Below are 114,284 nucleotides of genomic sequence, written 5' to 3' on the forward strand. Positions count from 1 at the left end.
CTCCACCACGGGCTCGGCGACCGCCTCGACGGCGGCCGGAGCGGCGACGGCGCGGGTGGCACGACGACGGGCACGCGGTGCCGGAGCGGCGGCGGGCTCCTCGACCACGGGCGCGGGGGCTTCCGCGGTGGGGGTCTCGGCAGCGGCGACGCCGCCGCCGGGCGGGCCGGCGGGCCGGGAAGCGGCGCGACGACGCCTGCGCGGGGGCAGGTTGTCGCTGGGGCTGCCGCTGTCGGCGGCGGGGGTGTTCTCGTTTTCGGTGTTGAGCATGCGGGGTTCTCCCGTCACGCTCCCGGGCGCCGCGGCTGACGTCCGGTCCGGCACGGCTGCCGCGTAATGAGCGCGGAGCCGGCCTCCGGGGCGCGTTCGCCACACGGGAGCTGTAGTCCATGGCCGCCGGTTCCGTACGTGTTGTCCGTACGGCCTGGCGGAAGTCTTTTAGGTCAATGCGCTGCCCGACCCAGGTGGCTCCCGAGTGCCAGGGCGGCGCGACAACGACGATCCCTACGCGGCGGGACCTTCCGGCGCCTTCGCGTCGGTCGTTACGGCGGCCGTGGGTAGGGCGGCCGTGACGGCCTCGCGGTCGGGCGCGAGCGGGTCGGTCACCGTGCCGGACTCCTCGTCGAAGAGCCCCTGCGCCAGCCTGGTCACCGCTGCGGGGACCGGCGGCGCGAGGTCGGCCACAGCGTGGAGACCGGACAGGACGTCGTCGGGTCGCACGGCAGGTGTCAAGTGCCGAACAACCAGCCGCAGTATCGCACAAGCTTGGTCCAGCGGCCTATCAGCCTCAGCCGGAAGTGCTTCGAGGCTGACCACGGCCCCGCGGGTGTCGAAGGTCCGCACGCCGTTCTTGGTGCGGCGCTGGACCTCCACGGCCTCGGCCGCGAGGAAGGTGGTGACGGCGCGCTCCGCGTCCGCGGGCTCGACGCCCTCCAGGCGCAGTTCCCACACGGAGGCCGTCAGCCGGTCGGCGAGGCCCGAGGAGCGGGCTTCGACGGCGTCGATGATGTCGAGCCCGGTGGGCATGGACTCGTCGAGCAGGGCGCGGAGCTTCTCGGGGTCCCGGGGGGCCGCGAGGGCGATCTCCAGGTATTCCGCCTCACTGCCGGTACCGGTCGGCGCGGCGTTCGCGTACGAGACGCGGGGGTGCGGGGTGAAGCCGGCCGAGTACGCCATGGGGACCTCGGCGCGGCGCAGGGCCCGCTCGAAGGCTCGTTGGAAGTCTCGGTGGCTGGTGAACCGGAGGCGGCCACGCTTGGTGTAACGCAGTCGAATGCGCTGCACCACCGGTGCGGGAGGCGGGCCTTCGGGCTGTCGCTTGCCCAGTGGTTCTTCTCCTTGTGCGGGGCGGCGCGGCTCGCACGTCGCCCGGAGTGTCTGTGGGGCCTGCCGGCCACGCCCTGCCTCCGGCTCACCCCTGCGTCCTGCGCAGGGAGATCTCGGGAGCGGGCGCGTTGCCTGCGGCTTTCGTACTACCCACAGTACGCGCCCGTGACCTCCCCGGTTCCCCGGGAGGGGCACCGAACGCGGACGTGCCCCCCACCGATTTCGGCGAGGGGCACGTCCGGAGCTTCAGCGGCCGGGTCGGCCGGAGGTCACTTCACGACCGACAGCGGCAGAAGCTTCTGGCCGGTCGGGCCGATCTGGATCTGGGTGTCCATCTGCGGACAAACGCCGCAGTCGAAGCACGGGGTCCAGCGGCAGTCCTCGACCTCGGTCTCGTCGAGGGCGTCCTGCCAGTCCTCCCAGAGCCAGTCCTTGTCGAGACCGGAGTCCAGGTGGTCCCACGGCAGGACCTCCTCGTAGGTGCGTTCGCGGGTCGTGTACCAGGCCACGTCGACGCCGTACGCGGGCAGCGCCTTCTCGGCGGCCTGCATCCAACGGTCGTACGAGAAGTGTTCGCGCCAGCCGTCGAAGCGGCCGCCGGACTCGTACACGGCGCGGATGACGTCGCCGATGCGGCGGTCGCCGCGCGAGAGCAGGCCCTCGACGATGCCGGGCTTGCCGTCGTGGTAACGGAAGCCGATGGAGCGGCCGTACTTCTTGTCGCCGCGCAGCTTGTCGCGGAGCTTGCCGAGACGGGCGTCCGTCTCCTCGGCCGACAGCTGCGGCGCCCACTGGAACGGGGTGTGCGGCTTGGGCACGAACCCGCCGATGGACACCGTGCAGCGGATGTCGTTCTGGCCGGAGACCTCGCGGCCCTTGGCGATGACGTTGACCGCCATGTCGCCGATCTGGAGGACGTCCTCGTCGGTCTCGGTCGGCAGGCCGACCATGAAGTACAGCTTCACCTGGCGCCAGCCGTTGCCGTACGCGGTGGCGACGGTGCGGATCAGGTCCTCTTCCGAGACCATCTTGTTGATGACCTTGCGCATGCGCTCGGAGCCGCCCTCGGGGGCGAAGGTGAGGCCCGAGCGGCGGCCGTTGCGGGTCAGCTCGTTGGCGAGGTCCACGTTGAAGGCGTCCACGCGGGTCGACGGGAGGGACAGGCCCACCTTGTCGTCCGCGTAGCGGTCCGCGAGGCCCTTGGCGATGTCGGCGATCTCGGTGTGGTCGGCGGAGGACAGCGAGAGCAGGCCGACCTCCTCGAAGCCGGTCGCCTTCAGGCCCTTCTCCACCATTTCGCCGATGCCGGTGATGCTTCGCTCCCGTACGGGGCGCGTGATCATGCCGGCCTGGCAGAAGCGGCAGCCGCGGGTGCAGCCGCGGAAGATCTCCACGGACATCCGCTCGTGGACGGTCTCGGCGAGCGGGACCAGGGGCTGCTTGGGGTACGGCCATTCGTCGAGGTCCATGACGGTGTGCTTGGACACGCGCCACGGCACGCCGGAGCGGTTCGGCACGACACGACCGATGCGGCCGTCCGGCAGGTACTCGACGTCGTAGAAGCCCGGGACGTACACGCCGCCGGTCTTGGCGAGGCGGAGCAGGACCTCCTCGCGACCGCCGGGGCGGCCCTCGGCCTTCCAGGCGCGGATGATCTCGGTCATGTCGAGGACGGCCTGTTCGCCGTCGCCGATGACGGCGCAGTCGATGAACTCCGCGATCGGCTCGGGGTTGAAGGCCGCGTGGCCGCCCGCGAGGACGATCGGGTGGTCGATCGTGCGGTTCCTGGCCTCCAGCGGGATGCCCGCGAGGTCCAGGGCCGTCAGCATGTTGGTGTAACCGAGTTCGGTGGAGAACGACAGTCCGAAGACGTCGAAGGAGCCGACCGGGCGGTGGCTGTCCACGGTGAACTGCGGCACCTTGTGCTCGCGCATCAGTTCTTCGAGGTCCGGCCACACGGAGTAGGTGCGCTCCGCGAGGACGCCCTCCCGCTCGTTCAGCACCTCGTAGAGGATCATGACGCCCTGGTTGGGCAGCCCGACCTCGTACGCGTCCGGGTACATGAGCGCCCAGCGGACGTCCGCGCTCTCCCACGGCTTCACCGTGGAGTTGAGCTCACCGCCGACGTACTGGATGGGCTTCTGCACATGCGGGAGCAGAGCTTCGAGCTGTGGGAAGACCGACTCGGACATCACGCGACTTTCGTGAAGCGGGCAGGGGGCGACTCTCAAGCGTACCCCGAGGGCCGCCGGCCCCCGCCCACATGATCACGTGAGGGCGGACCTCAGTTCCGGGTCGCGCGCCCGGTCCCAGACGTCCGGGAGTTCCCGTTCGAGGCGTTCGGCGAACGCCTCCTCGCGGGCGTACAGCAGACCCCACGTGAAGGACGCCTCGCTCGCGCCGACCGCCTCCTCGGCGATGCCGCGCAGCGCCTCGCGGGACACCACGCTGTCCTGGTGGTCGCCGAGCAGGGTCTGTACGGACTTGGCGGATTTCGACATCCGCTTCGCCGGTTTGCCGAGCGCGGAGCGGGCGGCGTCGGCCGCGTACCGGGCCCGTTTGGCGGCCTTGCGGGCGCCGTGCAGGGCCACGTCGCGGTCGGCTCCCGGCTCCATCGCCAGGGCCTGCTCGACGCGCTCCGCGAGGCGCTCGTCGTCGTGCAGCAGGCCCTTCGGCAGGACGCTTTCGGCGGGCCGGGCGGCGGCCTTGAGCAGCGGCGGGTCGGCGAGCACGGCGTCGAGGGAGTCCAGCAGGGCCAGGTACCAGGCGCTGTCGAGCGCGGCCAGGGCCTTGCCGCGGGAGGCCTGGCGGCGGGCGGTGTCCCAGGTCCGCAGCCGGTCGGCGACGGGGCCGAGCCGCAGCTCGGCGGGGACCTCGTCGAGCCGCTCGCGCAGCCGCCGCGCGAGGACCTCCTGGTCGCGGTCGACGCCGAGTTCGGCGGCCAGCCGGCGCAGTTGCTCGGCGATGGGGTCGGTGACCTCGCGGTCCAGGACCTTGCGGTGGCTCTTGAAGGCGCTGCGCAGTCGGCGGGTGGCGACGCGCATCTGGTGCACGGAGTCGGGGAGGTCGCGGCGGACGGCGGGGTCCTGCGCCACGAGGATGTCGCGCTGCTCGCGCAGGTACGCGAGCACGTGCGCGCCGGCCGATCCGTCGGCGGGCCCGGTGCCGGGCGGGGCGGGCGGCGCGGCGCCGGTGTCGGCGAGGGCGCGGGCCAGTTTCGAGGGGGCGTCGGAGACCTTGAGGCCGGCTGCGTGGAAGGTCTTCTCGACGGCGTCCAGCAGGGCGGGGTCCGTCCCGTCGGCGAGTTCGACCTCGACCTCGGTCCATTCGGCGGTGGCGGCGCCCCGCTCGGCGAGGACGGCGTCGGTGGACAGTTCGGCGAGCAGGTGGCCGTCGGCGTCGAGCAGGTGGGTCAGGTCGCGGGAGGAGACCAGTCGGACCTGCGGTTCCAGGGGCTGTCGCCGGATCCGGGAGCGTACGAGGGCGGCGAGGGCGCCGGGTACGGAGTCGGAGTCCCGATCGGGGTCCTCGGACGCGGCGAGCGGGGCGTGGACCTCGTCGCGGACTCCCGGGGAGACGGGCAGTTTGAGGTGCCAGCCGGCGTCCTCGCCGCCCGTTCTGCGCCGCAGGGTCACCCCGCCGGCGGCGAGCCGGCGGTCGGGGGTGTCGTAGTAGACGGCGTCGAGCAGGACGGTGCCGCGGCCGCGGGTCCGCGCGATCCCGGCGGTGCCGATCAGGTCGGGGACGCGGGCCGGGTCCGCCCCGGATTTCGCGCGCTTGCCCGGTTTCGCGCCCTTGCGGGGGCGGTCGTCCTTCGCGGGTTTCCCGGCCTCCTTCGCGGGTTTCCCGGCCTTGCCGGGCGCGAACTCGAATTTCCGCTCGATCTCACGCTTGCTGTCCGCCATGAACCGAATCTAGACCGGTTCGGGTCGCGGCGGGAGGGCGCCACGACGCACCGCGGGCGGGCCGGGGTGGTCCCGACCCGCCCGCGGACCCGCTGTCGGTCCCCGTTCGGCCCCGTCCGCCGTCAGGCGGACAGGGGCCGTTGCACCCGGATGGATTGGAGCAGGCCCACCGCTATCCACACGGCGAACATCGAGGATCCGCCGTAGGACACGAAGGGCAGTGGCAGGCCGGCGACCGGCATGATGCCGAGGGTCATGCCGATGTTCTCGAAGGACTGGAAGGCGAACCAGGCGATGATCCCGGCGCAGACGATCGTCCCGTACAGCTCGGTGGTCTCGCGGGCGATCATGCAGGCCCGCCACAGCACGATGCCGATCAGGACGAGGATCAGTCCGGCTCCGAGGAAGCCCAGCTCCTCCCCCGCGACCGTGAAGACGAAGTCGGTCTGCTGCTCGGGCACGAACTGGCCGGTGGTCTGGGAGCCCTTGAAGAGGCCGGAGCCGGTCAGTCCGCCGGAGCCGATCGCGATGCGGGCCTGGTTGGTGTTGTAGCCGACGCCCGCCGGGTCGAGTTCGGGGTTGGCGAAGGCGGCGAAGCGGTTGATCTGGTACTCGTCGAGGACGCCGAGCTGCCAGATCAGGATCGCCCCGCCGGCGCCGGAGCCGATCAGGCCGAGCACCCAGCGGTTGGACGCGCCGGAGCCGAGCAGGACGCCGAGCACGATGACGACCATCACCATGACGGAGCCGAGGTCGGGCATCAGCATGACGATGCCCATCGGGGCGGCGGCCAGACACAGCGCCTTGACGACGGTGCGGTGGTCGGGGTGGGCGAGGTCGCCCGCGTCCACCCGCGCCGCGAGCAGCATCGCCATGCCCAGGATGATCGTGATCTTCACGAACTCGGAGGGCTGGAGCGAGAAGCCGCCGCCGATGACGATCCACGCGTGGGCGCCGTTGATGGTGGCGCCCAGCGGGGTGAGCACCGCGATGATCAGGACCAGCGAGAGCCCGTACAGGACCGGTACGGCGCCGCGCAGGGTGCGGTGTCCGAGCCAGATGGTGCCGATCATCAGCAGGAGGCCGATGCCGGTGTTCATGGCGTGCCGGAACAGGAAGTAGTACGGGTCGCCCTGGTTCAGCTGGGTCCGGTTGCGGGTGGCGGACCACACCAGCAGGGAGCCGATGAAGGACAGGGCGAGGGCGGAGAGGAGTATCGGCCAGTCGAGCCGGCGTACGACGGAGTCGCGGGCGGTGAGCTTGGCCACCGTCCCGCGCTCGGGCGCGTACCGGGAGACGGAGAACTTGTTGGGGGTCTGCATGTCGTGCGGTCCTCGGTCCTCAGTCCTGGTGCTTGGGGGGTGCGGCGGGGGGCCCGGCGAGTGCGGGCGGTGCCAGCTCCTCCGGGGACGGCGGCACGTAGGGCTTGATCTCGGGGGCCTCGATGGAGCCGTCCGGGTTGACCCTGGGGAGTTGGGCCTGCGGCTTCGGCAGCAGGGCCCGCTTCGGGTCCTGGTTGCCGGCCATGTCGAGCCCGTACATGGCGTTGTAGATGTTGCGGACGGCGGGCCCGGAGGCGCCGGAGCCGGTGCCGCCCTGGGAGATCGTCATGACGATGGTGAAGTCGTCGGTGTAGGTCGCCAGCCAGGAGGTGGTCTGCTTGCCGTAGACCTGGGCGGTGCCGGTCTTGGCCCGCATCGGGATCTTGTCGAGGGGCCAGCCGCCGAACCGCCAGGCGGCGGTGCCGCCGGGCGCGACGACGGAGCGCAGACCCTTGTCCAGGTCGTTGATCGTCTTGGCGTCGATGGGCAGCCGGCCGTGGGAGGCGGGCTTAATCATGTCGACGCGCTTGCCGTCGGGGCTGATCACGGCCTTGCCGACGGTGGGGTTGTAGAGGGTGCCGCCGTTGCTGATGGCGGCGTAGGCGGTGGCCATCTGGATGGGGGTGACGAGGACGTCGCCCTGGCCGATGGCGAAGTTGATGCTGTCGAACGCCTTGAGCTGGTTGCCCTCCAGGCAGTTCTCGTAGGCGATCTGCTGGACGTAGGTGCCGCCCTTCTTGCCCTGCTTGCACCAGGAGTCCTTGTTGGCCGTCCAGAAGTTCTTCTTCCAGCGGCGGTCGGGGATCCGGCCGGTGACCTCGTTCGGCAGGTCGACGCCGGTCTCCGAGCCGAGCCCGAACTCGCGGGCGGTCCGGTAGAACCAGTCGTGGGCGTCCTTCTTGGGCTTGAGGCCGCCGTCGCGCTGCCATTCCTTGTGGCCGAGGGCGTAGAAGACGGTGTTGCAGGAGAACTTGAGGGCGTCCCCGAGGCTGATGGGGCCGTGGCCCTTGGACTCGAAGTTCGCGAAGCTGCGGCCGCCCAGGCTGTAGGAGCTGCTGCAGTTGTACCTGCTGTCGAAGGCGTAGCCGGCCCGTACGGCCGCGCTCGCCGAGACCACCTTGAAGATGGAGCCGGCGGGGGCCTGGCCCTGGATGGCCCGGTTGAGCAGCGGGTAGTTGGAGCTCTTGCTGGTGAGCCGGGCGTAGTCGGTGCCGGAGATGCCGCCGACCCAGGCGTTGGGGTCGTAGTCGGGCTGGGAGGCCATCGCCACGATGCGGCCGGTCTTGGTCTCCATGACGACGACGGCGCCCGAGTCGGCCTCGTACTTGCGGCCGGTGATGTTGTCGGTCTCGTTGCGGACGGTCTTCATCGCCGCTTGGAGTTCGAACTCGGCGACGGACTGGACCCGCGCGTCGATGCTGGTGACGAGCGTGGCCCCGGGGACGCCCGGGTCGGACTTGGTCTGGCCCATGACGCGGCCGAGGTTGTCCACCTCGTACGAGGTGACCTCCGCCTTGCCCCGCAGCTGCGTGTCGTAGGTCCGCTCGATGCCGGAGCGGCCGACCTGGTCGGAGCGCAGGTGGGGCGAGTCGGTGTCCTTGGCCTTCTGGATCTCCACGTCGGTGACGGGCGAGAGGTAGCCGAGGACCTGCGCGGTACGGGTCCCGCCGGGGGCGGGGTAGCGGCGGACGGCGGTGGGTTCCGCGGTGATGCCGGGGAAGTCCTCGGGGCGTTCGCGCAGTTGCAGTGCCTGCTGCGTGGTGGCTTCGAGGGTGACCGGGATCGGCTGGTACGGGGAGCCGTTCCAGCAGGGCTTGGGGGTCTCGGAGTCGCAGAGCCTGACCTTGTCCATGACCTCCTTGGGGGTCATGTCCAGGACGCCGGCGAGGCGGGTCATGACGGCCTTGCCCCGGTCCTTCATCTTCATCAGTCGGGTGCGGCTGGCGGAGACGACCAGGCGGGTCTCGTTGTCGGCGAGGGCGACGCCGCGGGCGTCGAGGATGGAGCCGCGCACGGCGGGCTGCACGACCCGCTGGACGTGGTTGCTCTTCGCCTCGTGGTAGTACTCCTCGCCGTTGCGGATCTGGAGGTACCACAGGCGTCCGCCGAGGGTGACGAACATGGAGAGGACGAGCACCTGGATGATGACCAGGCGGATCCGCACCCGTGAGGTGCGGCCGGTCTCGGGGATGTTGCTCACGTCCGCTCCCGTCTCACAGTTTCTTGACGCTCTTCACGCTCTTCACTGCCTTGACGCCCTTTATGCGGCCGGCCCGGTTGGCACGGCCCCGTGCGGTCTTCAGGCGCAGGCCGCCGCGCTGGCTGCCGATGCGCAGTCCGGTGCCGCCGGCGAGCCAGCCGCTGGACACGTCGTTGCCCTGGGGCGGTCCGCCGCCCGCTTCGACCGCCATCGGGTCGTTCTCGGCGCGCCGGGCCAGGGCCATGATGAACGGCACCGTGAAGGGCGCGAGGAGCAGGTCGTAGAGGGTGGCGGTGAACACCAGCCCGGTCAGGCCCACGTGCCGGGCGGCGGTGTCGCCGACGAGGGCGCCCACGCCGGCGTACAGCAGGGTCGAGCCGATGGCGGCGGCGACGACGGTGAGCATCGGCCCCCAGGCCGAGCGGAACCGTCCGTTGTCGGGCCGGACCAGGCCGACGAGGTAGCCGATCAGGCACAGCACGAGCGCGTAGCGCCCGGCGGCGTGGTCGGCGGGCGGCGCCAGGTCGGTGAGCAGTCCGGCGCCGAAGCCGATGAGGGCGCCGCTGAGGTGCCCGTAGACCAGGGCGAGGGCGACGACGGTCAGCAGCACGAGGTCGGGTACCGCCCCCGGCAGTTGGAGCCGGCCGAGCACGCAGACCTGGACGACGAGGGCGACCACGATGAGGGTGGCCGAGAGCAGGATCCGGTTGAAGCGCATGACGGTCAGCTCCTACTCGTCGGCCGGCTTGCCGGACACGCCGGCGGACGGGGTGACGGTGACCGTGACGGTCGGGGTCGGCTTGGGGGCCTCGGGCTTGGGCGGCAGGACGGTGTCGCGGGGGTCCTCGCGCGGGGGCATGACGACGACGCCGACGATGTCCAGGCGGGAGAAGCCCACGTACGGGCGGATCCACACGGTCCGGGTCAGGTCGCCGCGCGAGGGGTCTACCTTGACGACCTCGCCGATCGGGACGCCGGGAACGAAGGGCTTGTTCCCGCGCGAGCCGAAGGTGACGAGCCGGTCGCCCGGGCTCACCTTGGCCTTGCCGTTGAGCATCTGGACGGACAGCGCCCGGTCGCCCTGCCCGGTGGCGAAGCCGAGTTCGTTGGTCTTCTCCAGCCGCGTTCCGACGGTGAAGTCGGGGTCGTTGGCCAGGACGACGGTGGAGGTGTCGGGGCCGACGGTGGCGACCCGGCCGACGAGGCCGTCGCCGTTGAGGACGGTCATGTCGCGCTCGATGCCGTCCTTGCTGCCGGCGTCGATGGTGACGGTCCAGGAGAAGCCCTGGGCCGCTCCTATGGCGATGACCTCGGCGCCCTTGATGCCGTACTGGCCGGCGCCGGCCCGCTTGAGCATCTCGTCGAGTTCGCGGATCCGGCTGCGGTTCTGGTCCTCGCTGCCGAGCTTCGCCTTCATCATGCTGTTCTCGCGTTCGAGCGTGGCGATCCGGTTGTGGCGCTCACCGGAGTCGCGTACCGCCCCTATGGCGTGGGCGACCGGGTCCACCGCGGTCGCGACGCCCTTTTCCACCGGGCCGAAGACCGCCGCGGCGGCCTGCCGGGCACCGTCGACCGGGGACTCCTCACCCGCTCTGATGTCCACCGTGATCAATGCGAACGCGATGGCGATCAGAAGCACCAGGAGCAGCCGGCTCTCTCGTGTGTCCCTCACGTGCGGCGGCCGTGCCTTCCTCGTAGATACCGTGCGGCGGAGCCGCTCCGGTGGAGCCGGGACTCCGACCGGACTGTGCCTGTATATCAACGATCCGCCGCACCGGCGCGCTAGCACCCGTACGGCGGATCCTTGTGTTCCGCTTGCCCCTTCGACGGGGATCCGCTCATCGTCGGGGCTGGGCGTCCAGGACCTGCTGGAGGGCTTCGAACTCCTCCACGCACTTGCCGGAGCCGAGTGCGACGGAGTCGAGCGGATCCTCCGCGATGTGGATCGGCATGCCCGTCTCGCGGCGCAGCCGCTCGTCGAGGCCGCGCAGCAGGGCGCCGCCTCCAGTCAGCACGATGCCGCGGTCCATGATGTCGCCGGAGAGTTCCGGCGGGCACTTGTCGAGGGTCGTCTTGACCGCGTCGACGATGGCGTTGACCGGCTCCTCGATGGCCTTCCGCACCTCGGCCGCGGAGATGACCACGGTCTTGGGCAGGCCCGAGACGAGGTCGCGACCGCGGATCTCGGTGTGCTCGTCCTTGTCGAGGTCGTACGCCGACCCGATCGTGATCTTGATCTGTTCGGCGGTGCGCTCGCCGAGGAGGAGCGAGTACTCCTTCTTGATGTGCTGGATGATCGCGTTGTCCAGCTCGTCACCGGCGACCCGGATGGACTGTGCCGTGACGATTCCGCCGAGGGAGATGACGGCGACCTCGGTGGTGCCGCCGCCGATGTCCACGACCATGTTTCCGGTGGCCTCGTGGACGGGCAGGCCCGCGCCGATGGCGGCGGCCATGGGCTCCTCGATGATGTGCACCTGGCGGGCGCCGGCCTGCGTGGACGCCTCGATGACGGCGCGCCGCTCCACTCCCGTGATGCCGGAGGGCACGCAGACCACCACGCGCGGGCGGGCCAGGTAGCGGCGCTTGTGGATCTTGAGGATGAAGTACCGGAGCATCCGCTCGGTGATCTCGAAGTCGGCGATCACGCCGTCCTTGAGGGGCCGTACGGCGACGATGTTGCCGGGCGTCCGCCCGATCATCTTCTTCGCCTCGGAGCCGACCGCCAGGATGCCACCGGTGTTCGTGTTGATGGCGACCACGGACGGCTCGTTCAGGACGATTCCCCGGCCCCTCACGTACACCAGCGTGTTGGCGGTCCCGAGGTCGATCGCCATGTCACGGCCGATGAACGACATAGTGTTCCCCTTGTTCCCCATGAGGAGCGTCTGGCCTTCCAGTTGATAGCGGCTGCTGTCAGGTCGGCGAGGTGGGTGTGTGGGTGGAGGCCCCATCGTAGTGCCGCAAGTGCGGACACCGCGCGACGGGACTCCGGCAATCCCGCCGGAACGGATACCCGTCCCCTTAGTGGTGACGTCGCGTCCTGCCCATGCGTTCCCCGAAGGGCCCGGCTATACCGAAGGGCGACCGAAATTACTTCGGTCGCCCCAGGTCATGAGCGCTATTCGGCTGATGTCTCGTCAGTAAGGACTAATCAGAGCGCGGGGAAGAACAGCTTCAGTTCCCGCTCCGCGGACTCCTCGGAATCCGACGCGTGGATCAGGTTCTCCCGGGTGATGCTGCCGAAGTCACCCCGGATGGAGCCGGGCGCGGCGGCGATCGGGTCGGTGGGTCCGGCCAGCTGCCGGACGCCCTCGATGACGCGTTCCCCTTCGACCACCAGGGCGACGACGGGACCGCTCGACATGAAGCCCATGAGCGGCTCGTAGAAGGGCTTGCCCCGGTGCTCGCCGTAGTGGGTCTCCAGCGTCTGCGCGTCCAGCGTGCGCAGCTCCAGCGCGGGGATGGTCCAACCGGCCTTGCGCTCGATGCGGCCGACGATCTCGCCGATCAGGCCGCGGCGGACGGCGTCGGGCTTGAGCAGGACGAGCGTGCGCTGGGTCATGTGGGAACTCCTTGCGGCATACGGGTGCGGTAGGGCGAATCTACAGGGCCGTCACGGTGAACCGTCACGCAGCGTCAGGAGCTGCCGCTTCCGCCTGCGCGGCCCAGCGGGCCTTGACGGCGTCGATCCGCCGGCCGTAGTGCACTGAGCACCACCACAGGGCGGCGAACACCGCGCCCAGGAAGAACATCGTCGGCACCACGAAACCGCTCGCGATCAGCCCGACCTGGAGCGCCCAGCCCAGCTGTACGGCGCCCGGGCGCGAGAGCATCCCGCACAACAGCACCGACAGCAGCATCGTCACGCCGCAGACCGTCCACACCTGGGCCTGGGTCAGGTCCGGGTTCTTCATGGCCACCAGGCCCGCGAAGCCGACGATGAAGAACTCACCGATCAGCGTGCTCGCGCAGAGCGTGCGCATCGATCCCTCAGCCTCTCTTGAACAGCAGGCGGGCCTCGCCCACCGTGATCACGGAACCGGTCACCAGGACCCCGGCCCCTCCGTACTCGGCCTCTTCCTCCGCCAGGGTGACGGCGGCCTCCAGCGCGTCGTCGAGCCGCGGCTCGACCTGCACCCGGTCGGCGCCGAAGACCTCGACGGCGACGGCCGCCAGCTCGTCCGCACCCATCGCCCGGTGGCTGGTGTTCTCCGTGACGACGACCTCCGCGAAGATCGGCTCGAAGGCCTCCAGCACCCCCTTGACGTCCTTGCCCTCGCTCGCCGCCACGACCCCGATGAGCCGGCTGAAGCCGAACGCCTCGGTGACCGCCTCGGCCGTGACCCGCGCCCCGGCCGGGTTGTGCGCGGCGTCCAACACCACGGTCGGACTGCGGCGCACCACCTCCATGCGGCCCGGCGAGGTCACCGAGGCGAACGCCTTCCGCACGGTGTCCCCGTCGAGCTCGCGGGCGTGCTCCCCGCCGATCCCGAAGAACGCCTCGACGGCCGCCAGGGCGACGGCCGCGTTGTGCGCCATGTGGGCGCCGTACAGCGGCAGGAAGATGCCGTCGTACTCGCCGCCCACCCCGCGCAGGGTCAGCATCTGGCCGCCGACCGCCACCTCGCGGGAGACGACGCCGAACTCCATGCCCTCGCGGGCCACCGTCGCGTCGACCTCGACGGCCTTCTTCAGCAGCACCTGCGCCGCGTCCACCGGCTGCTGCGCCAGGATGACCGTCGCGTCCTGCTTGATGATGCCGCCCTTCTCCTGGGCGATCTCACCGGGCGTCGTGCCGAGCCGGTCGGTGTGGTCGAGGCTGATCGGGGTGACCACCGCGACCGTGCCGTCGATGACGTTCGTCGCGTCCCAGCTGCCGCCCATGCCGACCTCGACGACGGCCACGTCCACGGGCGCGTCCGCGAAGGCCGCGTACGCCATGCCCGTGAGCACCTCGAAGAAGGACAGCCGGTACTCCTCGGCGGCGTCCACCATCTCCACGTACGGCTTCACGTCGTGGTACGTCTCGATGAAGCGCTCGGCGCTGATCGGGGCGCCGTCCAGGCTGATCCGCTCGGTGACGGACTGCACGTGCGGGCTGGTGTAGCGGCCCGTGCGCAGCTCGAAGGCGTTCAGCAGGGCCTCGATCATGCGGGCGGTGCTGGTCTTGCCGTTGGTGCCGGTCAGGTGGATCGACGGGTACGCGCGCTGCGGCTCGCCCAGGACGTCCATCAGCGCGGAGATCCGACTGACGGAGGGCTCCAGCTTGGTCTCGCCCCAGCGGGTCGCCAGCTCCTGCTCCACCTCCAGCAGCGCCTTCGCCACCTCGGGGTCCTCGGGGCGGGACGGCACGGGGTCGCCCTGCGGTGCTCCGGCCTGCGCGCGCAGGGTGCGGCTGCCGGCCTCGATCACCGCCAGGTCGGGGTCGCGGTCGGACTCCTCCGCCACGATCTGGTCGAACGCGTCGACGGTGTTGTCTCGGTCGGGGCTCTCGGGCTGCTGGTCACTCACGGACCCCAGTCTACGGACGGGGGCCCCGAGGACTTTCGGCCCGGCCGTTTCGGGACCTTCGGCGGGGAACGCGACCGGATCGTTATGCAAGCCTTGCGGACAGGAGATTGGGGAACAAATGCCGCAGGCCAGCACCAAAAAGACCGCTTCCAGCCGCGACATAGGAATCGACCTCGGGACCGCCAACACCCTCGTCTACGCCCGGGGCCACGGGATCGTCCTCAATGAGCCGTCCGTGGTGGCGGTCAAGGCCGGTACGACCACGGCGCTCGCCGTCGGTACGGAGGCCAAGGAGACCATCGGCCGCACCCCGGGTTCCATCACCGCGATCCGCCCCCTGCGGGGCGGGGTGATCTGCGACTACGAGGCCGCCGAGGAGATGCTCCGGCACTTCGTGCGCAAGGCCGTCCCGGGCCGCCGGCCGCGCACCCGGATGGTCATCTGCGTGCCCTCGGGGGTGACGCCGGTCGAGCGGCGGGCCATCGTGAACGCCTCCGCCCGGGCCGGCGCGAAGTCCGTCCACCTCATCGAGGAACCGATGGCCGCTGCCATCGGCGCGGGACTCCCCGTCGCCGAGGCCCGCGGCTCGATGGTCGTCGACATCGGCGGCGGCACCTCCGAGGTGGCCGTGATCTCGCTGGGCGGCATCGTCACCGCGCAGTCCCTGCGGATCGGCGGCGACCGGCTCGACGCGGCGATCATCGACCACGTCCGCAGGGGACACTCCCTGCTGATCGGCGAGCGCACCGCCGAGGACGTCAAGGTCGCCATCGGCTCCGCCGGGCCCGTCCCGGACCGGCCCGAACTGGAGACCCGCACTTTCACCGTGCGCGGCCGCGAGCGGGTGGGCGGCATGCCCAAGACCCTGGAACTCACCGCCCAGGACGTCCGGGCGGCGCTCGACGAACCGATCGAGGCCATCATCGCGGCCGTCCGCACCACCCTGGAGGAGTGCCCCCCGGAACTCTCCGGCGACGTCATGGAACACGGCATCGTCCTCACCGGCGGCGGCGCGCTCCTGCCCGGCCTGGACCCGCGCATCGCCGCGGCGACCGGCATCCCGGTCTTCGTCGCGGACGACCCGCTGGACTGCGTGGCCCTCGGCTCGGGCCGCTGCGTCGAGGACCTGGACACCCTGAGCGCCCTCCTCGCGCCGGCGAAGGGCTGACCCCGCGGGGCCGGGAACGCACCGTCAGGAGCGGGGCAGGGTGGCCACCACCCGGTAGGCCTCGTCCGTACGGGTCGCCGTCAGGGTGCCGCCCAGGCTGCCGACGCGCTCGGACATGCTCGCCGTGCCGGAGCCCGCCGAGACGGGGGCCCGGCCCGGCGTCCCGTCCGGGAGGCCGTTGCTCACGGCGATCCTCAGCAGCGGGCCGTCCATGGCGATGGACACCTCGATGGTCTCCCCGCGGGCGTGCTTGGCCGCGTTCGTCAGGCACTCCTGCACCACCCGGTACACCGCCGCCTGCCGCAGCGGCGACAGCCCGTGCACCTGCGGATCCAGCGTCAGCCGGACCGGCGAGCCCGCCCGGTCGCTCTCCCGCGCCAGCGCGGTGAGCCCCTCCACGCCGGGGGTCGCGTCCCGCTCCCCGCGCTGCACGATGATCTCGTTCAGCACCAGGTGCGCCCTCCGCGCGGTGTCGGCGAGCTCCTCGAAGTCCTTCGCGTACGCCGTCCCGCGCGCCCGCACCGAGAGCACCTCGGAGCGCACCGTCAGCAGGGTCAGCTCCCGCCCGACGAAGTCGTGGACGTCCCGGGCGACCGAGGTCCGCTCCTGCTGGACGGCGTTGAGCACCGCCGACTCCGCCCGCCGGGCCTCCAGCTCCCGCACCAGGTCGTGCCGGTAGGCGGCGATGCCCACGGCCGAGGCCAGTACCCCGATCGGCACGACGAGGCTGAGGAAGGAGCTCAGCGTCTGGATCCGCGGCTCGGGCCAGCCCGGAATGCTGAACACCGCGAACGCGAAGGCGACGTAGCCGACGGTGGCCAGGATCCCGGCCCGTCGGCCCCGGTAGCGGCCGACCGAGTACAGCGCGAACTGGATCAGGGTCAGCTCGTGCAGCCAACCGACGAACAGCAGGGCCGTCGCGTACGCCACCCAGGGCGCCCGGCGCCGCACCAGCAGGCTCGCGCAACCCACCGCCAGCACGAGGGCGGCCAGCCACCCGTTCAGGGAGTTGTCGGCGGCGGCGAGACCGGGCAGGTCCAGCGCCACCAGGGCCAGGCAACTCAGCGTCGTGAGGACGTCCGACGCCCGGGACGAGGCCGCCCAGCACTCGGCCCGCCGGCGGCCCGAGGCGGCGACCCGGTGGTACGCCGCGAGGGCGACGGGCTTGACGCGCATGCCCTCCATCATCCGTGGTCGGCGTACCGGGATCGGAGCCGAGGGGGGGGCATATGAAGTGATATGCGGCACTCCGGTTGCCGCCCGACAAGGCCGCTCGGCCCCGCGCACCCGCGACCTTCCGCCCTGGGAAAGCGCTCCGGGCCCTCGCGCCCTCCCCCACTGGCTGGTCCCGGTGACCCCGTACGCGGTCGTCGCCGTCCTCGTCCTCGTCCTCGTCCTCGTCCTCGTCCTCGTCCTCGTCCTCGTCCTCGTCCTGGAACGGTTCGGCACCCGGCTGCTGTGAGGAGAGCGCGGTCGGGCGCGGTCGGGGAACGCGAAGGGCCCCCGTACGGCCGGACAGCCGTACGGGGGCCCTTCACCCGTGCTTACGCGGCGGGCAGCCCGTCCAGCTGGGCCTGGATCCGGGCGATGTCCGCCTCGGCCTTGGCCAGCCGGCCCTTGATCTTGTCCACGACGTTGTCGGGGGCCTTGGCGATGAACGCCTCGTTCCCGAGCTTCGCCTCGGCCTGCTGCTTCTCCTTCTCCGCGAGGCCGAGGTCCTTGGAGAGGCGCTTGCGCTCGGCGGCCACGTCGATGGTGCCCGACAGGTCGAGCGCGACGGTGGCGCCGGCGACCGGGAGCGTCGCGGTGGCGCTGAACGCGTCACCCTCCGGCTGGAGGCGCAGCAACTGCCGGATGGCACCCTCGTGCGCGGCGAGCGCGGTACCCGACAGGTCCAGACGGGCCGGAACCTTCTGCCCGTCCTGGAGGCCCTGCTCCTTGCGGAACCGACGGACCTCGGTGACCACGGCCTGGACGGTCGCGATCTCGGCCTCGGCGGCCTCGTCGCGGAAACCGCTGTCCTTCGGCCAGTCGGCGATGACGAGCGACTCGCCGCCGGTCAGCGTGGTCCACAGCGTCTCGGTGACGAAGGGGACCACCGGGTGCAGGAGCCGCAGCATGACGTCGAGGACCTCGCCCAGGACCCGGCCGGAGACCTTCGCCTGCTCGCCGCCCGCGAAGAAGGTCGTCTTCGACAGCTCGACGTACCAGCTGAAGACCTCGTCCCACGCGAAGTGGTAGAGCGAGTCCGACAGCTTCGAGAACTGGTAGTCGTCGTAGAACGCGTCGACCTCGGCCACGGTCTTGTTGAGCCGCGACAGGATCCAACGGTCGGTCGCCGACATCTCCTCGGGGGCCGGCAGCTCGCCCTCGATGGTCGCGCCGTTCATCAGCGCGAAGCGGGTGGCGTTCCAGATCTTGTTGGCGAAGTTGCGGGAGGCCTGGACCCAGTCCTCGCCGATCGGAACGTCGACGCCCGGGTTGGCGCCGCGGGCCAGGGTGAAGCGGACGGCGTCGGAGCCGTACTCGTCCATCCAGTCCAGCGGGTTGACGGCGTTGCCGAAGGACTTCGACATCTTCTTGCCGAACTGGTCGCGGACCATGCCGTGCAGGGCGATGGTGTGGAACGGCGGGGTGCCGTCCATCGCGTACAGGCCGAACATCATCATCCGGGCGACCCAGAAGAAGAGGATGTCGTAGCCGGTGACCAGGACGGAGTTCGGGTAGAACTTCGCCAGGCTCTCCGTCTGCTGCGGCCAGCCGAGCGTGGAGAAGGGCCACAGGCCGGAGGAGAACCAGGTGTCCAGGACGTCGGTGTCCTGGTGCCAGCCCTCGCCCGTCGGCGGCTGCTCGTCCGGTCCGACGCAGACGATCTCGCCGTTCGGGCCGTACCAGACCGGGATGCGGTGACCCCACCACAGCTGGCGCGAGATGCACCAGTCGTGGAGGTTGTCGACCCAGTCGAAGTAGCGCTTCTCCATCTCCTGCGGGTGGATCTTGACCCGGCCGTCGCGGACGGCGTCGCCCGCCGCCTTCGCCAGCGGGGCGACCTTGACCCACCACTGCATCGACAGGCGCGGCTCGATGGTGGTCTTGCAGCGCGAACAGTGGCCCACGGAGTGGCTGTACGGGCGCTTCTCGGCGACGATCCGACCCTCGGCGCGCAGCGCGGCGACGATGGCGGAGCGTGCTTCGAGGCGGTCCAGTCCCAGGAACGGGCCGTGGACGGTGATGACGGCGTGCTCGTCCATGACGGCGATGTTCGGCAGGCCGTGGCGCTGGCCGATCTCGAAGTCGTTGGGGTCGTGCGCCGGGGTCACCTTGACGGCGCCGGTGCCGAACTCGGGGTCGACGTGCTCGTCGGCGACGATCGGGATGCGGCGGCCGGTCAGCGGCAACTCGATCTCGGTGCCGACGAGGTGCTTGTAGCGCTCGTCCTCGGGGTGGACGGCGACGGCCGTGTCACCGAGCATCGTCTCGGCGCGGGTCGTCGCGACGACGATGGCGTCGTCGCCCTCGCCGTAGCGGATGGAGACCAGCTCGCCGTCGTCGTCCTGGTACTCGACCTCGATGTCGGAGATCGCGGTGAGGCAGCGCGGACACCAGTTGATGATGCGTTCGGCGCGGTAGATCAGCTCGTCGTCATGGAGCTTCTTGAAGATCGTCTGGACTGCCTCGGACAGGCCGTCGTCCATGGTGAAGCGCTCGCGCGACCAGTCGACGCCGTCGCCGAGGCGACGCATCTGGCCGGAGATCTGCCCGCCGGACTCACCCTTCCACTGCCAGACGCGCTCGACGAACGCCTCGCGGCCGAGGTCGTGCCGGGACTTGCCCTCCTTGGCCAGCTCGCGCTCGACGACGTTCTGCGTCGCGATGCCGGCGTGGTCCATGCCGGGCTGCCACAGGGTCTCGAAGCCCTGCATGCGCTTGCGGCGGGTCAGGGCGTCGATCAGCGTGTGCTCGAAGGCGTGCCCCAGGTGCAGGCTGCCCGTGACGTTCGGCGGCGGGATGACGATCGTGTACGGGGGCTTCTCGCTCTTGGCGTCCGCCTCGAAGTAACCGCGCTCAACCCAGCGCTCGTAGAGCTTCCCCTCTACCTCGGCCGGCGCGTACTGGGTCGGCAATTCGGAGTTGGGGGCGCTGGGTGTCTGCGTGTTCTCGGTCACGGGGCACAGGATACGGGGGGTGCCGCCCACGGTACGAATCCATTCCGCGCCCGGGCCCTGCGTCGGCGCGACCTGCGGCCGGACCGTCCCCGGGGGCGTACGCGGAGGTCCCGGCCCCGTCGTGGTTCGGTAACGCATGGGACCCCGACGCCCCGACCGGGGCGCTCTTCCGTCAGGATGTGAGGAACGGATAAGCAGCACACCTCACAGGGGGACGCGGGATGAGTTTCAACCAGCCGGGACCATACGGCCAGCAGCCGCAGCAGCCCGGACCGTACGGGCAGCAGCCCCCGCAGCAGCCGAACCCGTACGGACAGCCCGCCCCGCAGCCCGGCTACGGATACCCGCAGCAGGCCCCGCCGCCGCCCGGCGCCCCCTCCCCGGGCTACGGGCAGCAGCCCCCGGCCTCGCCCCCGCCGGGCTACCCCCAGCAGCCCCCGGCGGCGCCCGGCTACCCGCAGCAGCCGCAGCAGCAGCCCGCGTACGGCTACCAGCAGCCCCAGCAGCCCCCGTACGGCGGGACGCCCCCGCAGCAGACCCCGAAGAAGTCCAAGACGGGCGTCATCATCGGCGCGGTCGTGGCCGTCGCGGTGATCGCGGGCGGCGGCTGGTACTTCCTGGGCGGCGGCAGCGGCGGTTCGGTCTCCGACGCCACCAAGGGCTACAAGCTGGTCGCGCCGGAGACGGTGGACGACTTCAAGAAGAGCCCCAAGTACCAGCAGAAGCCGTTCACGGACGAGGACCGCAAGGAGGCGGAGGCCGCCGGCGTCAAGAACCCGACCTCGGTGGCCATGGATTACCAGATCACCGACCCCAATAATCCCCTCGCGGTCAAGGGTCTGAGCTTCAACGGGCTCTACGGCGAGGTCGCCGACCCGGAGAAGTCCGTCGACTCGTACTTCACGGCGTTCCAACTGAAGGCCACCAAGGAGGGCAAGGGTCAGGTCGAACTGATCGGCAGCCCCAAGGTGATGAGCCCCGCCGGTTTCGACGGAGCCATCATGAAGTGCCAGGAGATGAAGGCCACGAACACGGACCCCAGCTTCAAGGGACCCAAGGTCATGACGTTTCCGCTCTGCGTCTGGGGTGACTACAGCACCCTGAGCCTCGTCTCCGCCTCCGACGCAATAGCCCTCCTCGCGGGCAAGCCGGGCTACACCCTGGAGCAGAACGCCGAGTTCGCGGCGAAGCTCTACAACACCGCCCGCGTCAAGAACTGACACCGACCGGCCGCACACGCGAGAAGGGGCGCCCCCGCGGGGGCGCCCCTTCTCGTACGTAACCTCGGTACCGCTACGCCGACTTCTCGTGCGGGCCCTGGTCCTTCGGGACGATGCGCGGCACCAGCGTCGGGTTGACGTTGGAGCGGACCACGTCCGAGGTGATGACCACGCGGGCCACGTCCTTGCGGGACGGGACCTCGTACATCACCGACATCAGGACCTCTTCCATGATGGCGCGCAGACCGCGCGCGCCCGTCTGGCGCAGGATCGCCTGGTCGGCGATGGCTTCGAGGGCCTCGCGCTCGAAGTCCAGCTCGACGCCGTCGAGTTCGAACAGCCGCTGGTACTGCTTGACCAGCGCGTTGCGCGGCTCGACGAGGATCTGCAGCAGCGCCTCGCGGTCCAGGTTGTGCACGGAGGTCAGTACGGGCAGACGGCCGATGAACTCGGGGATCATCCCGAACTTCACCAGGTCCTCCGGCATGACCTCGTGGAACTGGTCGCTGGCCTCGATCTCGCGCTTCGAGCGGATCGTGGCCCCGAAGCCGATGCCCTTGGCGCCGGCACGCGACTCGATGATCTTCTCCAGGCCGGAGAACGCGCCGCCCACGATGAAGAGCACGTTCGTCGTGTCGATCTGGATGAACTCCTGGTGCGGGTGCTTGCGTCCGCCCTGCGGCGGCACCGAGGCGGTCGTGCCCTCCAGGATCTTCAGCAGGGCCTGCTGCACGCCCTCGCCGCTGACATCGCGCGTGATCGACGGGTTCTCGCTCTTGCGGGCGACCTTGTCGATCTCGTCGATGTAGATGATCCCGGTCTCGGCCTTCTTGACGTCGTAGTCCGCCGCCTGGATCAGCTTCAGCAGGATGTTCTCGACGTCCTCGCCGACGTACCCGGCCTCCGTCAGCGCGGTCGCGTCCGCGATGGCGAACGGGACGTTCAGCATGCGTGCGAGCGTCTGCGCGAGGAGGGTCTTGCCGGAACCCGTGGGACCCAGCAGCAGGATGTTGGACTTGGCGAGTTCAATCGCGTCGTCACGGCCCTGCGCGCCGCCGTTCTCGCCGGCCTGGACCCGCTTGTAGTGGTTGTAGACCGCTACGGAGAGCGCCTTCTTCGCCGGCTCCTGGCCGACGACGTAGCTCTCCAGGAACTCGTAGATCTCACGGGGCTTGGGGAGTTCCTCCCACCGGACCTCGGAAGTCTCCGCGAGTTCCTCTTCGATGATCTCGTTGCAGAGGTCGATGCACTCGTCGCAGATGTACACACCGGGTCCTGCGATGAGCTTCTTCACCTGCTTCTGGCTCTTTCCGCAGAACGAGCACTTGAGCAGGTCGCCGCCGTCACCGATGCGTGCCACGAGGTGCTTCCCCTTCGCCTGGGAGACGCCTGGTTCAGCGCTCCTGGTGCCTCATATCCGACGGTACCTTGCCGGGGGCCCCGTGCGGGGCCCCCTTGACGTGGTTCACATCGCCGAACGGCGACGCGCCCACGTCGATGGGCGGCAAGGATCAGACCGCGCTGCTCTTACGGGTGGAGACGATCTGGTCGATCAGGCCGTACGCGAGAGCGTCCTCGGCCGTCAGGATCTTGTCGCGCTCGATGTCCTCGCGGATCTTCTCCAGCGGGGTCGTCGAGTGCTTGGCCAGCATGGACTCCAGCTGGTCACGCATGCGCAGGATCTCGTTGGCCGCGATCTCCAGGTCGGAGAGCTGCTCGCGGCCGGTGCCGCCCGAGGGCTGGTGGATCAGCACGCGGGCGTTCGGCAGCGCCATGCGCTTGCCGGGGGTGCCGGCGGCCAGCAGGACCGCGGCGGCGGAAGCCGCCTGGCCCATGCAGACCGTCTGGATGTCCGGCTTCACGAACTGCATCGTGTCGTAGATCGCCGTCAGCGCGGTGAACGAGCCACCGGGGCTGTTGATGTAGATGGAGATGTCGCGGTCCGGGTCCATCGACTCCAGGCACAGCAGCTGCGCCATGACGTCGTTCGCGGACGCGTCGTCGATCTGCACGCCGAGGAAGATCACGCGCTCCTCGAAGAGCTTCGCGTACGGGTCGTACTCGCGCACGCCCTGCGAGGTGCGCTCGACGAAGCGCGGGATGACGTAGCGGTTGTCCACCTGCGGGCCGTTGTGGAGGCCGCTCGCGGGAGAGAGGTTGTTCATGTACATCGGGGTGTTCACCATCCTGGTGGCGTTCTGCGGGCTGAGGCTTGCCTGGAGCGGGCGGGCGTACGGGGGTCCGTGCGCGGGACCGGGATCAGGCCCCGGTGCCGCCGCCGCCCGGGACCAGGGACGCCGCGGAGATGATCTCGTCGATCAGGCCGTACGCCTTGGCCTCCTCGGCCGTGAACCAGCGGTCGCGGTCACCGTCACGGATGATCGCTTCCACGGTCTGGCCCGAGTGGAGCGCGGTGATCTCAGCCATGCGCTGCTTGGTGCGCAGCAGGTACTGGGCCTGGATCTTGATGTCCGAGGCCGTGCCGCCGATGCCGGCGGAGCCCTGGTGCATCAGGATGTCGGTGTTCGGCAGCGAGAAGCGCTTGCCTGCGGTGCCGCCGGTGAGCAGGAACTGGCCCATCGAGGCCGCCATGCCCATACCGATGGTGACGACGTCGTTCGGGATGTACTGCATGGTGTCGTAGACGGCCATACCGGCCGTCACCGAGCCACCGGGGCTGTTGATGTACAGGTAGATGTCCTTGTCCGGCTCGGCGGCCAGGAGGAGGAGCTGCGCCGTGATCTTGTTCGCGATGTCGTCGTCGACCTGCTGCCCGAGGAAGATGATGCGCTCGCCGAGCAGCCGGTTGTAGACATGGTCGCCGAGGCCGCCACCGATGGACGGCTCACCCGCGGCGTAAGGCTTCAGATTCGTCACGTATCCACCTGCTCGTCTCCGACGGCCATGTGCCGTCTCAGCGTCTCGTTCTGGGGCGCGGACCTACCGGTGGAGCGATGCCCTCCGGCTTCGGGTACTCCCGTGCCCTCGTATTCATGGACCCTAACGCGCAGGTAGGACAACGCCATCCCGCTTCCCGAACTGTTCGCTCGGAGCGCAAGGTCCGGGCCTCTCGCACCGGGCGTGCGGAAGGGCCCGGACGCGGCTGCGTCCGGGCCCTTCACGGCACTGCTCAATGGGCTTCGCCCGGGGTGTTACTTGGTCTCGTCGGCCGCCGGCTCGGCGTCCGCGTCGCCCTCGACGTCGGCGTCGGCCGCGGCCTCGACGGCCTCGGTCTCGTCCTCGTCGTCGGAGAGGTCGATGACCTCACCGTTGGTGTCGGTGACCTTGGCCTTCTCGACGACGACCGCGAGGGCCTTGCCGCGAGCGACCTCGCCGACCAGCATCGGGACCTGGCCGCCTTCGACGACCGCCTGGGCGAACTGGTCGGGCGACATGCCGGAGGACTGCGCGCGGCGCATGAGGTGCTCGGTGAGCTCCTCCTGGTTGACGCCCAGCTTCTCCTTGTTGACCAGGGCGTCCAGCAGGAACTGGGTCTTGATGCCCTTGACGGCCTGCTCGGTGGTCTCGGCGTCGAACTCCTCGACCGTCTTGCCCTGGAACTCCAGGTACTTCTCGATGGTCAGACCCATCTGGCCGAGCTGGTGGTGCTCCAGGTTGTGCTTGCGGGTCTGGACCTCGTCCGCGAGCAGCTTCTCGGGGACCGGGATCTCCGCGAGCTCCAGGAACTTCTCCAGCACGCGCTCCTGGGCCTGGGTGGCCTGGTCGAACTGCTTGGTGTCCTCAAGGCGCTTGCGGCTGTCGGCCTTGAGCTCGTCGAGGGTGTCGAACTCGCTCGCCATCTGGGCGAACTCGTCGTCCAGCTCCGGCAGCTCGCGGGCGGAGACCTTGGTGACCTTGACGGTGACCTCGGCGTCCTTGCCCTCGGCGGAGCCGCCCTTCAGCTGGGAGGTGAAGGTGGCCTCGCCACCGGCCTCCAGGCCCTTGACGGCCTCGTCGATGCCGTCGAGGAGCTCGCCCGAGCCGATGGTGTAGGAAACGTCGCTCGCGACGCCGTCCTCCAGCACCTCGCCGTCGACCTTGGCCTCAAGGTCGATCGTGACGACGTCGCCGTCCTGGGCGGCGCGCTCGACGTCCTTGGTGGACGCGAAACGGCCGCGCAGCTGCTCGACCGCCTTCTCGACGTCCTCGTCGGACACCTCGACGGCGTCGACCTCGACCTCGATGCCGGAGTAGTCCGGGATCTCGATCTCGGGGCGGACGTCCACCTCGGCGGTGAAGGACAGCAGCTCGCCGTCCTTCAGCTCCTTGATGTCGACCTCGGGCTGGCCCAGCGGGTTCAGGTCGGCCTCGTTGACCGCCTCGGTGTAGAACTTCGGGAGGGCGTCGTTGACGGCCTCCTCCAGCACCGCACCGCGGCCGAAGCGCTGGTCGATGACGCGGGCCGGGATCTTGCCCTTGCGGAAGCCCTTCACCGTGACCTGCTGGTTGATCTTCTTGTAGGCCGCGTCGAGGCTGTCCTTGAGCTCCTCGAAGGGCACCTCAACAGTGAGCCGAACCCGAGTCGGGTTCAGGGTCTCCACGGCGCTCTTCACGGTTCGGTCTCCTTGTGGCTGACTGCTGGGGGTTCTGCCGTCACGCTGCGGTGCAGCGGTTCAGCGGATTCGGCCCGGCATCAGACACACGGGCACGCAGCTTGCATAGTAACCGCAAGCGGCAATCAGCCCACAACGCGATCATCGACGCGATCGTTCGTGGAGGTCGTACTCATGGTCGGGGTGGCCGGATTCGAACCGACGACCTTCCGCTCCCAAAGCGGACGCGCTACCAAGCTGCGCCACACCCCGTCGGTGCGACACGTAGGGTACATGCCCGGAGACCCTCCGACACGCGCGTTTCCCCTGCGGACGACCGCGCGCGCGACGCGGGGCGCGCGAGCCGGCGCACAAAGCGGTGTGCAATCCCCCAGCGGAACCCGCTAGGATGCTGTCCGTGCCGCGGTCCACGGACCTGCGGCGCACGTCTTGCGGGTGTAGCTCAATGGTAGAGCACTAGTCTTCCAAACTAGCTACGCGGGTTCGATTCCCGTCACCCGCTCTGAAGTCGAAAGGGCCAGGTCAGAGGATATTTCCTCGACCTGGCCCTTCGCCGTTCCCGGGGCTCCGATCAGCCCTCCGCGCCCCCTCCCACAGCGGGATTCGGGGGCGGGTCAGAGCTTGATGCCGGCGATGGTGTCGGCGAGGGAGTTCAGGAAGCGGTTGACGTCCGGGGCGATGGAGCTGGACGCCAGGAAGAAGCCGAAGAGGACCGCGACGATCGCGGGACCGGCCTTCATGTGCTTGCCGCGGATCATGATCACCAGGATGATCGCCAACAGAACCACCACTGACAGCGAAATGGCCACTACTGATCACACCTTCGGTCGTCCCCTGGCCGGCCCGGGGTGCACGGCCGTGTGCACCCCCACACGCTCCATCCTCCCACCAACCGGCCCCGGCTATCCGTCTCGTGGCAAATCGCCCTCGCATCTTTGCGTCCGCGCGGGCGTGTTGCGGGGTTCACGGCGTGGTGATGCCGAGGAGGGAGCGGACATACGCGTACTTCGCGGACAACCGCTCGCGGGTGGGGTCGTCCAGGACGGAGAGCCGGACGGGGTCGGCGTTGTGCGCGAGGTCCGCCTCCTTGACGAGGACGGCGCCCGGGGTGGCCAGGATGCGGGCGGCGTACTCCTCCAGTGGCTCCCGGGGGCGTTTGGTCAGGGCCAGGACCATGGCCTTGACCGCGTCCGGGAGGGCCGCGCCGGCCAGCCATTCGGCGCTGAGGGCGTCGTCCTCGACGGAGTCGTGGAGCCAGGCGGCGGCCTGCTGTTCGGCGCTGCCGCCGCGCAGGCGGACGCCCTCGGCGACGGCCGCGAGGTGCTCGGCGTACGGCCGGCCGGCCTTGTCGGTCTGGCCCTCGTGCGCCGTGCGGGCGAGGGCTTCGACCTCCAGGAGGGTCAGTGGTCGTCCTGTCATGCGATCTCCTTCGCTGCCGTACGAAGGGCCTCGGTGGCCCGGCGCACATCTGCCTGCGTGGTACGCCAGTTGGAGAACGCGGCGCGCAGCGCGGGGGTTCCCTCGTGGACGGTCGGGGTGACGAACACCTCGGCGGCGACGGCCTCCCGCAGGGCGGTGAGCCGTTCGGGGGTGGGGTCGGCTGCGAGGGTGAAGCAGACGACGTTGAGGCGGACCGGGGCGAGGAGCCTGAAGGCCGGGTCGGCGGCGAGGCGTTCGCCGAGGTCGCGGGCGCAGGCGATGTCGCGTTCGACGATCTCCCGGTGGCCGCGGCGGCCGTAGGCGCGCAGGGTGAACCAGGCGGCGAGGGCGCGCAGCCGGTGCGAGTTCTCGGGGGTGAGGTGGACCAGGTCGGGATGGTCGCCGAGGGGGCCGAGGTAGGCGGCGGCGTTCTGGAAGACGCGGGCCTGGAGGTCGCGGCGGCGGGTGAACTGGACGGCGCTGTCGTAGGGGACGTTGAGCCACTTGTGGAGGTCGACGCAGACGGAGTCGGAGGCGTCGAGTCCGTCGGCGAGGTGGGCGTACCGCGGGGAGAGGGCCGCGAAGGCGCCGAAGGCGGCGTCGGTGTGCAGCCAGAAGTCGTGGTGGTCCTTCAGGGCGGCGACGGCCCGGAGGTCGTCGAAGTCGACGGTGTTGACGGTGCCGGCGTTGGCGACGACGACCGCCGGGCCGGGGGTGTCGGCGAGGGCCCGCGCCAGGGCGGCGGGGTCGACGGCCTCGCGGCCGGGCAGGGTGGGGACCCGTACGAGGGCGGAGCGGCCGAGGCCGAGGAACGAGAGGGCCTTGGCGATGGAGGAGTGCGGGGCTCCGGACAGCACCCGTACGGGGCCGAGGGCGGCGGCGCCGTCCTCGGCCGGGGAGACCCCGAGGCGTTCGCCGAGCCATTCGCGGGCGATCGCGAGGCCGGTGGTGTTGGACATGGTGGCGCCGCTGACGAAGGTGCCGCTGTGGACGTCGGAGAGGCCGAACAGTTCGCGGAGCCAGCCGACGGTCTCGCGTTCGAGGAGCTGACCGGCTCCGTCGAAGGAGGAGTTGGAGTTCTGGTCGTGGGCGGCGGTCAGCCAGTCCCCGGCGAGGGCGGCGGGGGTGGCGCCGCCGGTGACGAAACCGAGGTAGCGGGGGCCGGCGGAGGCCGACAGGCGCGGCGCCCAGCGGGTCCCGAACTCGGCGAGGGCCTGCTCCGTACCGTCGCCGTGCTCGGGGAGCGGTTCGGGTGGGGGCGGGGCGGCGGGGGCCGGTACGACGGGCCGGGCGTCCAGGGTCGTGAGGACCTCGGTCGCGGCGCGGCGGGTGGCGTCGAGGAGTTCGGGGAGGCGGGCGAGGTCATCGGCGAGGCTGCGGTCCATGGCGGCACGGTAGACGGGGGCGCGGTGGTCGGGGGCGGGCCAATTCGGGGGGATTGGCCGGTGGGCGGGGCGGGGGCCGGCCCGGTCCACGTGACGGCCCGCCGCGGTGACGCGGTGGTGCGGGACGGGAACCGGGGCGGTGTCCGAAGGTGGGCGGGACGGCTGCCCCGGGGGCGGTGCGGGACGATCGGCGGCCGGTCAGGGGCCGGGGTGGCGCAGGGCGTTGCGGGCCGGGAGGGTGGTGGCGGCCAGGCCCAGGGCGAGGGCCGCGGCCACGAAGGAGCCGTAGAGCAGCGGCGGGATGTGCGGCGGGGCGCCGGTGAGGGCCCGGGTGATGGGGAACAGGGTGGCGAAGGCGATCGCGGAACCGAGGGTGACGCCGGTGCCGGTGATGAGCAGGGCCTCCCAGCGGATCATGCGGAGCACCTGGCGGCGGGTGGAGCCGACCAGGCGCAGCATCCGCAGTTCGCGGCGGCGGTCCAGGACGGTCATGACCAGGGTGTTGACGGCGGCGACGGCCGCGAAGCCGCCGAGGACGGACGCCATGGTGGTGTTGGCCCAGGCGTTGACCTGCCGGTCGGTGTCCTGCGCGGTGGTCCAGCCGCGCCGGTCGGTGACGGGGCCGAGTTCCGCGAGGGCGGGCGAGTCGCCGCGTACGAGGAGTTCGGTGGGGGCCGGGGAGGTCAGGTGCCCGGCCAGGTCGGCGGCGGGCAGGGTGACTTCGGCGAAGCCGAGCCCTCGGGTGTAGAGGGCGACGATCTCGGGTGCGGCCTCGGTGCCGTCGGGCAGCCGCAGGCGGAGCCGGTCGCCGAGGCCGGCGTGCGCGGAGCCGGCGAGGTTGCGGTCGACGGCGACGGTGCCGGGGCGCAGGGCGTCGAGGTCGCCCTCGCGGACGTCGAGGTCCTGGACGCGGGCGAGGGCCGCGCCGGGTCCGGTGACGGCCTGGGCGGACGCGCCCTGGAGCCAGTGGTCGGAACCGGAGCCGAGTTCGGCGATGACGGACGTACGGGTGACGGGTACGGCGGCGGTGACGCCGGCGGGCAGTGGTCGGGAGGCGACGTCGGCGGGCGGGTCGGTGACGACGCGGTCGGCGAGCAGGCCGCTGGTCTGCTGCTCGCGGGTGGCCCGGTCCTCACTGGTGTGCAGGAACACCAGGGTCGAGGAGAAGGCCATGGCGAGCACGATCGGGGTGATCGCGGAGGCGAGGCGGCGGGCCTGGGCCCGGGAGTTGGCGGCGGCGAGCGAGGCGGACGCGTCGCCGAGGCGCAGCGGGAACCCGAGGACGGTGGCGCAGGCGCGGGCGATGAGGGGGCCGAGCAGGGCGACGGCCAGCATGAAGAGCATGACGACGCCGAGGGCGGCGTTGGCGGCGTCCGCCCCGCTGCCACTGGCGGCGAGGCCGCCGCAGGCGACGCCGCCGGCGAGGGCGAGGACGCCGAGCGGCGTACGGATCCACCCGGAGCGGACGCGTTCGACCGCGGCGGCGGCGAGGGCCCGGCCGGGGCGGATCCGGGCGGGTTTGCGGGCGGCGGCCCAGCCGGAGACCAGGGCGGTGAGCAGGCCGATGCCGGCGGCCCCGGCGAGGGGGATCCAGGAGACGGACAGTTCGACGGCGTCGGGCACGGCCCCCTTGGTCTGCAGCGCGCCGAACCACCAGGAGGCGAGGGCGTAGCCGGGCAGGCAGCCGAGTACGCCGGCCACGGGGGCCACGAGGAGGGCCTCGGTGGCGACGGTGCGGCGGATCTGGCGCGGGGTGGCCCCGACGGCGCGCAGCAGGGCGAACTCGCGGGAGCGCTGCCCGACGGAGAGGGCGACGGTCCCGGCGGCGGTGAAGACGGCGACGAGGGTGGCGGTGCCGCCGAACGAGCCGCCGAGTGCGGTCAGGAGTTCCTTGGCCCCGGCGAGCCGCCGGTCGACGGCGCGGTCCGCGCCGGTGAGCACCTCGGCCCGCCCGGCGACGGCGTCCCGGGCGGACGCGGCGAGCCGCTGGTCGAGGACGGCCCCTGCGGCGTCCGGCGACGCGGGCAGGAGGGCGATGGCGTCCAGGGTGTTCGGGTGGCCGGAGAGGGTGCGGGCTTCGGGGTCGGAGAAGCGGGCGCCGGGGGCGGCGGTGCGTCCCACCACGCGGAACTCGCGGGTGCCGACGGGGGTTTCCAGGGTCACCCGGTCCGGGCCGGTCGCGGCGCCGCCGAGGACGACCTCGCCCGCGCCGGGCGCGCGGCCCGCGCTGAGCCGCGTACCGGTGAAGGCGGTGGCGCCCCAGCCGGAGGCCTCGTGGCGGACGCCCGCGGCGTCGCGGACGGGGAACACCACGTCCGGCACCGCTCGGCCGAGGGGGGCCAGGGCGTCGAGGAGGGCGGCGTCGACCCGGGCGCGTTCGGGGACCGGCGCCGAGACCTCGTAGGCGCCCTCGCCGCTGCCGACCCGCAGGTGGGTCTCCTGGTCGGCGGCGATCACGACGGGCACGGCGGCGTAGCGGGTCGGCGGGAGGCTCGCGCGCAGGCCGCTCTCCAGCAGGATGCCGCAGGCGGAGACGATGGCGACGGTCAGGAACAGGGCGACGAAGGTGCCGGCGAATGCGGCCGGACGGAACCGGACCGCCGCGCGGGCGAGTCCGTTGGGGCGGATCGGCATCAGAGCGCCGCGTCCGCGTACGCCGGGACGGGGCGGGCCGTGAGGGCGGCCATCCGGGCGGCGACGGCGGCGGCGGAGCCGCGCGGCAGCCGGTCCACGATGAGGCCGTCGGCGAGGAAGAGCACCTGGTCGGCGTGGGAGGCGGCGACCGGGTCGTGGGTGACCATGACGACGGTGGCGCCGAGGGAGTCCACGGCGTCGCGCAGCAGGGCGAGGACCTCGGCGGCGGTGGTGGTGTCGAGGGCGCCGGTGGGCTCGTCGGCGAAGATGACGTCGGGGTGGGTGACCAGCGCCCGGGCGATGGCGACGCGCTGCTGCTGGCCGCCGGAGAGTTCGGCGGGGCGGCGGCGGCCCTTGCCCTCCAGGCCGACCCGTTCGAGCAGGTCGGCGACCCGCTGCGCGCCGCGGGAGGCGGCGCGGCCGCCGGCGAGGCGCATCGGAAGCAGCACGTTCTGCTCGACGGTGAGGGAGGGCAGCAGGTTGAAGGCCTGGAAGACGAAGCCGAGGCGGCCGCGGCGCAGTTCGGTGAGTTCGTTCTCGTTCATGCCGGTGATCTCGGTGCCGCCGAGGCGGACGGAGCCCTCGGTGGGCAGGTCGAGTCCGGCGGCGCACTGCAGGAAGGTGGACTTGCCGGAGCCGGAGGGGCCCATCACGGCGGTGAAGCTGCCGCGGGGCAGGCTGAGGTCGATGCCGCGCAGGGCGTGGACGGTGGCGGCGCCGCGCCCGTACCGGCGTCGGACGCCGCGCAGTTCGACGGCGCAGGCGGTGGTGGGGCCGGGGTCGGTGGGGCCGGGGCCCTTGTACGCGCGAGCCGTCCGCGTCGTCTCCGCCACCGGGCCCCGCGAGGTCTCTTGGTCGCGCCGCTTGCTCCGCCGGAGCCCCATGGTGTGCCGCCTTCCGTGCCGTCGTACGCCGTGTCCGTCGCGGCGTGCCGTGCCCTGCCGCGGTGATGTCCTCGACGCTACGGAGCGGCGTGCGACGGGGACATGACGGAGGCCGGTCGGTCGGGGGTGGGGTAAACCCCACCGGGCGGGTGGGGGCGGGTGGGTCGGCGGGCCGACCGGACGGACCGACGGACCCGACGGACCCGACGGACCCGACGGACCCGACGGACCGGCATGAGGATCAGCCGGCCGCGCGAAGGGAGCCGAGCCCGCCGATCAGGCCGACCGGCGGATCAGGCCAGCCGCCCGGTCAGGCCGACCGGCGGATCAGGAGCAGCGCGCGGTCGTCGTTGACGTCCTTGGCGACCTTCTCGATCAGGTGCCAGGCGGCGCCGTCCCAGCCGGCGGCGACGTAGCGGTCGGCTTCGCCGGTGAGGCGGTCCATGCCCTCGCTGATCTCGCGCTCGGCGGTCTCGACGAGACCGTCGGTGAAGAGCATGAGGACGTCGCCGCGCCGCAGGTTGCCGCGGGCGGGTTCGAACTCGGCCCCGTCGTAGACGCCGAGGAGCGGTCCCTCGCCGGAGACCTCCTGCCAGCGGCCGGTGCCGGCGGAGAGTTGGAGGGCGGGGAGGTGGCCGGCGGAGAGGAGTTCGTAGTCACCGGTCTCCAGGTCGAGGACGAGGTGGATGGAGGTGGCGAAGCCCTCGTCCCAGTCCTGGCGCAGGAGGTAGCCGTTGGCGGCGGGCAGGAAGCCGTGCGGGGGCAGCGCGCCGAGGAGGCCGCCGAAGGCACCGGACAGGAGCAGGGCGCGGGAGCCGGCTTCCATGCCCTTGCCGGAGACGTCGGTGAGGACGATCTCCAGGGTCCGGCCCCCGTTGGTGCGGGCGGCGACGACGAAGTCGCCGGAGAAGGACTGCCCACCGGCCGGTCGCAGGGCCATCTCCTGGTGCCAGCCGCGGGGCAGGGCGGGCAGTTTGCTCTGCACGCGGATGCGTTCGCGCAGGTCGAAGAGCATGGTGCCGCCGCGTCTCCAGGGCACGCCGACGCGGCTGCGGAACTGGGCGATGACCAGTCCGAAGAAGCCGCAGGCGGCCACGACGAGGACGGTGCCGGGGGTGACCCGGGCCGGGCCCTGGGTGTAGGGGCCGAGGACGAGTGCCTCGACGATGAGGGCGGCGGCGGAGGCGGCGTACAGGGCGAGCAGGCTCGCGGGGCGCAGCAGCAGGCCGCCGGCCACGATGGGCAGGACGAGGGCGGAGGGTGAGAACCAGACCGGCATCATGAGCGTGCCGCAGGCGATCGCGGGAATGGTCAGGAGCAGGCCGCCGAAGGCGAGCCAGTCGGAGGCGTCGCCGCGGAAGTAGTCGACGGCGGATTTGCGCAGGGCGGTGCGGGCCCGGTGCGACAGCATGCGCGCCCGGGCCGTGAGGGTCTCCACGCGTGCTCCGGCCATTGTTCGGGACCTTATCCATCCTGGCTGTGTGTGCGCAGGGGTACCCCCGGACGACCGGTCCGTTCCGGGAGAAATTCGCTTCGTACGGAGCGGAAGGCCCTGGTAGGCATGGGCTTATGGCACTGGTCACGCAAGTATTGCAATCCGATGAGTGGGATGTCTGGTACGACCATCTGGAACTGGCGTTCGGAGGTGTGGCCGAGCCGCCGGAGGAGCGGGAGCTGTACCGCTCGTTGACGGAGCCGGAGCGTTCGCTGGGGGTCTGGGACGGCGGGACGTGCGTCGGCTCGGCCGGCGCGTTCAGTTTCCGGCTGTCGGTGCCGGGCGGTGCGCTGGTTCCGGCGGCCGGGGTCACGATGGTCGGGGTGGCTCCGACGCACCGCCGGCGCGGGGTGCTGACCTCGTTGATGCGCCGCCAGTTGGACGACGTCCGGGCGGGCGGTGAGCCGATCGCGGTTTTGACGGCCTCGGAGCCGGAGATCTACGGGCGGTTCGGCTACGGGACGGCCGCGTACGCCCTGTCCGTGGACATCGACACGACCCGCGCGCGGTTGATCGCGCCGCCGGGGGCGGACGCGGTGCGGTTGCGGCTGGTGGACCCGGAGAAGGCGCTGGCCGACTGCGAGCGGGTCTACGCGGCGCTGGTCCCGACCCGGCCGGGGATGACGGCGCGCCGGCCGGGCTGGGAGCGGCAGGGGCTGCTGGACCCGCCGGGGCGGCGGGAGGGCGCGTCGCCGCTCAAGTGCGTGGTGGCCGAGGGCACGGACGGCGAGGTCGTCGGGTACGCGCGCTACCGGGTCACGCCGGACTGGGAGCCGACGGGTTCGGAGGGCAAGGTCCACGTCGGCGAGGTGAACGCGTTGGACCCGGTGGCGTACGCGGCGCTGTGGCGCTACCTGTTCGAGATCGACCTGACCTGGCACGTACGGGCGTTCGGGCGGCCGATGGACGATCCCCTGCTGCACCTGGTCAGTGACGTCCGCCGGACCCGGGCGCGGCAGCGCGACGCGCTGCACCTGCGGCTGGTGGAGCTGGGCGGGGCGTTGGAGGCGCGGACGTACGGGGCTGCAATGGACGTGGTCCTGGAGGTCGAGGACGCGTTCTGCCCGTGGAACACGGGCCGGTGGCGGCTGACGGCCGCCGCCGGGGGCGCCGCGCGCTGCGCCCGGACCGAGGACGCGGCGGAGCTGGCACTGTCGGTGCGGGAGCTGGGCTCGGCCTACCTGGGCGGGGTGACGCTGAACGCGTTGGCGGCGGCGGGCCGGGTGCGCGAGCTGCGTCCGGGCGCGCTGCGGGAGGCCTCGCGGGCCTTCGCCGGGGACGTGGCGCCCTGGCTGCCCCACCAGTTCTAGGGCGTCGCGGGTCAGGCGAGACTTTCACAACACGCCCTGGACGACACCGGCCGCCCGTGGGGGTTCAGCGGGTCTGGCAGGTCGGGCACCAGAAGAGGTTGCGGGCGGCGAGGTCGGCGGTGCGGATCTCGCCCCCGCAGATGTGGCAGGGCAGGTTCGCCCTGCGGTAGACGTACACCTCGCCGCCGTGGTCGTCGACCCTGGGAGGCCGGCCCATGGCCTCGGGGAGGTGCTCGTCGCGGACGGTGTCGATGCGGTTGTGGCGCACGCCCTCGCGCATCAGGTCGACGAGGTCGGTCCACATCGCGTCCCATTCGGCGCGGGTGAGGTCCTTGCCGAGCCGGTACGGGTCGATGCCGTGCCGGAAGAGGACTTCGGCGCGGTAGACGTTGCCGACTCCGGCGACGACCTTCTGGTCCATGAGGAGGGCGGCGACGGTGGTGCGGGAGCGCGAGATCCGGGCCCAGGCACGGCCGGGGTCGTCGGCCGGGCGCAGCGGGTCGGGGCCGAGCCGGTCGTGTATCGCCTTCTTCTCGCCCTCGGCGAGCAGCGCGCAGGCGGTGGGGCCGCGCAGGTCGGCGTGGTGCTCGTCGTTCAGCAGGCGCAGTCGGACGGTGTCGCCGGCCGGCGGGGCGGGGGCGGGACCGAAGCCGAGTTTGCCGAAGAGGCCGAGGTGGATGTGGATCCAGGCGTCGCCGAGTTCGAGGAAGAGGTGCTTGCCGTGCGCCTCGGCGCTCTCCAGGGTGCGGCCGTCGAGCAGGGCGGCGCTTTCGGCGAAGCGGCCCTGGGGGCTGCTGACCCGGACGGGTCGGGCGGCGAACCGCTCGGTGTGGTCCTGGGCGAGGCGGTGGATCGTATGCCCTTCGGGCACGGCTGTTCTCCTCGGCGTGAACACGTCGACACGCGACCGGCAAGCGACCGGGCGTGAGGTCGACACGTGACCGGCGCGTGGACATGACCGTGCCGCCGGACTCCGGTCCGGCGGCAACGGGCGGGGCGGGTCCTACTGGTCCTGCGGGTGGTGGGCCGGGATCGGGGGCAGCTCGCCCGTCTGCTCGTACGCGGTGAGCATGTCGATGCGGCGGGTGTGGCGCTCGGCCTCGGAGTACGGGGTCTTCAGGAAGGCGTCGATGAAGCTGATCACCTCGTCCTGGGTGTGCATGCGGCCGCCTACGGAGATGACGTTGGCGTTGTTGTGCTCCCGGCCCAGCTCGGCGGTCTGGACGCTCCAGGCCAGGATGGCGCGGATGCCCTTCACCTTGTTCGCGGCGATCTGCTCTCCGTTGCCGGAGCCGCCGATGACGATGCCGAGGCTGTCGGCGTCCGCAGCGGTTTTCACGGCGGCGCGCAGGCAGAACGGCGGGTAGTCGTCGACTTCGTCGTAGATGTGGGGCCCGCAGTCGACGGGCTCGTGGCCGTTGTTCTTGAGCCAGTCCACCAGGGTGTTCTTGAGCTCAAAACCGGCATGGTCGGATCCGAGGTACACGCGCATGGGTCGAGTGTGGCATGCGGGCGGTCGAAGGCCGGTGGAGGGGTGTCGCGTAGGTCACTCCGGAAGCTCAAATAATCCACAACAACGCAGATGGGACGCGGCGGGACGAAGGTCGGGGACTTCGTGCCCCAGGCAACGATACGGAATAGGGTCTTCCGTCCCGACGGCGTGTCGGGTTTGAATGCCGGGGCTCGAAACCCGAGAACCTAAGGATCCGTCCATGAGCTCCACGACGACCCTTCAGAAGGCAGGCGACCCCTCCGGCAACCCCGGTGACGGCCAGCCCTCCGACGGACTGAAGGCCGGTCTCAAGAACCGCCACCTTTCCATGATCGCCATCGGCGGCGTCATCGGCGCCGGCCTGTTCGTAGGCTCCGGCGGCGGCATCGCCAAGGCCGGCCCCGCCATCCTCGTGTCGTACTTCCTCGTCGGCGCGATGGTCGTCTTCGTGATGCGGATGCTCGGCGAGATGGCCGCGGCCAGCCCGAACTCGGGCTCCTTCTCCGCGTACGCCGACCGCGCGCTCGGCCGCTGGGCCGGCTTCTCCATCGGCTGGCTGTACTGGTTCTTCTGGGTCGTCGTGCTGGCCGTCGAGGCCACCGCCGGCGCCGTCATCCTCGAAGGCTGGGTCCCGGCCGTCCCGCAGTGGGCCTGGGCGCTGATCGTGATGGTCGTGCTGACGATCACGAACCTCGGCTCGGTCGCCTCGTACGGCGAGTTCGAGTTCTGGTTCGCCGGGATCAAGGTCGTCGCCATCGGCGCGTTCGTGGTCATCGGCATGCTCGCCGTCTTCGGCGTGCTGCCCGGCTCCGACAACCCCGGCGCGGGCTTCGCGCACCTGACCGACACCGGCGGGTTCGCACCGAACGGCTGGGGCGCCATCCTCACCGGTGTGCTGATGGTCGTCTTCTCCTTCATGGGCAGCGAGATCGTCACCCTGGCGGCGGGCGAGTCCGAGGACCCGCGCCGCGCGGTCACCAAGGCCACCAACTCGGTGATCTGGCGCATCGGCATCTTCTACCTGGGTTCGATCTTCGTCGTCCTCACCCTGCTGCCGTGGAACGACAAGTCGATCACCGAGAAGGGCTCGTACGTCGCCGCCCTGGACTCGATCGGCATCGCGCACGCCGGTCAGATCATGAACGTGATCGTCCTGACGGCCGTGCTGTCCTGCCTGAACTCGGGCCTCTACACCGCCTCGCGCATGGCGTTCTCGCTCGGTGAGCGCGGCGACGCGCCGAAGGCGTTCGCCAAGGTCAACAAGCGGGGCGTGCCGGTGGCCGCGATCCTGGGCTCCGTGGTCTTCGGCTTCGCCGCCGTCTACTTCAACTACGCCTTCAAGGACACGGTCTTCAACTTCCTGCTGAACTCCTCGGGTGCGATCGCGCTCTTCGTGTGGCTGGTGATCTGCTTCACCCAGCTGCGGATGCGCGGGATCCTGATGCGCGAGGCGCCGGAGAAGGTCACCGTCAAGATGTGGCTCTTCCCCTACCTGACGTGGGCGACCGCCGCGATGATCAGCTTCGTGCTGGTCTACATGCTCTTCGACGACGACAACCGCCAGGTCGTGGTGCTGTCGCTGGTGGTGGCGGGCGTGGTCGTCGCGATCGGCGCGATCCGCGACGCCCTCCGCCGCAAGGCCGTCACGGCCGCGTAGTACGGACCGCGAAGGGTCCGCTTCCGGGCCGGAAACGGACCGAAAACGGACCGCACGCACGCAACAACAGCCCCGGACCGCGCTCGCGGTCCGGGGCTGTTTCGCGCGGGTGCGGCGCGGGGGTTCAGCCCCGGTGGCCCAGCAGCTTCCAGGCGGTCGGCAGGACGCCCATGGCCAGCGCGGCCTTGAGGGCGTCGCCGATCAGGAACGGGACCAGGCCGGTCGCGACGGCCGTACCGAGCGACACCCCGGTGACGCCCATCAGGTACGGCACGCCCACCGCGTAGACCACGGCCGAGCCCAGCACCATCGCCCCGGCCGTGCGGAGCACCGAGCGGTCGGCGCCGCGCCGCGCGAGCGCGCCCACGACGGTGGCGGCGAGCAGCATGCCGAGCACGTAGCCGAAGGTGGCGCCGCCCGCGCCGGAGTCACCGTTCGCGAACCACGGGACCCCGGCCATGCCGACCAGCGTGTACAGCGCGAGGGAGAGGAAGCCGCGGCCCGCGCCGAGGGCGGTGCCCACCAGCAGGGCGGCGAAGGTCTGGCCGGTGATCGGCGCGGCCAGTCCGTCGACCTTGACGGCCATCTGGGCGGCGACGCCGGTGAGCGCGGCTCCGCCGACGACCAGCGCGACGTCGCGGACGCGGCTCGCGGGCAGCAGGTCGGCGAGGACGGCGCCGGGCCGGAAAGAAACGGAAGCAGTGCTCATCGTGGGGCTCCGCGAGGTGGTGATCGATCGGGACACGGTGACGTTAGTCCGCGACCGGCCGCCGCCCCACCGTCGTCCGGCACAAAGCCGTACTGCCCGGTTTCGTGGGGAGTGGACAAAGGTCCCGACCCACACCCGAGTTGAAGTGATCCGCATCACGGGCGACATTCACCGCCACGCCCTTTTTGCTCCGACGGGTGCCTTCCGGCCAGACTGTAGGTTCCCGCCAATCCCCTGTGCAGCCACCGCCAATCCCCCGTGCAGCCCCCAGCGCCGCTCGGCCGACCGAGAGTGCGAGCATCCTCATGCGCGACCGCCTGCCCGCCCCGCCCCTCACCGAGGACGGGTTCCAGGAACCCCTGAGCCACAGCCTCAAGCAGCGCCACCTGACCATGCTGGGCCTCGGCGGCGTGATCGGCGCCGGGCTCTTCGTCGGCTCCGGCGCCGGCATCGGCATCGCCGGCCCGGCGATCATCCTGTCGTACCTCCTCGCGGGCGTGCTCGCGATGCTGGTGATGCGGATGCTCGGCGAGATGTCCGCCGCGATGCCCGCGTCCGGTTCCTTCTCCGTCTACGCGCAGAAGGCACTGGGGCGCTGGGCCGGATTCTCGGCGGGCTGGCTGTACTGGTTCCTGCTGGTCGTGGTGCTCGCCGTGGAGGCGACCGGCGCCGCGAAGATCGCGAACGGCTGGCTGCCCTCGGTCGACCAGTGGGTGTGGGTGCTGGTCTTCATGGTGGTGTTCACGGTCTGCAACCTGGCGGCCGTGCGGAACTTCGGTGAGTTCGAGTTCTGGTTCGCCGCCCTCAAGGTCGGCGCGATCGTGCTGTTCCTGATCCTCGGCACGCTCGCGATCTTCGGGGTGCTGCCGGACACCGATCCGGTGGGCATGGCCAACCTGACCGGCCACGGCGGCTTCTTCCCCGCCGGGATGGGCGGGGTCGTCGCCGGCATGCTCGCGGTGGTCTTCGCCTTCGGCGGTCTGGAGGTCGTCACCATCGCCGCCGCCGAGTCCGACGACCCGGCCCGGTCGGTGGCCCGCGCCGTGCGCAGCGCCGTGTGGCGCATCCTCTTCTTCTACGTCGGCTCGATGCTGGTCATCGTCACCCTGTTGCCCTGGGACTCGCTGGAGCCCGGGCAGAGCCCGTACGTGGCCGTGCTCGACTCGATCGGCATTCCGGCCGCCGGTCAGATCATGAACATCGTGGTGTTCGTGGCACTGTTGTCGGCGCTCAACGCCAACCTCTACGGCTCCTCCCGCATGGTGTTCTCGCTCGCCGAGCGCGGTGAGGCCCCGCGGTCGCTGCTGAAGGTGTCCCCCGGCGGCGTGCCGCGCCGGGCCGTGTTCGCGTCGGTGGCCTTCGGCTTCGTGTCGGTGGTGCTGAACCTGCTGTGGCCGGACACGGTGTTCCTCTACATGCTCAACGCGGTCGGCGCGGTGCTGCTGTTCGTGTGGGCGCTGATCGCGGTCTCGCAGCTGAAGCTGCGCGGCATGCTGGAACGGGAGATGCCGGAGCGGCTGACGCTGCGGATGTGGCTGTTCCCGTACCTGACGTGGGCGGCGCTGATCGGGATGGCTGCGGTGCTGGTCCTGATGCTGCTCGACGACTCGGCCCGGCCCCAGCTGCTGTGGTCCTCGGGCGCTGCCGCGGCGGTGCTGCTGGTGGCGTGGCTGCGGGAGGTCCGGGTGCGCCGGGCCGCCGCCTGATCCCCGTCCGCGAAGGACCCCCGCGCCCCGTCGGCGCGGGGGTCCTCGCGCGTGCGGGAGGCGCGGATGGGGCCCGGCGCACGGCCGGGTGAGCGTGCGGCCGCGATCACGGCCCGTGAGCCGGCTGTCCGGATAGCGGACAGAAAACGTCCGCTGAACGGACGCTCGGCACACTGAAGGCATCGTTCGACCCCCGCACACCGGACAGGCACACCCCCATGAGCCACAGCAGCACCCTGACGCCCCCCGCGCCCCCGCTGGACGACACCGGGTCCCCCCTCGGCAACGGCCTGAAGCAGCGCCACCTCTCGATGATCGCCCTCGGCGGGGTCATCGGTGCCGGTCTCTTCGTCGGTTCCGGCGCCGGCATCGCGGCCGCGGGACCCTCGATCGTCCTCGCGTACGCCGCGTCCGGGCTGCTCGTGATGTTCGTGATGCGGATGCTCGGCGAGATGTCCGCCGCCAACCCGGCCTCCGGCTCCTTCTCGGTGCACGCCGACCGGGCGATCGGCCCCTGGGCCGGTTTCACCGCGGGCTGGATGTTCTGGACCCTGCTGTGCGTGGGCGTGGCCATCGAGGCGATCGGCGCGGCGCACATCATGACGGGCTGGTTCCCCGGGACCCCGTCGTGGATGTGGGTGCTGGTCTTCATGGCGGTGTTCTGCGGCAGCAACCTGGCCGCGGTCTCCCACTTCGGCGAGTTCGAGTTCTGGTTCGCCGCCCTCAAGATCGGCGCCATCGGGCTCTTCCTGGGCCTGGGCGTGCTGGCCGTCCTCGGCCTGCTGCCCGGCACCGCCTCCCCCGGCTCGGCGAACCTGCTGCACGACGGCGGCTTCCTGCCCAACGGCCTCGACGGCCTGCTGGTCGGCCTGCTCGCCTCGGTCGTCGCGTACGGCGGTCTGGAGACGGTGACCATCGCCGCCGCCGAGTCCGACGACCCGATCAAGGGCGTCGCCAGGGCCGTGCGGACCACCATGTGGCGGATCGCGATCGTCTACGTCGGCTCGATGCTGGTCATCGTCACCCTGCTGCCGTGGAACGACCCGGCCGTCACCGGGACCGGTCCGTACGCGGCGACCCTGGACCACCTGGGCATCCCGGCCGCCGGTCAGATCATGAACGTGGTCATCCTGATCGCGCTGCTGTCCGCGATGAACGCCAACATCTACGGCTCCTCCCGGATGGCGTACTCCCTGGTCTCCCGCGGCCAGGGCCCCCGGGCGCTCGGCAAGGTCACCGGCCGGGTCCCGCGCCGCGCGGTGCTGGCCTCCTCCGGCTTCGGCTTCGTCACCGTCCTGCTCTCGTACTGGTACCCGGACACCCTGTTCGCCTGGCTGCTGAACATGGTCGGCGGCGTCATCCTCGTCGTCTGGGGCTTCATCGCCGTCTCGCAGTTCGTGCTGCGCCGCCGCACCGAGCGCGAGGCCCCCGAGAAGCTCGTCGTGAGGATGTGGGGCTTCCCGTACCTGACCTGGGTGGCGCTGGCCGGGGTCGCCGGGGTGCTGGCGCTGATGGCCTGGGACGAGGACACGCGGGTGCAGGTGCTCTTCACCGGCGGGCTGACGGTGGCCCTCGCCGTGACCGGTTACGTGATGCAGCGCCGCGCGGCAGCCCGCGCCGGAGCCTGACCGGGAGCACTCGGGAAGGGGGTAACACCCCCGAGGAACGGCACGTCGGAGGCCGGGTTCATGCGACCGCATGGGCCCGGCCTCGGGCGTTCCGGAGGCCCGCACAGGAGAGGTAACCCTTACTCGAACGGAGGATTAGATACTGCTAGCGTGCAGTTGCGCATTGATTGCAATAAGCGATTGGCACGCCGAGGGGACCGGATACAGACATGGCCATTTACACGCTTCCTGAGCTTCCTTACGACTACGCGGCGCTGGAGCCGGTGATCAACCCGCAGATCATCGAGCTGCACCACGACAAGCACCACGCGGCTTACGTGACGGGTGCCAACAACACCCTGGAGCAGCTGGAGGAGGCGCGCGACAAGGAGAACTGGGGCGCCCTCAACGGCCTGGAGAAGAACCTCGCGTTCCACCTCTCCGGCCACATCCTGCACAGCATCTACTGGCACAACATGGCCAGCCCGAAGACCGGCGAGGGCGGCGGCGAGCCCACCGCGGCCGACGGTCTCGGCGACCTGAGCGACGCGATCACCGAGTCCTTCGGCTCGTTCGCGAAGTTCAAGAAGCAGCTGACGTTCGCGGCCTCCGCGACCCAGGGCTCCGGCTGGGGCGTGCTCGCGTACGAGCCCGTCAGCGGGCGCCTCCTCGTCGAGCAGGTGTACGACCACCAGGGCAACGTGGGCATCGCCAGCACCCCGGTCCTCGTCTTCGACGCCTGGGAGCACGCCTTCTACCTGCAGTACAAGAACCAGAAGGTCGACTTCATCGAGGCCATGTGGAACGTCGTCAACTGGCAGGACGTGGCCAAGCGCTACGCCGACGCCAAGGCGAACACCCCGCTGCTGATCCCCGCCAAGGGCTGATCGGCACTCCCCGACCGTCCGCCTCGTGATCGTCTTCTCAACCTTCACAGCGGACGTTTCCACCAGAAGGCCCCCGCGAGGACGTGACTCGCGGGGGCCTTCTGCGCATCGCTGCGGGCGGACTACTCGAAGCTGGGGCCCTTGTCGCGGGTGCGCTTGATCTCGAAGAAGCCCGGGGTGGAGGCGACGAGCAGGGTGCCGTCCCACAGTCGGGCCGCGTCGTCGCCGCGCGGGGTCGGGGTGACGACCGGGCCGAAGAAGGCCACCTCCGCGCCGTCCGCGCCGGGCACCGAGATGACCGGCGTGCCGACCTCCTGGCCGACCCGGTTGATCCCCTCGTTGTGCGACGCGCGCAGCTCGGCGTCGTACGCGTCGGAGGTGCCGTACTCGGCGAGCTCGGCCGGCAGGCCGACCTCGGCCAGCGCCTCCGCGACGACCTCGGCGGTGTTGCCGCGTCCCTCGTTGTGGATGCGGGTGCCGAGCGCGGTGTAGAGCTTGCCGGTGATCTCCTTGCCGTGCTTCTGCTGCGCGGCCGTCACCACCCGTACCGGTATCCAGGCCTCGGGGCCGAGCAGCTTGCGGTAGCTCTCGGGCAGCTCGTCGAGCTTGTCCTCGTTCAGGACGCCCAGGCTCATCACGTGCCAGCGGACCTCCACGTCACGGACCTTCTCGACCTCCAGCATCCACCGGGACGTCATCCAGGCCCAGGGGCAGAGCGGGTCGAACCAGAAGTCGACCGGAGTCTTCTCGCTCACCTGCGTGTCGGCCATGTCTCTCCTTGTGTCCACAACAAGCCATTGCCCAGCACCATCCCCTGCGCCAACCAGGCCGGGACCGGCCGCATTCCCCGTGGGAGGATTCGAACCGAAGAACGCGATCACGCACGAAGGAGTGCACGTGCCCGGAGAGAATCTGTCCCGTGACGAGGCCCGCGAGCGGGCCGAGCTGCTGTCCGTCGACGGGTACGAGGTGGTCCTCGACCTGAGGTCCGCGGTGGACGAGACCGAGCCGGCCGACGGCCCCCGGACCTTCCGTTCGGTGACGACCGTCCGCTTCCGCGCCGCGACCCCCGGCGCCTCCTCGTTCGCGGACCTGATCGCCCCTTCGGTGAACGCGGTCACCCTCAACGGCAAGCCGCTGGACGGTGCCGCCGTCTTCGACGGGACCCGGATCGCCCTGGACGGGCTGGCCGCCGAGAACGTCCTCGTGGTGGACGCGAACTGCGCCTACAGCCGCACCGGCGAGGGCATGCACCGGTTCGTGGACCCGCAGGACGGCGAGGTCTACCTCTACACCCAGTACGAGCCGGCGGACGCCCGCCGGGTGTACGCGAACTTCGAGCAGCCCGACCTGAAGGCCCCGTACCGCTTCGAGGTGACCGCGCCCGAGGGCTGGCAGGTGTGGAGCAACGGCGTCGAGGAGTCCCGCGAGGGGCTGACCCGGCGCTTCGCCGAGACCGCGCCGATCTCCACGTACATCACCTGCGTGGTGGCCGGCCCGTACCACTACGTCACGGACACCTACACCCGCGGGGACCTGACGATCCCGCTGGGCGCGATGTGCCGCAAGGGGCTGGCCGAGCACTTCGACGCGGACGACGTCTTCCTCGTCACCAAGCAGGGCTTCGACCTGTTCCACGAGCTCTTCGACTACCCGTACCCCTTCGGCAAGTACGACCAGGCGTTCGTGCCCGAGTACAACCTGGGCGCGATGGAGAACCCGGGGATGGTGACCTTCCGCGAGGAGTACATCTTCCGCGGGAAGGTCACGCAGGCCTCGTACGAGCGGCGCGCGAACGTCATCCTGCACGAGATGGCGCACATGTGGTTCGGCGACCTGGTCACCATGAAGTGGTGGGACGACCTGTGGCTGAAGGAGTCCTTCGCGGACTTCATGGGCTCCTTCGGGCTCGTCGAGGCCACCCGCTTCGACCAGGCGTGGGTCACCTTCGCCAACAGCCGCAAGGCGTGGGCCTACCGGGCCGACCAGTTGCCGTCCACGCACCCGATCACGGCCGACATCCGTGACCTGGAGGACGCCAAGCTGAACTTCGACGGCATCACCTACGCCAAGGGCGCGGCCGTCCTCAAGCAGCTGGTCGCGTACGTGGGCCGGGAGGCGTTCCTGGAGGGCGCGCGGCGCTACTTCGCGGCGCACGCCTACGGGAACACCACGCTGGACGACCTGCTGTCGGTGCTCGGCGAGGTCTCCGGCCGGGACATGGCCGAGTGGTCGCGCGCCTGGCTCCAGACGGCCGGCGTGAACGCGCTGACGCCGGCGCTGACCTGCGACGCGGGCGGTCGCGTCACGGAGCTGGCGGTGCTCCAGGAGGGCGACGAGCTCCGCCCGCACCGGGTCGCTGTGGGCCTGTACCGGCTGGAGACCGACGGCACCCTGGTCCGCTACGCGCGGGCCGAGGCGGACGTCGCGGGCACCCGTACGGTGGTCGCCGAGCTGGCCGGGTCCGAGCGGCCCGACCTGGTCCTGGTGAACGACGAGGACCTGACCTACTGCAAGATCCGCTTCGACGAGGCGTCCCTGGCCACGCTCCGCTCTCACCTGGGCGGTCTGACGGACCCGCTCGCCCGGGCCCTGTGCTGGTCGGCGCTGTGGAACCTGACCCGCGACGCCCTGATGCCGGCCCGGGACTTCCTCGCGCTGCTGCTCGCGCACGCGGGCCGGGAGACCGACGTGGGCGTCCTGCAGATGCTGCACGTCCAGGCCTTGGGCGCGGTCAGCCGGTACACGACGCCGGAGCTGCGCGAACAGCGCGGCCGGGAACTGGCGGCCGGCGCGCTGCGCGAACTGCGGCTGGCCGAACCGGGCTCGGAGCACCAGCTGACCTGGGCGCGGTTCTTCGCGTCGAGCGCCGCCACCGAGGGCGACCACCAGCTGCTGCTCGGCCTGCTGGACGGGAGCGCGCGGATCGACGGGTTGGAGGTCGACCAGGAGCTGCGCTGGGACTTCCTGCTGCCGCTGACGGCGCACGGCTCGGTGGACGAGGCCGTCCTGGCCGCCGAACTGGTCCGCGACGACACGGCGTCGGGCAAGCAGCACCAGGTGCGCTGCCTGGCGGCGCGGCCGTCGGCGGCGGTCAAGGACCAGGCGTGGGCGGCGACCGTCGAATCGGACGCCCTGTCGAACGCGCTGGTGGAGGCGACGATCTCGGGAATGCAGCAGGCCTCCCAGCGGGACCTGCTGGCGGCCTACGCGGACCGCTACTTCGAGGTGCTCGAACGGGTGTGGGCGGACCGTTCGATCCAGATCGGGATCCACGTGGTGCGGGGCCTGTACCCCTCGCTCCAGGACTCGCCGGCCACGGTCGCGGCGACCGACGCCTGGCTGACGGCCCACCCGGACGCGGCGCCGGCGCTGCGGCGGCTGGTGCTGGAGTCCCGCGACGACCTGGCCCGGGCCCTGCGCGCCCAGGCCTGCGACGCGGCGGCCGGCTGACGGCAGGCGGTAGGCGGCCACCGGTGGGCGGGGGCGGGGGCGGACTCGGGTCCGTCCCCGCCCCCGCCCGCTGTCCGCCGTCCGCTCGCCTGGGGCCCGTTTCCCGCCCGCTTCCCCGCCGACCACGGCATCAGTATGGTCATACGACGGATATCGACCGGCGGGGTCCCTTTCGGCAGTCGAACGCCCGTACTTTAGCCCTGGCTTGTCCCGATTTGCCGACGAGCGTGTAACAGGCGTTAGCAAGGCCATGGCCTGAGGGAATCACCGCGTCATGAACCAGAACGCACCCCTCCCCCTCGCCCACCTCACCACCGGCCGCCCGCGCGTGCTGACCCTCGCCCAGCTCCGCGAGCACGGCGTCAGCGCCTCCGACGCGGCGGGGCGACCCTGGCAGCAGGTGCTGCCCGGGGTGTTCCTGCTCCACGCCGGTCCCGCGACGAGCGAGGAGCGGCTGCACGCGGCCCTGCTGTACGCCGGCCGCCGGGGCGGCGCCGAGGTCATGATCACCGGACTGGCGGCCCTCGCGCTGTACCGGTTCACCTCCACCCCCGCCCTGCTGGGGCTCTCCCACATCGACGTCCTCGTGACCAACACCCGCCGGCTGCGGTCCACCGGTGACGTGCGGATCATCCGTACGCACACCCCGCCGCGCTCCGTGGAGGTCACCGGGCTGCCGGTGGCTCCGGTGGCCCGGGCCGTGGCCGACGCCGTCGCGCAGCTGTCCGACGCCACGACCGTACGCCGCCTGTTGAGCGAGGCCGTCCGCGCCGGACACTGCGAACCGGCGGCCGTCGTGCGCGAGCTGACGGTGGCCCAGCTGCTGAACCGGCCGCACGTGGTGGACGCCGTGGAAGCGCTGCTGGCCGAGGGCCGGGCCGTCGCGGAGGACCGGCTGTACCAGCTCGTACGGGGCTACGAGCTGCCGGAGCCCGTCTGGAACGTGGACCTGCGCCTCCCCGGCGGCCCGCACCTGGGCGGGGTCGACGCGTACTGGCCGGAGCAGGCGGTCGCCATCGAGATCGACACCCGCGCCCCGCGCCAACACGAGGACGAGGACTGGTCGGAGGGCGTCCGCAAGCGCGAGGCGTTGGAGCGCCTCGGGGTGACCGTGCTGCACCTGACCCCGCGCAAGCTGCGGGACTGGCCCGAGCAGCAGGCCGCCGTCGTCCGCACCGCCCTGACGGCCGCCGATGACCGCGAGCCCGCGGCCTACCTGGTGGTGCTCCCGCGGTGAGCCGCCGGCCGCGCGAGCGGCGGATTGGCCGGGGAGTACTCCGGGGCGCTCCAGCGCAGCCGTCCCGGGTGCACGCCCTCCACCACCGACTCCACCGTGAACCGCACGGCCCGCGCCCCGTCCGGCCCGAAGCCGGTCCGGGCCCGCCCGCTCAGCTGGAGCACGCCGCCGCCCTCCCAGTCGGGCAGCAGCAGCCCGGCCCGTCCGTCGGCCGCCAGGTTCCCCAGGGTGAGGAACATGGCGTTGCCCGGATAGTCCGGCCAGCTCAGCTCGGTCGCCGAGAGCACGTCCACGAAGCCCGGGAACCCGCCCCGGTGGCTGGCGTCGGCCCCGTCCGGCGACGCGGTGGCCACGAAGAAGGTGTCGGCGGCGCGGACCGTCGCCCGCTGGTCGGGAGTGAGCGCCGTACCGCGCCGGACGATCCCGGCCCCCTCCGCCACCAGCTCCAGCGGTCGGCGCTTCTGCAGGTACTTCGGGCAGTTCGCGAAGACCCGGTCCGCCTCGACCGCGAAGCCGCCGGGCACCGGCGTGACCGTGCCGCCCAGTCGCATCCGGCGCCTGGTCCGGGGGTCGAGGGCGATGGTGCCGACCGGGGTGCCGGCCGCGGCCAACGCCCCCTCCAGCGGATCGCCCTGCGGCAGCCCCCCGGTCACCACGATCCGGGCCCGCCCGGTGGCTCGTACGAAACCCGGCGCGCCGGTGAGCAGCGAGGCCCACATCCGGCCGTCGGTGTCGGCGGCTCCGACGACGAGGTGCGGCTGCTCGGCGAGGAAGGCCGCGGCCACGTCCCTGATCTCCGTGCCGATCGAGCGGCCGACGTGATCGGCCAGGTCGCGCACGCCGACCCGTTCCTGCACGGCCAGCGAGCCCCAGTGGTACGTCATGACGGTGCTCCTCTTCCTGCGCGCTGTTGCCCCGGAACCGGGGTGGCCTAGAAGAACCCGCAGGTGGGAGCGGATTCCGTGGGGGCGGGCGCCCCTTCCGCGCCCGTGGGTACGGAGATCTCCAGGCGGGTGCCGTCGGGGTCGTGGAAGAAGATCCCGCCGGAGGCCGCGCCCTCGGCGTGGGCGACGACGCCCTCGTGGGCGAAGGTGACGCCCAGCCCGCGCAGCCGCTCCTCGTACGCCCGGACCTCCTCGATGCCGGCGGCGGTGAACGCCAGGTGGTGCAGTCCGGCGGTGGTCGGCAGGTAGCCGTCCTCGGCCTGCTGCCAGAGCGTGAGGACCAGTTCGCCGTCCCGACCGAGGAAGGCGAAGCGGCGGCCCTCCTCCTTGCCCTCGCCGAGCGGGGCGAAGTCCAGCGCGTCGCGGTAGAAGGCCAGCGAGCGGTCGAGGTCGGTGACGTTCAGGCCGATGTGGCCGGTGCGGAGCGTGCCGAGGGCGGCGGCGGAGGCGGTGGTCATGGTGGGTCCCTTCCCGGAGGAATGCCGGATTTGCCGAGGTGCTCTAACCTTCTAGTGTGATATTAACGGTTAGGACGCCGAGGGTCAACCGGTCACGTAGTCTTGAGCGGTTAGCGACGCGAGGAGGCGGCATGACGGCACAGGTGACGGACCGGCGTCCGCTGACCGGGGAACCGGTCGCCCTCGACCTGCTGAACACGCGCTGGGTCGTCGACGGCGAACCCTTCGACCTCTTCGCCGGGGCCTTCGGGCTGACCCGCGTCGAAGGCCTCGCGCTCTGGCTGGAGAGCGTCGGCCTCGCCGACCGGTTCCGGGCCGACGCCGCGTCGCTCGTCCACCTGCTGACCGCGCGCGAGTCGCTGGCCCGCGCCGTCGCGGACCCGGCCGACGAGGGGGCGCGCGCACTGGTCGACGCCGTCCTGGAACACGGCCGGATCCGGGCCACCCTGACGTCCGAAGGGCCGGGCGAGCGGGCCGAGTTCGCCGATCCCGCCTGGGGTCCCGCCTGGATCGCCGCCCGGAACTACCTGGACCTGTTGGTCGCCGGACCGGACCGGATCCGCAAGTGCGCCGCCGAGTCCTGCGTCCTGCACTTCCACGACATCTCGCGCAACGGCACCCGGCGCTGGTGCTCGATGGCGGCCTGCGGGAACCGCGCGAAGGCCTCGCGTCATTACGCGCGCACGCGCGTGCGCTGAGCGATCGGAATCTGTCACACCCGACGCGAGACGGAAGCCCGCTCCGGCCATGCCGCGAGCCGGAAAAGTCTACAAATCCACTCGCAGACACCTATGAATTGCCCTGACCTGCCCGACCTTGCGCCCTCTGGCGGATGCTGCGCGGTGGCGAGAGTCCGCCATGTCAGGTCTCGGTCAATGACAACACTCCCCAAACAGCAGTCACTTCGGCAAAGCTGACCGGTCATCCGGCACCGAAATCCGGACCGTATCTTTCACTTAGCCAGGGATGCTGATGACCCTCGACTCCCCCAGCTCCACCAACGGGGCCATACCGGGCACCCGGCGCGTAGCCCGCGTCGCCGCGGCCGCGGGCCTGGTGGCCGCCCTCTGCGCCACCGGCGCCATGCCCGCCTTCGCGGTGGGCACCGCCGCCGGCCCCGTGCCGGGTCCGGCCACCGCGCCGGTCAAGTCCGCCGACCAGAAGCTCGGTTCGGCCGACGCCGAACTGCTCCAGGAGGCCACGGCCAAGGGTGACGCCACCGTCACGGTCATGGTCGCGACGGCCCCCGGCCGGACCAAGCAGGTCGCCGACCAGCTGGGCGCCGTCCAGGGCGCCTCGGTGGGCCGGACGTACGACAAGCTCGGTTACGTCCGCGCCACCCTGCCGACCGGCAAGGCCGACGCGGCGCTGAAGGCCGCCGGCAAGCTGGACTCCGTCCACGGCATCGACCTGCGGCACGAGATCCAGCGTCCGGACCCCCGTCCGGACGCCGACCGGGAGACCGGCACGGTCAAGAAGACATCGGCCGAGACGTACGCGGCGCCGGACAAGAACACCCCGGCGAAGAACCCGTACAACCCCTCGTTCGAGACCGGGTCGGTGGACTTCGTCAAGAACAACCCGCAGGCCGACGGCCGCGGCGTGACCATCGGCATCATGGACTCGGGCGTCGACGTCGGTCACCCGGCCCTGCAGAAGACCACCACCGGCGAGCGCAAGATCGTCGACTGGGTGACGGCGACCGACCCGATCACGGACAACGACGGGACCTGGCGCGCCCAGATCACCCCGGTCACGGCCGCGGGCGGCACCTTCAGCGCGGGCGGGCAGAGCTGGAAGGCCCCGGAGGGCAACTTCCAGTGGAGCCGTTTCAGCGAGTCGATCACCGCCACCGGTGACATGAAGGGCGACGTCAACCGGGACGGGGACACCACCGACCGGTTCGGCCTGCTCTACGACGTCGCCGCCGGCACCGTCCGCGTCGACACCGACCAGGACGGCGACTTCACCAACAACGAGCCGATGAAGCCGTACAAGGACGGCAGCCAGATCGGCTGGTTCGGGACGGACAACCCGGCGACCGAGGTCGCCGAGCGCATCCCGTTCGTGATCGAGATCCGCAAGGACGTCCCGATGGACCCGCTGGGCGGTGACTGGGTCGGCAAGAAGGCCGACTTCGTCAACGTCGGCATCATCGAGTCCGAGCACGGCACGCACGTCGCGGGCATCACCGCCGCCAACGGCCTCTTCGGCGGCCAGATGAACGGCCAGGCCCCCGGCGCCAAGCTCGTCTCCTCGCGCGCCTGCTCCTGGTCCGGCGGCTGCACCAACGTCGCGCTGACCGAGGGCATGATCGACCTCGTCGTCAACCGCGGCGTCGACATCGTCAACATGTCGATCGGTGGCCTGCCGGCGCTCAACGACGGCAACAACGCCCGTTCCGAGCTCTACAAGAACCTCATCGACACCTACGGGGTCCAGCTCGTCATCTCGGCGGGCAACGAGGGTCCCGGCGTCAACACCATCGGTGACCCCGGACTGGCCGACAAGGTCATCTCCGTGGGTGCCGCGGTCTCCAAGGAGACCTGGGCCGCCAACTACGGCTCCGGCGTGAGCAAGCAGTACAACATGTTCCCGTTCTCCTCCCGCGGTCCGCGTGAGGACGGCGGCTTCACGCCGACCATCACCGCCCCCGGCTCGGCCATCAACACCATCCAGACCTGGCTGCCCGGCGCGCCCGTGAAGGAGGCCGGCTACAACCTCCCGGCCGGTTACGGCATGCTCCAGGGCACCTCGATGTCCTCGCCGCAGGCGGCGGGCGCCGGCGCCCTGCTGATCTCGGCCGCGAAGCAGAACAACATCGCGCTGAAGCCGGCGAACCTGCGGGTCGCGCTGACCAGCACCGCCAAGAAGATCGCCGACGTCCCGGCGCACGCCCAGGGCGCGGGCCTGCTCGACGTGAACGCCGCGTGGGAGTCAATCCAGCGCGACGCGAAGGCCGAGGAGTTCACGGTCAAGGCCCCGGTCGACACCGCGATCGACCAGTTCCTGAAGACCCCCGGCTTCGGCACCGGCGTCTACGACCGCGAGGGCGGTCTGAAGGTCGGCCAGAAGAAGGTCTACAACGTCGTCGTCACGCGCACCACCGGCGTGAAGTACGGCACCCGGCACAACCTCAGCTGGCGCAACGACGACGGTAGCTTCAAGGTCATCGGCGGCTACGACTACGTCACGCTGCCGCTGAACAAGCCCGTCACCATCAAGGTCGAGGCCAACGTCAAGTCGGCCGGCGTCCACAGCGGCATCCTGCAGCTCGACGACCCGACCACCGAGGGCATCGACAAGCAGGTCCTGGCGACGGTCGTCGCGGCCGCCCCTCTGGCCAAGCCGACCTTCACCCTGTCGGACACCTCGTCCGTGCAGCGCAACAGCCACAAGTCGTACTTCGTGACGGTCCCCCCGGGCACCAAGACCCTTGAGGTCGCCCTGGGCGGTCTGAAGCCCGACAGCCAGACCCGCTTCATCTCGATCCACCCGTACGGTCTGGGCGTCGAGGACAGCGCGACCACCCAGTGCTACCCGAACTACGACAACCCGGCGAACACCTGCCGCCCCGACCTGCGCTCGTACGCCGAGCCGACCCCGGGCGTCTGGGAGATCGAGGTCGAGTCGCGTCGTACGTCGCCGCTGCTCGACAACCCGTACAAGCTGGACGTGTCCGTCCTCGGCGCGGCCTTCGACCCGGCGGTCAAGGTCCTTCCCGAGGTCAAGCAGGGCACCCCGGCGCCGGTCCAGTGGACCGTGAAGAACGAGGCCGCAGCGATCGCCGGCGGCAAGCTCCTGGGTGGTCCGCTCGGTTCCGCGAAGGTCGCCAAGCCGACCATCGCCGCCGGTGAGACCCAGACCACCGAGGTCACCATCGGCGAGGGCGTCTCCCGCCTCGACGTCGCCATCGGCAAGACGTCCGACACGGGCGCCGACCTGGACCTGGAGGTCTACAAGGACGGCGTCAAGGTCGGCACGGCCGCCGACGGCGACTCCGAGGAGGCCGTGAGCCTGGTCAAGCCGGCCGCGGGCACCTACAGCGTCAAGGTGATCGGCTACGCGATCCCGGCCGGCACCACCACGTACGACTACCGCGACGTGTTCTTCTCGGCCGGTCTGGGCTCCGTCCAGGTCGACGAGGCCGCCACGGTGACCCTCGCCTCCGGCGCCTCGGCGCAGGTCTCGGCGAACGTCCTGGTCAACAGCGCGGCCCCTGAGGGCCGTCAGTTCTTCGGCCAGGTCCAGCTGCTCAACGCCCGCGGCACCGCCGCCGGCACCGGCAGCGTCCAGATCGACAAGGTCCTCCCGTAACCCGGTAGGACCCGCACGAACCGGAGGGGCGGCGCTCACCACGAGCACCGCTCCTCCGGGCTTTCCGGAGCCCGGGCGGAAGGCGGGGGCGGACCCGGTGGGCGCGGGAGCCGCGGGTGCCGGCGATCACGTCGTGGGTGGTCTTCCTCACGTGCCCGGACCGGGTCCGGGCGCCCGCCCCCTCACCGGGCCCGGCGACACGCCCGTCCCGCGCGCGTCGCGGGGGTCCGCGTCCGGGACGCCGTCCGTCCCTCGGACAATGGATTGGACAAGGCTCGTGGGGTCGAACGCATGATGGCTCCACGCGCGCCCGCGTCGTACCAACGCAGAGGAGTCACCGTGAGGGTCGGAATCGTCGGAGCCACCGGACAGGTCGGCGCAGTGATGCGCGCAATCCTCGCCGAGCGGAAGTTCCCGCTGGACGAGCTGCGGCTGTTCGCCTCGGCCCGCTCGGCCGGCTCGACCCTGGAGTGGGAGGGCCGGGAGATCACCGTCGAGGACGCCTCCACGGCCGACTACTCCGGTCTGGACATCGTGCTCTTCTCCGCGGGCGGCGCCACCTCCAAGGCCCTCGCCGAGAAGGTCGCGGGCCAGGGCGCCGTGGTGATCGACAACTCGTCCGCGTGGCGCAAGGACCCCGAGGTCCCGCTCGTGGTCTCCGAGGTCAACCCGCACGCGATCAAGAACCGCCCCAAGGGCATCATCGCGAACCCGAACTGCACCACCATGGCCGCGATGCCGGTGCTGCGCCCCCTCCACGAGGAGGCCGGCCTGACCGCGCTGATCGCCACCACCTACCAGGCCGTCTCCGGCTCGGGCGTGGCCGGTGTCGCCGAGCTCGACGGCCAGGTCAAGGCCGTGGTCGAGGGCGCGGCCGCCCTGGTCCACGACGGCGGGGCCGTCGACTTCCCGGAGCCGGGCGTCTACAAGCGTCCGATCGCCTTCAACGTGCTCCCCCTGGCGGGCTCGATCGTCGACGACGGCTCCTTCGAGACCGACGAGGAGCAGAAGCTCCGCAACGAGTCCCGCAAGATCCTGGAGATCCCGGAGCTCAAGGTCTCCGGCACCTGCGTGCGCGTTCCCGTCTTCTCGGGCCACTCGCTCCAGGTCAACGTCCGCTTCGAGCGCCCGCTCGGCGTCGAGCGCGCCTACGAGCTGCTCAAGGACGCCCCGGGCGTCGAGCTGTCCGAGATCCCGACGCCGCTCCAGGCCGCCGGCAAGGACGCCTCGTACGTGGGCCGCATCCGCGTGGACGAGACCGTCGACAACGGCCTCGCGCTGTTCCTGTCGAACGACAACCTGCGCAAGGGCGCGGCGCTGAACGCGGTGCAGATCGCCGAGCTCGTCGCCGAGGAGCTCCGCCAGGGCTGACCCGGTCCTCCGGGCGCGTGAGGGGCGGGTGCCGTACGGCGCCCGCCCCTCCCCCGTTTCACGGCCGCCGCACCTCGTAGAGGAAGCAGCCGTACTCCACCGCCCGGACGTGCACGAGGGCGACCTCCGGGTCGGTGAAGGCCTCGGCGAGCGCCCGCCCGACGACCGCGTCGGGCTCCTCGCCGAGTTCCAGCGCGCGGCCGCCGAGGATCCGGCCGGCCGCGTCGTAGCGCCGGGCGACGCGCAGCGCGCCCGGGGTCCCGAAGGGCAGGCCGTCTCCCCCGGCCGGGCCGGCGCAGGGTTCGGCGTGCACGAACACGGGCCCCTGCTCGTCGTACGCCCCCGGATCGGCGCCGACGCCGGCCGCCCAGCGGCGCAGCGGCGCGTAGCAGACCAGGGCGATGCGCTCGCCGGCCCGGCTGCGGCGCAGGCAGCAGCGCAGCGGGGCGCCGCCCTCCGGGTCCGCGTACGGGAGGCAGGGCCGGCCCGCGTCGTCGCGCAGGCGCAGTTCGGCGAGGGCGGCGGGGTCGACGGCGCGGGCGGTGAGGGGTGCGGTGGAGGAGGTCATGGCGGCGATCGTGGCGCTGCCGGCCGGCCGGCGCCGGCGGGAATCGGACCTCGCGTTCGCCCGCGGGATACTCCGGCGCGGTCGCCCGGACCTCGTGGAAGGATGGCGGGGCTACGTCACCATCAAAGGAGATGACCGCGTGCCTGGCACGAATCTCACCCGTGAAGAGGCTCAGCAGCGCGCGGCGCTGCTCACCGTCGACTCGTACGAGGTCGAACTCGACCTCAGCGGTGCGCAGGAGGGCGGTACCTACCCGTCCGTCACCACCGTGCGCTTCCGGTCGGCCGAGGCCGGCGCCGAGACCTTCATCGACCTCGTCGCGCCCGCCGTGCACGAGGTCGTCCTGAACGGCAAGTCGCTGGACGTGGCCGCCGTCTTCCGGGATTCCCGGATCGCGCTGCACCACCTCGCCGCCGGGGACAACGAGCTGCGCGTCGTCGCCGACTGCGCCTACACCAACACCGGGGAGGGCCTGCACCGCTTCGTCGACCCGGTCGACCAGCAGGCCTACCTGTACACCCAGTTCGAGGTGCCGGACGCGCGGCGCGTGTTCGCCAGCTTCGAGCAGCCCGATCTGAAGGCCACGTTCCAGTTCACCGTGACGGCCCCCGAGGGCTGGACGGTCATCTCGAACTCCCCGACGCCGGACGCCGCCGACGTCAAGGACCGGGTGTGGGCCTTCGAGCCGACCCCGCGGATCTCCTCGTACATCACCGCGCTGATCGTGGGCCCGTACCACGCGGTGCACAGCTCGTACGAGGGCAAGGACGGCCAGTCCGTGCCGCTCGGCATCTACTGCCGTCCCTCGCTCGCCGAGTTCCTCGACGCGGACGAGATCTTCGACGTGACCCGGCAGGGCTTCGACTGGTTCCAGGAGAAGTTCGCCTACGACTACCCGTTCGCGAAGTACGACCAGCTCTTCGTGCCGGAGTTCAACGCGGGCGCCATGGAGAACGCGGGCGCGGTCACCATCCGCGACCAGTACGTCTTCCGCTCGAAGGTGACGGACGCGGCGTACGAGGTGCGCGCGGAGACGATCCTGCACGAGCTCGCCCACATGTGGTTCGGCGACCTCGTCACCATGGAGTGGTGGAACGACCTGTGGCTGAACGAGTCGTTCGCCACCTACACCTCGATCGCCTGCCAGGCGGACGCCGAGGGCTCGAAGTGGCCGCACGCGTGGACCACGTTCGCCAACTCCATGAAGACGTGGGCGTACCGGCAGGACCAGCTGCCGTCGACGCACCCGATCATGGCGGACATCCGTGACCTGGACGACGTCCTGGTCAACTTCGACGGCATCACGTACGCCAAGGGCGCCTCGGTGCTCAAGCAGCTCGTCGCGTACGTCGGCAAGGACGCCTTCTTCCAGGGCGTGCAGGCCTACTTCAAGGCGCACGCCTTCGGCAACACCCGGCTGTCGGACCTGCTGGGCGCCCTGGAGGAGACCTCGGGCCGCGACCTGACGGCCTGGTCGACGGCGTGGCTGGAGACGGCCGGCATCAACGTCCTGCGTCCGGAGGTCGAGACGGACGCGCAGGGCGTCATCACCGCCTTCGCGATCCGCCAGGAGGCCCCGGCGCTCCCCGCGGGCGCGAAGGGCGAGCCGGTGCTGCGTCCGCACCGCATCGCGGTCGGCCTGTACGACCTGAGCGACGGCGCGCTCGTGCGCACGGACCGGATCGAGCTGGACATCGACGGCGCCCTCACGGCGGTGCCGGAGCTGGTGGGCCGGGCCCGTCCGGCGGTCGTGCTGCTCAACGACGACGACCTGTCGTACGCGAAGGTCCGCCTGGACGAGGTGTCCCTCGCCAACGTGACCGCCTACCTGGGCGACTTCACGGAGTCGCTGCCGCGCGCCCTGTGCTGGGCCTCCGCCTGGGACATGACCCGCGACGGCGAACTCGCGGCCCGCGACTACGTCGCGCTGGTGCTGTCGGGCATCGGCAAGGAGTCGGACATCGGCGTCGTGCAGTCGCTGCACCGCCAGGTGAAGCTGGCCGTCGAGCTGTACGCCGACCCGGCCTGGCGCGAGCAGGGCCTCGCCATCTGGACGGAGGCCACGCTGGAGCACCTGCGCGGCGCCGAGCCGGGCGGCGATCACCAGCTGGCCTGGGCCCGCGCCTTCGCGGCGACGGCCCGCACCGAGGGGCAGCTGACCTACCTGGCGGCGCTGCTGGACGGTGCGGCCGAGCTCGAAGGCCTGGTCGTGGACACCGAGCTGCGCTGGGCGTTCCTGGAGCGCCTGGTGGCGACCGGCGTCGTCGGGGAGGCGGCGATCGACGCCGAGCTGACCCGGGACGCGACGGCCGCGGGCGAGCGCCACGCGGCGACCGCGCGGGCCGCGCGCCCGACGGCGGAGGCCAAGGCCGCCGCGTGGGCCTCGGTGGTGGAGTCCGGCGACCTGCCGAACGCGGTGCAGGAGGCCGTGATCGGCGGCTTCGTCCAGACCGACCAGCGCGAGCTGCTCGCCCCGTACACGGCGAAGTACTTCGCCGCGGTCAAGGAGGTCTGGGACACCCGCAGCCACGAGATCGCCCAGCAGATCGCGGTGGGCCTGTACCCGTCGCTCCAGGTCTCGCAGGAGACCCTGGACGCCACGGACGCCTGGCTGGCGTCGGCCGAGCCGAACGCGGGCCTGCGCCGGCTGGTGTCGGAGTCCCGGTCGGGCGTCGAGCGCGCCCTGAAGGCCCAGGAGGCCGACGCGGCGGCCGCCGCCGCCGCCGTCTGATCCGGTCCCCGACCGGCCCCGGCCCCCGCCCCGGTCATGGGGCGGGGGCCGGGTCGCGTCCGGCCCCGGTGCGGCGGAGCGTGGCCGCGGTCTCCCGGAGGGCCGCCAGGACGCGGGACACCGCGGGCGCCGATTCGGAGCCCCGGCGCAGTGCGGCGATGACGTGCCGGGCGGGCCGGTCGTGGGCCAGGACTCGTACGGTGGCCCCCGCGGCCCGGCCGGTGACCATGCGCGGGACGAGCGCCACGCCCATGCCGGCCTCCACCATGGCCAGGATCGCGGTCCAGCCGGAGGCCGAGTGGGCCTGCTCGGGGACGAACCCGGCGGCCTCACAGGCGTTGCGGGTGATCTCCGACCAGGGGCCGCTGCCCCCGTAGATCCAGCGCTCCCCGGACAGGTCGGCCAGGCGCAGCGCGGACGCCGCCGTCAGCGGGTGGCCGGGCGGCAGGGCCACGTCGAGGGGGTCCTCCAACAGCGTGATCCGGCTGAAGCGGGGGTCGCGGGCGCCGGGCGCGTGCGCGGCCAGCGACAGGGCGAGGTCCACGGCCCCGGCGGTCAGCAGCTCGTACGACTCGGCGGCCTCGGTCTCGCGGACCCGTACCTCCACGCCCGGATGGGTGCGCCGCAGGGCGGCGACGGCGGGGACGACCAGGACGGGCACGGCGGTGGAGAAGGCTCCGATCCGTACCTCGCCGGCCTCCCCGGACAGGTACCCGGCGAGTTCGGCGTCGGCGCGTTCCAGTTGCGCGAAGACGGCCTCGGTGTGCCGCAGGACCAAGTGGGCGGCGTCGGTGAGCCGGACCCGCCGGCCCTGGGCCTCCAGCAGCGGGACCCCGAGCTGCCGGGCCAGGTTGGTCAACTGCTGCGAGACGGCCGACGGCGTCATGTGCAGCCCCTCGGCCGTCGCGGTCACGGTGCCCCGGTCGGCCAGGGTCCGCAGAATCCGCAGCTTCTTGATGTCCCACTCGGTCATGGGACCGAACCTACCGGCGGGCACCCAGTCCCACGCCGCCCAGGATCAGCGCCATGCACAGCAGTTGCGCGGGGCCGGTGTGTTCCCCGAGGAGCAGGAAGCCGAGTCCGGCGACGCACACGGGCTGGAGGTAGTAGACGACGCCCGCCCGGGCCGCGCCGATCACCGAGACGGCCTTGTTCCAGGCGAAGAAGGCGACGGCGGAGGAGAGGACGCCGACGTACAGCAGTTGCCCGGCCGAGCCGGGGGTGACCTCGAAGCCGCCCTGGACGGCGAGGGAGACGGCGTAGGCGGGGGCCAGCATCAGCGCGCCGAGGACGAAGGTGGCGAACAGGAAGGCGAGTTGGCCGATCTCGGCGGGCTTGCGCTTGAGCAGGGCGCTGTAGGTGGCGAAGGACAGGGCGGCGCCGAACATCCACAGGTCACCGGCGCCGAAGTCGAAGCCGATCGAGCCGTCGCCGACGAGGAGCAGGACGCCGAACGCGGCGAGCAGCAGGCCGAAGGTGCGTCGGGCACCGAGCCGTTCGCCGCCGAGGCGGGAGTAGAGGGCCATGATGACGGGCGAGGCCGCCATGATCATGCCCATGTTGGAGGCGGAGGTGGTCAGTCCGGCCTGGTGGACGAGGGTGTTGTAGAGGGTGACGCCGAAGAGGGTGGCGAGGCTGACGTAGCCGAGGTGCCGGCGCAGCAGGGCCCGCTGTCGCCAGGCCTGCCGGGCGGCGAACGGGGCGACCGCGACGGCGGCGATGATCCAGCGCCAGAAGACGGCCTGGACGGGCGGGACGGTGTCGGCCATGCCCCGGGTGGCGACGAAGCTGCCGGACCAGACGACCGTCGCGACCAGGGCGAGGAGCAGGCCGATGCCGGCGGCGCCCTTGCCCGCCGGGGCGCCGGGGCGCTGCGGCGCCTGCTCGGCCTGCTCGGCGGCGTGCTCGCCTGCCTGCTCGGTCTGCTGCGGCGCCTGCGGCGTCCGCTCCGCCGGTTGCGCCTGTCGGCCGGTGCGGACCTGGTCCGTGACGGTCACGTGTGGTCTCCCCCTCGGGGTTCTGGGTCGGTTGGATCGTGGACCTACCGTCGCACCTCCGCATTGCCCAGGTCCATCGAAACATTTCGATCGATGTCTTCAGAAGAACTGAACGTTTCCTTCGGAGCCCGGGGCCTGCGCCCCGGCAACTGCCCGATGACGGTGGCACCGAAGGCGATGGCCATGCCGGCCAGCTGTACGGGCGAGAGGCCTTGGCCGAGCGCGGCCCAGCCGATGACGGCGGCGGTGAGCGGGGACAGCGGGCCGAGCAGGGTGACGGAGGTGGCGCTGAGCCGGCCGATGCCGCGGAACCACAGCCAGTAGGCGATGCCCGTGTTGATCAGCATCATGTAGCCGTAGCCGAGGAAGGCCTTGCCGTCGAGGGCGGGCGGCGCCCCCTCGATCAGGGCGGCGATCGGGATGATGACCAACCCGCCGGCGGTGAGCTGCCAACCGGTCATGGCCAGCGGGCCCACGCCCTCGGGCCGCCCCCAGCGCTTGGTCATCACGGTGCCGGCGCCCATGGAGGCGGAGGAGACCACGCCGGCGATGACGCCGATCAGGTCGAGCTCGGCCTCGGCGGTCAGCACCACCATGCTCACGCCGAACGCGGCGGCGACGGCGGCGAGGACGGTCCGCGGCCGGGCCCGCTCGCCGAGCAGCAGGGCGGCGAGTCCGACGACGAACAGCGGGCCGGCGGAACCCAGTACGGCGGCGACACCGCCGGGCAGCCGGTAGGCGGAGAGGAAGAGCAGCGGGAAGAAGGCGCCGATGTTGAGCGTGCCGAGGACGGCGGACTTCCACCACCACTCGCCCTTGGGCAGGGTCCGGGAGAGGGCGATGAGGAGCAGCCCGGCGGGCAGGGCCCGCATGGCCCCGGTGAACAGGGGCCGGTCGGGGGGCAGGAGTTCGCTGGCGACGAAGTACGTCGATCCCCAGGAGATGGGGGCCAGAGCGGTCAGGAGCGTGGTGGTCAGGTGGTTCACGGGGACTCCTCGTACGGGTGAGGAAACATGGGCACCTTCATCACGACGCCTCCCCCAAGTAGGTCACTTGAAAGTAGCTTAGCACTAAGCCACTTTCCGTCAAGCAACTTTCTTGCGAACGAGGAAGCGGAACCGGATACTGCGGATATGACCGAGGCCAACAAGGACGCCGTCGACGCCATCGCCGCCCAGTGGTACGCGGTACGCCCCGACCTGGACACGGCCCCCATGGCCGTCTTCGGGCGGATGTACCGGATCACCAAGGCCATGGGCGACGCGATGGAACGGACCTACAACCGCTACGGGATCTCCCGCGGGGAGTTCGACGTCGTCGCCACGCTGCGCCGCTCCGGCGCCCCGTACACGCTCTCGCCGCGCCAGCTGTCGGCCACGCTGATGCTCACGACGGGCGGAATGACCGGACGCCTGGACAAGCTGGAGAAGGCCGGGCTGCTCGGCCGCAGCCCCGATCCGCACGACCGGCGGGGGCTCCAGGTCACGATCAGCGACCGCGGACTGGCCCTGATCGACGAGGCCGTCACCGCCGGCCTGGAGGTCCAGCGCGCCGCCCTGGCCGGACTCGACGGCGAAGAGGTCGAGCAGCTGATCGGCCTGCTGCGCAAGCTCATGGCCGACGTGCCGTAGCCCGCCGCCACAGGCGCTCACCGGGCCGCGGCGCCCACCCCGGCACGGCCCGGGACATGCCGGGGCGCCGGAGGTCGCGCCACGGCCGTCCTACGACGGCCGTACGGACCTCCGGCGCCCCGGAAGCATGAGACCTGCCCGGTCGGTCAGGCCTGGGTCTTGCGCGACTTGTCGCCGACCATCACCAGACCCGCGATGACCAGGAACAGCACGATCGGCGCGGCCACGAACAGGCCGAGCGTCTCGGCGATGCTCAGCTTGGGGCCCGGGTCGTCACCGTCGTCGGGGGTCAGCGCGAGGGCGGGAGACGTCATCAGCAGCATCATCAGCGTCGTTCCGGCCGTGACGGCGCCGGCGCGCAGAGCGTTCTTCTTGTCCACGGTGCAAACGTAGCGAACACCTAGAGCGGCCGCGCGCCCGGGGGTGCCGTACGGGTCCCCGCCCCCTCCCGCACCGCGCTCAACAGGGCGTTCGCCCGGGGCGAGGCCGTCAGCTCCTCCAGCGTCAGCGGCCGGCCCGAGGCGTCGGCGACCGGCAGCCTCCAGTTGGGGTACTGGTCCCAGGTGCCCGGCAGGTTCTGCGGCCGCCGGTCCCCCACCGCGTCCGGCAGCCAGACGCCCACCAGCCGGGCGGGCGTGCGCAGCAGGAAGGCGTACAGGGAGCGGACGGCCGCCTCCTCGTGCCCGCTCGTCAGGCCGAGCCGCTCCAGCACCTCCAGCCAACGGGCGGTGTCGGCGGCGTCCTCGGCCTTCTCCACCTCCAGCGGACGGGTCAGCAGGCCCAGCCGGTCCCGCAGTTCGACGTGCTCCCCGGCCAGCTTCGCGGCGGTGGGCGGCAGGTCGTGGGTCGTGACGGTGGCCAGGCAGTCGGCCCGCCACTCCTCGGGCTCCAGCGGCTCCCCGTCGCCCTCCCAGTCCCGTTCGAACCACAGCACCGAGGTGCCGAGGATCCCGCGCCGGGCCAACGCCCGGCGCACCCGGGGCTCCACCGTCCCGAGGTCCTCGCCGACCACCAGGGTGCCCGCCCGGTGCGCCTCCAGCACCAGGACGGCCAGCATCGCCTCGCCGTCGTAGGAGACGTACGTGCCCTCCGCCGGCGGGGCCCCCTGCGGGATCCACCACAGCCGGAACAGGCCCATGACGTGATCGATGCGGACGGCTCCCGCGTACCGGAACAGCCCGCGCAGCAGGGCCCGGAAGGGGGCGTACCCGGTGGCCTCCAGGGCGTCGGGCCGCCACGGCGGCAACCCCCAGTCCTGGCCCCGCGCGTTGAAGGCGTCCGGCGGGGCGCCGACGCTGATGTGCCGGGCGTGGAAGGGGCCCGTACCGGCGTCCGAACCCTCGGGGTGCACGCCGACGGCCAGGTCGTGCACGATGCCGACCGTCATCCCGGCCTCCCGCGCGGCCCGCTGGGCGGCGGTCAGCTGGGTGTCCGTCAGCCAGACCAGCCAGCGGTGGAAGTCGCCCCGCTCCTCGGGGTCCTCCCCGGCGGCGGCGGCGCACCACGCGGCGTGCACGTCGAGGTGGGGTCCCTGCTCCGCGCGGAACTCCCCGTAGCCCGCCTCCCGGGCGGGGCTGCGCGGGACGGTGTACAGCAGCTCCAGGGCGGCGCGCTTGAGGGCCCAGACGGCGTCCCGGTCGATCAGGGCCCCCTTCTCCAGCACCTCCCTGCGCAGCTCCGCGCCGCGACCGGCCAGCTCGGCGAGGGCGTCGCGGTCCGGGCAGTCGGCGTACTCGGGGACGTCCTCGATCCGCAGGTGCACCGGGTCGGGGAAGCGGCGCGAGGACGGCCGGTACGGGGACGGGTCGGTCGGGGTGCCCGGGACGGCCGCGTGCAACGGGTTGACCTGGATGAAATCGGCGCCGTGGGTGCGGGCGGCCCAGCGGGCGAGCTCCGTCAGGTCGCCGAGGTCGCCCATGCCCCAGGAGCGCTCCGAGAGCAGGGAGTACAGCTGGACGAGCAGTCCGTGGGCCCGGGCGGGCGCGGCCGGGGCCCGCTCCGGGGCGACGATCAGGGTGGCCGCGGCCGTGTGCCCGTCGGGCAGGTCGGCGGTGAGGCGGTGCACGCCGAGGGGCAGTTCCGCGGGCTGCCCGGAGGCGAGCCCGCGGGGCGGCTGCCCGCCACCGGCCTCCCAGACGAGGGGCTCGGGCCCCTCCTCCGGGTCGACCCGGATCCGGGCGCCGGCGGGCAGCGCGGTCAACTGCGCCGGGACGGGCTCGCCCTGCCAGAGCACCATCGTCGGGGGCAGCACCCGCCCGGCCCGCTCCCGTTCGTCCTCGTCGGCCATCGCCCGGACGTCCTGCGGGGTGTCCACGGGTACGCCGATCAGGCCGAGGACGGCCCTGACGGTGACCTCGGGCACGGGGACGGTCACGTCCTCGGCCGGCTGGTAGGAGGTGGCGACGCCGTGCAGGGCCGCGAGCCGGTCGAGGTCGTCCATCGGTGTCCTGTCTAGTAGCCCGCGACGATCGTGGCGGGGAGGTGGGGCTCGCTGGTCAGCGGGAGCCCCTCCATGAGCGGGGATTCGCTGGTCAGCGGCGCGCAGGCGGATCCCGTCGGCGGCTGCTCACCGACGAGGGGCCGGTCCTGCGGCCAGCTCGGGGCGGGCAGGTGGGCCAGCGGTGCCCGGGGTTCGGGAGCGGTCGGGTCGGCGGTGTCGGAGGCGGGCGGGCCCGCGGGTTCGGGAACGGCCGGGTCGGGCGCCGCGGGCCGGGCGGAGCGGGAGGCGGGGCGCGGAAGGGGGGCGGGGAGAACGTTGGACTTGGCACGGGCGTTCACGAGAGCACTCCTTTGCGCGGGATCGTCGGACCCACCCGTGCAACACACCGGCGGACACCGCAGCCATACCCAGTCGGCGGCCCCGCATTCCTGGCCGATCCAGGTCAGACCACCCCACGATCACCGCCGCCCCCGGCCGCGGGCGGCCGTACGCCCCCGGCCGCGGGCGACAGTGACCGGGGCGGCGGGGGCGCGGGCAGCGGGCATCCGGACGGCGACGGGTGGTGCTCGGGAGGGGGCGGCAGGAGAAGGGGAGCGGGTGGGGCGGCCGGTGGAGGCGGGCGGCCGGCCCTATGACGCCGCGGCTCCGATGCGTTCCAGCGCGTCGTCGGCGCCGTACGGCTGGAGGTAGGGCATCCACCGCGGGTCCCGGTGGCCCGTGCCGATGATCCGCCAGGCCAGCCCGGACGGCGGGGCGGGCTGGTGGCGCAGCCGCCAGCCCAGCTCCAGCAGGTGCCGGTCGGCCTTGACGTGGTTGCAGCGGCGGCAGGCGGCGACGACGTTGTCCCACCGGTGTTGGCCGCCCCGGCTGCGCGGGATGACGTGGTCGACGCTGGTGGCGACGGCCCCGCAGTACATGCAGCGACCGCCGTCGCGGGCGAAGAGCGCGCGCCGGGTGAGCGGAACGGGCCCCCGGTAGGGGACCCGCACGAAGCGCTTGAGCCGGACCACGCTGGGCGCGGGGACTGCTCTCGTCGCGCTGTGCAGAAAGGCGCCCGATTCTTCCAGGGAGATCGCTTTGTTCTCCAGGACGAGGACGAGCGCGCGTCGGAGCGGTACGACGCCGAGCGGCTCGTACGACGCGTTGAGGACCAGGACGTGCGGCACGGACTGCCTCCTTGTACGCCGGCGGCGCGTGGCTCGCGCCGGGACGATCTGCTTTCCAGTCTCCCCTTACGGCTGGTCGAAGCGCCACCACGCGCCCGTAACGGGTCCGAGGTGTTTTCGACCACACCGCCTTCCTCCCCGGGTGAGTCCCGTCTCTCCCTCGAACACGGCAACGAGGTAGGGCCCGAGCCCCGTTAGTGTGGTTGGTCTGCCCGCACATCCCGTTCCGCGGGCAGACCGCTATGCCTGGAGGTTCCTGCCGTGCCCTCGCCCGCCACCCTGCTCCCGTTGGCAGCGACCACCACCGACGATGCCGCCGAGAGCGTGACCAATGCCGCGAGCTTCATCGAGGAGAACTGGGCCACCTGGCTGAGCATCGGCCTGCGGATCCTGCTGATCGTGGTCATAGCCGCGGCGCTGCGATCGGTGGTCCGCAAGGCGCTGACCAAGCTCATCAGCCGGATGAACAGCAGCGCCGAGGCCGTGGAGGGCACGGCGCTCGGCGGGCTCCTCGTCAACGCGGAGCGGCGCCGGCAGCGGTCGGAGGCCATCGGGTCGGTGCTGCGTTCGGTGGCCTCGTTCCTGATCCTGGGCACGGCCGCGCTGATGGTGCTGGCCGCACTGAAGATCGACCTGGCCCCGCTGCTGGCGAGTGCCGGTGTGGCCGGTGTGGCCATCGGTTTCGGCGCGCGGAACCTGGTGACGGACTTCCTGTCCGGTGTGTTCATGATCATGGAGGACCAGTACGGCGTGGGCGACAAGATCGACGCCGGGGTGGCCTCCGGCGAGGTGATCGAGGTCGGCCTGCGCGTGACGAAGCTGCGCGGCGACAGCGGGGAGATCTGGTACGTCCGCAACGGCGAGATCAAGCGGATCGGCAACCTCAGCCAGGGCTGGGCGACCGCGACCGTGGACGTGCAGGTCAAGCCCTCGGAGAGCCTCACGCACATCCGCGAGGTGGTCCAGGAGGTCGCCGACTCGTTGGCGAAGGAGTCCCCGTGGGACGAGCGCCTGTGGGGTCCGGTGGAGGTGCTGGGGCTGGACGAGGTGCTGCTGGCGTCCATGACGGTGGCGGTCTCGGCGAAGACCATGCCGGGTCAGCAGTTCTCGGTGGAGCGCGAGCTGCGATGGCGCCTCAAGGAGGCCTTCGACGCGGCGGGCATCAAGATCATCGGTGGTCTGCCGCTCGCCGACGAGGCCGAGGAGGCCGTGGACCCGTCCGCCTCCGTCGCCGCGCCGTCCGCCCTGTCGAACCCGACCTCGCCGCAGTCCCTGGCGACCGCCCCGATCCCGCCGCCGTCGGGCTCCGGGTCGCCTCGGATCACCAAGTAGTCCCCTACTTCCCCGTACCTCCCTTACGTCCGGGCTCGCGCCCGTCCCGCTGCCCTGCCGGTCCGTTTCCGGCGGGGCAGCGGCATTGACACGGCTCGGAGCGCAATAGGAAACTTACCTAACAGTTCATCTCGTCGAGGAGAGACCGCGCCATGCCCGCCGCCACGCCCGGAACGCCCAGCCTGCTGCGCGCCATGAACGACCGCGCCGCCCTGGAGCTGCTGCTGACGCACGGCCCGCTGTCCCGGACCCGGATCGGGCAGCTGACCGGGCTGTCCAAGCCGACCGCCTCCCAGCTGCTGGCCCGGTTGGAGAGCGCCGGACTGGTCGTGGCCACCGGCACCGACGGCGGCCGGCCCGGGCCCAGCGCCCAGCTCTACGCCCTCAACGGCCCCGCCGCCCACGTCGGCGGGCTCGACGTCACCCCGGAACGGGTGCTCGCCGCGGTGGCCGACCTGACGGGCACGGTGCGGGGCAGCTTCGAACTTCCCTACACCGAGGGCGCCGACGCCGTCGAGCAGGTCACCCGGGCCCTCGACGGCGCCCTGCGCGCCGCCGGGATCGGGGCGGCCGACCTGCACCGGTTGGTCATCGCCACCCCGGGCGCCTTCGACCCGCAGACCGGCCGGCTGCGCTACGCCAGCCACCTGCCCGGCTGGCACTCCCCCACCCTGCTCGACGAGCTGGCGGCCGTGCTGCCGGTGCCCGTGGAGTACGAGAACGACGTCAACCTCGCCGCGGTCGCCGAACAACGGCTCGGCGCGGCCCGCGGGCACGAGGACTTCGTCCTGCTGTGGAACGAGGAGGGCCTCGGCGCCGCCCTGGTGTTCGGCGGCCGGCTGCACCGCGGCTGGACCGGCGGCGCGGGCGAGGTCGGCTTCCTGCCCGTCTCCGGGCACCCGCTGGTCCGCCAGGTGACCCGGGCCAACACCGGCGGCTACCAGGAGCTGGCCGGCGTGCAGGTGCTGCCCCGGCTCGCCGCCGAACTCGGCGTCGACACCCCGCCGCCGCCCGCGCCGGACGCCCCGCACGGGCCGCAGGTCGCCGTCGGCGTCGCCCTGCTGGAGCGGGCCGCCGCCGCGCCCGACGGGGCGAACCTGGACTTCCTGCGTGCGTACGCCACCGTCCTCGCGACCGGTCTGGCCTCGGTGGTCGCCGTGCTCGACCCGGAGATCGTGGTGCTGTCCGGGGCCGTGATCACCGCGGGCGGCGATCCCCTGCGCACGCTGCTGGAGACCGAGCTGGCGGAGCTGGCGCCCTCCCGGCCCCGGCTCGTGACCGGCGAGGTCCACGAGCGGCCCGTCCTGCGGGGCGCCCTGGAGAGCGCCCTGGCCGCCGCCCGCGAGGAAGTGTTCGACACCTCCCGCTAGAGCGCCCCGCCCCGCCACCGAACCCCGTCCCTCCCCCACGCCCCCGATCCCCTCCTCGGCACCCCGCACCGGAAGTTCCTCCCGCAGAGAGCGAGCCCCGTCATGCCCAGAACCGGACGCCTCACCACGGCCGCGGCCACCCTGGCCGCCATATCCGTACTCGCCACCGCCTGCGCCGGGCAGAGCGGCGCCGGCGCCGCCGACGATCCGAAGGCGGACGTCACCCTCACCTTCTGGCACGGCTGGTCCGCGCCCGCCGAGGTCAAGGCGATCGAGGAGAACATCGCCCGGTTCGAGAAGGCCCACCCGAACATCAAGGTGAAGACCACCGGCAACATGACCGACGACAAGGTCAACCAGGCCCTGCGGGCGGGCGGCGACAAGGCCCCCGACGTGGTCTCCTCCTTCACCACCGACAGCGTCGGGAAGTTCTGCAACTCGGGCGCCTTCGTCGACCTGAACCCCTTCCTCGCGAAGTCCGGGGTCGACAAGGCCGAGGTGTTCCCCAAGACCCTGCTGGAGTACACGCAGTTCAAGGGCAACCAGTGCACGCTGCCGCTGCTGAACGACGCCTACGGCCTCGTCTACAACAAGACCGCCTTCGCCGCCGCCGGCATCACCGAAGCACCGCGCACCTGGAGCGAGTTCACCGCGGTCGCGGAGAAACTGACCGAGCGGAGCGGCGACTCGTACGAACAGGTCGGCCTGATGCCCACCTTCCACGGCTACGAGACCACCCCCATGCGGCTGGCCGCCCAGTGGAGCCCCACGTACTTCGGTCCCGACGGGAAGTCCAACCTGGCCGCCGACCCGGCCTTCGCGAAGATGCTGACCGCCCAGAAGGACCTGGTGGCCAAGCTCGGCGGCTACCAGAAGCTGGAGAGGTTCCGCGCCGGCTTCGGTGACGAGTGGAGCGCCGAGCACCCCTTCCACCGCGGCCAGGTCGCCATGCAGATCGACGGGGAGTGGCGGGCCGCCATGGCGAAGGAGGCCGGGGTTCCGTTCGAAATCGGCACCGCCCCGCTGCCCGTACCGGACGACCAGGCCGCCGACTACGGCAAGGGCTACGTCTCCGGCACGATCATGGGCATCTCCGCGGCGAGCCGGAAGCAGAACGCCGCCTGGGAGCTGGTGCGGTACATGACGACCGACACCGCGGCGGTGGTCGCCTTCGCCAACGCCATCCACAACGTGCCGTCCACGCTCGCCGCCCTGGACTCCCCGGACCTGGAGGTGACCCCCGAGTTCAAGACGTTCATCGACATCGCCCGGCACCCGAAGTCGAACACCACCCCCGCCCAGGCGGACGGCGGCACCTACCAACTGACCTTCCAGGACTTCGCGTACGCGGTGGAGAAGGGCGACGTGCCCGACCTCGCCGCCGGACTGGCGAACACCGACCGGCAGATCGACACGGACATCGCGAAGGCCCAGTAGTCCGATGCCCCGCACCCACGCCCCCGCGGGCCCGCACGCCCGCGCCCTGAAGGCCAGGCACCGCCGCTCCCGACTGCGGACCCTCGCCTTCATGTCCCCCTGGCTGATCGGCTTCTCGGTCTTCTTCGCCTATCCGCTGCTGTCCACCGTCTACTTCTCCTTCACCTCCTACGACGGCTTCCGGCCGCCCGTCTTCAACGGACTGGCCAACTGGAGCTACGTCTTCACGGACTATCCGCTGTTCTGGCCGGCCATGCGCAACACCCTGTGGCTGGTGCTGGTCATGGTGAGCTGCCGGGTCGTCTTCGGTCTCGGCGTCGGCCTGCTCATCACGCGGATCAGGACCGGGGCCGGAATCTTCCGGACCCTGTTCTACCTGCCCTACCTGGCCCCACCGGTCGCCGCGACGCTCGCCTTCGTCTTCCTCCTCAACCCCGGCACCGGCCCGGTCAACACCGTGCTGGAGTCGCTCGGACTGCCCGCGCCGGGCTGGTTCACCGACGCCGACTGGTCCAAGCCCGCCCTCACCGCGCTGGCGCTGTGGGGGGTCGGCGACCTGATGGTCATCTTCATGGCCGCGCTGCTCGACGTACCGAAGGAGCAGTACGAGGCCGCCGAGCTCGACGGCGCCGGCGGCTGGGCCCGGTTCCGGCACATCACCCTGCCGAACATCTCGCCGATCATCCTGTTCGCGGTGGTCACCGGGGTCATCCAGGCCATGCAGTACTACACCCAGCCGCTGGTCGCCGGAAAGGCCGCCGCCGGCGTGATCGGCGGCTCGGGGCAGCAGTTCGAGCCGGGCTACCCCGACAAGTCCACGCTGACCCTCCCCCAGGTGGTCTACAACGTCGGCTTCCAACGCTTCGACTACGGCACCGCCTGCGTCGTCGCCCTGGTGCTGTTCGCCCTCTCCATGGCCTTCACCGCGCTCCTCATGCGGCGCCGTGGCGGACTGATCGGAGCCGGCACATGAGCACGTCGAGCCCCCCTCGCCACCTCGTACCCCGCCCGTCGCCGCGCCGCGGGGCGCGTCGCCGGGTCGTCCTGCACTGGGTCGCCGTGCACAGCCTGGGCGTGGCCGCCGCCCTGTTCTTCGTCCTCCCGTTCGTCTTCCTGCTCCTCACCTCCCTGATGAGCGACCAGCAGGCGCTGACCCGCGACCTGTGGCCGCGCACCTGGGAGTGGGGCAACTACGCGACGGTCTGGCACACCCCCGGCTTCCTCACCTGGTGGCGCAACACCCTGCTGTACGCGGGCCTGGGCACCCTGCTGACCTTGCTGTCCTCGGTGCCCGTGGCGTACGCCCTCGCCAAGTTCCGCTTCCGCGGGCGGCGGCTGTCGCTGCTGCTGGTGATCGCCATGATGATGCTGCCGCCGCAGGTGGTGGTCATCCCGATGTACCTGTTCTGGGCGAAGCAGCTGGACCTGTCCGGCACCCTGTGGCCACTGATCATCCCGATGGCCTTCGGCGACGCGTTCTCCATCTTCCTGCTGCGCCAGTTCCTGCTGACCATCCCCGACGAGTACCTGGACGCGGCCCGCGTCGACGGTTGCGGAGAACTGCGCACCCTGCTGCGCGTCGTACTGCCCATGGCCAAGCCGGGCATCGCGGCCGTCGCCCTGTTCCAGTTCTTCGCCGCCTGGAACGACTACTTCGGCCCGCAGATCTACGCCTCCGACAACCCGGCCGCCTGGACCCTCAGTTACGGCCTGGAGTCCTTCAGGGGCGCGCACCACACCAATTGGAACCTCACCATGGCGGCGACCGTGCTCGTCATGGCACCGGTGATCGTCCTCTTCTTCTTCGCCCAGAAGGCGTTCGTCGAAGGCGTCACCCTGACCGGAGTGAAAGGCTGACGACCATGAAACTCGCAGTGGTGGGCGGCGGTTCCACCTACACCCCCGAGCTGATCGACGGCTTCGCCCGGCTGCGCGCCGGCCTGCCCGTCGAGGAACTGGTACTGATCGACCCCGCCACCGAACGGCTGGAGCTGATCGGCGGCCTGGCCCGGCGGATCTTCGCCCGCCAGGGGCACCCGGCCGTCGTGACCACCACCTCCGACCTGGACGCGGGCGTCGCCGGCGCCGACGCGGTGCTGATCCAGCTGCGGATCGGCGGGCAGGCCGCCCGACTCCAGGACGAGACCTGGCCGCTGGAGTGCGGCTGCGTCGGACAGGAGACCACGGGCGCGGGCGGCCTCGCCAAGGCCCTGCGGACCGTCCCGGTGGTCCTGGACATCGCCGAGCGCGTCCGGCGGGCCGCCCCCGACGCCTGGATCATCGACTTCACCAACCCCGTCGGGATCGTCACCCGGGCCCTGCTCGGCGCCGGGCACAAGGCCGTGGGCCTGTGCAACGTCGCCATCGGCTTCCAGCGCAAGTTCGCCAAGCTGCTCGACCTGTCCCCCGCCGAGGTCCACCTCGACCACGTCGGCCTCAACCACCTGACCTGGGAGACCGGGGTGCGCCGCGGCGGGCCCGACGGGGAGGACCTGCTGCCCGGCCTGCTCGCCGCGCACGGCGACGCCGTCGCCGCCGACCTGCGGCTGCCGCGCGCGGTCCTGGACCGGCTCGGGGTGGTGCCCTCGTACTACCTGCGCTACTTCTACTCCCACGACGAGGTGGTCCGGGAGCTGGGCGAGAAGCCCTCGCGGGCCGCGGAGGTCGCCGCGATGGAGAAGGAACTGCTCGACCTGTACGCGGACCCCGCGCTCGACGAGAAGCCCGAACTGCTCGCCAAGCGGGGCGGCGCCTTCTACTCGGAGGCCGCCGTGGACCTCGCCGCCGCCCTGTTGGGCGACGGCGGCAGCCCGATCCAGGTGGTCAACACGCTCAACCGCGGGACCCTGCCGTTCCTCCCGGACGACGCGGTCATCGAGGTGCAGGCCCGGGTGGACCGCTCCGGTCCGGCGCCGCTGGCCGTGCCCCGACCGGATCCCCTGTACGCCGGTTTGATCTCCCACGTGACGGCGTACGAGGACCTCGTGCTGGACGCCGCCCTGCGCGGCGGGCGCGAGCGGGTGTTCAAGGCCCTCCTCGCGCACCCCCTGGTCGGGCAGTTCGACCTCGCCGAAGGGCTGACCGACCGGCTGCTCGCCCACAACAAGGAGCACTTGCCATGGGCGTGACGCCCGCCGGCGCGGCCGTGCTCGCGATCGACGCGGGCAACAGCAAGACCGACGTCGCGCTGATCGACGCCGACGGCGGTGTCCTCGGCACCGGCCGCTCCGGCGGCTTCCAGCCGCCCCGGGTCGGCGTCGAGGGGGCCGTGGACGTGCTCGGGCAGGCCGTCGCGGAGGCTGCGGAGGCCGCCGGACTGCCCCGGCTGCGGCCGGGGGCCCCGTACGCCGCGCAGGTCTCGGCGTGCCTGGCCAACGCGGACCTCCCGGTGGAGGAACGCCGGCTCGCCGACGCGGTCAGCGCGCGCGGCTGGGGCGCGGCCACCGAGGTGCGCAACGACACCTTCGCGATCCTGCGGGCCGGACTGCCCGCGGGGGACGCGCCGCGCGGGGTCGCGGTGGTCTGCGGGGCGGGCATCAACTGCGTCGGCATGCTGCCCGACGGGCGCACCGCGCGGTTCCCGGCCGTCGGAATGATCTCCGGTGACTGGGGCGGCGGGGGCGGCCTCGCCGAGGAGGCCCTGTGGTGGGCCGCGCGCGCCGAGGACGGACGCGGCGGGCCCACGGAGCTGGCGGCCGCGCTGCCGGGGTACTTCGGGCTCGGCTCCATGTACGAGCTGATCGAGGCGCTGCACCTGGGCTCCCTCGCCCGGGGGCGGGTCCACGAGCTGGTGCCGGTGCTGTTCGCGGTGGCCGCGGCGGGCGATCCGGTGGCGGGCGCCCTCGTGGAGCGGCAGGCCGACGAGGTGGTGGCGATGGCGTCGGTGGCACTGGAGCGGCTCGGCCTGCTGACCCAGGACGTACCGGTGCTGCTGGGCGGCAGCGTCCTCGCGGCCGCCCATCCGCAGCTCAACGGCAGGATCGAGGCCCTGCTGGCCCGGCGGGCCCCGCTCGCGCGGGTCGCGGTGGTGGCCGCGCCGCCGGTGCTGGGCGCGGGGCTGTTGGGGCTGGACGCGCTGGGGGCGCCCGCCGGGGCCCACGGGAAGCTCCGTGCCCATTTCGGGTGAACCCGCCCCGGAACGCGGCGGATCAGGAACCGTGGGGGTCCCCGCGACGTATTGACGGTGAAGGGGTGGCCGGGGGCGGCGCGGGGGGCGTCCCCCGGGCCGACCGCGGGTACGGATCACCCAAGATCGAGCACCGGGTGCTGTGGTGGGCCGCCGCTGGGGCCATACTGCTCCGGAACAGAGGGACCGAGGGGGAGGTCACGGTGGCCATCACGACACGCGCGGCCGCGCCCGGGAGCGGTACGTCCGGTGCGCCGCCGCGCCCCGCCGCGGGCCCGCCCGCCCCACCGGGGCGGGGCACCGCCTGGGCGGAGGGCGTCGAGCGGCTGCGCGCCGCCGCGACCACCGAGCCGGGCCGACTGCGGATCATCGGGGCCGTACTGGCCGCGCTGATCGTGCTGTTCGGCGCGGTCGCCGTGTGGGAGGTCTCGGACCGGGTGTCGGCCGCCGAGGCCGTGGTGGGCCGCAGCCAGCCGCTGAGCGCGGACGCGGCGAGCATCTACCGCTCCCTCGCGGACGCGGACACAGCCTCCTCCAGCGGGTTCCTCGCGGGCGCCCAGGAACCCCGGGAGGTCCGCGAGCGCTACGAGAAGGACATCGCCAGTGCCTCCCGGCTGCTGATCAGCGCGGCGGCGAACACCGGCGCCGGCGGGGAGTCCCGTAAGGAAATAGCGCTCCTCGGCGAGCAGTTGCCCCGCTACACCGGCCTGATCGAGCAGGCCCGCGCCAACAACCGGCAGGGCCTGCCGCTGGGCGGGGCCTACCTGCGCCACGCCAACGAACAGATGAGCACGGTCCTGCTGCCCGCCGCGCAGCGGCTGTACGAGGCGGAGACCGGCCGGCTCTACACGGACCACGACGAGGCCCGGTCCTGGCCGCTGGCCGCGACGGGGGCCGGTGTCCTGGCCGTCGGCGTGCTGGCGTGGGCGCAGCGGCGCAACTACCTGCGCACCCACCGGGTCCTCAACCAGGGCCTGTTGGCGGCGACCGCCGCCTCGGTGGTGGTGCTGCTGTGGCTGACGGTCGGGCAGAGCGTGGCCCGTTCGGAGCTGAGCGAGGCCCGGGCGGACGGGCAGGAGTCGTTGAAGGTGTTGAACGACGCGCGGATCGCCTCGCTCCAGGCGCGGGCCGGCGAGAACCTGACCCTGATCGCGCGGGGCGCCGTACTGGCCGAGGACAAGAAGTCCGACAAGTACGACGTCGACTACGCGACGAACATGCGCCAGCTCGACGAGGGGCTGGCCAAGGCCCTGCGGCTGGCCGACGACGACAGTGGCCGCGACCCCCTCAAGAAGGCCGCGGCCGGTGTGACCGAGTGGAAGCAGCGGCACGCGGCGGCCCGGGAGTCGGACATGAAGGGCGACTACGAGTTGGCCCTGCCCCAGGTGATCGGGGGCAAGAACAGCAGCGGGGCGTCGTTCGACGTCGTGGACGCCTCCCTGGAGGAAGCCGTGGTCCACGAACAGCAGGAATTCACCCGGGCGGCCCGTGGCGGGCTCGGCGCGCTGGACGGGCTGGTGACGGGCGCGGCGGCGCTGGCCGTCCTCGGCGCGGTGGCCGCCCTCCTCGGCATCGGCCGCAGGCTTTCGGAGTACAGGTGAGATCGATGCGGATACGGCGGATGCGCTCGGGGCGGGGCGGCGCGGGCGGGGCGACTCCGGTGCGCCGCGCGGCGGGCCCGCTGCGCGGCTGGGGCGGGGTGAGCGCGATGGCCACCGCCTGCGCGGTGACGGCGGCGGCCGTGCTGCTGCCGCTCGCCCAGGGCGCGCCGGACGGCGGCCGGAGCGGCCCGGTCCGCGAGCCGGCCGCGGTGGTCGCGGCGCCCGCCGCCCCCGCCGACACCTGCCCGGACCCGGAGGCGAGCCTGCGCCCGTCCGGCATGGACGGGCCGACGATCGAGCGGATCCGCAAGGCCGGCAAGCTCGTCGCGGGCGTCGACCAGAACAGCTTCAAGTGGGGCTACCGCAATCCGGACGGGCACCTCGTCGGCTTCGACATCGACCTGGTCAAGGCCATCGCGAAGGACATCCTCGGCAACGAGGACCTGGTCATCTACCGGGCGATCCCCACCAGCCAGCGGATCCCGGCCCTCCAGGAGGGCCGCGTCGACGTCGTCGTGCGGACGATGACCATCAACTGCAAGCGCCTGGAGGACGTCGCCTTCTCCACCGCCTACTTCGAAGCCGGCCAGCAGGTCCTGGCCCCCAAGGGTTCGCCGATCACCGGCTACGACGGCTCGCTGAACGGCCGCAGGATCTGCACGGCCGCCGGCTCCACGGCGGAGGCGGCCCTGAAGGCCCAGGCCTACGGCTCGGTGTCCGTCTCCGTCCCGAACCAGCTGGACTGTCTGGTGCGGCTGCAACTCGGCGAGGTCGACGGCATCATCACGGACAACGCGCTGGCCGCGGGCCAGGCCGCGCAGGACCCGTCGGTGCAGCTCGTCGGAGCCCCCTTCACCCGCGAGTTCTACGGGGTGGCGATGAACAAGGACGCCTCCGACCTGGTGCGCCGGGTGAACAAGGTGCTGGAGGACTACCGTGCGGGCGGTGACGCCGGCCCGTGGGCGACCTCGTACCGCAACCACTTCCAGAACGTGCTGCCGAAGGTGGCCTCGCCGCCCGCGCCCAAGTACCGGGACGGCTGAGGCCGGTGGCGGAATCGAGGCCGTACGTGAGCCTTCCGGGAACGGGGCCCGCAGTGATGGACAGGGACGACGTCGACCGTGCGCTGACCCGCCTGGGCGCGGAGCACGAGGCCGTGGAGACCTCGCTGCTCGCGCTCCAGGACCACGCGGGCCGCAGGCTCCTGGAGGGGGCCGCGCTCAGCGGGGTCACGCGGGAGCGGTGGGCCGCCGCCGACGCGGCCATCACCCGGCTGTGGGCGTACTTCGACGCCTACAGCGGGGCCTTGGCCGCCGCCCGCGCGATCCGCGAGCGGCGGCGCTGGCCGAACCGGGAGGACCTGGCGGAGCTGACCGAGCGGCTGCGCGGGCCGGGGGTGACCATCGCCGGCGCCGGGCTGGAGGGCGCCGCGCTCGCGGAGCGGTTCTCGCTGGCCGAACTCGTCGCCCGGATGAACGAGCTCTACGCGAGTTCCTTGGACCTGGTGGTCGCCGCCGACGCGGTGTGGTCGGCGCTGCCCGCGCGGATCGACCTGCTCGCCGCCGAACTGCACCGGACGCGGTCACTGGCGCACTCGGTGGGGGTGCGGCCGGGCGAGCACCCGTCGGGGGACGACCTGGAGTCGATCACCGCCGAGCTGACGCGGCTGCGCGAACGGGTCATCGCCGACCCGCTGGCCTTCTGGACGCCGACGGCGGGCAGTTCCGCCCCGGGCGGGGGCCGGCCGGACACCGCCCGCTACGACCGGGCGGCCCGCGCGCTGGACGACGTACGGCGGGAGGTCGAGGCGGTGCTGACCGTCCGGCAGGACGCCGAGCAGCGGCTCATCGCCGTGCGGGACGTGCTCTCGCGGGCCGATCGGACCCTCGCGGAGGCGCGCAACGCCCGCATCGAGGTGCTGGCGAAGATCGCGGCGTCCGAGGTGCCGGCTGTCAGCGGACCGCCGACCGCCCTCCAGGAACAGCTCGCGGCGGCCGCCGAGTACCGCAGGCACGCGCGGTGGCACCGGCTGTCCCCGCTGCTGGACGCCCTGGAGGAACGGGCGGAGGAGGAACTCCGGCGGGCCCGCGAATCGTTGACCGCGGTGACGGCGCCGCTGGCCGTGCGGGCGGAGCTGCGCGGCAGGTTGGACGCCTACCGGGCGAAGGTCGCCCGGCACGGACTGGCGGAGGATCCGCTGCTGATCGAGCGGTACGACACCGCCCGACGGATGCTGTGGAGCGCGCCCTGCGACCTGCGGGCCGCCGAACTGGCGGTCCTGCGCTACCAGCGGGCCACCGCCGAGGCACTGGCGCCGCCGGACCCCGCCGCCGACGCGGCCCCCGCACCGGGGGAACACCACCACGACGCGCAGGCGCACCACCTGCCCGAGCAGCACCGGCCCGACCCGTACCGACCCGACCCGACCCGATCCGACCCGTACCGATCCGACCCGACCCGATCCGACCCGTACCGATCCGACCAGCACCAACCCGAGCAGCACCGGCCCGCGGGGCCGGGGAAGGAGGACGCATGAGCCTGATCGGAACGCCGTGCATGCGCCCCGGCTGCCCCGGGACGTACGAGGACATGGGCGGCGGCGAGCTGTACTGCGACACCTGCGGGCTCGCCCCGACGGGCGCGGTCGCGGCGGGCGCCGAGGAACTCGTCTCCCCGCCCACCGGCATGACCAGCGCCGCCCGGCACGGCGACTCGCGGGGTTCGGCGGGCTCGGCGGGCTCGCGCGGCTCGGGCCGGTCCTCGGCCTCGGCGAGGTCCTCCCGTTCCTCCCGGTCCTCCTCCTCGCGCCGCTCGGTGTCCGGGCGGCTGTCGCGCTCGCTGCCGGGTTCCGCGTCGGCCCGTTCGGTGTCGGTTCGCAGTTCCGGTTCGGCCTCCGCCGCCTCGGGGCGCGGGCGGCTGGGAGCCGGGCTGGTCAGCATGCCGGAGGTGCCGCGTCCGGATCCGTCGGCGGCCGTATTGGAGAACCCGGAGGTCCCGGAGCGCAAGCGGTTCTGCTCGCGCTCGGACTGCGGGGCGCCGGTGGGTCGGGCGCGGGGCGAGCGGCCCGGCCGTACGGAGGGGTTCTGCACCAAGTGCGGTCACCCGTACTCGTTCGTGCCCAAGCTGCGCGCGGGCGACGTGGTGCACGGCCAGTACGAGGTGGCGGGCTGCCTCGCGCACGGTGGTCTGGGCTGGGTCTACCTGGCGGTGGACCGGGCCGTCTCCGACCGGTGGGTGGTCCTCAAGGGCCTCCTCGACACCGGGGACCAGGACGCGATGGAGGCGGCGATCTCCGAGCGGCGCTTCCTCGCGGAGATCGAGCACTCCAACATCGTGCGGATCTACAACTTCGTGGAGCACCTGGACCAGCGGACGGGTTCGCTCGACGGGTACATCGTCATGGAGTACGTGGGCGGCAAGTCCCTGAAGGAGATCGCGAACGAGCGGCGCCGGCCGGACGGCAGACGCGACCCGCTGCCCGTCGAGCAGGCCTGCGCGTACGGGATCGAGGCGCTGGAGGCGCTCGGGCACCTGCACAGCCGCAACCTCCTGTACTGCGACTTCAAGGTCGACAACGCCATCCAGCAGCAGGACCAGCTCAAGCTGATCGACATGGGCGCGGTCCGGCGGATGGACGACGAGGAGTCGGCGATATACGGCACCGTGGGATACCAGGCCCCGGAGGTGGCCGAGCTGGGTCCGTCCGTGGCCTCGGACCTCTACACGGTGGCGCGCACCCTCGCCGTGCTCACCTTCGACTTCCAGGGCTACACGAACGTGTTCGTGGACTCGCTGCCGGACCCGGAGCACATCGAGGTGTTCGGCCGGTACGAGTCGTTCTACCGGCTGCTGGTCCGGGCCACCGATCCGGATCCGGGGCGGCGGTTCGCCTCCGCGCAGGAGATGGCGGACCAGCTGACGGGCGTGCTGCGGGAGGTCGTCGCGTTGCAGACGGGCCGGCCGCGGCCGCAGCTGTCCACGCTGTTCGGCCCCGAGCTGCGGGTGCCGGACACCCGGCTGTACGCGGACGGGCCGGGGGCCGAGGTCTCCCGGCTGGGCGCGCGGAACACCGCGCGGCCGCTGTGGGGCCCGGGCCGGCGGCGGGCGCCGGCCGGCGCTCCGGTTCCGGTTCCGCCGGCGCCGGCTCCCGCCGCGGTCCCGGTCGTGGCCGGTGGCGCGGGTTCCGTCGGTTCCGTCGGTTCCGTCGGCGCCCCGGCGCCGTTCGCGCCGTCCCCGCCCGCGGGAGGTGCCGTCGCCGCACTCGGGACGACCGCCACGCACCTGGCGGGCGCCGCGGTGCCCGCGCCCCGGCGGACCGGTCCCGCGCCGGAGGCCCGGTCGGCGCCGACGGCCGGGCTGTCGCAGGCTCCCGTTCCGCTGTCGGCGCGGGGTCCCGGGGCGTTCGCGGCCCGGGCCGGGCTGGCCCGCCTCGACGCGCGCGACACGGCGCTGGCCCTGCCCGTGCCGCTGGTCGACGCCGCCGACCCCAACGCCGGTTTCCTGACCGGACTGCTGGCCTCCGCGCCCGCCGACCTGCTGGGCGCCCTCGGCTCGGCCCCGGCCGACTCCGCCGAACTGCGGCTGCGCGAGCTGCGGGCCCGGCTCGAACTGGGCGAACTCGCGGTGGCGGGCGAGGCCCTGACCGCGCTGGAGGACCGGCACCCGGACGACTGGCGCGTGGTGTGGGCCCGCGGCATCGCCTCGCTGGCCACCGGGGACGACGAGATAGCGGCGCTGTCCTTCGACGCGATCTACGACGCCTTCCCGGGCGAGCCCGCTCCGAAGCTGGCCCTCGGCCTGTGCGCCGAGGTCCTGGGGCAGTTGGACAACGCCGCCGAGTACTACCGCCTCGTCTGGACCACCGACCCGGGGTTCGTGAGCGCGGCCTTCGGGCTGGCCCGGGTCCAGCTGGCGTCCGGCGACCGGGACGGCGCCGTGCGCACGCTGGAGTCCGTACCGGAGGCCTCCATCCACTACACCGCCGCACGGGTGGCGGCCGTACGGGCACGCCTGCGCGACCGGTCCCCGCAGGAGCCCCTGCTGGCCGATCTCGTGGCGGCGTCCGGCCAGGTGGAGGCGCTGCGGCGGTTCGGGCTGGACCCGGAACGGCAGGAGCGGCTCGCGACGGAGGTTCTGGGCGTGGCCCTGGACTGGGTACTGTCGGGTAGCCGGGGCGCCGACCCCGGCCGGACCTCGCTGCTCGGCAGTCAACTGGACGAGCGGGGGCTGCGCTTCGGCCTGGAACGCTCGTACCGCGTCCTCGCCCGGCTGGCGCAGCGGGGCGAGGAGAGGATCGAACTGGTGGAACGGGCAAACCGTTTCCGTCCCCGGACGTGGGTGTGAGTGATGTCGATGCATCGGCCGTCGGGCTGCCCCAGCTGCGCGGAGCCCCTGGAGGAGGGTGACCGTTTCTGCGGCGTGTGCGGTTACGCCCTGTCCTCCCCGCCCCCTACCCCGGATTCCCGTCCGACCCTGCCGGTCGGTTCCCCGCCGGCGCCGGCGCCGGCCGGGCGGGTCGCCACGGCCGGGGTCCCCGCCGCGGCGGCGGGCTCCCACCCCGGGCAGGGTCCCGGAACCGACCCCGCCGGGGCGTACTCCTCCGGCGCCGGGGACCCGGCCAGGGCGGCCGCGCCCCCTGCCGCGTATCCCGCCGCTCCGGCGCACGCCCCTGCGGGCGAGGCCCCCGGCGCGGCCCCCCGGGCCGCCGGTCCGGCGGGCGAGCCGGTCGGCGCCGGCCTGCGCGGCTCCGCCGGCTACACCCCCGGGGTGCCCGCGCCCGGTTGGGGCAGCGTGGCCGAGGCCGCGCCCACCCTGGTCGGCGACGGCTCCGGCATGCCGGGTTCGAGCGCCCCCCGAGGCGCCTCCGACCCCGGGCCCGAGTCCCCGTACGGGCAGGAACCGGCCCGGCCCGAGACCCCGCCCGAGCGGGAGCCCCTGCGCCACGACCTCCCCGGCGGGGTCCGGGAGCCCGGGGACGGGGGTTGGGGGGTGCCCGCGCACGAGGAGCCGTACGCCGCGCAGGGCGGGCCCGCGCCCGAGGAGTCGTACGGGGCCGCCCCCGCGGGGGACGGCGGGAAGACCTGCGTCGCCTGCCGCGCCGGGCACGTCGACCCCGACGGGTACTGCGAGCACTGCGGCCACGCCCAGCCCCGCGAGCGGGACCACCTGGAGGAGGAGCTCGGCAGCGTCGCCGCCGTCAGCGACCGCGGCCTGCGCCACCACCGCAACGAGGACTCCTTCGCCGTGTCGGCGACGGCCCTGCCCGACGGTTCGGCCGCCACCGTGGCGATCGTCTGCGACGGCGTCTCCTCCGCGAGCCGGCCCGACGACGCCTCGGCCGCCGCCGCCCGCGCCGCCAACGAGGCGCTGCTCGACGCCCTCCCCCGCGGCGCCCACCCCCAGGAGGCCATGCACGAGGCGATCCTGGCGGCGGCCACCGCCGTGAACGCCCTCGCGCCCGAGACCCCCGGCGCGCAGAACGCGCCGGCCTGCACGCTGGTCGGCGCCGTCGTCAGCGGCGGGGTCCTGACCATCGGCTGGGTCGGCGACAGCCGTGCCTACTGGGTGCCCGACGACCGGGGCGCCCTGCCGCGGCGCCTCACGGAGGACGACTCCTGGGCCGCCCAGATGGTCGCGGCGGGCCTGATGGGCGAGGCCGAGGCCTACGCCGACGTCCGGGCCCACGCCATCACAGGCTGGCTCGGGGCCGACGCGTACGACCTCGAACCGCACACCGCCAGCTACAAGCCGGACCACCCCGGCGTGGTCGTCGTATGCACCGACGGCCTGTGGAACTACGCGGAGTCCGCCCGGGACATGGCCCAGGTCCTGCCGCCCGACGCGGCCGTCCGCCCCCTGCACAGCGCACAGGTCCTGGTGGGCCACGCCCTCGACGGGGGCGGGCACGACAACGTGACCGTCGCCATCGTGCCCTTCGCCGCCGTACCGGAACCGGCGGCCCCCGGCGCCGCCCCGGCGGCGGAAGCCGAAGCGGAACCGGAACCGTACCCCCGGGCCTGACCCGCCCGTCCCCGTCGTCAGCGAGCCCCGAGGAGTCCAGTCGATGGCGAACTTCGCCAAGCCGAGCGCCCCGCGCTTCAGCGTGGAGGTGTACCAGAACGAGTTCCTGCCCGAGGGCGGCCGGGACGTGCACGCCATCGTGACGGTCACCTCCAGCGGGGGCGCGACCGCGACGGCCGCCCGCGTCCTCGGTCAGGACGCGGCCGTCGTGATCATGGTGGACTGCTCGGGCTCGATGGACTACCCGCCGGACAAGATGCGCGGGGCCCGCGAGGCGACGGCCGCCGCGATCGACACCCTGCGCGACGGCACCGCCTTCGCGGTGATCGCGGGCACCCACGTCGCCCGCGAGGTCTACCCGGGTCAGGGCCGGCTGGCCACCGCCGATCCGGCGACCCGCGCCCGGGCCAAGGAGGCGCTGGGCTCCCTGACCGCCGGCGGCGGCACCGCCATCGGGACCTGGCTGCGGCTGGCAGACGGCCTGCTCCGGCAGTCCCCGGCCACGATCCGGCACGGCATCCTGCTCACCGACGGCCGCAACGAGCACGAGGAGCCGGCCGTGCTGCGCGCCACCCTCGACGCCTGCGCCGGCCGCTTCACCTGCGACGCCCGCGGCGTGGGCACCGACTGGGAGGTCAAGGAGGTCACCGGGATCGCGAGCGCCCTGCTCGGCTCGGCGGACATCGTCGCCGACCCGGCCCACCTCACCGAGGACTTCACGCGGGTGATGGAGAACGTCATGGGCAAGGAGGTCGCGGACGTGGCGCTGCGCCTGTGGACCCCGGTCGGGGTGGAGGTCCAGTACGTCAAGCAGGTCGCGCCCGCCGTTCACGACCTGACCGCGCGCCGCACGGAGGCCGGGCCGCGCGCCGGGGACTACCCGACCGGGTCGTGGGGCGACGAGTCCCGCGAGTACCACGTCTGCGTACGGGTGCCGGGTGCGGCCGTCGGTCAGGAGATGTTGGCGGCCCGCGCCTCGCTGGTGCTGCCCGGGCCGGCGGGCGAGCCGCAGCCGGCGCTGGCGCAGGGCCTGGTCAGGGCGGTGTGGACAGACGATCTGGCCGCTTCGACCGCGATCAGCCCGCAAGTGGCGCACTACACAGGACAGGCAGAACTCGCGCAGGCTATCCAACAGGGCCTGGAAGCCCGCAAAATGGGTGATGTGGACGGGGCCACGGCGAAACTGGGGCGTGCCGTGCAGTTGGCGAGCGTCTCCGGGAACGCCGACACTGCCAAACTGCTGGCGAAGGTGGTGGACGTCGTGGATGCGGTGGCGGGTACTGTGCGGCTGAAAGCCAAGGTCGCCGATGCCGACGAGATGACCCTTGAAACGCGTTCGACGCAGACCGTCCGAGTGAAGAAGACCTGAGAAGAAACCTGACGCGATGACGCAGGGAGAAGGGGGAAGCGCCGCGATGCCGACCTGCCCGAACGGGCACCAGTCCGCCTCCGACGACTGGTGCGAGGTCTGCGGCCACCGCATGGCTGCCCCTACGGGCACCCCCGCGGCGCCCTCCTACGGATACGGCTACCCTCCCACGGCCGGTGAGCCGACCGCCCAGGCGGAGCTGTGCCCGCAGTGCCGCACCCCGCGCGAGGCCATGGCCCCGTTCTGCGAGGAGTGCCGGTACAACTTCCTGACCCGTACGCCGACTTCGTACGCACCGCTGTCCCCGGACGCCACGGGCACGGGGCCCGGTACCGGGGCGGGCGCGCAGCCCGGGCCGCCGCCCCCGCCGCCGGCTCCGGCGCAGCCGGTGTTCTCCCAGGACCACTTCGAATACCAGGGGTCCCGGCCGTCCCGGGTCAACCGGCCCGCCGAACCGCTCCAGCGGGAGGACGACTGGCTGCTGCCGCCGCCCTCGCACGAGCAGGGGCAGGGGCAGGGGCAGTCCTCGCAGCGGTCCGGGCAGCAGGGGCCGTCCGGGCAGCAGGCCCGGCCCGTGCAGCAGGAGTACCAGCAGCCCGAGTACCAGCAGGAGTACTACCAGCAGCAGGCTCCGCCGCAGCAGGAGTACCACCAGCAGCAGCCGGCGCAGCAGCACGAGTACCAGCAGCAGCCGCAGCAGCAGCCGTTCCCGCCGCAGAACGCCCAGGCGCCGTTGTCCTGGTCGGTGACGGTCGCGCCCGACCGCTCGTACTTCCTGGCGATGATGCAGCGCAGCGGCCCGGAGGCGGCGGCGCTGAACCTGCCCGCGTACTCCCCCGAGCAGCACCTGCCGCTCTCCGGCGGGCAGATCACCATCGGCCGGCGCCGTGCCTCCTCGGGCGAGGCCCCGGACATCGACCTCGCGGTGCCGCCGGAGGACCCGGGCGTCTCCCATCAGCACGCGGTGCTCGTCCAGCAGCCCGACCTGAGCTGGGCGGTCGTCGACCAGAACTCCACCAACGGCACCACCATCAACGGCGGTGAGGAGCCGATCCAACCCTACGTGCCGGTTCCGCTCTCCGACGGCGACCGGGTCCACGTGGGGGCCTGGACCACCATCACCATCCGCCGCGGCTGACCGGGCCCGGCGGTTCCCCCAACGGCCACACGTACGGGCCCCGGGGGTCGTCGAGCCAGGACCACTGACCCCGCCCGGTGACCGTGACCCCGAACCGCTCGCGCGCCGGACGGCCCTCCCTGCGCCACAGGTCCAGGGCCTCGCGGGGGTGCAGCACGCCCGCGGTCAGGATCAGCAGGAACTGGAAGCGCTCGTTCTCGATGAGCTCGTACGGGACCCCGTGCAGCGGCCCCGTCGTACCGGCGGGGGCGGATGACGCCGTGGCCCCGCGGAGCGGGACGAAGTAGGCCGAGGTGTGCAGGAAGTGCCCCTCGGCGAAGTCGGCGTCCCGGACGGTCAGCGCGATCAGCCCCGTCGACAGCGGCGCCAGGATCCGCGCGCCGGGCCGGCACTGGGCGGGCCAGGCGGGCGGAATCAGCGGCAGGGTGCAGGTCACCAGGATCCGGTCGAAGGGGCTGCGGGCGGGGCAGCCGCGCGCGCCGTCCCCCGTCACCACCGTCGGGTGGTGGCCGAGCAGCGCCAGGTGGGCCCGCGCCGATTCGGTGATCTCCTCGTCCAGGTCGACCGTGGTGACCAGGTCCTCGCCGAGCCGGTGGCACAGCAGGGCCGCGTTGTAGCCGGTGCCCGCGCCGATCTCCAGTACGTTGTCGCCGTCCCGCACCTCCAGGGCCGCCAGCATCTTCGCCATCAGCGAGGGCTGGCTGCTGGAGGAGACCAGTTCGCCGTCGCGCAGGCGGGTCGCCAGCGGGGCGTCGGTGTACACGCCGCGCAGCCAGCGGGCCCGCTGTTCGGGGTCGGGGTCCTCGCCCCACAGCCGTTCGTGGCCGGCGCCGCGGCCGGTCCAGAAGTACGGCACGAACACGTGCCGGGGCACCGCCGCGAAGGCCGCCCGCCAGGCCGGGTCGGCCAGCGCCCCGGCCGCCGTCAGCTCCCGCACCTGACCGGCGTGCGCCGCTGCCCGCAGGTCCCGGCCCGCTTCGTCCGGTGCGCCGCGGGACGTGTGGGGGGTGTGTGCCCCCGTGCCGCCCGTACCCATGACTCCACTGTGCTGCGGGCGGGCCGCCCGTGCGACCCCGGCGGGTGGTCGGGGGGCCGGAGCGCGAGGTCGAGGGTCCTAGGACCGGGGTCCTCCGTCCGGGCGTCTGAGACGATGGTCGGGTGAATGACGAGTCGCAGAGCACGGTCCAGGAGCAGACCTTCTACGAGCTGGTGGGCGGCGAGGACTTCTTCCGCCGGCTGGTCCACCGCTTCTACCAGGGGGTCGCGGGGGACCCGCTGCTGCGCCCGATGTACCCGGAGGAGGACCTCGGGCCCGCGGAGGAACGGTTCGCGCTGTTCCTGATGCAGTACTGGGGCGGCCCGACCACGTACAGCGACCACCGAGGCCACCCGCGTCTGCGGATGCGGCACGCGCCGTTCCAGGTGGACGCGGCCGCGCACGACGCGTGGCTGCGGCACATGCGGGTCGCGCTGGACGAGATGGGGTTGGCGCCGGAGCACGAGGCGCAGCTGTGGCGTTACCTGACCTACGCGGCCGCCTCGATGATCAACTCCGGCTGATTCGGAGCGCGGGCCGGCCGGTCAGACGGGGCGTACCTGAAGGGCGCCCAGGCCGCCGGTCCGCCCGGGGCGCCGCGTGGCGACGGACCCGTACGGGGTGCTCAGGCGCAGCCAGCCGCCCGAGGCGAACAGTGCCACGGGGGCCGGCGCCGTGACCGGCGCCGCCGCGGGGACGGGGGACCGTACCGGCCGCAGGAAGCCCAGGGACTGCGCGGCGTGCACGGCGCGCAGCGGAAGTTCGGTGTCGCCCAGCGTCCGCGACCAGATGTCCCGGCCGATGCGGTCACGCTCGGAGCGGGTCCGGTGCTGCGGGGGCAGGGCCTCGTCACGTGCCCGGAACTCGGAGACGGCGGCGGCGACGCAGGCCCGGACCGCTTCGGGGGCGGGCAGGCCCGGCACGGGCTGCCAGCCGCCGCGGGGCGGCAGTACGCCGGCCCAGGGGGGCCCGGTGACCGGCGCGGGCACGACGGCGCCGGCGGTGGTCTCGTCGATGGCCTCCAGCAGCTCGCCCGCGGACACCGTCAGGTCGAGCGGTGTCGCGAGGGGCTCGGCGAGACGGGCCGTACGGACGGCCAGCACGTCGAAGGACGGCGGGCGCCCGAAGACGGCGAGCGCGCCGCCGCCCGCCCGCGCCTGCAGGCGGACCGCGGCGGCGCGGTCGTAGTGCACCAGCCGACCCAGGAAGGCGGCGAGGTCCGCCGCCTCCCCGGAATCGACGAAGCGCAGCTGCTCGGTCATGCCGCGAGGCGCCCTTCGGCGGCCTCGGGCAGGTCGAGGTACTCCTCCAGGAAGCGACGCTCCTCCGCGGTGATGCGGCGGGGACGCCCCTCGGCGAGGTTGTAGGGCACGACCACGGTCTCGGCCCGGACGTACACCGTCTCCGGCCTGTCCTGCGTCGCCTCGTCCTTGACCTCGTAGCGGATGGTCAGGGACGCGGCCCCTATGCGGGTCACCCAGGACTCGATGAGGACGGGCTCGTGCCGGTGCACCAGGGGCAGCTTGTAGTCGATCTCGTGGCGGGCCACGACGGAACCGCCCGTGAAGGAATCGCTGCCCTCCCCCGGCGCCAGGCGGAACATGAAGTCGATCCGTGCCTCCTCCAGGTAGCGGAGGAAGACGACGTTGTTGACGTGCCCGAAGGCATCCATGTCCGCCCAGCGGAGGGGGCACCGGTAGTGGTGTCTGGCCATGGTCTCGACCTAGCCCCGGGTGAGCTTCTTGTAGGTGGCGCGGTGCGGACGCGTGGCGTCCGGGCCGAGCCGCTCGACCTTGTTCTTCTCGTAGGACTCGAAGTTGCCCTCGAACCAGTACCACTTGGACTCACCCTCGTACGCGAGGATGTGCGTGGCGACCCGGTCCAGGAACCAACGGTCGTGGGAGATGACCACGGCCGCACCGGGGAATTCGAGGAGCGCGTTCTCCAGCGAGGACAGGGTCTCGACGTCGAGGTCGTTGGTGGGCTCGTCGAGGAGCAGCAGGTTGCCGCCCTCCTTGAGCGTCAGCGCCAGGTTGAGGCGGTTGCGCTCACCACCGGACAGGACACCGGCCGGCTTCTGCTGGTCCGGACCCTTGAAGCCGAAGGCGCTGACGTACGCGCGGGACGGCATCTCGACCTGGCCCACGTTGATGTAGTCCAGCTCGTCCGACACGACCGCCCAGAGGGTCTTCTTGGGGTCGATGTTGGCGCGGCTCTGGTCGACGTAGCTGATCTTGACGGTGTCGCCGACCTTGATGGCGCCGGAGTCCGGCGTCTCCAGGCCCTGGATCATCTTGAAGAGCGTGGTCTTGCCGGCGCCGTTCGGGCCGATGACGCCGACGATGCCGTTGCGCGGCAGCGTGAACGACAGGTCGTCGATGAGGATCTTGTCGCCGAACGCCTTCGTGAGGTTGTTGACCTCGACCACGATCGAGCCCAGACGCGGGCCCGGCGGGATCTGGATCTCCTCGAAGTCCAGCTTCCGCATCTTGTCGGCCTCGGCCGCCATCTCCTCGTAGCGGGCGAGACGGGCCTTGGACTTGGTCTGACGCCCCTTGGCGTTGGACCGCACCCACTCCAGCTCTTCCTTGAGCCGCTTCTGGCGCTTCTCGTCCTTGCGGCCCTCGACCTTGAGGCGGGTGGCCTTCTTCTCCAGGTACGTGGAGTAGTTGCCCTCGTAGGCGATGGCGCGGCCGCGGTCGAGTTCGAGGATCCACTCGGCGACGTTGTTCAGGAAGTACCGGTCGTGGGTGACCGCGATGACACAGCCCTTGTACTGCGAAAGGTGCTGCTCCAGCCAGTTCACCGACTCGGCGTCGAGGTGGTTGGTGGGCTCATCGAGGAGCAGCAGGTCGGGGGCTTCCAGCAGCAGCTTGCAGAGCGCCACGCGACGCTTCTCACCGCCGGAGAGGGTGGTCACCGGCCAGTCGCCGGGCGGGCAGCCCAGCGCGTCCATGGCCTGCTCCAGCTGGGCGTCGAGGTCCCACGCGTTGGCGTGGTCCAGGTCGTCCTGGAGCTTGCCCATCTCCTCCATCAGGGCGTCGGTGTAGTTCGTCGCCATTTCCTCGGCGATCGCGTTGAACCGGTTGAGCTTGCCCTTGATCTCGGCGACGCCGTCCTCGACGTTCTCCAGGACCGTCTTCGACTCGTCGAGCTTCGGCTCCTGCATGAGGATGCCGACCGTGTAGCCGGGAGACAGGTACGCCTCACCGTTCGACGGCTGCTCGATGCCCGCCATGATCTTCAGAACGGTGGACTTACCGGCGCCGTTCGGGCCCACCACACCGATCTTCGCGCCGGGCAGGAAGTTCAGGAAGACGTCGTCAAGGATCACCTTGTCGCCGTGCGCCTTGCGCGTCTTGCGCATGGTGTAGATGAACTCAGCCAAGAGAAACCGTCCGGCAGATCGATGGTGGGCAGATACACCCCATCTTGCCAGTCGTCCATACCTGCGGGCGAATGGGTAGGTCAGAGGCCCCTGAGCTGGGGCGGGACGGCGACCTGCGGGCGATCGGGGCGCGGGGCGGCCGCGGGACGGGATCCGGTCGCGGGTTCCCCGGGAGGCAGGATGCCGCTGCGCCGCCCGGTGCAGGTAGACCCGGAGGCTCCCTGAACGGCAGTTCCCTCATCCCGCTCGTCATCGCGCTCATCGGGGTCGGCGGCACCCTCTTCGCCCCTCTGCTGACGCAACGCCTCGTCGCCCGCGTCCAGGCGGAGCAGGGTGGCCGGCAGGAACGGGTGGCCGAGGCCCCGTGGCGGCGCGAGCAGCAGGTGGCCGCGCTGGACAAGCGGCGCGACTGCTACGTGGCGGCGAACTCCGGCTACCGCCGCTTTCGCGTCGAGCTCATGAACTACCTGTGGCTGGTGGATGAGGACGCGCTCGCCCCGGAACGGCGAACGGCCCTGGAGGACGCGCGGCACGCGATGCACGCGTCCTTCGCCGAGGCCCGGATGGCCGCCTCCGGCGCGGTCCTGGCAGAACTGGACGCGGTGTCGCAGGCTTTCGCATCCCTGTACGACCGGGTCTTGCGGCTGGAGGAGGGTAGTCGGCGCCCGACGGTTCGTTCGAGGAGATCCAGGCCGGGCTGCTGCGCGCGAACGAGCAGGGGGTCGTCCAGCGGGGCGCGATGCGCGCCGACCTGGGGGTGGAGCCGGGCCCGGCGGTGGAGCCCTACTGACGCGTACTCGGCCAAACCCCGGGGACGCTCGGCCCGGTGCGCGGCCCGACAACGGGCGCGGCGCCCGGGCGGCGGCTGCGCCCCGGCCGTGGGGGCGGGGGCGGTGGGCGTCAGTGGGGGCGGTAGACGGTGAGGGCGTCCGGGAGGGCGTCGAGGACGAAGGCGGCGGGGGCCTGGGCGTACTCCCCGTCGTAGGCGAGCGGGGTGCCCGGCGGGACGTCCGAGACGCGCAGGCTGCGCAGCTTGCTCGCGACGTGCACGGGGGAACGGGTCAGCGGGCCGGTGAACGCGGCGGCGAGGAGGCGGGGGCCGGGGCGGCCGCCGCCGAGGACGAGCCGCAGGTCGAGCAGGCCCTCGCCGAGGGTGGCGCGGCGGCGCGGGGTCGGGCCGGTTCCCTGGTAGGTGCCGTTGCCCGCGAAGAGGAGCCACACGCTCCGGGGCCGACCGGCCAGCCGGAGCCGTACGGGCCGCTCGGCGCGCAGCACCCGCCAGGCGGCCAGCAGCGCGGCCGGCCCGCCGCCGATCCGCGGCCCCCAGTGCAGCCGGTGCCGCAGCAGCTCCGGGTACGCCCCGACGCTGAAGTTGTTCAGGAAGTACCCCGAGTCCTCGCCCGGCCGGGGGCCGGCTCCGGGGACCGGGACGGAACCGGTGGCCGGGCTCACGTCCGGGTGGGGGCCGGTCGCCTTGGGCGCGGGGGCATCGGGCGGCGTCGAGTCGGGTGCGGTCGGGTGGCGGGGGCCGGGGGTGAAGCGGCCGACGCCGACGCGGACCGCTTCGCCGGCCGCGACGGCCCGGCAGGTGTCGGCCGGGCCGGCGAGGCCGAGGTCCAGCGCGAAGTGGTTGAGGGTGCCGCCGGGGAACACCGCGAGCGGCACCCCGGCCCGTAGCGCGGCGGTGGCGGCGGCGTTGATCGTGCCGTCCCCGCCGCACACGCCGAGGACGGTCGCCCGGGACGCCGCCGCGGCCAGCTCGGCCACCAGCTCGCCGCTGCCGACCTCCACCAGCTCCGCCTTCGGCAGCCGCTCCCGCAGGACGTCCAGCCCGGCCTCCGCGGCCGTCCCGGACGCGGTGTTCACGACCACCGTCAACCCTTCCCCCTCCGGCAGCGCGGGGACCCCGGGCGCGGGCCGCTCGTCACCCGGCACCACCCGGGCCTCCTGGGCGTCCCGCGCGAGTCGCCGTACGACGAATCCCGCGGCGACCCCGAGCGCCGCGCCCGTCACCACGTCGGACGGGTAGTGCACCCCGGTGTAGACGCGGGAGAAGGCCACCGACGCGGCGACCGGCGCCACCACGGCGCCCCAGCCCGGGGACTCCAGCGCCAGTCCGGCGGTGAACGCGAAGGCCGACGCCGCGTGCCCGGACGGGAAGGAGGTGGTCTGCGGCTGCGTGTGGAGCTGCCGCACGGCCGGCACCCCGTCGAGCAGCGGGCGGGGCCTGCGGACCGACCACTTGCCGACGGTGTTGATGGTCGCCGAGGCCAGTGCCAGCGAGGCGGCCCCGCGCACGGCGGCCTTGCGGGCCCGGGGGGAGCCGAGCACGCTGATCGCCACCGCGGTCCCGCCCCACAGGACGCCGTGGTTCGCGGCCCGCCCGAGGCGCGGAAGCACCCGATCGGCCCCGGGCCAGTGCCGGCGTGCCACGGCTTCGAACAGCTGCCGGTCCCACCGCGCGACCGTGCCCCGCCATGTCAGTTCTTGATCACCCATTTCCAGCGCTTACCCCGTGGACCGGATCCGAAATCAGACGCGCCCCGAACGCCGGACGATCGGCCCCACCCCCGACCCCGGACGCCGGACGCCGGACGCCGGACGCCGGAGCGTCCGGGCCCCGGCATCGGCGCGCCCGGACGGAGTGCGGACCGGCGGCCCTACGCTCCCTCCTCCTCAGGGCGCTCGCCGGCGTGCTCGCCTTCGAGCGGGCGCTTGCGCAGGAGGAGGACCACCATGCCGCCCAGGACCACCAGGCCGACGGCCAGGGACGCGATCACCGGGGTCGCGGCGGAGCTGCCGCTGGAGGCCAGCCGTTCCTCGTCCGGCGATGCGGCGCCCGCCGCGCCGGTGGCTTCGGCGACGGGGACCTCGCTCGCCCCGGCCAGGGTTCCGACGGGCCCCGCGGCGGCCGAGCCCGCACCGACGGAGCCCGTGCCGACGGAACCCGCGGCGGACGAGCCCGTGCCGGCCCGGCCCGTCGTGGCCCGTCCCGGTACGGGCCACGTCGCGGCGGCCCCGGCCGAGGCCGCCGATTCGCTGGAGCCGGCCACGATCTGCGCCTCGGCGGGGACGCCACTGCTGAAGATCCGCCCGACGGGGACCTTGGTGGAGCCCTGGACGGTGACGGAGGCCGTGCCGTCGGGGGTGCCCGCCGGCACCTCGAAGTACAGACGGCTCCCGTCGGCGGCGGAGGTCAGCGGCTTGCCGTCGGCGTCGACGACCCGCACGCCCATGGCGACGGCCGCCGCGTCCGGGGTGACGCTCACGCTCTGCGCCCGGGTCCGCACCGTGACGGGGCCGATGCGGCTGCCGGCCGCCCCGGTGACGGGTCCCGCCGCCGGGCCGGGTTCCAACCCCAGTGAGGGGGGAGGTTCCGGCATCCGGCCCGCTTCCCGTTGGAGGTAGTCGGCCAGGAGTTCGGCAGCCGGGTCCGCGGCCTCCACCGGGGCCCCGTCGGCCAGTCTCCAGATCGCCACCTGGGTACCGGCGGCCGCGCTCTCGGCGGTCAGCGCGCCGGCTCCCGAGGCCTTGGCGAGCCCGGCCAGGTCGTTGAGTTGGGGGTAGGAGTGCTCCAGCACCCAGCGGATGCGACCCGCCTCGGCGTTCCCGGCGAGCGGGCTGCCGCCCCAACCGGTCTCGGTGAAGCGGGCCTGTGGCTGCGCGTATCCCGCGACGCCGACTCCGTACGTCTGGAGGGTGCCGCCGCCGTCGACCCGCATCTCGTGGAGGCCGGCCGGGATCTGCCGGACCGAGCCGTCCCCGGCGCGCAGGACGGCCTGCCCGTACGTCTTGAGTCCGTCGAGGACGGCGCCGGCCCCCTCGGTGGCACGGCCCGGGACGGGGCCGGCGTCCGCCGCGGCCCGGCCCCCCGGTGTGGCGGTGAAGGCCGCTGCCGCCAACAGGGCCACGGCGAGCGGCCGTCGTACGGAGGGCCGCCCCCCGCCGGAGCCCGCGGCGGGGACGGGGCCACCGGCGGGGGCTCCGGCTGAGTCGGTGGAGCCTGCGGAGCCGGGCGCCGGAGCGGCAGGAGGCACCGCCAGGACGGTAAGCGGAACCGCGGGCGCGGGGGTTGCGGGCGTGGGGTGGGCTCCGGGCTCGGCCCAGGGCGCGGACCCCGGTCTCCCCGCTGCCGCAGCGCCGACGCCGGCGCCGGCGACGAGCGCCGAGGACGCCACGGGAACCGCGGCCGCGGCGGATGTGGAGGATTCGGAGGATGCGGAGGATGCGGGAACAGCGATTGACACAGTCTTCCCCTTCGGGCCAAAGACCCAGGTGCCCGTGAGTACCGGGGAATCCTAGCCGCCTCGAACACTCAGACCACCGCCGCGTTCTGAGTGCCCATCAGCGGGGTGTCCGTCCTGACCACCCGACGGAACGCCGCCGTGCCGCGGTTGAGGTCGTGTCCGATCGCGATCGCGTCGATGTCGGCGGAGAACCACCGGACGCCGTCGCCGTCGGGCGGGTCCTCCCGTACCCGCAACCGTCCGTGCACCACGAGCGGTTCGCCGACGGACACGGAACCGGCCAGGTTCACCGCCAGTACACGGCGTGCCCACACCGTGTAAAAACTGGTGGCCGCGTCCGTCCAGGTGTCCGTCCGCCGGTCGAAGTACCTCGGCGTGACGGCGAAGCGGAACCTCGCCGACGGGCCGGTGGTCGTCTCCTTGAAGTCGATCTGCGTCGCCACGTACCCGACCAGCGTCACCAGGGTGTCGTTCATCCCGGCCGCCCTCCCCACGTCTGCCCACCCGCGCGGGCCCTCCGCCCGGGTACCCCCGCGGACCTGCCGCGCGAGGTACGACCATGCTGGGCCCGGGCCCCCGATCCCGCTCCGGCCTGTGGACTACTGGCGGGTTGTGGACAACCTCGTCCCCCCTGCGGCGACCGTGGCGTACTGCTCGCGCACCTCCCGGTAGCGCAGCAGTTCGGCCGCGACCGGCTCCAGGACCCGGGCCCGTCCACAGCCCGCGGCGGCCTGTCGCAGCCGCCGTTCGGCGTCCTGCCCGTAGCGGCGGGCCGGACCGCGGGCCGCGAGGGAGCAGGCCCACTCCACCAGCGGTCCGCCGATGATGCCGGCGACCATGAAGAGCACCGGCGGCATGAGCTTCGGTTCCAGGACGCCCACGATCTGCCCGACGAGCCACAGCCCGCCGAAGATCTGAACGAGCGTCATGGCCGCCTGCGCGAGCACGGCGACGGGCCACCACGTCGGGCGTGGCGGCTTCGCGCCGGGGGCGGTGACGGCGGGGCCGAGCGTCACGGCCAGCTGGTCCAACGCCTCGGGCAGCTGTTCGCCGCCGCGCACGGCGGTCTCCCGTACGGCCTGCGCCCAGGGGTCGGGCAGCCCGATGACCGCCTCGTCGGCGACCGTCCGCACGGCCTGTTCGACCCGCTGCCGGGCGGTCACCTCCTCCTCCACGGGAGCCTGCGCGGTGGGCATGCCGGAGCGGCCGATCGCGGCGAGCGCGGCCAGTCCGGCCAGGGAGCGCGGGGCGCGGCGGCCCTCGTACCAACGCCACAGCCGCAGCCAGGGCGTCCCGCACGCCTTTCCGGCGTTGCGCCGCCAGGCCCGCTCGGCGGCGAGGCCCGCCGCGTACGCGCCGACGGCCTCCGCGAGCCTGTCCTCGAACTCGGCGCGCGCCCCCTCGCCGATCTCCGGTCCCGCGTGTCCGTCGGCCACGTACAGCGGGCGCAGGCGCAGCGCGGCCCGGTCGAGATCGGCGGAGATCCGTCGGGTCGCGGCGCCCTTCTCCTGGGTGAACTGTCCGAGGAGTTCGCGGAGTTCCCCGACGCCTTCACCCGTGAGGGCGGACAGTCCGAGGACGGTGGCTCCGGGTTCGCCGTGTTCGCCGAGCGCGATGCCGTCGTCGTCGAGGAGCCTGCGCAGGTCGTCGAGGACGAGGTCGGCGGACTCGCCCGGCAGCCGGTCCACCTGGTTCAGCACGACGAAGGTGATCTCGGCGTGTCCGGCGAGCGGCCGCAGGTACCGCTCGTGCAGGACGGCGTCCGCGTACTTCTCGGGGTCGACGACCCACACCACCGCGTCGACCAGCGCCAGGACCCGGTCCACGTGGTCGCGGTGCACGCCGAGCGCCGAGTCCAGGTCGGGCAGGTCGACGAGGACCATGCCGCGCAGGGCCTCCGCCTCGGAGGTCTCGCGGGGCCGGCGGCGCAGCCGGCCCGGGATCTCCAGCCGGTCCAGCAGGCCCGCGGCCCCGTCCGACCAGCTGCACGCGATCGGTGCGGCGGTGGTCGGGCGGCGCAGCCCGGTTTCGGAGATCTGCACTCCGGCGAGTGAATTGAACAGCGTGGACTTGCCGCTTCCGGTGGCTCCGGCGATGGCGACCACGGTGTGCTGCGGGGACAGCCCGCGGCGTGCCGCGGCCTCGTCGAGGACCCGGCCGGCCTCGGCGAGGGTCTTGCCGTCGAGGCGGGTCCGGGACAGTCCGACGAGCTGGCGCAGGGCGTCGAGGCGGGTCCGCAGGGCCTGGGCCTCGGGGCTGAGCGGCGGCGCGGCGACCTTGCCGCCGTCGCTGCCGGCCCCGGACACGGCGCGGACGAGTTCCTCGTCGCCCTCGTTCAGCGCCTCGGCGTCCTCGTGGTCCCCGTCGCACAGGCCCTCGTCGCAGAGGCCTTCGCCGCACAGTTCGCCGCCGGTGCCGGTGCCGGGTACGGCGCCCAGGCCTCGGCGGCCCTTGGGTCGGGGGCGGGAGCGCGCGATGAACCCGTCGTCCCAGCGGTCGTCGGTGCGGTCACGGTCGGTCAGGGCGGTCACCGCGTCACCTCTCCTTCTGCAGTAGGGACAGCGCGGCGATCAGTTCGGCCTGTGGTTCCGGGGTCACTTCGAGCGCTTCCAGGGGGGCGAGGCGGCGGTCGCGTTCGGCGCGGAGCACCTCGTCGAGGTGGTCCCCGACCAGTTCTCCGCCCCGGTCGCGCAGGCGTACGGCGGCCTGGACGCCGATCCGCTCGGCGAGCTTCTCCCCGGCGGGGCGGGCGCGCTTGCCGCCGAGGAGGGCGGCGACGAGGAGGGCCGCGACGCCGTCGGGGTCGGGCGGCGGCTGCTTGTCGAGCCCGGCGACCTCTTCCTCGGCGAGTTCCTCCAGTACGCGCCGCCAGCGCCGTACGGCCATGCCGATACGTTCCGCCGCCTCCCGGTCGGGGGCGGGCAGGGACACCGCCGCGGCAGCCGGTTCACGGCGCCAGGCTTCGGCGATCCGCTCGTCGGCGGCGGCGACGGCGCACTGGAGCAGCGCGGCGAGGGATTCGGCGAGGGAGTCCAGCAGCTCGTCGGCGCTGGTGTCGAGGGGGTAGCCGCGCCAGCGGGTCAGCGCGTCCCCGGCGAGGACGGCGCCCTGGTCGAGGCGGTTGCGGACCCGCTTGCCCTCCCGCTTGTACGCGTCCTCGACGGCCGAGGTCAGCCGTACGGCGGCGGCGTGCTGGGCGGCGACGGCCGAGGCGAGCTCCGGCATCCGCCGTCCGAGGGAGTCGAGCGCGCCCAGCGCGGTGCGCCCGACGGCGTACTGCCGGGCGGCCGGGTCCTGCGCGTGGTGGCTGAGCCACGCGAGCAGCGGCGCGACGGCGCTGGCCGGCAGCAGCCCGCCCCCGCCGGCCGACTCGGGCAGCTCGGGCACCGTGAACCGCGGTACGTCACCCAGCCCGGCCCGCGTGAGCAGGGCCCCGTACTGCCGCGAGACCTCGGTGAGCACCTGGTGCGGGACCCGGTCGAGGACGGTGACCAGGGTGGCCTTGTACTGCTTGGCGGTGCGCAGCAGGTGCCAGGGCACGGCGTCGGCGTACCGCGAGGCGGTGGTGACCATGACCCAGACGTCGGCGGCGCAGATGAGTTCGGCGGCGAGCGTCCGGTGCTCGACGATGAGGGAGTCGATGTCGGGGGCGTCGAGGATGGCGAGCCCGCGCGGGAGGGTGGCGACGGTCTCGATCCGCAGTTCGCGGGCGGAGGAGCGGCGGTTCTGGGTGCGGAGGGTGTTCTTCTTGGCCGGGCCGGTGGGTTCGTCGTCCTCCTGGGGCGCCCAGACGCGCATCAGGTCGGGGAGGATCCGCATCCCGGCGAACCAGTGGTGGTCATCCGGATGGCAGACGAGCACCGGTGTGCGCGTCGTGGGGCGCAGCACTCCGGCTTCGCTGACCTGACGGCCGACGAGGGAGTTGACGAGGGTGGACTTGCCGGCCCCGGTCGACCCGCCGATGACGGCGAGCAGGGGCGCCTCTGGCGCCTTGAGCCGGGGCACGAGGTAGTCGTCGAGCTGCGCGAGCAGCTCGGCTCTGGTCTGGCGGGCGCGCGGAGCGCCGGGCAGGGGCAGCGGCAGACGCACGGACGCCACCCGGTCGCGCAGGGCGGACAGGGCATCGAGCAACTGGGGCCGTACATCCAAGGTCACCACATGCGAAGAATGCCCAATTTAGGAGCATTTTTGAAGCTTATACGCCCTCTGCGCGCCGACCGCCACTCCGGCGGAACATCAGGGACACGGCGGACGAGTGGGACGCAGGCATAACGAGTGCACAACACCCAGGGCGACGCGGCGCAAAAGCGGTGCGAGAATCGCACCTGCCTGCGAGTATCGGGACCGCTTCACCGAACCTCCACATCGTGGCCCGCGAGTGAAGCAACCGGGACAAGGCAACCGGAGCCCTATCCTTGACCCGGCACGGACGGACGCCCCACCCCCACCCAGGGGCTCCAGGCCACCACGGCCACCTTCCGGCCCCCGTAGCTCAGTGGATAGAGCAGGTGCCTTCTAAGCACTTGGCCGCAGGTTCGAGTCCTGCCGGGGGCACCACATCTCCACCCCTGAAGGCCCTCCCTCTGGGAGGGCCTTTGTGCAGGTCAAAGGCCATGGGTCCACCACCGGCCGCTGCTGCCGGCGAAGCTCCGAGGCTCGCCGGCAAGTCCGGCTGGGTCCGGCTGTCACCGGCCTTTAGCGGGTGGCCACGGAGAATACGCGGTGAAGTTCTCTGGGGCGCGGCTGAGCTCCCTAGACCTCAGGAAGGTCTCCACCGTCCTCGATCCGGCGCTTCAGGTCAGCAAGTTGTCCAGTGACGCACCGGGCGTACACGGACAGCAGGACGGGGACGCTGTTCCCGGCCCAGTCGGCGACCTGCGCTGCCGGCACTCCATCGTTCAGCCAGTTGGTCAGGCAGGTGTGTCGCAGGTCGTACACCCTTTTGCCGAGCGGGGACGGAACCTCTTCCGGAGCAAGCACGTGCTTCCGAGCGGTCGTCCACGCACGACGGATCACCGACCCCGCGAGGGTGCCTCCGTTCTCGCCCTGGAAGAGAAAGTCACCCGGCTTCAGCTTCTCGGCCTGGATGTGCTCGCGCAGAAGCCGCGTCAGCGCGGGTCGACACGGCACAACACGCATATCCTCAGCGGCTCTTCCCTTGAGGCCGCGCACCTCGTGGATCTCGCCGGTGTCAGTCCAGTTCCTGCCCACTTCGGGACGTGCCGTGTGGATGAGCAGTTCACCCCATTGGTCGTCGGCTGCCGATGCAGGTAGGCGCACGTCAGCAACGCGCATCGCGACTGCCTCCTCAGGACGGGTAGCGGCGTAGTACATGGTGGCGAAGAAGGCATGGAGCCGTCGGCCGCCCCTTGGCCGCCGACGGACCCATCCGAGCAACTGTGCGGCCTGGTCCTTCCCGACGAGCGACCTTTTGTCGACCGCAGCCGAGGTCTTCGGCGCACTTCCTCTCCCCTTCGGCAGGGGGTTGTTCTTCAGCACGTCCTGCTTGACCGCGTACTCCATGGCCACGTTCAGGATCCGCCGTGTCCGCTTGACTGAACTGGCCGCGGTCGTGGAACCGTCCAGTCTCTTAGCCAGTGCGGCGAGCACCCGGTCCACCGTCTGCGAATCCTCCCAGGCCTCCATGGTCGGCGAATTCGCAGTGATCCATCCGAGCGTGGCCCGGGTCTCAGTGTCCGCGCTTCCCCGGCGGCTGGTGTTGAAGGCGAACTCCCTCAGTGCAGTGCGGATGTCGACGGCATTGAAGCGGCTGGGCGGAGGCGACTTGAGCAGAGCAACCGTCGTCGCCATCAGAACCTTGGCTACGTTCTTCCGGTTGTTGCCGGAGGTCCGGACCCATTGAGCGTCGGCGAACTGCACCGCAAAGTCGTACCAGTTCAGCTCCCGGGCAGCAGACTGGTACGACACGGGCCTTCCGGTCGTGAGGCTGAAGGGCTCGCCCCGACGCATAGCCACCACGAGACCAGAGCGGAAGCTCTCTGCGAGGGCGGCGGAGGCGAAGCCCTGCCGCCACTCCGCACGTTCGAGCGTCCACCGGACGGTGTGCGTCGTCTTGCGGCTCCCCCGGTACACCGACGTCTTCCAGAGCTTCACGTCGTACGTCAGATCCATCAGGCGGCTTCCTCATGTTCGTACAGCCAGTTGTCAAGGTCAGCCCGACGGATTCGAAGGTCTCCGTTGGGCAACTTGATGCAGCGCGGCGCGCGGCCTTTCGCCCGCCAGTCATAGAAAGTTGATTTCGAGACCCTCAGCTCCTCGCAGACTTCAGCGAGCGTGAGCTTCACCTGCGACTTGGTCGCGGCCATGCATTCACTCCTTGGCTTGACCTTTCGGGAATCCGCAACGTCCGCCACGCCGCAACATCGCTGGTCAGCGGCTCGGATCTGTGGCGGATCGGGATTGTGTGGCGGATTGGTGCCGCCACACGTGGGGTGTGGCGGCATCGGGTGGTCGCGGGAGCTAGCCGGCGACGGGGAAGAGCTGTGTGGCGGTTTCCGCGTGCGTGTGGCGGATGGCGGGGAGGGCGTCCGCCACAGATTCACCCCCGCTGACCTGCGGTGTGGCGGCTGTGGCGGATGTTGCGGACTTCTGGGGGTGAGGGGGGCAGTAGCGGGCCCAGGCGTCTGCCAGGTCTTCGGCGTAGTAGCCCTTGGGGGTGGCGGAGCCGACTCGGATCCCGCGGGGCTTGATGGGCTTGTTGGCGGAGGTGACGTACTGGCCGAGCATCTGGGACAGGGTCCGGGAGGTGAGGGGCTTACCGTCCATGTCGGCCCAGGGCGCGTCGTCCATGCGGAGGAGGCATTCGAGGATGGCGGCGGTCGGCATCCGTTCCTGTCCGCGGAAAACGTGGTCGCGCAGGTCGATCAGCAGGCGGATACCGAGGGAGGAGGCGTCGTTCTCCTTGGCGGCGGTGACCAGTTCCAGGCAGGCGTCGCGGGCCCGCTCTGGCCAGTCGCATCCTGCGGCTTCGGCGACGGAGAGGAGGGGCTCCCATACGTCGGCCGGTCGGTCGCTGATGCCGTCGGGCATGGTGGGCCAGGACCCGGTGACCTGCTCCCGGACGGATTCGGCCCAGGCGGCGAGTCGGTCGCGCAGGGCGTTGCCCTGCTTCTTGTGGATGCGTTCCCGCCAGGGCTGGCAGGACTCGTTGGGGGCCTTCTTGCGCATGCGGATGATGACGGAGCGGGTGAAGACGGTGTCGGGCAGGGAGCCGAGTCCGGCGAGTGCGACGGCGCAGTAGGCGGGGAAGCCCTCCACGGTCTGGTTAGCGCCGTCCCCGACGCACCGGTACATCTTCCGGCCGCGGGTGTGACCGGCGTTGAGGAACTTGCGCAGGTTCTCGTCACCTGCGGCTTTGGGGCCGAAGATGGTGTCGATCTCGTCGAAGAGGATCGTGGGCCGTTCCCCTTCGACGCCGGCGACGGACCGGAAGAGCGCGGACTGTGAGGCGTCCACCGCGGCCATGGAGTTGGGCACGAGGGTCTCGATCACGTCCAGGGCGCGGCTCTTGCCGGAACCGGGTTCCGGGGAGAGGAACGCGATCCGCGGGGTGGCGTCAAAGGCGTCGAGCAGGTGCGCGTGCGCGTCCCACAGGGTCACGGCGACGTAGGCGGCCTCGCGCGGGAAGATGTTGAACCGCCGGTGGAAGGCTTCCACCTCGCTGAGCAGGGCGGCTCCGTCGATGGGTGCGGCCTGGGGCTTGTGGTCGCTCATCAGGCGGCCATCCCTTCCTGGTTGGCGGTGGGGTTGATGCGGACGCAGGTGGTGCGGTGCCGCTCGTGGTCGGAGATCAAGGCGAGGGCGCGGGTCTGGCCGGCAGCGAACAGGTCCCGTCCGCAGGCGCACCAGGACCGGACGGTCGGGGTGGTGCCGCCTCCCGGGGCGACGATGTGGAGCCAGGCGATGGGGCGGCGTCCGTCGTCGGCGCGCGGGTCAGGGCGAACGGATGAAGGGACGCCTTCGGCGACGACCTTCGGCGCCCCACCCCCGGCGGGGGCGGGCGTCGGTTCTGCGGGGCGGGAGCCGGTGGTCACGACGCCCTCCTTGCCGCCACGTCGAAGCCGCGTGTGACCGCGCGTTCGGCGTACGCCTCGGGCACACCGACGGCGACGGCCGCGTCGATGACCTGGCGCCCGAGGACCTCCAGGCCGCACGGGCCGGGACAGGCGGTGTGCTGGTTGGCGAGGAAGCGGGCGACGCCGTACGCGGTGCTGCCGGCGCCCTCCTCGTGGCAGGCGGCGATCCTGGCGAGGCCCCGGGTGAGGCCGGTTCGGACGAAGGTGTCGTTGTGGCGGCATCCGGTGGCAACCGAGCGGTCCCAGGTGGCGCGGGTGGGTGAGGAAGAGTCCACCTCCCCGCGAAGGGGGCGGGTGGACTCTTCCCTGACGACCAGTGCCCGGACGATGCCCGGCAGGACAGTGATGGGGCCGGCGCCGGGGCCGTACCAGCGGGTGTACTGCATGAGGGACTTGATGTCGACGCCGGGCCGGACCTTGTTGGCGGAGCGCATGGCGCCCCGGTAGACCCAGTGCTCCCCGCGCGTCGTGGTCACGGTCTTGGTGGCGGGGAGGTTCTCGTGGGCCCAGTCCACGGCGTTCTGGTTGTCGAGGTCCACGATGGTGAGGCTGGCGCCGCCGGGGTGGTAGGCGACGGCTTTGGCCTGGTGCCAGGCGCGGGCCCAGGCCGGGGAGGTGAGGATGGCGGGTTCGGTGGTGGCGGCGGCCCAGCCGTGGCAGGGGGCCGGGCAGTGGCAGGGGCCGGCGGCCTTCATGTGGGGCCGGTCCCCGCACACCGAACCCGCGCAGGTGGGGCAGTTCCCGACGGGGAGCTTGCCCTCCCGCAACGGCAGGACCGGGATTCCCAGTTCGGCGAGCCACAGCGCGGTCCGTAACGTGCCGCGCGTGTGCGTCGGGGCGCTCACGCGGCCACTTCCAGGCGGTGGGTGTTGGTGTGGACGAGGTGGCCGTAGGCGGCGTGGCCCTGGTGGGGGACGACGCCGTTGCCGATGATGCGGAGCTGTTCACGGCGCGGGAGGTCGGGGACGGTGGTGACCCAGCCGGCGGGGGTGCCCATCATCCATTCGGGGAAGGCCGGGGCGAGGCGGCGCCCGCCGCGGGCGCCGGGTTCGGTGGGGCAGGGCGCCGGACGTCCGGTGATCTCCTCCCAGCGGGCGATGGTGGGGGCGTAGTCGGTGCCGTCCGCGGCCGTCCACAGCGGGGTGAGGCGGGGGGCGAGGCCGGGGAGGTAGTAGCGGCCGGAGGCGTCGCGCTGGTTGGGGCCGCCGTTGGGTCCGTCAGAGGCCTTCGGGGTGGGCAGCAGCCGGGGCCCGGCTACTCGGCCGGGGGTGGGAGTCGGGTGACCCAGGTGCGGAGGTTCATTCCGCCGCGTCGTTTCGGGCTGGTTCCGGCTCCGCCAGTGCCGTCGGAGGTCGTCGGCGTCGGCAGGAGAGCGGTGGGCGAGGGCGAACCAGCGGTCCCGTCGGTGGGGTGCTCCGATGTCGGAAGCGCGTAGGCATGTCCATGAGAGGTCGTACCCGAGCGTGGCCAGGTCGCCGGCGACGACGTCGAGGCCGCGGCGGAGGATCGCGGAGACGTTCTCCAGGAAGACGTGTGCGGGTCGAATGACGCGAACGGCTTCGGCCACGTTCCGCCAGATCCCGGATCGGCTGCCATGGATGCCCTCTTTCCGCCCGCAGTTGCTGATGTCCTGGCAGGGGAACCCGGCCGTGACCACGTCGGGGGCGTGGGTGTCGCGGACGGTGGTCCAGTCGATTCCCGTGATGTCGCCGAGGTTCGGGACGTCGGGGTGGTGGTGGGCCAGCAGCCTTGCGGCGTAGGGGCTGTTCTCGGCATGGGCGACGACGGTGGCGGTGGGCAGGCCGGCTTGGACGGCGAGGTCGAGACCGGTGTAGCCGGTGCACAAGGACAGGATCCTCGGCCCGTCCCCTCGCGGGACGAGGGCGTGGTGAGTCATGCTGGATGCCTCCAGTTCGACAAGTGCTGGATGAGAGCGGCCCCGATTCATTGGCGTGAGGCGGGGGCCGCTCTCGTCGTTTCAGTGGCGGCTGTGGTCGGTGGCGAGGTCGATCAGGCGCTTGGCCTCGTCGGGGGTGACGTGGCGGTAGCGGACGCTGACGCCACAAGCCGGGTAGGGGCAGCGCACGGTGTGCTTGCCGGCGATGAGGACGGCGGCGTCGGAGATCCGCTCGGACAGGAGGTTCCGGTTCATGGGCGGGCCTTTCAGCGGTTGTTGAGGGTGCCGGTGGCGCGGCCGAACATCCCGGACGCGGTGATGTTCTGGGTGACGTGCTGAACCGGCGCCGTCCCCCGACCGGCACCCCGGCCGGCGCGGAGGAGGAGCGGGGCGAGGGTGCCGGCGGCGATGAGGGCGATGGCGGCCCAGAGGGCTTCGGTCATGGCGATCAGTCCCGGGGCGGCGTAGGAGATCCCGAACCCGGCGGCGGCGATGCCCCCGCCGAGGGTCGGGGCGAGGAGCGCGGTCGTCTTCGCCCACGCCGGAATCGACTGCGCGGCCGGCGCGGGGGACGGGACGGCCTGCTGGGTGTAGGCGAGGGTGCGGTAGCCCCCGGGCAAGGTGACCATCTCGACCCCGGGCGGGAGTTCGGCGGGCAGCATGACGGGGTGCTGGACGGCGGTCGGGTAGAGGACGGGGTCGCCGTAGCGGGTGGGTGCGGTGGTGCTCGTGCGAGTGGGTTCATGCACGACGGGGCTCCCTCGTGAGTGCGGGGAGCACACCTAAACGTTGAGGTGAGCTCCCCGCTGGGCTTGTCGTCTCGCTTGTCGCCTGCTTGTCGTGTGGGTTGTCGCTTGTCTTGTCTTGTCGCTTGTCTTGTCGCTTGTCGCCTCCCAGGTCAGACACCGTTTGCAAGGCCCTGAGGGCCCTGGTGGCGGGGTTTGGGGTGGGGAGGCGACAAGCGACAAGTTCAGTCCTGTGAGGGCTCTGAGGGGGCTTCGGGGGCGTGGGTGTGGTGGACGTAGCGGGTCTTGGTGCCGGCCCCGATCCGCATGGCGGTGCCGTCCTCGGCCCAGGTCTTGAGCCAGCCGGCGACGGTCTGTCGGGTGGTGCCGTACTGGTCGAGGTTGCGGGCGATGGCGGAGGCTCCGGTCCCGGCGGGGCCGGCGGCGATCAGGAGCGTGAGGGCGGCCTGTCGGGCGGCGGTGTCCTCCTCGGCGGGGGTCTCGTTGCGGTGGGCGGACAGGTTCAGTCCGGGCCGGGTCGGGTGTTCGGTGGTGGGCCGGCCGGGTTCGGGGGTGGTGGCGAACTCGGCGTCGATCTGGCGTCGGAACTGCTCGGCGAGCGCGTCCTCGTCCGGGGCCGCCGTCGCTGGGCGGTCGCGGTGTGCGGAGAGGTTCAGTCCCCCGCCCGCACGGCTCGGCGACGCCTGGGTGGGCGGGGTGGTGGTGTCGGGGTCGGGGTCGGTGGGCTGGTGGCTGGTGATCCAGACGGTTCGGTTGTAGTCCCAGCGGCGGGCGTAGTCGGGGCCGGCGGCCTTGGCGGAGATCGCGTCGAGGCGGGGGTGCCGGTCGCTCGTGGCGTGGACGATGTCGCGGATCTGGTTGGGCAGGATCCGCCAGGTTCCGAAGAGGGCGGCGGGTGATTCGGGGGTGCCCATGAAGCCGGTGCCCTTGTGGGGTGCCTGCTCGATCCGCAGGCCGGTTCCGCCGGGGAACAGCTTCGAGAGGTCCATGCCTTCGGTGGATCCGCCGGTCAGTGCGACGCGGGTCTTGGCCTCGCGGCGAATCATCATGTTGCCGAGGACGGATCCGGTGGCACCCAATGCGGTGAGGACGGTGCGCAGGCCCATGGCGCGGAGCATCCGGATCACTTCGAGGATCTTCTTGGCGAGCTTGCGCTTCTCGGGCTCGTTGCTGGTGAGGATCTCGGCGCCTTCGTCGATGACGAGCATGATCTGCGGGATCTCGGCGCTGATGGGGAGAAGGTCGGTGTTGGCCTTGGCCATGAGGTCCTGGTAGGCACGCTTGCGCTGGAGCCCGACCCGCAGGGCCGCGTCCAGCATCAGCTCGGCTTCCTCGTGTGTAGCGGCGAGCCAGTCGATCCCGGGCCGGACCGCCTGGCCCGTCTCGCCCTCCATCGCGGGCCGCACCCACGGCAGGCCGGCGGACCCTGCGTTGAGGTCGATGACCCAGGTCAGCATGTCCTCGGCGCGGGCGAAGCCGGCGAGGATGACGTGGACCATGTTCGTCTTGCCGGATCCGGTCGGCCCGACGACGAGGGCGCACTGTTCGCGCAGGTAGGTCAGAATCTCGTCGGCGTTGGTGCGGTAGCCCCACGGGATGCCGGTGTGGATCGACAGGGGGCTGTAGTCGGTGGGGTAGGGGACCTCGGCGGCCAGGACGTTGACCGTGGTGACGTCGATGAGGACGCGGCCCTGGTCGATGCCCGGTGAGGCGGCGGCCGTGCAGCCGTGCGGCAGCCTGGCATCCGCCGACAAGCGGGCATTCTCGCGGGCGATCCGGTCGTAAGTCGTGCCGCCCGGCGGGAGTTCGGCATCGATCGTGAACCCCGTACCGGTGGGCCACATCTCGACCGCCAGCACGCGGACGGTGATCCCGCACACGCGCTGGATGCGGTCCACCCACTCCGCGGCGACGGCCCGGCGTTCGGCGGACAGTTCGCGGGCGACCTGCCGCTCGGCGGCGGCGATCGCCTCCAGTTCGCGGGCTTCCTCGTACAACCCGACGGACCGGGCGGCGGCCCCCATCCCGACCCCGATCACCGCGAGGGAGCCGAGGGAGGTCCAGGTCAGGGGGCCGGTGGCGAGGGCCCAGGTGGTCCAGCCGGAGCCGAGGAGCCAGGACGCGGCGCGGGCGCCGATGGTGCGGGCGGCGAGCTTCTGCCGCAGGCCGGTCGCGGTGTGGCCGATCGCCCCGACCGTGCCGATGGCGAGGGCCCAGCTGGGGGGCATGTGGGCGAGGGTGCCGACGGTGGCGACCGCGTAGGCGCCGGTGGTTGCGGAGAGGGCGCCGGTGATGGGTCCGTGGCCGGCGGCCCAGTCCAACGCGAGCCCGTTGTGGGTGACGGTCTTGGTGGCGGTCATCAGACGTTCCAGCCCTTCTCGGCCTCGTGGCCGTTGCGGGGCTCCTCGTGGCGGGCGATGTCCGCCTCGTGGGCCTGGCGGAAGGCGGGGGCGAGTTCCTCGGAGAACTGGACGGTGCTGGTGAACACGTCGAAGAGGTCGGTGAACATGTCGGCGACGACCTTCTCCAACGCGAACTCGGAGTCACTGCGTTCGGCGAGGATGCGCAGGATGTTCGCGATGGCCTGCAGGGCCTCGGGGAGGTTCTCGATCATCGCGAGGATCTCCATGCAGCCCTCGGGCTCGTAGGACTGCGCGGCCTGCTCCATCTCGGCGGCCAGCTCCTCGAACCGGAACCCGGAAACGTTGCTCACAGCTACTCCTTGGCTGGTGGGCGGTGCGGGAACGTGCGTGGTGGGACGGGCGGCCTGGTCGCCGACCTCGTCGGTGCCCTCCTCCTCGGCGGCGACCTGGGCTTCGGCTTCCTCTTCGTCGGCTTCGAGTTGCGCGATGATCTCGGCGTCGCGGGCCTCGCGTCGGGCTCGGGCCCGGTCGACGAGGCGCTGGTAGAGGCGGCGGCCGGGGTTCATCAGCCAGGCCCAGCCGAGCTTTCGACCGAGCGGGGTGGTGATCAGTCCGACCAGGCCCGCAGCGCCGCCGAGGACGGCGGCCAGCGCGCGGCGGGCGTGGAATCGGGCTGCCGAGCGGAGCAGTGCCTTACGGGCCGCCTTCTGGGCGGGGGCCTTGGCGGCGGCCACCCGGGCCCGGTGGGCGGCCTGTTGTACCTGCTCGCGGTTCTTGCCCACCGTTCGGCCGGTGGCGCGGTCCTTGGTGGTGCGGGCGGCGGCGACGGCCTTGTCGCGGACGGCTGCGGCCGTGCCGAGGCCCTTCGCGAGGGTCCGGGCCGCGGCGCCCCGCGGCTTGCCCACCGTGCCACCGCTGCCGCTGTGGCCGGCGCGTTCGGCGGCCCTGGCGGCGCGGCGCGTGTCGGCGACCTGCCGGCGAGCCTGGGCGGATGCGGTGCGGGCGGCGGCCCGGGTCGGGGACTCGGTACGGGCCTTCGAGCGCAGAGCCTGTACCTGTCCGGCTCGTCCACCGGCCAGGCCGGCGACCGCGCGGGCGGCTCGCTGGCGGGCCGACGGCGAACCCGCCCTGCCCGCGGTCGAACCCGAGGGGCGCCCGGCGGGGGCACCGGCAGCCTGTCGGATCTGTCCGCCGGCCGTCTTCCGGGATCCGGACGCGGTCCCCGCTCCCCTGCCCGCGACTCCGCCGGGGGTCTTGCCGGTGCGGGCCTGGGAGGGGATCCGACCCAAGACTCCACGGCCGCCCGTTCCGCCCGGGGTTCGGATGGAGGCCTGCGTGGCCTTCGCGGTGGGGGTCTTCTTGGCATTCTTGGCGTTCTTGGAGTGGCGGTGTGCGGCGGCGGCGGTGCCCAGGACGGCGGCGCCGGTCATCGCGACCATCGCGGCGACCGGGCCGCCGGCCAGTGCGGCCGTGGCGACGAGTCCGGCTGTGCCGTTGGCGCCGGACAGGGAGAGCGGGACCACGGGGAAGCCGCCCGGGGTGTGCTCGACCTGCTTGGCCGACTTCTTCGTGTCGGCGGGCGTCGGGGTGTTCTGGGGGGTGGGGGTGGACTTTTCGGGTGGTGCCTGCGGTTCGGTGAGGATCTCGGTCATGCTGAACGGGCCCCCTTCGGGGAGTGAAAGGGGCCCGGCCGCCAGCCTCCTACAGCAACGGCCGGGCCCTGCTTGTCCGTGCAGGTCAGAGCTGGTTCGGCTCCAGGGCGAAGAACAGGGTGGTCGCGCGGGCCATCTCCGGGTGGTCGGCGATGACGTACTGGCGAATGGCCTGGTGGGCGTCGTAGCGGGTCATCCCGACGGGCGGGGTGTATGTACCGTTCTGCGTCATCGCCGCCCGGCCGGGCAGCTCCAACGTCAGCACCCAGAAGTGCGAACCCTGAGCGGCCGGGGCGGGAATGGTGGTCTGTGCGTTCTGCGTGGTCACGTGGATCTCCTGATCAGGTCGGGTGTTCAGGCGACGCGCTGTGCTTCGGGGTAGGCGCACGGGGTGCACATGCCGAGGGAGGCCGGGATGACGTATCCGGCATCGGTCCGGCAGGTGGGGCAGGTGCGGCGGGCGAGGTTCGCCCGGTCCAGGGCCGCGGCCTTGCGGGCGGTCATCGGCCGGACCGGCACGGCGAGGTCGAGCCGGTAGAGGTAGGCGACGAGCGGGCCCCGCCGGCGGCGGGGGCGTTCGAGTTGGGCGACGACGTCCTGACCACCCGGGCGGAGCCCCAGCGCGCGGAGTTGGCGGCGGGTGGCCAGACCATCCGGGGCGAGGTGCCACCGGTGGACGGGCAGGATGCTCATCAGCCGGTGCCTGCGGGAACGGCGGTCAGGTGGGGCCGCTCGGAGTCGTCGCGGGCGGCGAGGATCTGCTTGCGGCCCCATGACTCGCTCATGCCGTACGCCTCACCAAGTGCCCGTGCGGACAGGGGCCGTGCGGCCTGTACGGATTCGGCGTACGTACGGCGTGCGTCCTGCCGCAGACGCTCCAACTCCGCCTCCTCGAACACCTCCTCCCGCGACATCCCCTCGTCGGGGTGTGCGGGCTGTACGGGCACCGTGTGCGGGGTGTGCGGATCGTCCGCCCGCACACCGTCCACATAGGCGGTGAGCTGCGGCAACGCCTCCCGCACCAACAGATGCGGGACTTCCTCGGCCGGGGCCGGGTCCCGGTCGATGTCGACGGTGTCCGGGGTGTGCGGGGGGTGTGCGGACTCCTCCGCGCGCTCCCCGCACGGCTCGACCATCGGGGGTTGGGGGCGGTGGTGGAGGACCTTGGCGACGAGGTCGGAACCGAAGTAGATCGACCCGACCGGAAGGGACGTGGCCAGCAGGACGAGGGCCCAGTGCGCGGGGTCCCATTCTGCGAGCCGCATCCACTTGACCGACTCGGCGTGCAGGGCCGGCACCAGGCCGTGGACGTAGTTGAGGACCAGAGACGCGGCCGTGTAGGCGGCCAGCACCCGCAGCGCGAAGGCTCGGGCCTCACCGGTCAGTACGAGGGCCGCGACCAGAGCGAGCGCCATCAGCCCGTCCACGACGAACGGGTACAGCGTCGCGGCCATCCCATCGGCGCCGGTCGCCCGGGCGATGTCCCGCAGCGCGTTCCAGGAGACCCGGAACGCCATCGCGACCACACCCACCAGGGCCAGCACAAGAAACGCTTTGCCCCACCGGTTCACGAGGCCGCTCCGATCGGAACGACGTCGACGGAGCCAAGAAAGCTGACCGGGTAGTCATCGTCCTCGTCGTAGTACTCCTGCCACTCCCACTCCGCGTCGTCCGCGACCTGGTAGCCAAGGACGGCCAGGGCCGCGGTGCGTTCCGTGCGGGTGGGGGCCGGCGAGGTGCGGGCGAAGTCGTGGTGCGGCCACTCCCTCGGGAAGGGGCTGGCGGTGACCACGTAGATCTCCCAGTCACCCACGTAGCCCTGCGCGACATGGGCCCTGAGCGTCATGCGGCACCGCCCGACGTGCTCACCGCGGCGATGCTCCGGTTGATCAGGTTCAGGCGGGCGGCCAGCATTCGGCGGCGGGCCCGGCGGATCCGCTGGGCGTCCAGGTCGGACGGCGTCCGGTCCAGGACGGCGATCTCCGCGTCGAGGAGGTCGACCTCCGCCAAGATCAGCGGCATCTCGAACTCGACCGCGTTCAGCTCCGCGTCCGTCGGTTCGAGGTCGGCCAATAGGGCGGTAACGGGCTTCTGACGTGCCACGATGTACTTCATGAGTCGTGTTCTCCCTAGCAGGTGGACGGCTCGAAGCGGCCCCGGTGTTACAGCACCGGGGCCGCACTTCGTCGAGGGGAAGGTCAGGCGGGTCGCGGGTAGTGGGCGACGCTCGGCCGGGTGTGGGCCGGGTCGCTCTCGCAGTCCGCGGCCCAGCCCTGGTGGGTCCAGCAGGTTTTGCGGTCGTCGGCGTGCATGCCGGCGTCCTCCAGCTCGTTGTCACGCTGGATCGCCGCGGCGAGCTTCTTGTTCATGCGAACCCCTTCCGGGGCCGGAACATCCGGCTCCCCGCGACCCCGGCCGTACGACGCCGAAGCGGCGCACGGCCGGAGGAGGCAGCCGGCGCGGCTAGGGCCGCGCGAGTGTCCCGATTGCGCGAATCAGCGCGATATCCGCTGCGCTTGCGTAGCGGATCGGGGAGGGGAGACGCCAAGGGCGACGCCGGTCTGCCGGTCCAGCAGAGCGGCGGCCAAGGGTTTTAACCGGATCACGAAGACTCCTGAATGGCAGGTCAACGTAGTGAGGGGCTTCGCCGGCGGCCGTTGCCACGGCATGCCGGTCCCGAGCCCGAAGATCGGTGCGTCATCGTCACTGCTCTGACGCCAGCAGGGCGGCACGTACCGGGTGGCACCCCTACGGAGCGGGGTGTTCTCCAGAGCCGGCGCGTGAAAGAAGGTGTTGCCGCCGAACGACAGCCCGTCGTCCAGGGGACGGGGTCACGCCCGTCTCGTTTCACTTGGCACGCTGTTGAGTTCTCAAGCGACGAACGCTGCCTTCGTACTCACCCCCTCGGGCTTTCCTCCGGGCTGCAACACGGCAACCTGTGCGGTGCACGCATAGCTCAATCAGGCATTCATGCAGGTCAGCACGGAGTAGCCGCGCTCACTGCATGAGATACATGCTTGAACATGTATCTCACATTGGCGGTTCTGGTTGAGGCTGTCAAGCTCTGCGCCTCAGCCGGTCCGTCTTGTGGTGTGCATCAGAGTGCCGTCGACGGGTGGGACGAAGTCACCACGTCCCTGGACGACTTGGGACGTCCTCGGTAGCGTTTCGAGGGGCGACTACGTCCCTGGACGTCCCTGGGGGTGGGATGGCGAACGAACGGTTAAGGTCCGCGATGCTGACGCAAGGCGTCGCCGTGGATGCCCTGGCGGTGCACCTTGGGGTCGACCCCAAGACGGTGGAGCGCTGGATCACCAAAGGGCGGGCGCCGTACCGGCGGCACCGCCTTGCCATCTCGGCCTTCCTTCGGGAGGACGAGGGCTATTTGTGGCCAGACGGCCTACCGGACGGGCAGCGTAAGGACGCTGCGGATGCCGAGGTACTTAAGGTCTATCCGCACCGTTCCTACGTGCCGGCCGACCTATGGCTCCAGATGTTCGGGCGAGCGGAGCGGGAGATCGGTGTGCTGGTGCACGCGGGCGTCTTCCTCGCCGAGAATCCGCGTTGGCCGCAGATGCTCAGGCTCAAGGCGGCCGGTGGAGTTCGAGCCCGTATCTTGCTCGGGGACCCAGAAAGTCCTGAGATTCGACGCCGAGGGGACGAAGAAGAAGTCGCTGAGGGCGTGGCCTATAAGGTTCGCGAAGTGATGAAGCTCTACCGCCCGCTGTACTCGGTTCCGGGCATCGAGTTCCGGCTCCATCGGTCGACGCTGCACAACTCGCTCTACCGGTCGGATAACGAATGGTTGGTGAACACGCAGGTCTACGGCGTGAGCGCACCCCTGGCGCCGGTTCTCCATCTGCGCAAGGTCGCCGGCGCTGAGCTGGTCTCCACCTATCAACAGAGTTTCGAGAAGGTCTGGTCCGAAGCAGTCCCCATTGAAGGATGAGCATGAGCCGCCGTACTGACTATTTCGACGACTCCAACGCGCCGAAGGCCAACAGCATCGTGCCCGCAGTCACGGCGTTCGTTGTCAACGACGCTGGAGATGTGCTGCTGGAGCGGCGATCGGACAACGGCCGTTGGGGCATGCCTGGGGGTGTGCAGGAGATTGGCGAGAACATCGCAGGAACGGTGGTTCGAGAGGTCCTGGAGGAAACCGGGATCGTCGTCGAGGTCGTTGGCCTTGTGGGTGTTTTCACCGACCCTGGGCATGTGATCGCGTTCTCGGACGGCGAGGTGCGGCAGGAATTCTCGCTCTGCTTCCGCGCCCGACCGGTCAGCGGCGAGATCAAGGTGAGTTCGGAATCCTTGGAGGTGCGGTGGATTCCCCGGACGGAGATCGAGTCCCTTGACGTATCGCCCACCACCCGCAGGCGGCTCACGGAAGGCTTCCGCGACTCGCCGATTCCCCGAATCAGCTGAGCTTGGACCGCTGTATCTCGAAGCTGCGCTGACGCACCCGGGCGACGCGTGCCAGAAGCTCCGGTCGAGCCGCGGATACGGCCCTGAACACGACGTGATCCGGGCCGTACCGGTCGAGCACCTCAGTCAACCGCTCCGCCGGGTCGACGAGCGCGCCCACGGGGCTGCTGGTCAGGTCGCAGTAGGTGATCGCATCCACCAGCGCGGGCTCCGCGGGGCCGAACTCCGCCAGCATCTCGCTCAGCCCCAGCTCGGAGGCCTCCCAGGGGGATGACGTGTGGAAGGCCACAACACTGCACAACCGGGGGTCGGCGCCCACCACGTCACGCAGATAGCGCGCTCCGTCGATCATGTGCTGCCCCGTGTCCACGGCTGCCTGCGCGTACCCGACGTCGTGCGCAATAGCCGCTGCGGCCAGCAGTTCCGCGTCCTCGCCAAGTGCCGGGGCAAGCGTCAGTGCCTGCGAATAGACGCGTTGAGAATGAGCCCACCGGGCCGGCAGGCGCTCGGCAAGCAGGGACTCCGCGAGATCGTGAGCCCACTTGGCCAACTGCATGTGAGTGCCTCCAAGCTGTCGAGAATCAGGATGCCGGGCCCACGAACCGCCCAACTCCGTGCTGAGCATGAACGTGTCCTGCGCCTTCAAGTTCGTGCACGGCACGACGGACCGTGCCCCGTGCGACCCCGTAGGACTCGGAGAGCTCTGCTTCACTCGGGAGCCGAGCACCGGCAGGCAGCTCGCCCGTCCGAATACGGTCCAGCAGATCTGCCATGATCCGCTTGTAGGGCGCTACCTCTGATCCGTCTCCGACTCGGCGGCCGACCCCAGCTACGGTGGTCACGTCGCCGGCTTCCTCCAGCGCGCGAAATGCGCGACGGACAGTCGTGCGCGCCACTCCGAACTCCCGCCCGATCTCAGCTTCGGACGGAAGGCCATCGGGGTAGGTCCCTTCGGCGATCCTGGCCCGCAGAGCCTCCGAGATCGTCAAGTACGTCCCACGAGGGCTGGGGTTGGTCACGCGTACCTCCTTCTTCCGCCGCGTGCACGGTGGCACCGGGCGGCGTCCGCGCGCTCCAGCTTCGCACGTCGTCGCCCCGGCGAAAGGTGTCGATCCCCGGTTCCAGCTGTGAGGCGTCCATCCCCGTCGACAAGAAGCACGAATGGCCGTGGCACACCACATGCCGGACCTCACCAAGTAGCTGCTTGCCTCCATGGACGTGCCGCTCCCAGGAGGGCCTACACGCATGCGCCTTGGCCCGCCCCCTTTGGCGAATCAGCACCTCACGACGCCTTCCCAAGCTGTAAAATCTGCTTCCTCATTTCAAGCTAAGGAGAGATGTGGAGAAACGGGAATCAGCACCCGACATTCCACTGTACATTTCTATTACTCATCCGCAGGTCGCAAACGAATTGGTCGCAGTGATCGACGACAAGGATCTCACCAGTAAAACGCTGCACCCAACCTCTTCACATTACTGCAAATGGCGATGCACAGTTTGCGCACATGAATGGATCTGCACCGCAAGGAAACGAACCGCGGGCGGCGCGGGTAGCGGGTGCCCCAACTGTGGACGCCTGCGAACCATCAATGCTCGCAGAATAGCTCCGCCCGGGACGTCACTTAAAGACATCCACCCAGAAGTTGCGTCAGAATTCATTGGAAACCTGGAAAACAATCTCACTGCCGCCCAGCTGAAGCCTCAAAGCGCCTACAAATGCCAATGGCGGTGCCGGGTATGCGATCACGAATGGATCGCGACTCCAAATAATCGAACAGGCAGAGGGACCGGCTGCCCTGCTTGCTTCACGGCAAGGCGAGGTAGTGGGAAGCGGAAACCAAAGCCGGGTTCACAGACCGCGCAGGATATCCTAGGCGCGGTCACCTCTGAATTCATTCAAAATGAAACCACCCCAGGATTCGACCTAACCATGGTGCGGCCCGGATCCCGCGACAGATGTAGCTGGAAGTGCTCTTCTTGTGGACATAGGTGGGTGGCTACAGTCGCCTCTCGCGTCCGTTCGCACCTCAATCGCCCTGGGTCCGGTTGCCGAAAATGCTACGACCGTCGAATTGCGGTTCGTCGCCGGCTTCCCAACGAAGGGGAGTCGCTTCAGGAGCGCCATCCTCGCATTAGCCGAAGCTTCGTTGAGAACCTCACAACTCCAGG

General features: G+C 71.9%; 98 protein-coding genes and 3 tRNA genes (1 of these 101 cut by a window edge). 35 read left to right on the plus strand and 66 right to left on the minus strand.

What is annotated here, in order from left to right; translation table 11 throughout:
* From ACZ4XJ_RS09260 to folC, 12 genes are all read right to left on the minus strand, one after another.
* The coding region (locus ACZ4XJ_RS09260; protein WP_468495760.1) for a hypothetical protein at positions 1–270 on the minus strand (270 nt) is incomplete at its 3' end.
* 234 nt (positions 271–504) lie between these two features.
* Positions 505–1,284, minus strand: a complete 780-nt coding sequence (locus tag ACZ4XJ_RS09265; protein WP_362876797.1) for a TIGR03936 family radical SAM-associated protein — start codon at positions 1,282–1,284, stop codon at positions 505–507.
* 311 nt (positions 1,285–1,595) lie between these two features.
* Positions 1,596–3,521 (minus strand): TIGR03960 family B12-binding radical SAM protein, encoded by a 1,926-nt coding sequence (locus ACZ4XJ_RS09270; protein WP_362876798.1) that lies wholly within the window; start codon positions 3,519–3,521, stop codon positions 1,596–1,598.
* 72 nt (positions 3,522–3,593) lie between these two features.
* Positions 3,594–5,231, minus strand: coding sequence for a CYTH and CHAD domain-containing protein (locus ACZ4XJ_RS09275; RefSeq protein WP_468495761.1), 1,638 nt, complete (start codon positions 5,229–5,231; stop codon positions 3,594–3,596).
* A 122-nt stretch (positions 5,232–5,353) separates the two neighbouring features.
* Positions 5,354–6,553, minus strand: a complete 1,200-nt coding sequence (gene rodA / locus ACZ4XJ_RS09280) for a rod shape-determining protein RodA (RefSeq protein WP_468495762.1) — start codon at positions 6,551–6,553, stop codon at positions 5,354–5,356.
* 19 nt (positions 6,554–6,572) lie between these two features.
* Positions 6,573–8,753, minus strand: a complete 2,181-nt coding sequence (mrdA, locus tag ACZ4XJ_RS09285; protein WP_362876801.1) for a penicillin-binding protein 2 — start codon at positions 8,751–8,753, stop codon at positions 6,573–6,575.
* Between the two features lie 13 nt (positions 8,754–8,766).
* Positions 8,767–9,471 (minus strand): rod shape-determining protein MreD, encoded by a 705-nt coding sequence (gene mreD, locus ACZ4XJ_RS09290; protein ID WP_281209717.1) that lies wholly within the window; start codon positions 9,469–9,471, stop codon positions 8,767–8,769.
* Positions 9,472–9,483: 12 nt separating this feature from the next.
* Positions 9,484–10,425 carry a rod shape-determining protein MreC gene (gene mreC / locus ACZ4XJ_RS09295; protein WP_362876802.1) on the minus strand — a complete coding sequence of 314 codons (942 nt, stop codon included), beginning with the start codon at positions 10,423–10,425 and terminating at the stop codon, positions 9,484–9,486.
* Between the two features lie 166 nt (positions 10,426–10,591).
* A complete protein-coding gene (locus tag ACZ4XJ_RS09300) occupies positions 10,592–11,611 on the minus strand; it encodes a rod shape-determining protein (protein WP_069923827.1) in 1,020 nt (339 codons plus the stop codon).
* 296 nt (positions 11,612–11,907) lie between these two features.
* On the minus strand, positions 11,908–12,318 hold the full coding sequence (gene ndk / locus ACZ4XJ_RS09305) for a nucleoside-diphosphate kinase (RefSeq protein ID WP_383991633.1): 411 nt from the start codon (positions 12,316–12,318) through the stop codon (positions 11,908–11,910).
* Between the two features lie 64 nt (positions 12,319–12,382).
* Positions 12,383–12,739: a DUF4233 domain-containing protein gene (locus tag ACZ4XJ_RS09310; RefSeq protein WP_362876804.1), complete on the minus strand. Its 357-nt coding sequence runs from the start codon at positions 12,737–12,739 to the stop codon at positions 12,383–12,385.
* A gap of 7 nt (positions 12,740–12,746) precedes the next feature.
* Positions 12,747–14,267 carry a bifunctional tetrahydrofolate synthase/dihydrofolate synthase gene (gene folC, locus ACZ4XJ_RS09315; protein WP_362876805.1) on the minus strand — a complete coding sequence of 507 codons (1,521 nt, stop codon included), beginning with the start codon at positions 14,265–14,267 and terminating at the stop codon, positions 12,747–12,749.
* 118 nt (positions 14,268–14,385) lie between these two features.
* On the opposite strand from folC, the gene ACZ4XJ_RS09320 reads away from it, so the two are divergent.
* Positions 14,386–15,435, plus strand: a complete 1,050-nt coding sequence (locus tag ACZ4XJ_RS09320; RefSeq protein WP_468495763.1) for a rod shape-determining protein — start codon at positions 14,386–14,388, stop codon at positions 15,433–15,435.
* Between the two features lie 24 nt (positions 15,436–15,459).
* Here the strand turns inward: ACZ4XJ_RS09320 and ACZ4XJ_RS09325 are convergent, their stop codons facing one another.
* On the minus strand, positions 15,460–16,611 hold the full coding sequence (locus tag ACZ4XJ_RS09325; protein WP_362876807.1) for a sensor histidine kinase: 1,152 nt from the start codon (positions 16,609–16,611) through the stop codon (positions 15,460–15,462).
* Positions 16,612–16,979: 368 nt separating this feature from the next.
* Positions 16,980–19,601 (minus strand): valine--tRNA ligase, encoded by a 2,622-nt coding sequence (locus ACZ4XJ_RS09330; protein WP_362876809.1) that lies wholly within the window; start codon positions 19,599–19,601, stop codon positions 16,980–16,982.
* 221 nt (positions 19,602–19,822) lie between these two features.
* Here ACZ4XJ_RS09330 and ACZ4XJ_RS09335 point away from each other — a divergent pair, with 221 nt between their 5' ends.
* Complete coding sequence (locus ACZ4XJ_RS09335) at positions 19,823–20,821, plus strand: hypothetical protein (protein WP_468495764.1); 999 nt, start codon at positions 19,823–19,825, stop codon at positions 20,819–20,821.
* Positions 20,822–20,894: 73 nt separating this feature from the next.
* Here ACZ4XJ_RS09335 and clpX read toward each other — a convergent pair whose 3' ends face one another.
* The 5 genes from clpX to ACZ4XJ_RS09360 form a co-directional block, all read right to left on the minus strand.
* Positions 20,895–22,181 carry an ATP-dependent Clp protease ATP-binding subunit ClpX gene (clpX, locus tag ACZ4XJ_RS09340; protein WP_362876811.1) on the minus strand — a complete coding sequence of 429 codons (1,287 nt, stop codon included), beginning with the start codon at positions 22,179–22,181 and terminating at the stop codon, positions 20,895–20,897.
* Between the two features lie 151 nt (positions 22,182–22,332).
* Entirely contained in the window at positions 22,333–23,007 is a 675-nt protein-coding gene (locus tag ACZ4XJ_RS09345) for an ATP-dependent Clp protease proteolytic subunit (RefSeq protein ID WP_362876812.1), read from the minus strand.
* Between the two features lie 73 nt (positions 23,008–23,080).
* Positions 23,081–23,698 (minus strand): ATP-dependent Clp protease proteolytic subunit, encoded by a 618-nt coding sequence (locus tag ACZ4XJ_RS09350; RefSeq protein ID WP_362876813.1) that lies wholly within the window; start codon positions 23,696–23,698, stop codon positions 23,081–23,083.
* 275 nt (positions 23,699–23,973) lie between these two features.
* A complete protein-coding gene (gene tig / locus ACZ4XJ_RS09355) occupies positions 23,974–25,374 on the minus strand; it encodes a trigger factor (protein WP_362876814.1) in 1,401 nt (466 codons plus the stop codon).
* Positions 25,375–25,549: 175 nt separating this feature from the next.
* A tRNA-Pro gene (locus ACZ4XJ_RS09360) sits at positions 25,550–25,626 on the minus strand.
* Positions 25,627–25,805: 179 nt separating this feature from the next.
* On the opposite strand from ACZ4XJ_RS09360, the gene ACZ4XJ_RS09365 reads away from it, so the two are divergent.
* Positions 25,806–25,876: transfer RNA gene (locus tag ACZ4XJ_RS09365), tRNA-Gly, on the plus strand.
* 112 nt (positions 25,877–25,988) lie between these two features.
* Here ACZ4XJ_RS09365 and ACZ4XJ_RS09370 read toward each other — a convergent pair.
* From ACZ4XJ_RS09370 to ACZ4XJ_RS09395, 6 genes are all read right to left on the minus strand, one after another.
* Positions 25,989–26,183, minus strand: coding sequence for a hypothetical protein (locus ACZ4XJ_RS09370; RefSeq protein ID WP_361601697.1), 195 nt, complete (start codon positions 26,181–26,183; stop codon positions 25,989–25,991).
* A gap of 154 nt (positions 26,184–26,337) precedes the next feature.
* On the minus strand, positions 26,338–26,793 hold the full coding sequence (locus ACZ4XJ_RS09375; RefSeq protein ID WP_383991611.1) for an HD domain-containing protein: 456 nt from the start codon (positions 26,791–26,793) through the stop codon (positions 26,338–26,340).
* Positions 26,790–28,178, minus strand: a complete 1,389-nt coding sequence (locus ACZ4XJ_RS09380) for a pyridoxal phosphate-dependent decarboxylase family protein (RefSeq protein WP_468495765.1) — start codon at positions 28,176–28,178, stop codon at positions 26,790–26,792. Before ACZ4XJ_RS09380 ends, ACZ4XJ_RS09375 begins: the two co-directional genes overlap by 4 nt.
* A gap of 198 nt (positions 28,179–28,376) precedes the next feature.
* Entirely contained in the window at positions 28,377–30,812 is a 2,436-nt protein-coding gene (locus tag ACZ4XJ_RS09385; RefSeq protein WP_468495766.1) for an ABC transporter permease, read from the minus strand.
* Positions 30,812–31,696, minus strand: a complete 885-nt coding sequence (locus tag ACZ4XJ_RS09390; RefSeq protein WP_468495767.1) for an ABC transporter ATP-binding protein — start codon at positions 31,694–31,696, stop codon at positions 30,812–30,814. Before ACZ4XJ_RS09390 ends, ACZ4XJ_RS09385 begins: the two co-directional genes overlap by 1 nt.
* Positions 31,697–32,006: 310 nt before the next feature.
* A complete protein-coding gene (locus tag ACZ4XJ_RS09395; RefSeq protein ID WP_362876819.1) occupies positions 32,007–33,149 on the minus strand; it encodes a PP2C family protein-serine/threonine phosphatase in 1,143 nt (380 codons plus the stop codon).
* A 116-nt stretch (positions 33,150–33,265) separates the two neighbouring features.
* On the opposite strand from ACZ4XJ_RS09395, the gene ACZ4XJ_RS09400 reads away from it, so the two are divergent.
* Positions 33,266–34,501, plus strand: coding sequence for a GNAT family N-acetyltransferase (locus tag ACZ4XJ_RS09400; RefSeq protein ID WP_468495768.1), 1,236 nt, complete (start codon positions 33,266–33,268; stop codon positions 34,499–34,501).
* 64 nt (positions 34,502–34,565) lie between these two features.
* Here ACZ4XJ_RS09400 and ACZ4XJ_RS09405 read toward each other — a convergent pair whose 3' ends face one another.
* Both ACZ4XJ_RS09405 and ACZ4XJ_RS09410 read right to left on the minus strand, forming a co-directional pair.
* On the minus strand, positions 34,566–35,372 hold the full coding sequence (locus ACZ4XJ_RS09405) for an Fpg/Nei family DNA glycosylase (RefSeq protein WP_468495769.1): 807 nt from the start codon (positions 35,370–35,372) through the stop codon (positions 34,566–34,568).
* A gap of 132 nt (positions 35,373–35,504) precedes the next feature.
* On the minus strand, positions 35,505–35,993 hold the full coding sequence (locus tag ACZ4XJ_RS09410) for a ribose-5-phosphate isomerase (RefSeq protein ID WP_468495770.1): 489 nt from the start codon (positions 35,991–35,993) through the stop codon (positions 35,505–35,507).
* A 220-nt stretch (positions 35,994–36,213) separates the two neighbouring features.
* Between ACZ4XJ_RS09410 and ACZ4XJ_RS09415 the strand changes: the two genes are divergently transcribed.
* Positions 36,214–37,650 (plus strand): amino acid permease, encoded by a 1,437-nt coding sequence (locus ACZ4XJ_RS09415; RefSeq protein ID WP_362876823.1) that lies wholly within the window; start codon positions 36,214–36,216, stop codon positions 37,648–37,650.
* A gap of 124 nt (positions 37,651–37,774) precedes the next feature.
* Here ACZ4XJ_RS09415 and ACZ4XJ_RS09420 read toward each other — a convergent pair whose 3' ends face one another.
* Positions 37,775–38,359 carry a biotin transporter BioY gene (locus ACZ4XJ_RS09420; protein WP_468495771.1) on the minus strand — a complete coding sequence of 195 codons (585 nt, stop codon included), beginning with the start codon at positions 38,357–38,359 and terminating at the stop codon, positions 37,775–37,777.
* Between the two features lie 305 nt (positions 38,360–38,664).
* On the opposite strand from ACZ4XJ_RS09420, the gene ACZ4XJ_RS09425 reads away from it, so the two are divergent.
* From ACZ4XJ_RS09425 to ACZ4XJ_RS09435, 3 genes are all read left to right on the plus strand, one after another.
* Positions 38,665–40,065: an amino acid permease gene (locus ACZ4XJ_RS09425; protein ID WP_468495772.1), complete on the plus strand. Its 1,401-nt coding sequence runs from the start codon at positions 38,665–38,667 to the stop codon at positions 40,063–40,065.
* 218 nt (positions 40,066–40,283) lie between these two features.
* Positions 40,284–41,693, plus strand: coding sequence for an amino acid permease (locus tag ACZ4XJ_RS09430; protein WP_468495773.1), 1,410 nt, complete (start codon positions 40,284–40,286; stop codon positions 41,691–41,693).
* Between the two features lie 209 nt (positions 41,694–41,902).
* Positions 41,903–42,559 (plus strand): superoxide dismutase, encoded by a 657-nt coding sequence (locus ACZ4XJ_RS09435; RefSeq protein ID WP_362876827.1) that lies wholly within the window; start codon positions 41,903–41,905, stop codon positions 42,557–42,559.
* 122 nt (positions 42,560–42,681) lie between these two features.
* Here ACZ4XJ_RS09435 and ACZ4XJ_RS09440 read toward each other — a convergent pair whose 3' ends face one another.
* Positions 42,682–43,329: a mycothiol-dependent nitroreductase Rv2466c family protein gene (locus ACZ4XJ_RS09440; RefSeq protein ID WP_362876828.1), complete on the minus strand. Its 648-nt coding sequence runs from the start codon at positions 43,327–43,329 to the stop codon at positions 42,682–42,684.
* 127 nt (positions 43,330–43,456) lie between these two features.
* On the opposite strand from ACZ4XJ_RS09440, the gene pepN (ACZ4XJ_RS09445) reads away from it, so the two are divergent.
* Together pepN (ACZ4XJ_RS09445) and ACZ4XJ_RS09450 are read left to right on the plus strand one after the other, a co-directional pair.
* Positions 43,457–46,012 carry an aminopeptidase N gene (gene pepN, locus ACZ4XJ_RS09445; protein WP_362876829.1) on the plus strand — a complete coding sequence of 852 codons (2,556 nt, stop codon included), beginning with the start codon at positions 43,457–43,459 and terminating at the stop codon, positions 46,010–46,012.
* A 274-nt stretch (positions 46,013–46,286) separates the two neighbouring features.
* Positions 46,287–47,249, plus strand: coding sequence for a hypothetical protein (locus ACZ4XJ_RS09450; RefSeq protein ID WP_362876830.1), 963 nt, complete (start codon positions 46,287–46,289; stop codon positions 47,247–47,249).
* Here the strand turns inward: ACZ4XJ_RS09450 and ACZ4XJ_RS09455 are convergent.
* Positions 47,225–48,133, minus strand: a complete 909-nt coding sequence (locus tag ACZ4XJ_RS09455; RefSeq protein ID WP_362876831.1) for a pyridoxamine 5'-phosphate oxidase family protein — start codon at positions 48,131–48,133, stop codon at positions 47,225–47,227. The two genes, ACZ4XJ_RS09450 and ACZ4XJ_RS09455, sit on opposite strands and share 25 nt — an antisense overlap.
* Positions 48,134–48,180: 47 nt before the next feature.
* Positions 48,181–48,651 carry a VOC family protein gene (locus ACZ4XJ_RS09460; protein ID WP_362876832.1) on the minus strand — a complete coding sequence of 157 codons (471 nt, stop codon included), beginning with the start codon at positions 48,649–48,651 and terminating at the stop codon, positions 48,181–48,183.
* Positions 48,652–48,782: 131 nt separating this feature from the next.
* Here ACZ4XJ_RS09460 and ACZ4XJ_RS09465 point away from each other — a divergent pair, with 131 nt between their 5' ends.
* From ACZ4XJ_RS09465 to ACZ4XJ_RS09475, 3 genes are all read left to right on the plus strand, one after another.
* Positions 48,783–49,349 carry a CGNR zinc finger domain-containing protein gene (locus ACZ4XJ_RS09465; RefSeq protein ID WP_468495774.1) on the plus strand — a complete coding sequence of 189 codons (567 nt, stop codon included), beginning with the start codon at positions 48,783–48,785 and terminating at the stop codon, positions 49,347–49,349.
* Positions 49,350–49,623: 274 nt separating this feature from the next.
* On the plus strand, positions 49,624–52,968 hold the full coding sequence (locus tag ACZ4XJ_RS09470; protein WP_468495775.1) for a S8 family serine peptidase: 3,345 nt from the start codon (positions 49,624–49,626) through the stop codon (positions 52,966–52,968).
* A gap of 339 nt (positions 52,969–53,307) precedes the next feature.
* On the plus strand, positions 53,308–54,339 hold the full coding sequence (locus tag ACZ4XJ_RS09475) for an aspartate-semialdehyde dehydrogenase (protein WP_362876835.1): 1,032 nt from the start codon (positions 53,308–53,310) through the stop codon (positions 54,337–54,339).
* A 58-nt stretch (positions 54,340–54,397) separates the two neighbouring features.
* Here ACZ4XJ_RS09475 and ACZ4XJ_RS09480 read toward each other — a convergent pair whose 3' ends face one another.
* Positions 54,398–54,907, minus strand: a complete 510-nt coding sequence (locus ACZ4XJ_RS09480; RefSeq protein WP_468495776.1) for a DUF1203 domain-containing protein — start codon at positions 54,905–54,907, stop codon at positions 54,398–54,400.
* 139 nt (positions 54,908–55,046) lie between these two features.
* Here ACZ4XJ_RS09480 and pepN (ACZ4XJ_RS09485) point away from each other — a divergent pair, with 139 nt between their 5' ends.
* Positions 55,047–57,638 (plus strand): aminopeptidase N, encoded by a 2,592-nt coding sequence (gene pepN, locus ACZ4XJ_RS09485; protein WP_362876837.1) that lies wholly within the window; start codon positions 55,047–55,049, stop codon positions 57,636–57,638.
* A 34-nt stretch (positions 57,639–57,672) separates the two neighbouring features.
* On the opposite strand, the gene ACZ4XJ_RS09490 is transcribed toward pepN (ACZ4XJ_RS09485), so the two are convergent.
* From ACZ4XJ_RS09490 to ACZ4XJ_RS09500, 3 genes are read right to left on the minus strand one after another with little or no spacing between them, the layout of a single operon-like run.
* Entirely contained in the window at positions 57,673–58,611 is a 939-nt protein-coding gene (locus ACZ4XJ_RS09490) for a LysR family transcriptional regulator (RefSeq protein ID WP_468495777.1), read from the minus strand.
* A 10-nt stretch (positions 58,612–58,621) separates the two neighbouring features.
* Positions 58,622–59,635, minus strand: coding sequence for a DMT family transporter (locus ACZ4XJ_RS09495; protein ID WP_468495778.1), 1,014 nt, complete (start codon positions 59,633–59,635; stop codon positions 58,622–58,624).
* A 44-nt stretch (positions 59,636–59,679) separates the two neighbouring features.
* Entirely contained in the window at positions 59,680–60,621 is a 942-nt protein-coding gene (locus tag ACZ4XJ_RS09500) for an EamA family transporter (protein WP_468495779.1), read from the minus strand.
* A 147-nt stretch (positions 60,622–60,768) separates the two neighbouring features.
* Here ACZ4XJ_RS09500 and ACZ4XJ_RS09505 point away from each other — a divergent pair, with 147 nt between their 5' ends.
* A complete protein-coding gene (locus ACZ4XJ_RS09505; protein WP_362876840.1) occupies positions 60,769–61,266 on the plus strand; it encodes a MarR family winged helix-turn-helix transcriptional regulator in 498 nt (165 codons plus the stop codon).
* A gap of 146 nt (positions 61,267–61,412) precedes the next feature.
* On the opposite strand, the gene ACZ4XJ_RS09510 is transcribed toward ACZ4XJ_RS09505, so the two are convergent.
* The 4 genes from ACZ4XJ_RS09510 to ACZ4XJ_RS09525 form a co-directional block, all read right to left on the minus strand.
* A complete protein-coding gene (locus ACZ4XJ_RS09510) occupies positions 61,413–61,646 on the minus strand; it encodes a hypothetical protein (RefSeq protein ID WP_362876841.1) in 234 nt (77 codons plus the stop codon).
* Between the two features lie 20 nt (positions 61,647–61,666).
* Entirely contained in the window at positions 61,667–63,706 is a 2,040-nt protein-coding gene (locus ACZ4XJ_RS09515) for a 4-alpha-glucanotransferase (RefSeq protein ID WP_468495780.1), read from the minus strand.
* An 11-nt stretch (positions 63,707–63,717) separates the two neighbouring features.
* On the minus strand, positions 63,718–64,044 hold the full coding sequence (locus ACZ4XJ_RS09520; RefSeq protein ID WP_468495781.1) for a hypothetical protein: 327 nt from the start codon (positions 64,042–64,044) through the stop codon (positions 63,718–63,720).
* A 291-nt stretch (positions 64,045–64,335) separates the two neighbouring features.
* Complete coding sequence (locus ACZ4XJ_RS09525; RefSeq protein ID WP_362876844.1) at positions 64,336–64,872, minus strand: HNH endonuclease; 537 nt, start codon at positions 64,870–64,872, stop codon at positions 64,336–64,338.
* A gap of 261 nt (positions 64,873–65,133) precedes the next feature.
* Here ACZ4XJ_RS09525 and ACZ4XJ_RS09530 point away from each other — a divergent pair, with 261 nt between their 5' ends.
* From ACZ4XJ_RS09530 to ACZ4XJ_RS09595, 14 genes are all read left to right on the plus strand, one after another.
* Positions 65,134–66,204, plus strand: a complete 1,071-nt coding sequence (locus ACZ4XJ_RS09530; RefSeq protein WP_468495782.1) for a mechanosensitive ion channel family protein — start codon at positions 65,134–65,136, stop codon at positions 66,202–66,204.
* Between the two features lie 152 nt (positions 66,205–66,356).
* The gene (locus ACZ4XJ_RS09535) at positions 66,357–67,574 is read left to right on the plus strand and encodes an ROK family transcriptional regulator (RefSeq protein WP_468495783.1); all 1,218 of its coding nucleotides are present in this window, start codon (positions 66,357–66,359) and stop codon (positions 67,572–67,574) included.
* Positions 67,575–67,676: 102 nt separating this feature from the next.
* Positions 67,677–69,011 (plus strand): ABC transporter substrate-binding protein, encoded by a 1,335-nt coding sequence (locus ACZ4XJ_RS09540; RefSeq protein ID WP_468495784.1) that lies wholly within the window; start codon positions 67,677–67,679, stop codon positions 69,009–69,011.
* A gap of 4 nt (positions 69,012–69,015) precedes the next feature.
* A complete protein-coding gene (locus ACZ4XJ_RS09545) occupies positions 69,016–69,984 on the plus strand; it encodes a carbohydrate ABC transporter permease (protein WP_362876848.1) in 969 nt (322 codons plus the stop codon).
* Positions 69,981–70,868, plus strand: a complete 888-nt coding sequence (locus tag ACZ4XJ_RS09550; RefSeq protein ID WP_362876849.1) for a carbohydrate ABC transporter permease — start codon at positions 69,981–69,983, stop codon at positions 70,866–70,868. Before ACZ4XJ_RS09545 ends, ACZ4XJ_RS09550 begins: the two co-directional genes overlap by 4 nt.
* A 5-nt stretch (positions 70,869–70,873) precedes the next feature.
* Entirely contained in the window at positions 70,874–72,139 is a 1,266-nt protein-coding gene (locus ACZ4XJ_RS09555; RefSeq protein WP_468495785.1) for a 6-phospho-beta-glucosidase, read from the plus strand.
* The gene (locus ACZ4XJ_RS09560; protein ID WP_468495786.1) at positions 72,130–73,137 is read left to right on the plus strand and encodes an N-acetylglucosamine kinase; all 1,008 of its coding nucleotides are present in this window, start codon (positions 72,130–72,132) and stop codon (positions 73,135–73,137) included. The genes ACZ4XJ_RS09555 and ACZ4XJ_RS09560 overlap by 10 nt, the downstream gene beginning before the upstream one ends.
* Before the next feature lie 203 nt (positions 73,138–73,340).
* A complete protein-coding gene (locus tag ACZ4XJ_RS09565; RefSeq protein WP_362876852.1) occupies positions 73,341–74,738 on the plus strand; it encodes a hypothetical protein in 1,398 nt (465 codons plus the stop codon).
* A gap of 5 nt (positions 74,739–74,743) precedes the next feature.
* Positions 74,744–75,781 carry a glutamate ABC transporter substrate-binding protein gene (locus ACZ4XJ_RS09570; protein ID WP_468495787.1) on the plus strand — a complete coding sequence of 346 codons (1,038 nt, stop codon included), beginning with the start codon at positions 74,744–74,746 and terminating at the stop codon, positions 75,779–75,781.
* A gap of 56 nt (positions 75,782–75,837) precedes the next feature.
* Positions 75,838–77,274 (plus strand): hypothetical protein, encoded by a 1,437-nt coding sequence (locus ACZ4XJ_RS09575; RefSeq protein WP_468495788.1) that lies wholly within the window; start codon positions 75,838–75,840, stop codon positions 77,272–77,274.
* Positions 77,275–77,279: 5 nt separating this feature from the next.
* Positions 77,280–80,081 (plus strand): serine/threonine-protein kinase, encoded by a 2,802-nt coding sequence (locus ACZ4XJ_RS09580; RefSeq protein WP_468495942.1) that lies wholly within the window; start codon positions 77,280–77,282, stop codon positions 80,079–80,081.
* Positions 80,082–80,084: 3 nt separating this feature from the next.
* The gene (locus ACZ4XJ_RS09585; protein ID WP_468495789.1) at positions 80,085–81,758 is read left to right on the plus strand and encodes a protein phosphatase 2C domain-containing protein; all 1,674 of its coding nucleotides are present in this window, start codon (positions 80,085–80,087) and stop codon (positions 81,756–81,758) included.
* A 43-nt stretch (positions 81,759–81,801) separates the two neighbouring features.
* Positions 81,802–83,127, plus strand: a complete 1,326-nt coding sequence (locus ACZ4XJ_RS09590; RefSeq protein ID WP_362876857.1) for a VWA domain-containing protein — start codon at positions 81,802–81,804, stop codon at positions 83,125–83,127.
* Positions 83,128–83,143: 16 nt separating this feature from the next.
* Positions 83,144–84,265: an FHA domain-containing protein gene (locus ACZ4XJ_RS09595; RefSeq protein WP_468495790.1), complete on the plus strand. Its 1,122-nt coding sequence runs from the start codon at positions 83,144–83,146 to the stop codon at positions 84,263–84,265.
* On the opposite strand, the gene ACZ4XJ_RS09600 is transcribed toward ACZ4XJ_RS09595, so the two are convergent.
* Complete coding sequence (locus tag ACZ4XJ_RS09600; RefSeq protein ID WP_468495791.1) at positions 84,246–85,301, minus strand: methyltransferase domain-containing protein; 1,056 nt, start codon at positions 85,299–85,301, stop codon at positions 84,246–84,248. The two genes, ACZ4XJ_RS09595 and ACZ4XJ_RS09600, sit on opposite strands and share 20 nt — an antisense overlap.
* A 122-nt stretch (positions 85,302–85,423) precedes the next feature.
* Between ACZ4XJ_RS09600 and ACZ4XJ_RS09605 the strand changes: the two genes are divergently transcribed.
* Entirely contained in the window at positions 85,424–85,825 is a 402-nt protein-coding gene (locus ACZ4XJ_RS09605) for a globin (RefSeq protein ID WP_362876859.1), read from the plus strand.
* Positions 85,826–85,846: 21 nt separating this feature from the next.
* Here ACZ4XJ_RS09605 and ACZ4XJ_RS09610 read toward each other — a convergent pair whose 3' ends face one another.
* The 3 genes from ACZ4XJ_RS09610 to ettA are packed head-to-tail and all read right to left on the minus strand — an operon-like array spanning position 85,847 to position 88,689.
* Positions 85,847–86,563: a DUF8010 domain-containing protein gene (locus ACZ4XJ_RS09610; protein ID WP_362876860.1), complete on the minus strand. Its 717-nt coding sequence runs from the start codon at positions 86,561–86,563 to the stop codon at positions 85,847–85,849.
* Positions 86,560–87,015 carry an acyl-CoA thioesterase gene (locus tag ACZ4XJ_RS09615; protein ID WP_362876861.1) on the minus strand — a complete coding sequence of 152 codons (456 nt, stop codon included), beginning with the start codon at positions 87,013–87,015 and terminating at the stop codon, positions 86,560–86,562. The genes ACZ4XJ_RS09610 and ACZ4XJ_RS09615 overlap by 4 nt, the downstream gene beginning before the upstream one ends.
* Before the next feature lie 9 nt (positions 87,016–87,024).
* Positions 87,025–88,689 carry an energy-dependent translational throttle protein EttA gene (ettA, locus tag ACZ4XJ_RS09620; RefSeq protein WP_362876862.1) on the minus strand — a complete coding sequence of 555 codons (1,665 nt, stop codon included), beginning with the start codon at positions 88,687–88,689 and terminating at the stop codon, positions 87,025–87,027.
* Between the two features lie 71 nt (positions 88,690–88,760).
* Between ettA and ACZ4XJ_RS09625 the strand changes: the two genes are divergently transcribed.
* Positions 88,761–89,612 (plus strand): hypothetical protein, encoded by an 852-nt coding sequence (locus tag ACZ4XJ_RS09625; protein ID WP_468495792.1) that lies wholly within the window; start codon positions 88,761–88,763, stop codon positions 89,610–89,612.
* Here ACZ4XJ_RS09625 and ACZ4XJ_RS09630 read toward each other — a convergent pair.
* The 5 genes from ACZ4XJ_RS09630 to ACZ4XJ_RS09650 form a co-directional block, all read right to left on the minus strand.
* Positions 89,590–91,188, minus strand: coding sequence for a phosphatase PAP2 family protein (locus ACZ4XJ_RS09630; protein ID WP_468495793.1), 1,599 nt, complete (start codon positions 91,186–91,188; stop codon positions 89,590–89,592). The genes ACZ4XJ_RS09625 and ACZ4XJ_RS09630 overlap by 23 nt on opposite strands.
* A gap of 161 nt (positions 91,189–91,349) precedes the next feature.
* On the minus strand, positions 91,350–92,726 hold the full coding sequence (locus tag ACZ4XJ_RS09635; RefSeq protein WP_468495794.1) for a TQXA domain-containing protein: 1,377 nt from the start codon (positions 92,724–92,726) through the stop codon (positions 91,350–91,352).
* A gap of 278 nt (positions 92,727–93,004) precedes the next feature.
* Entirely contained in the window at positions 93,005–93,412 is a 408-nt protein-coding gene (locus ACZ4XJ_RS09640; protein ID WP_362876866.1) for a single-stranded DNA-binding protein, read from the minus strand.
* A gap of 123 nt (positions 93,413–93,535) precedes the next feature.
* A complete protein-coding gene (locus ACZ4XJ_RS09645; RefSeq protein WP_468495795.1) occupies positions 93,536–95,467 on the minus strand; it encodes a GTPase in 1,932 nt (643 codons plus the stop codon).
* A gap of 4 nt (positions 95,468–95,471) precedes the next feature.
* A complete protein-coding gene (locus ACZ4XJ_RS09650) occupies positions 95,472–97,085 on the minus strand; it encodes a dynamin family protein (protein ID WP_362876882.1) in 1,614 nt (537 codons plus the stop codon).
* A gap of 332 nt (positions 97,086–97,417) precedes the next feature.
* Here ACZ4XJ_RS09650 and ACZ4XJ_RS09655 point away from each other — a divergent pair.
* Positions 97,418–97,493 (plus strand) — tRNA-Arg (locus tag ACZ4XJ_RS09655).
* Positions 97,494–97,688: 195 nt separating this feature from the next.
* Here ACZ4XJ_RS09655 and ACZ4XJ_RS09660 read toward each other — a convergent pair.
* From ACZ4XJ_RS09660 to ACZ4XJ_RS09735, 16 genes are all read right to left on the minus strand, one after another.
* A complete protein-coding gene (locus ACZ4XJ_RS09660) occupies positions 97,689–99,068 on the minus strand; it encodes a tyrosine-type recombinase/integrase (RefSeq protein WP_468495796.1) in 1,380 nt (459 codons plus the stop codon).
* Positions 99,068–99,262, minus strand: coding sequence for a helix-turn-helix transcriptional regulator (locus tag ACZ4XJ_RS09665; RefSeq protein ID WP_468495797.1), 195 nt, complete (start codon positions 99,260–99,262; stop codon positions 99,068–99,070). The genes ACZ4XJ_RS09660 and ACZ4XJ_RS09665 overlap by 1 nt, the downstream gene beginning before the upstream one ends.
* 154 nt (positions 99,263–99,416) lie before the next feature.
* Positions 99,417–100,670, minus strand: coding sequence for a DUF3631 domain-containing protein (locus ACZ4XJ_RS09670; RefSeq protein WP_468495798.1), 1,254 nt, complete (start codon positions 100,668–100,670; stop codon positions 99,417–99,419).
* Positions 100,670–100,990, minus strand: coding sequence for a hypothetical protein (locus ACZ4XJ_RS09675; RefSeq protein WP_468495799.1), 321 nt, complete (start codon positions 100,988–100,990; stop codon positions 100,670–100,672). The genes ACZ4XJ_RS09670 and ACZ4XJ_RS09675 overlap by 1 nt, the downstream gene beginning before the upstream one ends.
* Complete coding sequence (locus ACZ4XJ_RS09680; protein WP_468495800.1) at positions 100,987–101,877, minus strand: bifunctional DNA primase/polymerase; 891 nt, start codon at positions 101,875–101,877, stop codon at positions 100,987–100,989. Before ACZ4XJ_RS09680 ends, ACZ4XJ_RS09675 begins: the two co-directional genes overlap by 4 nt.
* Positions 101,874–102,929 (minus strand): DNA cytosine methyltransferase, encoded by a 1,056-nt coding sequence (locus tag ACZ4XJ_RS09685; RefSeq protein ID WP_468495801.1) that lies wholly within the window; start codon positions 102,927–102,929, stop codon positions 101,874–101,876. The genes ACZ4XJ_RS09680 and ACZ4XJ_RS09685 overlap by 4 nt, the downstream gene beginning before the upstream one ends.
* An 81-nt stretch (positions 102,930–103,010) precedes the next feature.
* Complete coding sequence (locus ACZ4XJ_RS09690; protein ID WP_468495802.1) at positions 103,011–103,184, minus strand: hypothetical protein; 174 nt, start codon at positions 103,182–103,184, stop codon at positions 103,011–103,013.
* Between the two features lie 11 nt (positions 103,185–103,195).
* On the minus strand, positions 103,196–103,678 hold the full coding sequence (locus ACZ4XJ_RS09695; protein ID WP_468495803.1) for a hypothetical protein: 483 nt from the start codon (positions 103,676–103,678) through the stop codon (positions 103,196–103,198).
* Between the two features lie 221 nt (positions 103,679–103,899).
* Positions 103,900–106,035, minus strand: coding sequence for a hypothetical protein (locus ACZ4XJ_RS09700; protein WP_468495804.1), 2,136 nt, complete (start codon positions 106,033–106,035; stop codon positions 103,900–103,902).
* Positions 106,035–107,690, minus strand: a complete 1,656-nt coding sequence (locus tag ACZ4XJ_RS09705) for a hypothetical protein (RefSeq protein WP_468495805.1) — start codon at positions 107,688–107,690, stop codon at positions 106,035–106,037. Before ACZ4XJ_RS09705 ends, ACZ4XJ_RS09700 begins: the two co-directional genes overlap by 1 nt.
* An 85-nt stretch (positions 107,691–107,775) precedes the next feature.
* Entirely contained in the window at positions 107,776–108,018 is a 243-nt protein-coding gene (locus ACZ4XJ_RS09710; protein WP_468495806.1) for a hypothetical protein, read from the minus strand.
* Between the two features lie 26 nt (positions 108,019–108,044).
* Positions 108,045–108,383, minus strand: a complete 339-nt coding sequence (locus tag ACZ4XJ_RS09715; RefSeq protein WP_468495807.1) for an RRQRL motif-containing zinc-binding protein — start codon at positions 108,381–108,383, stop codon at positions 108,045–108,047.
* On the minus strand, positions 108,383–109,261 hold the full coding sequence (locus ACZ4XJ_RS09720) for a DUF2637 domain-containing protein (protein WP_468495808.1): 879 nt from the start codon (positions 109,259–109,261) through the stop codon (positions 108,383–108,385). Before ACZ4XJ_RS09720 ends, ACZ4XJ_RS09715 begins: the two co-directional genes overlap by 1 nt.
* Entirely contained in the window at positions 109,258–109,536 is a 279-nt protein-coding gene (locus ACZ4XJ_RS09725) for a DUF6303 family protein (RefSeq protein ID WP_468495809.1), read from the minus strand. Before ACZ4XJ_RS09725 ends, ACZ4XJ_RS09720 begins: the two co-directional genes overlap by 4 nt.
* Positions 109,533–109,805, minus strand: a complete 273-nt coding sequence (locus tag ACZ4XJ_RS09730; RefSeq protein WP_468495810.1) for a DUF6284 family protein — start codon at positions 109,803–109,805, stop codon at positions 109,533–109,535. The genes ACZ4XJ_RS09725 and ACZ4XJ_RS09730 overlap by 4 nt, the downstream gene beginning before the upstream one ends.
* Positions 109,806–109,888: 83 nt before the next feature.
* Positions 109,889–110,059 (minus strand): hypothetical protein, encoded by a 171-nt coding sequence (locus ACZ4XJ_RS09735; RefSeq protein ID WP_468495811.1) that lies wholly within the window; start codon positions 110,057–110,059, stop codon positions 109,889–109,891.
* 866 nt (positions 110,060–110,925) lie between these two features.
* On the opposite strand from ACZ4XJ_RS09735, the gene ACZ4XJ_RS09740 reads away from it, so the two are divergent.
* Positions 110,926–111,639 (plus strand): XRE family transcriptional regulator, encoded by a 714-nt coding sequence (locus ACZ4XJ_RS09740; RefSeq protein ID WP_468495812.1) that lies wholly within the window; start codon positions 110,926–110,928, stop codon positions 111,637–111,639.
* Between the two features lie 2 nt (positions 111,640–111,641).
* A complete protein-coding gene (locus ACZ4XJ_RS09745; protein WP_468495813.1) occupies positions 111,642–112,115 on the plus strand; it encodes an NUDIX domain-containing protein in 474 nt (157 codons plus the stop codon).
* Here the strand turns inward: ACZ4XJ_RS09745 and ACZ4XJ_RS09750 are convergent.
* Together ACZ4XJ_RS09750 and ACZ4XJ_RS09755 are read right to left on the minus strand one after the other, a co-directional pair.
* Positions 112,108–112,671: an HD domain-containing protein gene (locus ACZ4XJ_RS09750; protein WP_468495814.1), complete on the minus strand. Its 564-nt coding sequence runs from the start codon at positions 112,669–112,671 to the stop codon at positions 112,108–112,110. The genes ACZ4XJ_RS09745 and ACZ4XJ_RS09750 overlap by 8 nt on opposite strands.
* Positions 112,672–112,696: 25 nt before the next feature.
* A complete protein-coding gene (locus ACZ4XJ_RS09755; RefSeq protein ID WP_468495815.1) occupies positions 112,697–113,362 on the minus strand; it encodes a GntR family transcriptional regulator in 666 nt (221 codons plus the stop codon).
* A 173-nt stretch (positions 113,363–113,535) separates the two neighbouring features.
* On the opposite strand from ACZ4XJ_RS09755, the gene ACZ4XJ_RS09760 reads away from it, so the two are divergent.
* A protein-coding gene (locus ACZ4XJ_RS09760; RefSeq protein ID WP_468495943.1) for a zinc-ribbon domain-containing protein crosses the window boundary here: on the plus strand, positions 113,536–114,284 show its start. The gene runs 1,030 nt beyond the window's last position; the window shows 749 of its 1,779 coding nt (coding positions 1–749); the start codon lies at positions 113,536–113,538; the stop codon falls past the right edge of the window.

It is taken from the genome of Streptomyces sp. NPDC029836, from assembly GCF_055574495.1.

Coding starts and splice junctions, on each gene's coding strand:
- ACZ4XJ_RS09685 (WP_468495801.1), bottom strand. CDS start 102,929: ATGACTCACCACGCCCTCGTCCCGCGAGGGGACGGGCCGAGGATCCTG.
- ACZ4XJ_RS09335 (WP_468495764.1), top strand. CDS start 19,823: ATGAGTTTCAACCAGCCGGGACCATACGGCCAGCAGCCGCAGCAGCCC.
- ACZ4XJ_RS09435 (WP_362876827.1), top strand. CDS start 41,903: ATGGCCATTTACACGCTTCCTGAGCTTCCTTACGACTACGCGGCGCTG.
- ACZ4XJ_RS09460 (WP_362876832.1), bottom strand. CDS start 48,651: ATGACCACCGCCTCCGCCGCCGCCCTCGGCACGCTCCGCACCGGCCAC.
- ACZ4XJ_RS09535 (WP_468495783.1), top strand. CDS start 66,357: ATGCCCGCCGCCACGCCCGGAACGCCCAGCCTGCTGCGCGCCATGAAC.
- ACZ4XJ_RS09395 (WP_362876819.1), bottom strand. CDS start 33,149: ATGGCCGGAGCACGCGTGGAGACCCTCACGGCCCGGGCGCGCATGCTG.
- ACZ4XJ_RS09425 (WP_468495772.1), top strand. CDS start 38,665: ATGCGCGACCGCCTGCCCGCCCCGCCCCTCACCGAGGACGGGTTCCAG.
- ACZ4XJ_RS09550 (WP_362876849.1), top strand. CDS start 69,981: ATGAGCACGTCGAGCCCCCCTCGCCACCTCGTACCCCGCCCGTCGCCG.
- ACZ4XJ_RS09735 (WP_468495811.1), bottom strand. CDS start 110,059: ATGAACAAGAAGCTCGCCGCGGCGATCCAGCGTGACAACGAGCTGGAG.
- ACZ4XJ_RS09555 (WP_468495785.1), top strand. CDS start 70,874: ATGAAACTCGCAGTGGTGGGCGGCGGTTCCACCTACACCCCCGAGCTG.
- ACZ4XJ_RS09610 (WP_362876860.1), bottom strand. CDS start 86,563: ATGACCGAGCAGCTGCGCTTCGTCGATTCCGGGGAGGCGGCGGACCTC.
- ACZ4XJ_RS09310 (WP_362876804.1), bottom strand. CDS start 12,739: ATGCGCACGCTCTGCGCGAGCACGCTGATCGGTGAGTTCTTCATCGTC.
- ACZ4XJ_RS09380 (WP_468495765.1), bottom strand. CDS start 28,178: ATGGACCGCAGCCTCGCCGATGACCTCGCCCGCCTCCCCGAACTCCTC.
- ACZ4XJ_RS09585 (WP_468495789.1), top strand. CDS start 80,085: ATGTCGATGCATCGGCCGTCGGGCTGCCCCAGCTGCGCGGAGCCCCTG.
- ACZ4XJ_RS09730 (WP_468495810.1), bottom strand. CDS start 109,805: ATGAAGTACATCGTGGCACGTCAGAAGCCCGTTACCGCCCTATTGGCC.
- ACZ4XJ_RS09545 (WP_362876848.1), top strand. CDS start 69,016: ATGCCCCGCACCCACGCCCCCGCGGGCCCGCACGCCCGCGCCCTGAAG.
- ACZ4XJ_RS09615 (WP_362876861.1), bottom strand. CDS start 87,015: ATGGCCAGACACCACTACCGGTGCCCCCTCCGCTGGGCGGACATGGAT.
- ACZ4XJ_RS09455 (WP_362876831.1), bottom strand. CDS start 48,133: ATGACGTACCACTGGGGCTCGCTGGCCGTGCAGGAACGGGTCGGCGTG.
- ACZ4XJ_RS09465 (WP_468495774.1), top strand. CDS start 48,783: ATGACGGCACAGGTGACGGACCGGCGTCCGCTGACCGGGGAACCGGTC.
- ACZ4XJ_RS09390 (WP_468495767.1), bottom strand. CDS start 31,696: ATGGGGCTCCGGCGGAGCAAGCGGCGCGACCAAGAGACCTCGCGGGGC.
- ACZ4XJ_RS09660 (WP_468495796.1), bottom strand. CDS start 99,068: ATGGATCTGACGTACGACGTGAAGCTCTGGAAGACGTCGGTGTACCGG.
- ACZ4XJ_RS09630 (WP_468495793.1), bottom strand. CDS start 91,188: ATGGGTGATCAAGAACTGACATGGCGGGGCACGGTCGCGCGGTGGGAC.
- ACZ4XJ_RS09515 (WP_468495780.1), bottom strand. CDS start 63,706: ATGGACGACCTCGACCGGCTCGCGGCCCTGCACGGCGTCGCCACCTCC.
- ACZ4XJ_RS09600 (WP_468495791.1), bottom strand. CDS start 85,301: ATGGGTACGGGCGGCACGGGGGCACACACCCCCCACACGTCCCGCGGC.
- ACZ4XJ_RS09690 (WP_468495802.1), bottom strand. CDS start 103,184: ATGAACCGGAACCTCCTGTCCGAGCGGATCTCCGACGCCGCCGTCCTC.
- ACZ4XJ_RS09755 (WP_468495815.1), bottom strand. CDS start 113,362: ATGCGTGTAGGCCCTCCTGGGAGCGGCACGTCCATGGAGGCAAGCAGC.
- ACZ4XJ_RS09430 (WP_468495773.1), top strand. CDS start 40,284: ATGAGCCACAGCAGCACCCTGACGCCCCCCGCGCCCCCGCTGGACGAC.
- ACZ4XJ_RS09725 (WP_468495809.1), bottom strand. CDS start 109,536: ATGACGCTCAGGGCCCATGTCGCGCAGGGCTACGTGGGTGACTGGGAG.
- ACZ4XJ_RS09750 (WP_468495814.1), bottom strand. CDS start 112,671: ATGCAGTTGGCCAAGTGGGCTCACGATCTCGCGGAGTCCCTGCTTGCC.
- ACZ4XJ_RS09705 (WP_468495805.1), bottom strand. CDS start 107,690: ATGACCGAGATCCTCACCGAACCGCAGGCACCACCCGAAAAGTCCACC.
- ACZ4XJ_RS09590 (WP_362876857.1), top strand. CDS start 81,802: ATGGCGAACTTCGCCAAGCCGAGCGCCCCGCGCTTCAGCGTGGAGGTG.
- ACZ4XJ_RS09375 (WP_383991611.1), bottom strand. CDS start 26,793: ATGACAGGACGACCACTGACCCTCCTGGAGGTCGAAGCCCTCGCCCGC.
- ACZ4XJ_RS09385 (WP_468495766.1), bottom strand. CDS start 30,812: ATGCCGATCCGCCCCAACGGACTCGCCCGCGCGGCGGTCCGGTTCCGT.
- mreD (WP_281209717.1), bottom strand. CDS start 9,471: ATGCGCTTCAACCGGATCCTGCTCTCGGCCACCCTCATCGTGGTCGCC.
- ACZ4XJ_RS09625 (WP_468495792.1), top strand. CDS start 88,761: ATGGGTAGGTCAGAGGCCCCTGAGCTGGGGCGGGACGGCGACCTGCGG.
- ACZ4XJ_RS09665 (WP_468495797.1), bottom strand. CDS start 99,262: ATGGCCGCGACCAAGTCGCAGGTGAAGCTCACGCTCGCTGAAGTCTGC.
- ACZ4XJ_RS09470 (WP_468495775.1), top strand. CDS start 49,624: ATGACCCTCGACTCCCCCAGCTCCACCAACGGGGCCATACCGGGCACC.
- ndk (WP_383991633.1), bottom strand. CDS start 12,318: ATGACCCAGCGCACGCTCGTCCTGCTCAAGCCCGACGCCGTCCGCCGC.
- ACZ4XJ_RS09300 (WP_069923827.1), bottom strand. CDS start 11,611: ATGTCGTTCATCGGCCGTGACATGGCGATCGACCTCGGGACCGCCAAC.
- ACZ4XJ_RS09415 (WP_362876823.1), top strand. CDS start 36,214: ATGAGCTCCACGACGACCCTTCAGAAGGCAGGCGACCCCTCCGGCAAC.
- ACZ4XJ_RS09670 (WP_468495798.1), bottom strand. CDS start 100,670: ATGAGCGACCACAAGCCCCAGGCCGCACCCATCGACGGAGCCGCCCTG.
- ACZ4XJ_RS09320 (WP_468495763.1), top strand. CDS start 14,386: ATGCCGCAGGCCAGCACCAAAAAGACCGCTTCCAGCCGCGACATAGGA.
- ACZ4XJ_RS09480 (WP_468495776.1), bottom strand. CDS start 54,907: ATGACCTCCTCCACCGCACCCCTCACCGCCCGCGCCGTCGACCCCGCC.
- ACZ4XJ_RS09325 (WP_362876807.1), bottom strand. CDS start 16,611: ATGCGCGTCAAGCCCGTCGCCCTCGCGGCGTACCACCGGGTCGCCGCC.
- ACZ4XJ_RS09745 (WP_468495813.1), top strand. CDS start 111,642: ATGAGCCGCCGTACTGACTATTTCGACGACTCCAACGCGCCGAAGGCC.
- ACZ4XJ_RS09570 (WP_468495787.1), top strand. CDS start 74,744: ATGCGGATACGGCGGATGCGCTCGGGGCGGGGCGGCGCGGGCGGGGCG.
- ACZ4XJ_RS09715 (WP_468495807.1), bottom strand. CDS start 108,383: ATGAGCATCCTGCCCGTCCACCGGTGGCACCTCGCCCCGGATGGTCTG.
- ACZ4XJ_RS09575 (WP_468495788.1), top strand. CDS start 75,838: ATGGACAGGGACGACGTCGACCGTGCGCTGACCCGCCTGGGCGCGGAG.
- ACZ4XJ_RS09505 (WP_362876840.1), top strand. CDS start 60,769: ATGACCGAGGCCAACAAGGACGCCGTCGACGCCATCGCCGCCCAGTGG.
- ACZ4XJ_RS09540 (WP_468495784.1), top strand. CDS start 67,677: ATGCCCAGAACCGGACGCCTCACCACGGCCGCGGCCACCCTGGCCGCC.
- ACZ4XJ_RS09440 (WP_362876828.1), bottom strand. CDS start 43,329: ATGGCCGACACGCAGGTGAGCGAGAAGACTCCGGTCGACTTCTGGTTC.
- rodA (WP_468495762.1), bottom strand. CDS start 6,553: ATGCAGACCCCCAACAAGTTCTCCGTCTCCCGGTACGCGCCCGAGCGC.
- ACZ4XJ_RS09490 (WP_468495777.1), bottom strand. CDS start 58,611: ATGACCGAGTGGGACATCAAGAAGCTGCGGATTCTGCGGACCCTGGCC.
- ACZ4XJ_RS09740 (WP_468495812.1), top strand. CDS start 110,926: ATGCTGACGCAAGGCGTCGCCGTGGATGCCCTGGCGGTGCACCTTGGG.
- ACZ4XJ_RS09560 (WP_468495786.1), top strand. CDS start 72,130: ATGGGCGTGACGCCCGCCGGCGCGGCCGTGCTCGCGATCGACGCGGGC.
- ACZ4XJ_RS09345 (WP_362876812.1), bottom strand. CDS start 23,007: ATGGTGAACACCCCGATGTACATGAACAACCTCTCTCCCGCGAGCGGC.
- ACZ4XJ_RS09420 (WP_468495771.1), bottom strand. CDS start 38,359: ATGAGCACTGCTTCCGTTTCTTTCCGGCCCGGCGCCGTCCTCGCCGAC.
- ACZ4XJ_RS09400 (WP_468495768.1), top strand. CDS start 33,266: ATGGCACTGGTCACGCAAGTATTGCAATCCGATGAGTGGGATGTCTGG.
- ACZ4XJ_RS09640 (WP_362876866.1), bottom strand. CDS start 93,412: ATGAACGACACCCTGGTGACGCTGGTCGGGTACGTGGCGACGCAGATC.
- ACZ4XJ_RS09450 (WP_362876830.1), top strand. CDS start 46,287: ATGAACCAGAACGCACCCCTCCCCCTCGCCCACCTCACCACCGGCCGC.
- ACZ4XJ_RS09595 (WP_468495790.1), top strand. CDS start 83,144: ATGACGCAGGGAGAAGGGGGAAGCGCCGCGATGCCGACCTGCCCGAAC.
- ACZ4XJ_RS09700 (WP_468495804.1), bottom strand. CDS start 106,035: ATGACCGCCACCAAGACCGTCACCCACAACGGGCTCGCGTTGGACTGG.
- ACZ4XJ_RS09410 (WP_468495770.1), bottom strand. CDS start 35,993: ATGCGCGTGTACCTCGGATCCGACCATGCCGGTTTTGAGCTCAAGAAC.
- ACZ4XJ_RS09275 (WP_468495761.1), bottom strand. CDS start 5,231: ATGGCGGACAGCAAGCGTGAGATCGAGCGGAAATTCGAGTTCGCGCCC.